Raw genomic sequence first — 109,316 nt, forward strand, 5'->3', positions numbered from 1 at the left:
AGCTGCCGCTGTCGGGCTGCGTGTTTGCGATGCGCGTCGGTGTGGCCGGCCTGCCGACCCAGCCTTGGCGGGAAATCGGGCATGGGTTCTGAGAAGTCCTTCAAAGTCCCCCATCTAACTTGAGCGCCGCACGCCAGACGCAACTGCCGCTACCATGGGGCCATGGACCAAGCTGTGGCTGCCTCTCTTTCCCCCACCGTGCTCGACTGGCAGGAGCGCGTTCGATCGGCGCATGCCCACAAGACGCCGCTGCGCATCCGGGGCGGTGGCAGCAAGGATTTTTATGGTGCGCGCCTGGGCGGCGAGGTGTTCGACACCCGCAGCTACAGCGGCATCGTGAGCTACGAGCCCAGTGAGTTGGTCGTGACCGTGCGGGCCGGCACAGCGCTGGCGGCGCTGGAGGCGAGTCTGGCCGAATGCGGCCAATGCCTGGCCTTTGACCCGCCGCATTTTGGCCCGGAGGCCACCGTCGGCGGCATGGTGGCGGCCGGCCTGTCCGGCCCCTCGCGGGCGGCGGTGGGCGCGGTGCGTGACTACATCCTGGGCCTGGAGCTGATCAACGGCCAGGGTGAGCTGCTGCGCTTTGGCGGCCAGGTGATGAAGAACGTCGCGGGCTATGACGTGTCGCGGCTGATGGCCGGTGCCTGGGGCACCCTGGGCCTGCTCACCGACATCAGCCTCAAGGTGCTGCCGATGCAGCGCGCCCAAGCGACCCTGTACTACGAATGCACGGCGCAGCAGGCACTCGACAAGCTCTCGGCCTGGCGCGCCAAGCCGCTGCCCATCAATGCCAGCCTGTGGCAGCAATCGGGCGACGGTGAGCAAGGCCATCTGCTGGTGCGGCTGCGCGGCGCAGTGGCCGCTGTGCAGTCGGCCCTGGATGGCATGGGCGGCACCATGCTGGACCACGGCCAGGCCGATGCCGCCTGGCTGGCCTGCCGTGAGCAGCAGCTGCCCTGGTTCAGTGCCATGGACCCGAGCCACGCGCTGTGGCGCCTGTCGCTGCCGGCCACGACGCCGGTGTTGCCCTGCACCGAAGAAGGCCTACAGCCCTTGATGGAGTGGGGCGGCGCGCTGCGCTGGGTGCAAGCCCCCATGCAGCATGCCCAGGCCTTGCAGGCGCTGGCCACCAGTGTGGGCGGCAGCGCCGTGTGCTTCAGGCCCGGCCCGCAGGTGGGCCTGGTCGCATCCGATGATTTTGGTTTGACGCCTGCCTCGCCCGCACTGCGCCAGGTGCAGCAGCGGCTCAAGCATGCGTTTGACCCCCATGGCATTTTCAACCCCGGCCGCCTGGGCGACTGGGCGTTGAGCTAAGCGCATCTCCGCTAATCGAGGCACCCCTGCACCATGCAAACCCAATTAGCCCCCGAATTCAAAGACACCCCCGAAGGCCAGGAGGCCGAGGCCATTTTGCGCAAGTGCGTGCATTGCGGCTTTTGCACCGCGACCTGCCCCACCTACCAGCTGCTGGGCGATGAGCTCGATGGCCCGCGCGGCCGTATCTACCTGATCAAGCAGGTGCTCGAGGGCCAGGAGCCCACACGCAAGACCCAGACCCACCTGGACCGCTGCCTGACCTGCCGCAACTGCGAATCGACCTGCCCCAGCGGCGTGCAATACGGCAAGCTGCTCGATATCGGCCGCCATATCGTCGACCAGAAGGTCGAGCGCCCGACGGCCGAGCGCCTGCAGCGCTGGGCGCTGCGCAAGGGCATGGTCTCCAAGGCCTTTGGACCGGCGCTGGCGCTGGGGCGGCTGGCCCGCCCGGTGCTGCCTGCCGCGCTCAAGGCCAAGCTGGCGCGTGCGCCGCGTGCTGGCAAGTGGCCCACGCGCACGCATGCGCGCAAGGTGCTGATGCTGGCCGGTTGCGTGCAGCCGGTGATGCTGCCCAATATCAATGCCGCCGCTGCCCGGGTGCTCGATGCCGTGGGCATCCAGACCTTGATTACCCCAGCCGCCGCCTGCTGCGGCGCGGTGCAGCAACATCTGAGCGACCCGCAGGGCGCGCTGGCGCAGGCACGCGCCAATATCGATGCCTGGTGGCCCCATGTGGAGAGCCAGCAGGTCGAGGCCATTGTGACAACGGCTTCTGGCTGTGGCGTGATGGTCAAGGACTACGGCCACCTGCTGCGCCATGACCCGGCCTATGCCGCGCGCGCCGCTGCCATTAGCGCATTGGCGCGTGACCTTTGCGAGCTGCTGCCCGACATGCTGCCCGAGCTGGAGCAGCGCCTGCAGGGCCAGCTGAACTTGCCTGAAGCCCCCCTGGCCTACCACCCGCCCTGCACCTTGCAGCATGGCCAAAAGCTGCGCGGCGGGGTGGAGACGAGCCTGCGTCGCCTGGGCTTTGACATCCGCGTCTCGCGGGTGGAATCGCACCTGTGCTGCGGCTCGGCCGGCACCTATTCGCTGCTGCAGCCCGAGATTGCGCACCAGCTGCGCGACCGCAAGATCGGCACCTTGAACCAGGCCTGCAGCGATGCGCCGCCCGCCGCGATTCTGTCGGCCAACATCGGCTGCATCTCGCACCTGCAATCGGGCACCGATGTGCCGGTGCGCCACTGGATCGAGGTGGTGGACGAGGCGCTGGCGCCGCAAAAGCCCCAGCGCTGATGGATGGCGGCTGCTAGCGCTTAGACGGCCAGCGCCAGGCCGTCCTTGCGTTGGTCGGAGGCGCCGCACAGCTGTCCATCAGCCAGGCGCCAGATGCACTGCGCGCCGCCAAAGTCGCTGCGCCCCCCCAGCTCGCCTTCGCCGCTGGGCTCGCGGTAGCCCTGGGCCCGCAGCGCGGCGGTGATCGCGGGCGGCATGCCCGCCTCCACCGCCAACACCCGGCCGCCTTCCAGGCGCCAGCGCGGCTGGTTCAACGCGGGCTGCGGTGCCTCGCCGCCCGCCAGCAGGCGGCACAGCAGCTGCACCTGGCCTTGGGGTTGCATGGCGCCGCCCACCACGCCAAACACGCCGAGGAATTGGCCATTGCGTGTGGCAGCTCCCGGCACCACCGTGTGATAGGGGCGCTTGCCGGGCGCCGGCCCATTGATATGGCCGGGTTGCGAAAAGCCATGGCCCCGGTTCTGCAGCACAAAGCCGCCTTCGGCCACACCAATGCCCGAGCCAAAGCGCTTGAACACGCTGCTCATCAGGCTGATGGCCAGGCCATCGCCATCGACCACGGTGGTGCAGACGGTGTTACCGGCCGGGTCGGCCACGGTCTGCTGGGCATGGGCCATCGCTGCCTCCATCGCCTGCACCAGCGCGACCTGGGTGGCAGCGCTGGCCATGTCGATGGCCTGGTCCTGCATGGCAGCCAGCGCATGCAGCACCGCCACACCGTGGGTATTGGGTGGGCATTCATGGATGGTGGCGCCGCGAAACGAGGTGCTCACTGGGGTGCAGAAGTTGCCCTGGTGGGCGCTGAAATCCGCAGCGGCCAACACGCCGCCCGCTGCCTGCACCGCAGCGGCGCAAGCGGTGGGGATGGCACCCGCATAAAAGGCCTGCGGCCCCTGCGCAGCGACGGCCTGCAGCAAGCGGGCCAGCGCCGGGTTGTCAAAGCGCTCGCCAGCGCGGGGCGGGGCATCGGCGCGGTAGAGGGCGGCGCTGGCGGCATCGCGGGCAATCACCGGCTGGAACAGCGCCCATTCACGGGCAGCAACGGGGGCCACCGCAAAGCCCTGGCTGGCGGCCTGCACGGCGGCATCGAACAGCTGCGCCCAGGGGCGTTTGCCAAAACGCTGGTGCAGATCCCACCAGCCTTGCACCACGCCGGGCGTGGTGACGGACAGCGGATGGCGCTCGGGGATGCGGCACTGGGGCAGGGCCTCGACCAGGGCCGCCGTCAAAGCTTGGGGCGCACGCCCGGTGCCGTTATAAGCCAGCGGCGCCTGGCCGGACGGCACCAGCATCGCCAGCAGGTCGCCGCCCACGCCGGTGGCCATGGGCTCGACAACGCCCAGCACCGCATCGGCGGCAATCGCGGCATCGACCGCTGAGCCGCCTTGCTGCAGCTGGGCCTGCGCGGCCGCTGCGGCCAGCGGGTGGCCGGTGGCCAGCATCGCGCCCCGGCCCAGCACGCCGGGCGCGCCTTGGTGGTGCAGCTGTGCCATCTCAGCCGCCCCAGAGCGCCACGGCGGTGAAGACTGCGGCCAGCAAGCCCAGCACCACCGGTATCAGCAGCGCCCGGGCCAGCTCCAGCACATTCACGCGGGCAAAGCCTGCCACCGCAATCAGCGAGGACCAGGCGATCAAGGTGCCGCCACCCGTCCAGACCGCGCCCATCTGGCCCAGCGCGGCCAGGGCCGACACATCCATGCCCGAGGCCGGGCCCAGTGCTCCGGCGATGGTGCCGGTCAGCGGCAGGCCGGAGAAGCCCGAGCCGTCGATGCCGGTGATCATGCCCATGATGAGGACCCCCAGCGAGACCAGCAGCTGGCTGTCGGGGATCAGGTGCTGGCCGGCTTGCACCAGCTCGAACAGCAGGCTCGGCGGCGTGGTGCCCGGTGCAATACCCAGGATGGCACCAGCCGTCTCGCCCGAGCCGATGAAGAAGAAGCCGGCAATCGGCAGCACCGAGCCCATGGCCTTGAACGCAAACACAAAGCCATCGGTGATGTGGTCAGCTGCGCCGTCGAGCATCTTGCGAAAGCCCCGGGCGGCGGTGGTGGCCCAGATCATCAGCAGCGCAGCGACGCCGCCGATCAGCATGGCCGCATCGCCACCCTTGAGCTCGGGCACCGCGCTGGTGAACTTGGGCGCGACCATCACCAAAATCACCAGCAAGAATGCCAGCGGCGTGACAACGGCAAACAGCTTGGAGGCCGAGGCCAGCGGCTGGGTCTTGCGCAGCTCGGCTTCCAGCTCCGAGTTGGTGCCCAGGTCGCCGTCGTGGGCGGTGCCCTTGGCGATCTCGGCCTTGTCGTAGGGCCCTGCCCCTTCCATCTGCGCGTCGATGCCGGCGGGGTTGAGCTCCCAGCGCTCCAGCAGCGCGTTGTCGCTGGGCACGATGAGCTTGCGCACCTTGAAGTACGACAGGAACAGCGCAATCATGCCCACCACCCAGGACAGCAGCAAGGCCTTGTCGCCCACCGCCACCGCACTGATGCCGCCAGCAGCCTTGGCGCTGATCCCTGGCGCCACGCCAATCACATAGTCCGACGACAGCGCCATGCCCTGGCCGGCAATCGCAATGGCCATCGCCCCTGCGATGGGCGGCAGGCCCGCTGCAATCGCTGCCGGCAGCAGCACGGCCGCGACCAGGGGTACCGCAGGGGTGGGCCAGAAGAACAGCGAGATCAGGTAGGTGACCAGCGCCAGGATGAAATAGGCGATGTGTCCATTTTTCATCACCGCACGGAAGGGCTTGACCATGCGGATGTCCGAGCCCAGGTCCTTGAGCGCGTTGAGCAAGGCTGTCATCAGCGCAATGATCAGAAAGATGTTGAACAGCTCCTTGGCCGCCACCATGCTGGCACCAAATATGCTTCCAATCCCGGTGATGAAGCTGCCGCTCCAGGCGAAGGCGACGACGACGGTGGCCAGTATCGATGGCACCACCACATTGGCACGGAAGGCCATGGTCACAATGATGACCAGCACCCCGGCGAGGTAGGCCCAGTGCGCAGGGCCTATAGAGACTGACGGATCCATCGCGGCTACTCCTTGGTATGTTTAAACAGCCAATTTGTATACTAAATACAATGATGCGAAAAATCATCAGGGAATACCAGAAATATTGCATTGCAACATGCGATGAACCCGGGTTAAATGTGGAAAAAAGCTGTTTTCGTATACAAAAATGTAAATGTCAGGGCACATTTGTGCGATGAAGGCTTTTGCATGCCTGGCGCTATGGCGGTGTCAGAGTCTTGTTTTTTAGGGGATTTGCGAGACGGATCAAAGGCTTGGATAGTGCAGGGTTATGGACCCAGATCAAGGACACGGATTTGTACACTGGATACACTAGGGTTATTACTAGGTTATCCAGGAGCTATTCCATGAAGAACATTGCTTCCCCCTCTGTGGTTTCCCAGCAAGACGATCTGCTGGTACTGCGTGAGCCCCGCCAAGCCTTGCTGCCGGCATCACTGGGCTGGTTGTCGGCGGTGGAAAACGCCTTTGTGCGCTGGCAGGCCAAGCGCCTGGCCGAGCTGGAGCCGGGGCGTCTGTGGGCCCAGGCACTGCAAGATACGCGCTCATTGGCCGAGATCCGCCGCGCCCGGCGCTGAGCGCAGATTTCTGTATACAAGGCAAGGCAAAGACGCTGCAAACCCTGGCTGGGCATGTAAACTGGGCGCGACCCTGAGCGGCGCATTGCAGCCAATGCGCTGGCCCTGGGGCTTGCAACGTACCCAACGGACCGACTTTCATGCCCATTGCCAACGGAGACAAAAAACCTGGACTCAACCACTCGCCGCTGACCCAGCAGCTGGTGGAGGCCTTGCGCGAGAAGATCATGTCGGGCGAGCTGGCCTCGGGCGAGCGGCTGGTGGAAGAGCGTCTGTCCGAGGAGTTTTCCGTCTCGCGCATGCCCGTGCGTGAGGCCTTGCGCCAGCTGGCGGCCAGCGGCCTGGTGATCATCGAGCCCCGGCGCGGTGCCTCGGTTGCCAAGTTCCATGGCGATCTGCTGCGCGAGCTGGTCGAAGTGCGCGCCACCCTGGAGGCGCTCAACGCACGCCTGGCTGCCAAGCGCCATGACCCCGAGCAGATTGCCGCGCTGGAGGCCTTGCTGGCCGAAGGCACCAAGAACGCCCATTCCGGCGATGGCGATGTGCTGGCTGTGCTGAACCAGAAGTTCCACCTGGCGCTGGGCAAGATTGCCGCCAACTCGGTGCTGCAAGAGGTGATGCTGTCCTTGCGCGACCGCACCGAGGTGCTGTTTGCGCCGCGCAGCCAGGCGCGTGCGCCGCAGAACTGGGAAGAGCATGCCGCCATCCTGCGCGCCGTGATCAAGGGCGATCCCGAGCTGGCCGGCCTGCTGGCCGCGCGCCATATCTACAACGCGGCCGGCATCGAGCCCTGAGTTTCCCGTTTACGATTGGCTGGCCAGGTAGTTCTGGTAGGCCACGCCAGCCAGCGCAATATCTTCCAAACCCACGCCCACGGCCTTGTACAGCCGGAGGCCCGGCTGCGCGCTGACGGCATGGCGGCCGCTGACGATATCACCCAGCTCCACCAGTTTGTCTGCGAGCGACAGACCCGGGTCGGCCAGCACCAGGTCGCCTGCTTCGCTCGTTGCCTGCTTTTTCCATTCCACCGCAATCAGCTGCGCGCGCGCCAGCAAGGCATCGTCGAGCTCGCGGGTGTGGGGCAGGCTGGAGCCAATGGCGGCGACCAGCGCATGGGGGGCGACATGCGCGCCGTTGAACAGCGGCTCTTTGGCCCGTGAGGCGGTGACGATGATGTCGGCCTCGCCCACGCCCTGGGTGTGCGCCACGCGGCGGATCTGCGCCTCGGGCAAACCGGTGAGCTGCGCCAGGCGTGCTTCCAGGCCGCTGGGCGCATAGGGGTCAAACACATCGATGCGCTGCAGCCCGAAGTGCTGCACCATCTGCTGCGCATGGGCGAGGCCCTGCACGCCAGCGCCGCACAAAAACAGATGGCGCGCGTTGGCGGGCGCCAGGTGCTGGGCCACCAGCACCGTGGTGGCGGCGGTGCGCAGGCGCGTGATCGCATTGGCATCCAAGGTGGCCAGCGGCGCGCCAGTCTCGGTGGAAAACAGCAGGATGACAAAGTTGAACTGGCCGGCAATGGTGGTGTAGACCTTGGCGCCGGTCACCCCTTGCGCGGGGATGACGGCCCCCAGCGTGGACAGCTTGACGCCCCCGGCATCGGTGCGCTCGCGCGCTTGCATCGCTGCCTCGCCCGCCCCAAAGGCGGCAAAGGCGCGGTGCATGGCCTGCAGGGCTTGGTCGGTGGACACCAGGGTGTCCACCATGGCATCGGTGATGTGCAGCATGGTGTGTGTGGGGTGATGGGTTGGTGGGGGAATGCGCTCAGAGCCAGACGCGCAGCAGGATGATGCAGGCGCTGACGGCGGCGGTGCCCAGCAGCCAGCGGCGGATGGTGGCCTTGGAGATATGGCGGGCCAGGCGGTTGGAGGCGAGAAAACCGCCCAGCATCCAGGGCAGCAGCACGAGGCTGAGCAGCCACTGGCCACTGCCCATGCGGCCGACCCAGGCCAGCGCGCTGAGCGAGACGATGGTGCCGGCAAAAAAGACCACGCCCAGCGTCGAGCGCATCGTCGCCGGTGCCAGGTGCTGCATCGCAATCGCAAACGGCGGGCCGCCGGCGGCGGTGATCGTGCCCATGATGCCGCTGGCCACACCGGCAATCGACAGGTTGGTGGTGCTGGGCTGCACGCGCCAGCCCATGGTGCTGAGGCAGACGGCTGCCAGGATCAGCACCGCAAACAGAATGGACAGCGCATGGGTGCTGAACAGCACCAGCAGGCCGGTAGCCGCAAAGGTGCCGATGACGCGGCCCACCAAGGTGGCGGCAGCGACCTGGCGGTTGAGCGCCTCGCGCTCGCGCAGATAGGCCAGCAAGGCCAGCGGCGCGCCCACGGCCAGCAGGGGGCCGGGCACCAGCTCGGGGAAAAAGATCGCCGCCAGCGGCGCGCAGAACATCGCATAGCCCAGGCCGCCCACGCCCTGCATCGCAGCGCCCGCGAGCACCATCAGCCCCATGGCCAGGTAGCGGCCCCAGGAGAGCTGCTCGGCCATCGCCGTCCAGGCACTCATGCGGGTCGCACCCAGCTGACCTTGATGTCGCCGTTGACAAAGGTCTGGCAGGCCAGGCGGTGGCCGGCGGCAAACTCTTCGTCGCTGAAATGCTTGCGCTCCTTGGCCTTGATGGCATCGGTGTGGGCCAGTCCTTCCTCGATGCGGCATTTACAGGTGCCGCACAGGCCCCCGCCGCATTTGAAGGGGATGCCGCCTTTCTCGCGCAGCGACACGCGCAGCAGGTTGCTGTTTTCCGGGGCTTCGACGGTCTTGTTGTCGTTGCTGACAAAGGTGATGGTGGGCATACGGGGCAATCAGGCAGCGGATGGGGTGGCTGGCGGGGCGGTGAGGGGTGCCGGGGTCAGGGTGGCATCGAGCGCGCCGAACTGGCACAGGTGCTGCAGCTCGCTACGCGCTTGCTCCAGCGAGTCAAAGCGCTCCAGAAACTTGGATGGCACCTGGTTGGTGGTGCCGCCGGGGCCATCCTCGATCACCTGGACCTTGGTCTCGCGCAGCAACTCGCCCACGGCAAAGTGGGCCAGCAGGCGGCCGCAAAAGTGGTAGTCCCAGGCTTCGAGCAGGCTGATGTCGGCATTGGCCTGCGTGCGGTACTGGCCGGGCTTGCTGGTCAAGATCACAAACATGGGCGCTCCTCAGGCTGCAGGGGTGGCGGGCGCTGTGCCTACGGGCTGGGTGGCGCTGGCGGCGCCGGCGTTGGTGGCCGGCAGCGGCACTTGTTCCAGCTCCAGGTCCTGCTCGGGCCAGAGCTGGCAGACCAGGCGAAAGCCCTGGTCCAGGTGCGCGCCCAGCTGCTTCTTTTCTTTCCAGTTCGGCGCCGGCAGGTGCTCAGCCCCCGCCAGCACCTTGCAGGCGCAGGTGGCGCACTTGCCCATGCCGCACTGGTAGGCCAGGTGGGGATAGGGGAACTGCTTGATCCCCGCGCGCACCACCAGGTTGGCGCCGGTCTTGACCTCGCCTTGGAAGGTCTGGCCGTTCTTGTGAAAGGTGATCTGGGGCATGGGCTTCTCCGCATTGCAATTACGTATACTGTATACAAACGGTTTTTGTTGATGTATTAGGGATAACGTGATGCAGGGGGAATTTGGTACTGGCTGCAGCACTCGTAAATGAATGAGTATCAAAGGCTTATAACTATGAGGTGACGGTGCTGGCCTCTGAACTTTGCAGCGAATGGGGGTAAGTACTGAGGGTTGATGGGTGTGAAAACATTGACCATGTTTTCTGTATACAGTATTCTAACTTCGTCGCTTGGATCGGTTTGACTTGGGCGACGACCCCAACATTTCAGAGGAACCCGCCATGACCAGCATATTGATGAACCGCGACGAATTCCGCGCTGCGCTTGAAAATGCCATCAAGGGCAAGAGCGCCAACAAGGCTCCTTTCAGCGTGGCCTGGGCCACAGGCCGCCTGAGCCGTGAGCACCTGGCGCGCTGGGCCGAGAACCACTACCACTATGTAGGCCCGTTTGCCGACTACCTGGGCTATCTGTATGCCCGCACGCCAGACCATATGACAGAGGCCAAGGACTTTCTGCTGGCCAATATGTATGAGGAGGAGATTGGTGGCGACCGCCACACCGATCTGCTGATCCGCTTTGCCGAAGCCTGCGGCACGACGCGCGAGCGCGTCGTGGACCCCAACAATATGTCGCCCACCACACGCGGCCTGCAGTCCTGGTGCTATGCGATTGCGATGCGCGAAGACCCGGTGGTCGCGGTGGCCGGCCTGGTCGTGGGCCTGGAGTCGCAGGTGCCGTCGATCTACCGCAAGCAGACGCCCACCTTGCGTGACAAGTACGGCTTTACCGATGAAGAGGTCGAGTTCTTTGACCTGCACATCGTCTCTGACGAAATCCATGGCGAGCGCGGCTACCAGATCGTGCTCGAGCACGCCAACACGCCCGAGCTGCAAGCCAAATGCCTGCGCATCTGCGAGATCGGTGCCCAGATGCGCCTGCTCTACACCACGGCGCTCTACCACGACTATGTCGCCAAGGACCTGCAAATCTCGCAGGAAGAGCTGCTGGCCGCCTGAGCCTGGCGGCACCCCTTTGCCCCGCGCAGCGGCGCGCCCCTGGCGGCCGCCGCTGTGACCGACCTCCCTCACCCCTCCAAGACCTCCCGACCATGGCCGACACCGTGCAAACGTTTCTGAACTATATCGACGGCGCCTGGGTGCCCTGCCTGCTGGGCAGCACCTTTGACAACCTCAACCCCGCCGATACCCGCGATGTGGTGGGGCGTTTTCAGGCCTCGGGCCCGGCTGACGCCGAGGCGGCGGTGCAGGCCGCGCAAAAGGCCTTTGACGGCTGGCGCAAGCTGGCCATTGGCAAGCGCGCCAAGATCCTCAACGATGCGGCCAGCTACCTGGAGCAGAACGTGGAGCAGTTTGCCCAGGAACTGACGCGCGAGGAGGGCAAGCAGCTGAGCCAGGCGCGCGACGAGTTTCTGCGCAGCGCACAAACCTTTCGTTTTTATGCCACCGAAGGCCAGACCCTGGGCGGCGAGACCTACCCGCAGGACGATGCCAACATGCATGTGTTCAGCCACCGCGAGCCGCTGGGCGTGGTGACGGTGATCTCGCCCTGGAACTTCCCCGCGTCCATCCCGGCGCGCAAGCTGGCGCCGGCGCTGATCACCGGCAACACGGTGGTGTTCAAGCCCTCGTCGGATGCACCGCTCTCGGGTCTGCGCCTGGTTGAGGCGCTGGAGCAGGCGGGTGTACCGCCAGGCGTGGTCAACTGCGTCACCGGCCGCGCTGGCGAGGTGGGGCCGGTGATCACCAATTCGCAGGCCATCCGCGCGATCTCGTTCACCGGCTCGACGACGGCCGGCACCCAGATCCACCGCACCGTGCACCTGTCCACCCGCTTGCAGATGGAGCTGGGCGGCAAGAACCCACTGATCGTGATGGAGGACGCCGACCTCAACCTGGCGGTGGACCTGGCGATCAAGGGCGGCTTCTCGCTCACCGGCCAGGCCTGCACCGGCACCAGCCGCATCTTGGTGGTGCCCAGCGTCAAGGCGGCCTTTACCGACAAGCTGCTCACGCGCGTGTCCCAGCTCAAGATCGGCAACGGCATGGCGCCGGGCATGGACCTGGGCCCCTTGGCGACGGAAAAGCAGCTGCAGACCGTGCAGCGCTACATCGACATCGGCAAGAGCGAGGCACGCTGGCTCTGCGGCGGCGAGCGGCTCACCGGCGGCGAGTTCGACCATGGCTACTACCTGTCGCCCGCAGTGTTCACCGATGTGAAGAACAGCATGCGCATTGCGCAGGAGGAGATCTTCGGCCCGGTGCTGGCGATCATCGAAGTCGCCGACTTTGACGACGCGCTGCGCCAGGCCAACGACTCGCAGTACGGCCTGTCGGCCAGCATCGTCACGATGAACCCGCGCTACATGCATGTGTTCACCAACGAGATCCAGGCGGGCACCGTCAAGATCAACCGCACGACCACCGGCAACCTGGTCAATGCGCCCTTTGGCGGGCTGAAGAACTCCAGCACCTCCACCTTCCGCGAGTCCGGCCGCGCCGGCCTGGAATTTTTTACCCAGATCAAGACCGTCTACCGCGGTATCTGAACCCCTGACTGCAAGAGGAAACACGATGAAAAGCGCACTGAAACTGGAACTGGCAGAAGCCCGTGTGATGTCGCTGGCCGCGCTGGCCAAGGCCAAGGAAATTGGCGTGACCGAGACGGTCTGCATCACCGACGAAGGCGGCTTTCCGCTGGTGCTCGAGCGCATGGATGGCGCCCGCGTCACCGGCCCGCAGATCGCCTGGAACAAGGCCTTCACGGCAGCGGGACACAAGCGCTCCACGCACCTGTTCAACACCTTGCCCAACGGGCCGGCGTTGCCGGGCAACGAGGCCTTTGGCATCCAGTGGAGCTTTGAGGGCAAGTTTGCGGTCTTCGTTGGCGGCTACCCCATCGTCGTCAACGGCGAGGTGATTGGCGGCGTGGGCCTGTCGGGCGGCAATGGCGAGCAGGACACCGCCTGTGGCGTGGCTGCCTTGCAGGCGCTGAAAGACCACCTGGGCGCCACCGCCGATGTGCTGGTGCAGGCCGATATCAAGAAATAAGCACCAACCTACCAGCGCATAGCGCACGAGGTCTGCGATGAACTACCGCGTACAGTGGCTGCAGACGCAGCAATCGTTTGACGTGGGTGCCGATGAATCGGTGCTTGACGCCGCCACGCGCCAGGGCGTGGCGCTGCCCCATGACTGCACCTTTGGCGGCTGTGGCAGCTGCCGCATGAAGGTCGAAGAGGGCGAGTTTGCCTATGCCGACGGCGAGCTGCCGCTGGCCATGGGTGAAGAGGAGCATGCCCAGGGCTATGCGCTGGCCTGCCAGGTCCGGGCGCAGTCCGATCTGGTCATCAGCATCGCGACCGGGCCGGACAGCTCCGCGCCCACCCGCGTGCAGGCCACCGTGGCCGAGCTGCGCATGCACACGCCCAATATCTACCACCTGGCGCTCGACCTGCCCGAGGACCATGGCCTGCGCTATGTGCCCGGCCAGTACCTGAACATCTGCCTGCCCGGTGGCGCGTACCGCAGCTTCTCGATGGCCACGCCGCCGCAGGGCCGGCGCGTCAGCCTGCAGATCCGCAGGATTGCCGGCGGGCGCTTTACCGATGGCCTGCTGGCGACGATGGCAGTGGGCGATGTGCTGGAGGTGGAACTGCCCCACGGCAGCTTTTACTACCGCGCGCAGGACTACCAGCCGATGGTGTTTGCCGCCACCGGCACCGGCTTTGCGCCGATCAAGGCGATTCTTGAATCGCTGCTGGGCGATGCCGACTGCCCGCCGATCCACTTCTACTGGGGCATGCGCAGTGAGGCCGATCTGTATTTGCTTGATGAGATCGCGGCCTGGGCCGGGCAGCTCTATGAGTTCACTTTTGTGCCGGTGCTCTCGCGCCCGTCCGATCGCTGGACCGGCCGGCGTGGCTATGTGCAGGACGCCATTGCCGAGGACTTCGAGGACCTGTCCGAGCATTCGATCTATCTGTGCGGATCGCCCTCTATGATTGCCGATGCGAAGGCGCTGATGGCGCTGTCGGGCGCGGCGCTGGACAAGATCTACAGCGACAGCTTCATCTTCCAGAACGAAGCGGCCGCCGTGGCCGAGTTGAGCGAACAAAGCTGAGGAACCACACCATGGATCTGGGATTAACGGGCAAGGCCGCGCTGGTCTGGGGCGGCAGCAAGGGCATGGGCTATGCCGCCGCGCGCCAGCTGGCGCTGGAAGGCGTCGATGTGGTGATCGCCGCGCGCACCGAAAGCAGCTTGCAGGCAGCAGCGCAGGCTTTGACTGCCGAATGTGGCCGCACGGTGCGCTATGTGGTGGCTGACATCACCAAGAAGGCGGGCCGCGAAGCGGCATTGGCTGCCTGCCCGCAGCCGGACATTCTGGTCAACAACTCGGACGGCTACCCGCCCGGTGACTTCCGGGAATGGACGGACGAGACCTGGCACGAGGCGCTGGACATGATGATGGTCGGCCCCATCGACATGATGCGCCGCGTGGTCGATGGCATGCAGCAGCGCGGCTATGGGCGCATCATCAATATCGTCTCGCGCAGCGTCAAGGCGGCGCATGCCGAGCTGGGCCTGTCCAACGGCGCGCGTTCGGGACTGGTCGGCTTTGTCGCGGGCCTGGCTCGCCAGACGGTGCGCCACAACGTCACCATCAACAATGTGCTGCCCGGCGCGTTCGACACCGATGCCCAGGCTCGCCACATCCACAAGCTCGCCCAGCAAAGCGGCCGCTCGCCGGCCCAGGTGCGTCAAAGCCGCGAGGCCGCCAACCCCGCAGGCCGCTTTGGCCAGCCCGAAGAAGTCGGCGCGCTGATCGCCTACCTGGCATCGCAGCACACCGGCTATGTGACCGGGCAGAGCTGGCTGATCGACGGGGGCGAGTATCCGGGCACTTATTGACAAAGGACAAAGCCGGGGCTGCTGGGTGGCCTGGCTGCGCGATGCAAGCGCGCAACTGGCCTTGTCTGCGTCCGTTCTAAAGCCCTGCTGCGGTGTGCAGCTGCTTACCGGGCGATGGGCTTGATTCGTTATACTTGCAGTCTTGCCTTGGGTGATCCAGGGCGTTTTGCTTTTTACCGGTGCAGCTGCTCTTGGCGGGTCTGCACTTTTTTCTGCGCCAGCCTCTGTTTATGACCGAACCGACCCTCCCCACCTCTTCTGATGCTTCCGCACCGGCACCAGCTGCGGCAGCGCCCGCAGCGGGCGGTGATACGCGTCGCCAGCCCAAGCAGGAGCGCCGCGAGCGCCCTGCAGGCCAAGTGCCGGTGCTGAACTCGGCCATGGCCGATGCGCTGCGCGCGGCCACCAAGGGCCATGCGCTGGAAGTGGCCGCTGCGCCAGCGGCCCCGGTCGAGGCCGATGCCGCGCCGGTGCAGCGCCAGGCGCGCAGTGAGCGCCCCGCCCGCACGGGCCAGGCGCCCCGCCGCAGCAACAAGCCCGGCAATGGCGCACGCCGCGAAGGCCAGGGCGCTGGCGGCGGCCGTGGTCCACGCCGTGACGGTGGCCAGGCGGCCCCCGCTGCGCCCAAGACCCCTGCCCGCCCACGCCACCCCGTGGTGGAAAAGCTCGCCGGTCTGTACCCTGCACTGTTTGGCGACCAGCCGCTGCCGCTCAAGCGCGGTGTGTTCCAGGACCTGATGGCCGCCCACCCCGATGCCTTCGAGAAGAATGAGCTGAAGGTGGCCCTGGGCCTGCATACCCGCTCGACCCGCTACCTCAACGCCGTGGCCATGGGCCAGCCCCGCCATGACCTCCAAGGCCAGGTCGTCGAGGCGATGGCGCCTGAGCATGTGTTCCATGCGCTGGTGGAGTCCTTCCGCCGCCGCAAGCCGCGCGACGGCGAAGACCTGCAGCTCAAGCTGCGCCGCCGCATAGGCATGGCCTATATCGCCTCCGACCTGAGCCGCGACGACTTCCTGGCCAAGGTCCAGGTCAAGGATGAAGCGACCCAGGCACTGCTGGCTGCCGCCATGCAGGAAGTAGCCGAGTTCGATGCCAAGGCTGAGGCCCTGGCCACCGCCCATGCCGCCAGCGGCAAGAGCGTGGCCGAGTTTGCCGACATGTACGGCATGCACCCTGCTGCTGTGGAGCGCCACCTGCACCGCGCCGCCCAGACCCAGGCGATTGCTGCACGCCCTGCAACCGCCCCTGCGGCCCCAGAAGCGGCGGACGAGGGCGATGCGGCCGAGCCGGCCGCTGCCAAGGCCGACGACAGCGCTGCTGCTGAATAAATCCTGCCTTCGCCCAGTAAAAAGCTGCCCGCGCTCTAAAAGCGTGGACAGCTTTTTTTATGTGCTGGCTTGATCACCAATCAGCCGCTGCTTACACTGACCGTCTGAGACCTGGCAAGGAGACCGCCATGAAGCCCGATACCACCACAAGCACCACCAAGCGCCGCTGGCTGCGCAAGTTCTGGGGTGCGGTCTGCGTGATTGCGGGCCTGGCCAGCATTGCCGCCGGGCTGGAGACGGCGTTGATGGACTGAGCGCTGGCCGGTGTTTACGAAGCAGCCAGGGCTTTTTCGATAGCGGCTGCCAGCTTGGCCGGCTTGGTCATCGGGGCAAAGCGCTGCACCGTGCGGCCATCGCGCCCGACCAGAAACTTGGTGAAATTCCACAGAATCCGCCCACCCAGGAGGCCCGGGGCCTGCGCCTTGAGCCAGACAAACAGCGGGTCGGTGTGCGGGCCGTTGACCTCCACCTTGGCCAGGCTTGGGAAACTCGTCTGGTAGTTCAGCTCGCAAAACTGCGCAATCTCGGTGTTGCTGCCGGGGGCCTGGGCGCCAAACTGGTTGCAGGGCAGGCTCAGCACCTGCAGGCCCTGGGGGCCATACTGTTGCTGCAAGGCTTCAAGCCCTTGGAGCTGCGGCGTAAAGCCGCAGGCGGTGGCCGTGTTGACCACCAGCACCACCTGGCCGGCATAGCGCGACAGCGGCAGGGGCTTGGCGCTGGCGTCGTGGAGAACAAAGTCCTGGATGGTGTGCGGTGTTGCGGGCATGGCGGCTATCTTAGTCGCTAACCCTCGTTCAGCGCCACTCAGGGCAGGCGCGACTCCAGCGCCGCGATCAGCGAGGCCGACAGCACCAGCGCGCCGCCCAGCAGCAGGCGGCCCGAGAGCACGGTGCCCTCGATCAGCACATTGGAGGCGCTGGCAAAGACCACCTCGGACAGCATCACCACCGCTGCGGTGGTGGCGGCCAGGCGCGAGGCGCCGTATTGCAAGGTCCAGTTGCTCAGCATGATCAGCACAGCGACGACCAGCACCATCAGCGGCCAGCCCCAGGCGATATCGGGCACGGCCGGCATGCGGCCCAGGGAGATGCCCAGCACCGACATGGCACCGGCGGCCACCAGGCCGCCGAAGAACATGGCCAGCATGCGCGCCTCACCCGGCACGCGGTACTGGCTGCGCAACACCACATTGGTGCCAGCAAAGGTAAAGCCCCCGACAATGGCCAGCGCATCGGGCAGCGAAAGGTTGGCTGTCAGGCTCTGCCAGGTGGCGCCGGCCGGAATCATCACGATCAGCACGCCGCTGAAGGCCAGCACCAGGCGCAGGATGGAGTACTTGTTGGGCTTTTCACCCAGAAAGTACCAGGCCAGCAGCACCGACCAGGCGGGCATCAGATAAAACAGCAGCACCACGCGCACCACATCGCCGGTGGTGGCCGCCCAGTTGAACAGCACATTGGTGCTGCCCGAGGTAAAGGCCAGCAGCAGCAGCAGCGGGTGGCGCCGGGCAATGGCCGCTGCCGCCGGTTTGACCAGCAGCAGCCCGCAAAACAGGATCAGGTAGACCAGGGCCGTGCCCAGCACCGGGTGCACTCCCAGGGCCTGCAGCTGGCGGAACGGCCACCAGATCGTGCCCCAGATCAGGGCGTTGGTCATCAGGGCTAAAAAGGGCAGCGCGGTGAGCATGGGGCGATGTGAAACAGCGCCTGGGGTCAACAGGCGCTGTCCGCTTTCAATTTTTCTAAGGGATGCAGGAGGGGCGGATGGGCTTGGCGCGAGGCCCACCGGCGGATCACTCAGTGGTGGTGGTCGTGGCGGGCAATGTCCAGCAGCCGTTGGACTTCCTGCGGATGCTGCTTGCAATTATGCCGGTGCCACAGCAGGATGCACCACATGATGCCGGCCACCAGCAGGCCAAAGCAGGTGATGGCGCCATAGGCCGACATGCCAAAGCGGGTGAACATGCTGTAGACGACACCCAGGCCCAGGATGCAGGCCTGCTCGTTGAAGTTCTGCACCGCAATCGAGCGGCCCGAGCCCATCAGGTTGTGGCCCCGGTGCTGCAGCAGGGCGTTCATCGGCACCACCAGAAAGCCACCCAGGCCGCCCAGCACCACCAGAAAAGGCACCGCCAGCCAGATGCTATGGATAAAGTTCATGCACACCACCAGCAGGCCCATCGCAATGCCCAGCGGGATCACGCGCGTGGCGCCGTCGAGCTTCATACGCATCGAAGCGAGGATGGCGCCAACTGCCGTGCCGATGGCGACGACGCCGACCAGCGCCGAGGCCTTGGTGGTGCTGTAGCCCAGTGCCACCGCACTCCAGGCCAGCACGATATAGCGCAGATTGCCCGACACGCCCCAGAACAGGGTGGTGGTCGACAGCGAGATCTGGCCGAGCTTGTCGCGCCACAGGCGGCTGTTGCAGCGCCAGAAGTCGGGCAGCAGGTCCATCACGTTGGAGAACATGCTGCGCTCCATGTCCTGGCGCAGCGGAACCAGCTTGGTATTGGTGCGGGGGATGCGGGTATTGAACCAGGCCGCACCTGCGTACAAGAGACCGATCACGCAGATCGCCGCCTCGGAAGGGGTATCAATGGGGGTGTCGATCAAGGGCAGATCAAAGGACAGCAGCCAGCCCGAGACCTGCGGGCCCACCAGCTGGCCGCCCAGCAGCACGCCCAGGATGATCGAGGTAATGGTCAGCCCCTCGATCCAGCCATTGGCCCGCACCAGCTGGCTGGCCGGCAGCAGCTCGGTGAGGATGCCGTACTTGGCCGGGGAGTAGGCGGCAGCGCCCAGGCCGACGACGGCATAGGCGAGCAGCGGGTGGTGGCCAAACAGCATCAGCAGGCAGCCGATCACCTTGATCGCATTGCTGATGAACATCACCTGCCCCTTGGGGTAGGCATCGGCAAAGGCGCCCACAAACGGTGCCAGGATCACGTAGAACAGCGCGAACATGGGCACCAGGGCGGCACGCTGCCACTCCGCAGCGCCTGCGCTGATCAACAGATCGACGGCAACGACAAACAGGGCGTTGTCAGCCAGCGAGCTGAAAAACTGCGCCGACATGATGGTGTAGAAACCGCGCTTCATTCGTTGGGAGGCTGATAAGGGATGCTAATGGCGCGAGAAATTTGTAAGCTGCGTGTAGGGAGTCGAGGTTATAGCACGCAGGGGCGAAAGCACGGTGCCAGAATACTAGGGGTTTTCATAATCTTGTTGTGAGTATTTGCCATGCCGCGCCCCATTCTAGCCACCATTCACACTGCTGCCTTGCAACATAACCTGGCACGTGCCCGTCTGGCGGCCCAAGACGCCAAGCTGTGGTGTGTGGTGAAAGCAAACGCTTACGGCCATGGCATCGAGCAGGTGTTTGATGGCATGCGCGCCGCTGACGGCTTTGCGCTGCTGGAGCCGTCCGAGGCGCAGCGCATCCGCGATCTGGGCTGGCGCGGCCCGATCCTGCTGCTCGAAGGCGTTTTCGATGCCCGTGACCTGGAGCTGTGCTCGCGCCTGAACCTCTGGCACACGGTGCACTGCGACCAGCAGATCGACTGGCTCGCCGCCCACAAGACCCAGCAGCCCCACCGCGTGTTTTTGAAGATGAACTCCGGCATGAACCGCCTGGGCTTCACCGCCGAGCGCTACCGCTCGGCCTGGGCCCGGCTCAATGCGCTGCCCCAGGTCGACGAGATCTCCTTCATCACCCATTTCAGCGATGCCGACACCGCCAAGGGCATTGGCGCGGCCATGGCGCTGTTCAACCAGACCACCTTGGACCTGCCCGGCGAGCGCAGCATCTGCAACAGCGCCGCGATGCTGCGCAACCCCGGTATGTCGGCCAGCGAGCGCGGCGACTGGGTGCGCGGCGGCATCCTGCTCTACGGCAGCGCGCCCGATTACCCGCTGCAAACGGCAGATGACTGGGGCCTGCAGCCGACGATGAGCTTGTCGGCCAAGGTCATCGGCGTGCAGGAGCTGCAGCCCGGCGACACCGTCGGCTATGGCTCGGCGTTCACCGCCGGCAAGCCCATGCGCATCGGCGTCGTCGCCTGCGGCTATGCCGACGGCTACCCGCGCCACTGCGGCAACGGCACCCCCGTGCTGGTCGACGGCCAGCGCTCGCGCCTGATCGGCCGGGTCAGCATGGACATGCTGACCGTCGACCTCACGGACATCCCCCAAGCGGGCTGGGGCAGCGAGGTCACCCTCTGGGGCCGCGCGGCCAACGGCACGGTGCTCTCCATCGACGAAGTGGCCCAGGCCGCTGGCACGGTGGGCTATGAGCTGATGTGCGCGGTGGCGCCACGGGTGCCGGTGGTCGTGGATGGGCGCTGAGATGCCTCAAAAATAGGCAGATTCGTCAAGGGCTGGGTTGGCGCTGCGCCTTCGTTGTTGAAGGACTCTTCCAGCCCCGCAGACTTTAAAGAAAAGCCTGCCTTTGCCGTCTGAGCGCGTCGCGGTCGATGCTGGCTGCGAGTTCACTCATGGCTCATTTGGGTGGGATTTGTTCAGCAGCGCTGCAATACCCGGGTGGATGCTGGAAAAGCCAGGGCCTGTCTGTGTGGATGACATTTTTTTCAGCGGGGAAATGGCTGACCCCGCCTGGCCAGGCGGTCCCGCGTCTGGTGGAGCTTCCTTTGCGCTTGCACTGTAAGGGTTGGCTTGCTTGTCGGGTGAGCGCTTGCACCGGACGCGTGCTATTTCTTTCTCCAGCGCGCCATGGTCATGCTGCGGCGCAATCAGTTCCGCCAGAGAACTGCGTGGATTGACCAACGAGATGCACATCACATAGGACGCCATGGCCACGGATGGGTCCCCACGCTCGATACGGGCCATTGTGGGTTGCGAAACGCCCAGCCTCATGGCCCATTGCGCCTGTGATTCACCACGACGCTTGCGTGCAATCGCAATGTTCAGGACCAGCTGTTTGATCTGCTGCAGCACGATTTCCGGGTAGTCCGAGGGCGGCGTATTTTGGCGAGGCATTCATAGATATTAGTGTTCAGCCCAAAAAATACAAATCTATAAATAAAACCACCCACGGGTTTACCCTGATGCTCTCAGGGTTTGTGCAGGCCTGAAAAAATTAGCGTACAGTTTTGTACGTTTAATGCTTTTGCCTTCACCCCATGACCACCAAAGAACGCCAACCCCGCAGTGATGCGCTGGCCCATCGCAGCCAGTTGCTCGATGCGGCCCTGCATGTGTTTACCGAGCAGGGGGTGACGGTGGCTTTGGATGTGGTGGCCGAGCGCGCCGGGGTGAGCCGCACGACGCTGTACCGCAATTTTGCGGACCGCTCGGCGCTGCTGCGGGCCTTGCTGATCCATATCCTGGAGCGGCTGGCCGCCAAGGCCCATGCCTTGAGTGAGACGGGTGATGCCGATGCGCTGTTCGAGTTTCTGCGCCTCTGGGCGCATGACTCGGTGCTGACCGTTCCGCTGACCGATTACTGGCGCTCGCTGCCGCTTGATGACCCCTTGGTCGTCGACCTGCGCGCGCGCCTGTTGGCGCTGGTGACGCCCTTGCTGCTGCAAGCCAAGGCGGCAGGGCGCTGCCGGGAGGATCTGCAGGGCGCTGATCTGCTGCTGATTGTGGGCATGTTCAGCGCGGCGCGGCGCGGCCGCACGCCGGCCGAGCGCCTGCAGCTGAGCGACCGCGCCTGGCAGCTGATCACCGAGGGCCTGCGCATGGATGCCAGGGAGACGGTATGAACGCGCCTGCCTTTCGCTATGTCGAGCAACCCCCGGATTGGGAGACGCATGAGCGCCCCGTGCTGCCGGGCTCGCCCGCGCGGCTGCAGCATACGCTGCCCCGGCGCATCGCCTACATCATGGTGGGTCTGTTTGTCGGGCTGGTTGGGGGTCTGGGCAATGGCCTGGTCACGGCCAACCTCACCTCGATTCAGGGCCAGCTGGGCCTGACGGCGGTCGAGGCCGCCTGGCTGCCTGCGGCCTATGTGATGGTCAATGTGACGGCCAACCTGCTGGTCTTCAAAAGCCGCCAGCAGCTGGGTCTGCGGGTGTTTGCCGAATGGGGCCTGGGCATCTATGCGCTCTTGGCGCTGCTGCACGTGTTTGTCGAAGGCTACACCATGTCCATCGTGGTGCGGGCCGTCGCTGGTTTTGCCGGTGCCACCACCACCTCGCTGGCCGTCATGTATGTGATGCAGGGCTTTCCGGCTTCCAAGGTACCCTCGGCCTTCATCCTGGGCATGAACATGTCCTCGATCGCCGTGCCGCTGGCCTGGGTGCTGTCGCCTTCGCTGGTCAACGTCAACCCCTGGCCCCATCTGTATGCATTCGAGGCGGGTCTGGCGCTGATGGCCTTTGCCGCCGTGGTGGTGCTCAAGCTGCCGCGCGGCCTGCAGATCCATGTGTTCGAGCCGCTGGATTTTGTGACCTTCCTGCTGGTGGCGCCTGCGGTGGGTCTGCTGTGCGCGGTGCTGGCCCAGGGCGTCAATGCCTGGTGGTTCAACGCCCCCTGGCTGGCCTATGCGCTGATCGCGTCGCTGGTGCTGTTTGCGCTGGCCGCCCTGCTGGAATACAGCCGGCGCACGCCGCTGATCCAGCTGCGCTGGCTGATGCACCCCACGACGCTGACCTTCATGGCCGGCGCCATCATGATGCGTTTCATGATCTCGGAGCAGAACTATGGCGTGGTCGGCCTGCTGCGCGCGATGGGCGTGGTGCCCGAGCAGCTGCAGGCGCTGTACGGCGTCATTTTTGTCGGCATGCTGCTGGGCGTGATCGTGGGTGCTGCCACCTTCAGCCCCCAGGCCATCCTGCCGCAGATCCTGACCTCGATCCTGCTGATCGGCGTGGGCGGCTGGCTGGATCTGCACTCCACCAGCCTGAGCCGTCCGCATGACTTTTTCTTCAGCCAGTTCCTGATCGCGTTCTCGGCGGCGCTGTTCATGGGGCCGGTGATGATGATCGGCATCCAGCGCGCGCTGGGCAAGGGGCTGGACCACATGGTCACCTTTGTCGTGCTGTTCTCGGTCACCCAAAGTCTGGGCGGTCTGCTCGGCCCCGCGCTGCTGGGCAGCATCCAGCAGCAGCGCGCCCAGCTCTACACGCAGGCGATTGCGGCCGATATGCCGGTGACCAACCCGCTGGTTGCGCAGCGCCTGGCCCAGCAGTCGCAGTCGCTCGGCCGCACCATCACCGACCCGGTGCAGCGCGGCGCCCAAAGCCAGGCCCAGCTGGTGCAAGTGATCCGGCGTGAGGCGGCGGTGCGCGCCTTCAACGATGTGTTCCGCGTGATTGGCGCGATGGCGCTGGCCTTTCTGGCCTGGGCGTTCTACCGCGTGCTGCGCCAGCACATGCTGGCCTGGCTGGCGCGGCGCCGGGGTGAGCTGCCGGCGCCCGTCTGACCTCCATCCCCTTTTTCGATCCCTATCTACAAAGCAACAACAATGGCTGATACTGAAAAACCCACCCCCCAAGCGGCCCCCGCTCCCGCAGCGCAGCCCGCTGCCCCCCAAGCCACGGCGGCTGCGGCCGCCGCATCGGCTGCCCAAGCGTCGGCAGCCGCTGCTACGGCAGCCACCCCGGCACCCACAGCATCGCCGACGGCCAAGCTGATCCGGCCCAGCCGCCGCGCGGTGCTGACCATGGCGGTCGTCGCATTGGCCGGCGTGCTGCTGGTGCTCTGGGCCTGGAAGCTGCCGCCCTTTGCCTCCGACGTGATGCGCACCGACAACGCCTATGTGCGCGGCCAGATCACTGTGCTGGCGCCCCAGGTCAGCGGCTATGTGACGGAAGTGAACGTGCAGGACTATGCCCATGTCAAGCGCGGTGATGTGCTGCTGCGCATCGATGACCGCATCTATGCCGAAAAAGTGGCCCAGGCCCAGGCGCAGCTCGACAATGCCCGCGCGCAGCTGGCCAACTCGGACCAGACCCAGGCGCAAAACCGGGCCAACCTGGGTGCGCGCCAGGCCAGCCTGTCGGCGGTGGACGCCGAAGCGCGCCGCGCGGCAGCCGATCTGCAGCGGGTCGAGGACCTGGCCGCGCGCGGCTCGGTGTCGCTGCGCGAGCGCGACCAGTCGCGTGCTACCAGCCAGCTGGCCAAGGCCAATGTGCAAAAGGCGCAGGCCGATATCCGCATTGGCGAGCAGAGCATCAAATCCACCCAGGTGGCACGCGCCAGCCTGGAAGCGCAGGTGAAGGCCGCCCAAGCCCAGCTGGGCCTGGCCCAGATCGACCTGGACAACACCGTGGTGCGTGCGCCGCGCGATGGCCAGATCAGCGAGGCCTCGGTGCGCCTGGGCCAGTATGTGGCCTCGGGCACGCAGCTGCTGTTCCTGGTGCCCGAGCAGCTGTGGGTGGTGGCCAACTTCAAGGAAACCCAGATCGCCCACATGCAGCAGGGCCAGGCGGCGAGCTTCTATGTCGATGCGCTCGAAGGCGCCGAGCTGACTGGCCGTATCGAGCAGATGGCACCGGCCACCGGCTCGGAGTTCAGCGTCATCAAGGCCGACAACGCATCGGGCAACTTCATCAAGATCGTGCAGCGGCTGCCGATCCGCATTGCGATCGACCCGAACCAGCCGCTCGCCGCCCGCCTGCGCCCGGGCATGTCCGTCGAAGTGCATGTGGACACGCGCGCAGCCAAGGCCGCAGCGCAAGGAGACCGGCCATGACCCGCAGCCGGTTTTTGCAAGGCTCGGCCGCCACCACGCTGACGGTCCTGGGCATGGCCCTGCTGCTGGCCGGTTGTGCGCCGGCACTGCGCCAGGCGCCCACCGATGCGGCCGTCACCGTGCCCAGCACCTGGGCGCAGACCGAGGCTGCTGCCACCAGCGGGCCGCAAGCGGCGGTGCCCACCGCCTGGTGGCAGGCCTTTGGCGATGAAAAGCTCAACGGCTATGTGCAGGCGGCGCTGGCGCGCAATGCCAACCTGCAGGTGGCCGGCACCCGAGTGGCCGCAGCCCGCGCCCAGCTGGCGGCGGCCGATGCCGCGCTGCAACCCAGCCTGTCGCTGGGCGCCAATGTGGGCGCCACCCACACCTTGACCACCTCGGGCATCACCACCAGCCGCTCCGTCCAGCCCCAACTGCAGGCCAGCTGGGAGCCCGATCTCTGGGGCCGCCTGGGTGACCGAAGTACCGCAGCCGATCTGCAGTACCGCGCCAGCCAGGCCGACCGCGATGCGGTGGCGCTGACGGTGGCGGCCACCACGGCCCAGGCCTATGTCGATCTGCTGGGCCGCGAGGCGCAGCTGGCCCAGACGCGCCAGACCCTGCAGACCCGCAGCACCGCGCTGCAACTGGCGCGGGACCAGGAATCGGTGGGCTATATCTCGCGCCTGCAGGTGACGCAGGCGCAGGCCGAGTACGAGGCCATCCAGGGCCAGATCCCGCCGCTGGAGCTGGCCATTGCGCGCCAGTACAACGCGTTGCAATTGCTGGCCGGTGACGTGCCCGCCGTGCGCGATACGGCTGCGGCCGACGGCCAGGGCTTTGCCCGGCTGCAGATGCCGGTGGTGCCCGCTGCACTGCCCTCGTCCCTGCTGCGGCGCCGGCCGGACCTGGTGCAGGCCGAGCTGAACCTGGCCGCCAGCGATGCCAGCCTGCGCGCCAGCCGCGCCGCCTACCTGCCCCAGGTCAACCTCAGCGCCAGCGCGGGGCGGCTGTTTGTCAATGCGCTGCAATACAACCCCATCAATGTCTGGAGCCTGGGCGCGAGCGCGCTGGCGCCGCTGTTGGATGGCGGCCGGCTCGACGCGCAGTACGACAGCGCCACGGCCCAGCGCGACCAGGCCGCCTACGCCTACCGGGGCGCGGTGCTGTCGGCCCTGGGCGATGTGGAAAACGCGCTGGTGGGCGTGCAGCGCCTGGCCGAGCAGGAGCAGGCCGCCGAGCGCCGCCGCGCCGTGCTGGCCCAGACCCTGGGTTATGCCAAGGACCGCTACGAGGCGGGCTATGCGTCCTACTTGGAGCAGATCGATGCCCAGCGCAACCTGTTCCAGGCCGAGACCGAGCTGGTGAACCTGCGCCAAAGCCGGCTGGACAACCAGATTGCGCTGTACCGCGCGCTGGGCGGGGGCTGGTCGGCCGATGCGGTGTTGCCGGCCGCCGCTGCGCAACCCGCCGCCGCAGATTAGGCGGGGCTTAAGCCGGGCGCAAAGCGTTGCGCCCAGCCCTCAGGCAGGCCTTGCCAGGGGTGATCCCGGCCTGGCGGGCGTTGGCGCCGCCGCATAATGCGCGAATGCCCCATTCTGGGGCGTTTTGTGCAGAAAGGCGGTGCGCCTGCGCCTTCTGCAGCTGCCGGGTATTGCTGCCATGTCTGAGACTGTTGTTTTGCGGGGGCCCGAGCGCCCCGATCTGTTGCGCCACGAGGTGCTGGCCGATGTGTTCGAGGCCACCGCCTATGCCCACCCCGAGCAGGTGGCGCTGATGGCCGGCGCGCGGCAGCTGACCTATGCCCAGCTCGATGCCGACGCCAGCCGTGCGGCACACCGGCTGATGGAGGCGGGCATCGGCCCGGGCGATATGGTGGGCCTGTGGCTGCCGCGCGGCATCGCGCTGCTCAGCGTGCAGCTGGCCATTGCCAAGACGGGCGCCGCCTGGCTGCCCTTTGACAGCGAGACACCGCCCGAGCGCATTGCGACCTGCCTCGAAGACGCCAGTGCCAAGGCGCTGCTGATGGCCGCTGCCACGCCCCAGCAGGGCCTGCGCGATGCCCAGGTGCTGTGCCCGCTGCTGACCGATCTGGACCTGCTGGCCGAGCTGCCCGCTGGCACCCCGCTGCGCCGGCGCAGCAATGCCCAGCCCGGCGATCCGGCCTATGTGATCTACACCAGCGGCTCGACCGGCAAGCCCAAGGGCATCGCCATCAACCAGGGCAGCATCTGCCACTTTTTGCGCAGCGAGAATGCGCGCCTGGGCGTGCGCCTGGGTGACAAGGTCTACCAGGGCTTCTCGGTGGCCTTTGACATGTCGTTCGAGGAGATCTGGATCAGCTACCTGGTGGGCGCCACCTTGTGGATAGCGCCGCGCGAGATTGCCGGCGACCCCGAGGCGCTACCGCAGGCCTTGCTGGAGCAGCAGGTCACCGTGCTGCATGCCGTGCCCACGTTGCTGGCGCTGTTTGCGCAGGATGTGCCCAGCCTGCGCATCATCAACCTGGGTGGCGAGATGTGCCCCGAAGCGCTGGTCGATCGCTGGGCGCGCTCGGGCACCGGCGCGCCGCGCCAGCTGTTCAACACCTATGGGCCGACCGAGGCCACCGTATCGGCGAGCCTGGCCGAGCTGCTGGCGGGCGAGCCCGTCACCATCGGCACGCCGCTGCCCAACTACAGCATGGTGGTCGTGCAGGTGATCGAGGCGGACAGCTTTCCCGCCGGCACCGCGCCCCGCTTGGTGGGGCTGCCGGCCGGTGAGGTGGGCGAGCTGTGCATTACCGGCCCCGGCGTGGCCGCCGGCTACCTGGGCCGGCCCGAGCTGACGGCCGAGAAGTTCTTGGACAACCCCTGGCCGGCAGGGCCGCATGACACGCGCCTCTACCGCACCGGCGACCTGGCGCGCATCGATGAAAAAGGCCAGATGCAGTGCCTGGGCCGGGCCGATGACCAGGTGAAAATCCGTGGCTTTCGCGTCGAGCTGGGCGAGATCGAGGCCGTGCTGGCCCAGCAACCCGGTGTGGGCACCACGGCGGTGCTGCTGCGCAAGGATGACGGCATCGACCAGCTGGTGGCCTTTTATGTGCCGCTGGATACGCCCCCCAGCCATGCTGCGCTACGCAGCGCGCTGGCCGAGCGCCTGCCGCCCTATATGGTGCCGGCCCGCTTTGAGGCGCTGGCGCTGATGCCGCGCCTGACCTCGGGCAAGATCGACCGCAAGGCGCTGCGTGCCGCCGCGCTCAGTGCCGCGGTGGACAGCGGTGATTCGGACACCGCCGAGACCCCGGCCGAGGCGCTGCTGTTTGCCGCGCTGGCGCAGATGTTCCCGGGCCAGCCCATCCGCCGCTCGCTCGATTTCTTCAGCGACCTGGGCGGCCACTCGCTGTTTGCCGCGCGCCTGACCTCGGTGCTGCGCGCCGATGCGCGTTTTGCGCAGGCCACCGTCAGCACCATCTACCAGCAGCGCCGCGTGGGCGCGATTGCCCAGGCGCTGCAGGCCAGCATGGTGGCGGACGATGCGCCGGCTGCGGCGCCGCGCGCTTTCCGCGAGCATTCGGCGCTGCGCCGCTGGCGCTGTGGCGCTGCGCAGGCGGTGGCGATTCCTTTGCTGGTGCTGGTCAAGATGGCGCAATGGCTGGCGCCGTTCTTCACCTACCACTTCTTTACCGGTGACGAGAACGATTCGGTTGCCGTGGCCATTGCGGTGTCGGTGCTCGCCTTTGCGCTGGCCACGGTGCTGGAGTTTGTCGTGGCCTGGGCCGGCAAGTGGCTGATTGCCGGCCGCCTCAAGCCGGGGCGCTACCCGCTCTGGGGCCTGACCTATTTCCGCTGGTGGCTGGCCGACCGGCTCGTGGAAGCCGTGCCGGTGGGCATGATCACCGGCTCGTCGCTGTTTCCGCTGTGGCTGCGCGCGCTGGGCGCCAAGATCGGCAACGATGTGCTGCTGGGCTCGATGACGGTGCGCGCCCCGGATCTGCTGCGCATTGGCGCCGGAGCGAGCGTGGGCAATGTGGTGAGCCTGGAGAATGCCCGTGTCGAAGGCGGCTGGCTGCTGCTGGGCACGGTCGATATCGGTGCCGATGCCTGCATTGGCTCCTATGTGGTGCTGGAGGGCAATACCCGCCTGGGCGACTGGGCCCATCTGGAAGGGCAGTCGAGCCTGAGCGACGGCCAGGTGCAGCCCGCGCGCAGCGTCTGGACCGGCTCACCGGCCCAGCCCGTCTCGGACTTTGACACCAGCTGCATGCCCGAGCGCCTGCGGCCCAGCGCCGCCTGGCGCGCCTGGGAGATGCTGGTCTATGCGGTGGGTGGCCTGAGCATCGCGACCCTGTTCTTCATGCCGGTGTTCCCGGCGTTTTTGCTGATCGATTGGCTGGATGTGGACGCGATCTCGGTGCGGCCTTTGCTCGAAGACGGCACGGTCGATGCGCTGGGTGCCTTTATCCTGCGCTTTTTCAAGTTCTTTGTGCTGGCGCTGCCTGCCAGCCTGGTGCTGGTGGTCTGCACCATGCTGGTGGCCGCCTTGATCCGCTACCTGTTCCTGCCCCGGCTGCAGCCGGGCACCTGGTCGGTGCACAGCGGCCGCTACCTGGGCAAGTGGCTCACCAACCAGATCCAGGAGGGGAGCCTGGCGACCTTGCACGGCATCTATGCGACGGTGTTTTCGGCCAGCTGGTACCGCATGCTGGGCGCCAAGGTGGGCAAGCGCACCGAGCTGTCGACCGCGCTGGGCGTGGTGCCCGATATGCTGACCCTGGGCGACGAGTGCTTTGTGGCCGATGCGGTGATGCTGGGCGACGAGCGCATCGACGGCGGCTACATGACGGTGCAGCCCACGGTGGTCTCGCGCCGCAGCTTTATCGGCAATGGTGCCTATGTGCCCGATGGCTCGACCATCCCCGAAGGGGTGCTGATCGGGGTGATGTCGGCCGTGCCGCGCAATGCCGACATGCAGGCTGGCCAGACCTGGATTGGCTCGCCGGCCATCAACCTGCCGGCGCGCGAAGTCGTGCAGGGCTACCCCGACCACCTGACCTTTGCCCCGTCACGCCGCCGCGTGCTGGGCCGGGGCCTGGTCGAGGCCTTCCGCATTGGCGCGCCCCATGCGCTGGTGATTGCCGCCGGTTATGCGATTGTGCTGGACGCCATGCCGTTGGCAGCAGCGGGCCGCTGGGGCGCGGTGGTGCTGGATCTGGCCGTCGCCGGCATGGTCTTTGGCCTGGGCGCCTTCTGGGCGGTGGCGCTGTTCAAGTGGCTGCTGGTGGGGCGCTACCGCAAAAAGGCCGCGCCGATGTGGACGCCGTTCGTCTGGCTGTCTGAGGCGACGACCAGCATGTACGAAGGCATTGCCGTGCCCAATTTTCTGCGCTACCTGCGCGGCACGCCCTGGCTCAATCTGGCGATGAACCTGCTGGGTAGCAAGATTGCCAGCAGCGCCTACCTAGACACCACCGACATCACCGAGCATGACTGCGTGACCATTGGCGCGCACAGCGAGCTCAATGCGCTGTCTTGCCCGCAAACCCATTTGTTTGAAGACCGGGTGATGAAGGTCGATGACGTGGTGATTGGCGCGCGGGTCACGGTGGGCGCGCGCTGCACCGTGCTCTACAGCGCCGAGCTGGGCGATGGCGTGCAGCTGGGCCCAATGACCCTGGTGATGAAGGGCGAGCGCCTGCCCGCCGGCACCCGCTGGCAGGGCGCGCCGGCCGCGCCATGGCGGGCTTAGCATTGAACTGGACCAGGCAGCCGCTGGCCTTGCCGCCAGCACTGCAGGGCCGGGTGCAGGCCCAGGCGGTGGTGATGGCGGGCGCAGCGCCATCAGGCGCGCTGCCGCGCGAGACCATGCGCGAGGCCGTCTACCTGGCCATTGGCGAGACCTTGGCGCCACAGCTGGGCTGCGAGCCAGCGCAACTGGCCGTGCAGCGCCGGGCCGGCCAGGCGCCGCAGCTGCTGCGCAACGGGCAGGTGCTGCCAGGGTGGCAACTGTCCATCAGCTATGCCGATGCGCTGGCGGTGTGGGCTTGCACGCAAGGCGGCACTGTCGGTATTGATGTGCAGGGCCCGCCCGGGGATGCGCAGACCGATATCGATGCCGCTGGCTGGCCGGCGGTGGCTGCGCTGTACCTGGAGCCTGATGCGGCCGCCACACTGACCGGCTTGCAGCGCATGGATTGGCAGCGCGGCTTTGCCCGGCAATGGGCGCGGCTGGAAGCCCAGCTCAAATGCGCCGGGCTGGCACTGGCCGAAGCCGATCACCGGCAAAAGGGCTGGAATGCCGGCATCGCGCTCTGGGATCTGGACAGTGCTGCGGGCGCAGTTGCGCTGGCCTGGCGTGCCTCGGCCTAGGCTGCATCTGGTTTTTGGCGGGGCCGTTACACTGGCCTGCCCGCCCGCCGCTAGCAGAAAATGCGCAGCACCAGGCCCATATCGATACAACGAATAAATCGTTGGCGCGGCCGGGCTGCACTGCCATAGTGCGGCGTTTTGATTTTTTGCATGGAATGAAGGAATCTGTGATGCAACCCACCACTTATCTGCAAGGCCGCAACGGCTGGGCGCGCAGCGTCTGCACCCTGGCCATCGCCGGCGCAGTGGCCGGCATGGCATTTTCTGCCCAGGCATCGAACTTCCGCTGGACCCGCTCGGCCGACCTCTCGTCCTGGGATATCCATGCGCAAAATGTTGGGGTCAACAACTCGGTACACCGCGCCGTCTACGAAGCGCTGGTCGAGTACAACAGCCAGACGCAAAAGCCCGAGCCCTCGCTGGCGACCAAGTGGGAGCGCATCAACCCCAAGCAGCTGCGCATCACCTTGCGCGAAGGCGTGACCTTCAGCGATGGCTCGCCGCTGACGCCCGAGGACGTGAAGTTCTCGCTCGAGCGCGCCAAGGCCAAGAGCTCCGGCTTTGTGGTCTACACCCAGGGCATTGACCGCATCGAGGTGGTCAATGCCACCACCTTGGATATCTTCTCGGACGTGCCCAACCCGGTGCTGGTCAACCAGCTGACCGAGCTGCGCATCATGAGCAAGCCCTGGGCGGTGCAGCACCAGTCCGAGGTGCCCAAGGACATCAAGGCCAAGGATGAGAACTATGCCCACCGCCATGCGCTGGGCACCGGCCCCTATGTGCTCGACAGCTGGTCGCAGGATTCGCGCCTGGTGCTCAAGCGCAACCCGCAGTGGTGGGGCAAGGCCCAGTACCCCAGCAACATCACGCAGGCGGTCTACACGCCGATCAAGTCGGACGCCACGCGCACCGCCGCGCTGCTGTCGGGCGAGGTGGATTTCATCATCGACCCGAGCATGAACGACCTGCAGCGCATCAAGCAGGCACCCAACCTGCAGGTGCTCGAATCCGCCGCTGACCGCACCCTGTTCCTGGGCATGGACCAGTTCCGCGACGAGCTGCCCCAGTCCAGCGTCAAGGGCAAGAACCCTCTCAAGGATGTGCGCGTGCGCCAGGCGATGTACCAGTCGATTGACATGGGCACCATCCAGCGCGTGGTGATGCGCGGCCTGGCCCAGCCCACCGGCACCTTGATTGCCCACCATGTGAATGGCTGGACCAAGCAAGCTGATAAGCGCCTGGCTTTTGATGCCGAAGGCGCCAAAAAGCTGCTGGCCCAGGCGGGCTACCCCGATGGCTTTGAGTTCGAGTTCTCCTGCCCGGCCGGCCGCTACCCGAGCGACGAGCAGCTGTGCCAGGCCATCAGTGCCCAGTGGGCCAAGGTGGGCATCAAGGCCAAGCTGCGCACCTACCCGTTTGCGACCTACTTCCCGATGATCCAGCGCTACGAAGCCAGCGTGTATCTGCTGGGCTGGTCGGTGCCCACGTTCGATGCCTACTACAGCCTGCAGGCGCTGTTGCGCTCGCCTGGCGGCAGTGGCGACGGCAACTTCAACCTGGGCCGCTTCTCCGACCCGCAGCAAGATGCCATGATCGAGCGCGTCAAGACCGAGACCGATCTGAAGCTGCGCAACCAGCTGATCGAGAAGGTGCTGCTCAACGAGCACAAGGCCATCTCGCATATTCCGCTGTTCAACCTGATCACCCCTTGGGCGGCCAGCAAGAAGGTCAGCATCCCGACCCGCGCGGACAACTACATCGACTGGCGTCTGCTGAACGTGGCCCATTGACGGGCGGGTGAGAGGGCTACGGCGCCGCTGTCTGATAATGCCTGCATGCGCCTGATGCCTCTTCGCCGCTCCTTCTTGCTCATTTGTGCCGCTGCGGCGCTGCTGGGCTGTGCCTCCGAGCCGCCGCAGCCCGATCCCGAACCCGCGCTGGGCCAGGCCAGCCTGCCGGTGCAGCTGCTGATGACCGAGAGCTTTGTGCCTGTGCACCGGGCACTGGCCGGGCAGCTGATGATCCCCACCCAGATCCGCGCCGAGCCCGGCTACGGCGCGTCGCCTGCGGTGGCGCAGGCGCTGGCCCAGTACCTGCAGCAGGCGGGCTGTGTCGATCTGGTGCTGGCGCCGCGCGCGGTGTTGCAGCTGTTGCAGGCCCAGGGCCTGGTGCGGCCGGGGCGCCTCTACGATGTGGTGCGTTCACCGCTGATGGCCATCGTGCAGGCCGGCCGCCCCGTGCCGGAACTCCAGGACACGGAAGACGCCAAGAAGATGCTGGAGGCCACCCGCAGCATCGCCTACCCGTCAGCCGATGGCAGCGACTTTATCGAGCAAAAGCTGTTTCGCGAGCTGGATTTGACTGCCCAGGCGCTGCCCAAAAGCATCAAGGTATTTGGCCCGCAGGTGGCCCAGTTGGTGGCGCGGGGCGATGCGGAGCTGGGCCTGCTGCTGCGCAGCGAGCTGCCGCGCTCTGCCGAGTTGCAGGTGGTGGGCAAGATACCGCCCCCCCTGGCCTACGAGGCCGTCTACAGCGCCGGCATTGTTCGCCAGGCCTGCAGCACCGCAGGGGCCCAGCTGCTGGCCCGCTTCTACCAGCGCGAAGCGGCCATGCATGACTGGAACGGCTCAGGCTGGGAGCCGGTGGCAGGGGTATCGCGGCCGCCACCGCCGCCGGCCGAGCACCTGGATCCGGCTGAGTACCAGCCTTGAGACTGGGAGCGTCTCAGGCCTGGGCCAGCGCTGCCTGCACCGCAGGGCGCGCTGCCACGCGGGCGTAATGGGCGGCGACACGCGGAAACTCGTTGATATCCACGCCATCGCTCTTGAGCCAGCCGGCCATCGTGAACAGGTAGCCGTCGGCCACCGTGTACTGCTCGCCCATCACCCAGGTCTTGTCGCCCAGGTAGTGCTGCTCGATCAGCGCAAAGGCATCGCGCATGTTCTGCGGCACCTTGGCCTGCATGGCCTTTTGTGCGGCGTCGTCATCGGCCCAGCGCGCAGCGCGTGGGCGGTGGGCATGGCTGATGTGCACGGTCGAGGCCAGGTAGTTGTTGAACTCCTGCAGACGGGCGAGTTGGAACGGGTCGCTCAGCGGCGCCAGTTGTTTGTCCGGGTGGGTTTGCGCCACATACAGCAGCAGCGCGGCCGTCTCGGTCAGCACGCCTTGGGGGGTGACCAAGGCGGGCACGCGGCCCTTGGGGTTGATGGCCAGGTAGGCAGGCGTGCGCTGCGCGCCTTCGGCCATGTTCAGGCGCTGGGCCTCAAAGGCGGCGCCCGCCTCATGCAAGGCAATCAGCACGGCCTGTGCGCAGGTTCCGGGGGCGTAGTACAGGGTCAGGTCTTGGCTCATGGGGCTCCTTGGATGGGGGTTGGCGGCAGCGCCAGCGCATGGCGCCTGCCGTATCGCCTGGGGATGCTAATCGATTTGCCGGCCGCGCGCCGCGCTCGCCGTTACCATGGGTGTCTGTTCCGAAACGTCCACCCCATGGCCAAAGAAAAATCCGTTTACATCTGCAGCGAATGCGGCGGCACCAGCCCGCGCTGGCTGGGCAAGTGCCCCGCTTGCAATGCCTGGAACACCCTGGTGGAGAGCGCCGCCGAATCGGCAGGTGGCGGCAAGAACCGCCTGAGCCAGACCGGCCGCACCGGTTACGCCGGCCAGGCCCAGGCCGTCACGCCGCTGGCCGCCATCGAGGCCACCGAGGTGGCTCGCACCCCCAGCGGCATTGCCGAGCTGGACCGGGTGCTGGGCGGCGGCATTGTCGAAGGCGGGGTGGTGCTGATCGGCGGCGACCCGGGCATTGGCAAATCGACCTTGCTGCTGCAGGCGGTGGATGCGCTGCAGCGCCAGGGGCTGCCCGCCCTGTATGTGACCGGTGAGGAAAGTGGCGCGCAAGTGGCGCTGCGCTCGCGCCGGCTGGGGCTGGACAACAGCCAGGTCGATGTGCTGAGCGAGATCCAGCTGGAGAAGATTCTGGCCACCTGCGAGAGCAGGCAGCCGGCCATCGTCATCATCGACTCGATCCAAACCATGTACTCGGACCAGCTGAGTTCGGCCCCCGGCTCGGTGGCCCAGGTGCGCGAATGCGCGGCGCACCTGACGCGCATGGCCAAGAGCACCGGCATCGCGGTGGTACTGGTCGGCCATGTGACCAAGGAAGGCGCACTGGCCGGCCCGCGCGTGCTCGAACACATGGTCGATACCGTGCTGTACTTTGAAGGCGACACGCACAGCAGCTTCCGCCTGGTGCGCGCCATCAAGAACCGCTTTGGCGCCGTCAACGAGATTGGCGTCTTCGCGATGACGGAAAAAGGCCTCAAGGGCGTGAACAACCCCAGCGCCATCTTCCTGAGCCAGCACAGCGAGCCGGTGCCCGGCAGCTGCGTGCTCGTCACCCTGGAAGGCTCGCGCCCGCTGTTGGTCGAGATCCAGGCGCTGGTCGATGACGGCGGCCCCAGCCCGCGCCGCCTGTCGGTGGGCCTGGACCGCGACCGCCTGGCGATGCTGCTGGCCGTGCTCAACCGCCATGCCGGCGTGGCCTGCGCCGACCAGGATGTGTTTGTCAACGCCGTGGGCGGCGTTCGCATTGGCGAGCCAGCCGCTGACCTGGCTGTCATGCTCTCCATCACCAGCAGCCTGCGCGGCAAGGCACTGCCCAAGGGCTTTATCGCCTTTGGCGAGGTGGGCCTGGCCGGCGAAGTGCGCCCCGCCCCGCGCGGCCAGGAACGCCTGAAGGAAGCCGCCAAGCTGGGCTTTAGCGTCGCCGTGGTGCCCAGAGCCAATGCGCCCAAAAAGCCGATCGAGGGCATCACGATCCACCCGGTGGACCGGGTGGACGAGGCGATATCGCTGGTGCGGGGATTGGACTGAGCGTATGGCCGCTGCTGCCTTCGTGCGCGATGGCTTCGCGCTGGTCAATGGCGTGATGACTGCTGCCGAATGCACCGCAACGCTGGAGGCACCCCGGGGCCAAACCGGCGATGGCCCAGGTGCGCGCCATCTGCTGTCCTTGCCATGGTGCGAGCGGCTATCCAAGCAACTGCGCACGGCCCTGGGCTTGGCGGCATTGATTCCTCAAAGCCATAGGGCGGTGCAGTGCACGTATTTTGAAAAATCCAGAGATACCAACTGGCTGGTCGCCTTGCACCAGGACCTGGCAATTGCCGTCCAGGCCCGGGTCGAGCATCCTGCGTTGACGGGCTGGTCGGCCAAGGGTGGGACCCACTTTGTGCAAGCGCCGCAGCAGTTGCTGGAGCAGCTGGTGGCTGTGCGTGTGCATCTGGATGACTGCGGCCCCGATGACGGCCCTTTGCGGGTGGTGCCGGGCTCGCATGCCATGGGGATCATCGATGCCACGCGTGCCAGGCAGGTGCGCGACCGCCGTGGAGAAAAGACATGCCCTGCCGCACAAGGCGATGCCTTGGTCATGCGACCCTTGCTGCTGCATGCCTCCTCCAAAGCGACTGGCGGCAGTCGCCGGCGCGTGCTGCACTTTCTCTATGGCCCAGCGCAGCTCCCCTATGGGCTGGCTTGGGCTTGCGCGGTGTGACTGCGTTCAGAGAGAGGCGTTTTATGCCAGCCGCCCCTGGGGCCACAGATGCGCCGGGTCGTTGTACCCGGGCGTCGAGGGGTGGCCGGGGCTGACCAGGCCGTTGACCAGGCGCTCGTCGTCCACGGTGATCTGGTAGTTCAGCGCCGGCTGGTAGTCCTGCCATTGCTTCAAGGTGCGCGGGCCGGCGATGACCGCGCTGATGGCGTTGTGGGCCAGCACCCAGGCGGTGGCGAACTGCGCGGCGCTGATGCCTTGCTGCTCGGCGTGCTGCTGCACCTGCTGGGCGATCACGAGGGATTCGGGGCGGAACTCGGTCTGCAGGATGCGGGCATCCTGGCGGCCGGCGCGGCTGTCTTGGGGCGGCGCCATGCCGGGCTGGTACTTGCCGCTGAGCACGCCCCGCGCAATGGGGCTGAAGGGCACAACGCCGATGCCGAACTGCGCGCAGGCGGGCAGGATGTCGGTCTCGGGCATGCGGTTGAGCAGGTTGTAGTAGGGCTGGCAGACGACGGGCGGTGGCAGGCCGATCTCGCGCGCGGTGTAGACCGCTTCGACAATGCGCCAGCCGCGAAAGTTGGACAGGCCCCAGTACAGAATCTTGCCGCTGTCGATCAGCTGCTTGAGGGCATACAGGGGCTCATGCAGCTGCAGGCCGGCGCGGTCGCGGTGCAGGTAGAGGATGTCGATGCGGTCGGTCTGCAGGCGGCGCAGGCTGGCCTCGACCTCGCGCAGCATCCAGGCGCGCGAGTAATAGCCTTGGTTGGGCCCGCTGCCCATGGCGTTGCCCAGCTTGGTGGCCAGCACCCAGTCATCGCGCTGGCCTTGCAGCAGCTGGCCGACCATGCGTTCGGATTCGCCCTTGCTGTAGATATCGGCGGTGTCGATGAAGTTGACGCCCTGGGCGCGCGCATCGGCCACGATGGCGGCCGCCTCCTGGAGGTCGGTCTGGTCGGCGAACATCATCGTGCCCAGGCACAGGGCGGAGACTTGGAGGGGGCTGGCGCCCAGCTGGCGGTACTGCATCTTGGTCCTTCGGGAATCAGGTCGAGTTCCTCGATGCTAGCGGGCCGCCGCCGGTTTGTCAGTCACGGGCTGCGGCTTGCCCCGCCGCTCCCCTTGCTCAATCGAGACCGCTGTCGTCGCCTTCCTCGTCGTCGTCCTTTTCCAGCTGGCTGCGGTTTTGCAGCTGCTCGCGCATGCTGTCAGTGCCTTGCATGAACTGGTCCACCGAGGTGGTGGGCGCCCAGCGCCACTCAGGCGGCAGCATGGTGGACATGTACAGGTTGTCGCCCAGGCGCTTTTGCGTCTGCCACTGCAGGCCCAGCTTGGCGCCCACGCCCAGCACCAGCAGGCCGCCAACGGCCAGTGCCAAGGTACGGGCCGACACCAGGGTGGCCGCGCGCAGGTGGAGCCAGATGACCACAGCCATCAAGCTGAAGGACGCCAGGCTGGCAAAGCGGCTGAGCAGCGGCCAGGACAGCGCAAAGCCTGTTACCGACAGCAGCACATCGAGCAAGGCCATGGCGACCATGCCGACCGAGGCGATGCAGACATGGCGCCAAAAGCCCGTCACCCCGGTGAACAGCTTGCCCATCAGCGACCAGCCCAGTGCCCAGACCAGCAGGCCGCCCAGCATCCACAGCAAGATGGCGGGCAACTGGCGGGCCAGCGCCCCAGTTTCGGTGGCACCCAGCCAGGTGGTCCAGGCTGACAGCAGCACCAGCAGCACCAGGGCCATGGCCGTCAGCAGCCCTTGGGCGCGTGAGAACGGGCGCCAGCGCTGGGTGGCGGTCAGCGGCTGGGCGGTGCTGCGCAGGTTCAGCTGCACGCCCCGGCCCAGCGTCAGGCGCTGGCCGGGCTGCCAAGCAAATCGCTCACCGGCCTGGTAGTGGCGCCGGCCGTGCCAAACGCCATTGGTGCTGTCCAGCACCTCGACGTCGTAATGGCCTGCTTGCGGTTGGTGCAGGCGCACATGGCTGGGACCAATGCTGGGGTCCGTCAGCACCAGGTCATTGGTGGCGGCCCGGCCGATGGTGCAGGGCCAGGCAAACACCGGCAAGGCCATGGCCAAGCGGTGGCCGCGCTCAACGAGCTCCAGCACGGCGCCTTCGGGCTCCTGCGCCAGGGGTGGTGCCTGGGTGCTGGCTTCTTCGTGGTCGGGGGCGATGTCGGTCAATTCGGGGTAGTCGTGCTGGCTCATTGGGCGGCCTCGCTGGAGAAGCCTTGCAGATACTGGCGGGCCAGGCGCTGGGCATTGTCAAAACTCACGGCGCTGACGTTGAGGCGGCCGAGCACGCCCTGGCGCGGCTGGTCCACCGAGACGGCCAGCACGGTCAGGTCATAGAGGCCGCTGAACTTGCGGTAGGCGGCCATGCAGACGACGGCGCGCAGCGGCAGCTTGGCGTCGCCCGCGACAAAATCCTCGCGGCATTCATAGCCGGTGCGCACGCGGTTGCCGCGCTTGCGCATCGGCTCATTGGCAAAGCTGGCGCCATAGGTGTGCGCAAACTGCCAGGGGCTCAGGCGCGGCGCGTCATAGGCCTCGTAGCGCATGCCCAGGCCGCCGACATCGCCGTCACCGGTGAAGACCTCGCTGTCGATGCGGCATTGGCTGCGCTCAAAATCAAACAGCGATTCGCTGCGCCGCTCGCGGCCGTCGCCCCAGCAGCGCGCCAGCGTCTCGGACGGCACGGGCACGCGGTAGGGGCCATAGCGCTCTGTGCGGCTGCTGCCGCTCAGCACCCGGTCGACCAGGTCCTTCTGGTGCGCCATCAGCTGGCGCGTGACTTCGGCATGCATGGCGCCCTTGACCGGTGAGGCCTCGCGGCCCTGGGCGAGCAACTGCTCGACAAACTCCACCGGCACCAGAAAGCTCAGCTGCTCGGCGCCCAGTTGCTTGGCGACATTGACGCCGACCACACGGCCCTGGGTGTCGATGGCCGGGCCACCGCTCATGCCCGGGTTCAAGGTGCCGCCAAAAAAGATGCGCGGGTAGAAGCTGCGCTGCACCAGGCCGTTGTAGGTGCCCTCGGTGATCGCAAAGCCGACATCAAGCGGGTTGCCCAGCGAGAAGATGCGCTCGCCCCCGCTCAGCGGCCGGCTGCTGGGGCGCAGCGGCAGCGCGCTGTAGTGGCGCTCCGTGGCCCCTTCTGCGCCTGCGCTGCTGTCCTTGGCCGGGGCCACGCGCAGCAGCGCCAGGTCATGCAGCACATCGATGGCCAGGAGCTGCACCGGTGCCTCCTGGCCGCTGACCGAGACCAGCACCGCGCGGTGGCGTTCTGGCTCCAGCGCCAGCTGGCTGACGACGTGGTAGTTGGTGATCAGCAGGCCGTCCTCGGAGACAAAAAAGCCCGAGCCGGTGCTGCTTTGCGTATTGGTCTGGCGGCGCAAGGTGCGGATCTGCACCAGCTTGTCGCGTGCGGCCATATAGGCTTGCTGGGCATCGGGCGAGGGCGGGGGAGCATCGGCGGCAGCCGCAGGGAGCTGGTTGGCGGCTGCAGGCGTTGCTGATGCCGTGGGCGCTGGCCCGGCGGCCTCGGCTGCGAGCGGGGTGGCCGCCTGTAGCAACGGTGCCTGGGCCAGGGCGGGCGCTGCCAGCACGGCAGCCAGCGCAAGCGCCAGGCCGTTGCGCCACAAAGAGGAAGATGAGCAATGGGTCATGGTGTCGGGGTTCGCGTCTTGGATGGGGCCACAGACGCAGGAGCGGGCAAGCCAGTAGCCTGGCATGCTATCAAAATAAAAGTGGCGCTGCACCTGGGGCAGGTGTTATGGCACCTATGCATTGGCCGACATGGCGAATGACGAGACCGCCATGTATGCCTCAGTGCCGCTGCTCATAAGCCTGGGTGACGCCATGGGCAATGGCATCGCTGATCAGGTTGCTCAGCCCGCTCCAGGCGATCTGTATGCCCAGGCACAGCAGGATGAACGCGGAGATGCGCAGAAACACAATCGTGCCGGTCTCGCCAAGGGGTTTGAGCAGCTTGTCGGCATAACGGTTACACAGCAGCAAGATGATGCCCACCACCAGGCTGCCGACCGCCGCCCCCATGACGTTGACCACGGTGATGCCTGGCGAGCTGCGGTCGAGCAGGCTCACGCCGATCGTGATCGTGGCCGCCAGGCTGCCCGGGCCATAGGTGAGCGGGAAGGTCAGCGGGTAGAACGCGCGGCGGCGTGCCATCTCGGGTGTGAAGGCCTCGGCCAGCTTCTCGGTGCGCCCTTCGGTGGAGTTGGTGTTGATCATGTTCCAGCCAATGACGGAGACGAGCAGGCCGCCGCCCAGCCGGACGACATCGATGGACAGGCCGAACATCTCGAGCAGGTAGGAGCCCACCAGCATGAAAAAGATCAGCAGCAAGGTCACATTGACGGCGATGCGGGTGGCGATGCTGCGGCGGGTGGCGTTGGAGGCCCCTTCGGTCAGCGTCAGGAAGATGGCCGAGACACTCACGGGGTTCAGGATCGGCAGCATGGTGGCGACCACCAGCAAAAAGCTCTTGCTGAAGGCGGCAAAGGCAATGGCAAAACTCATGGAAGGGCACCAGGCAATAGGACGGTTTGGCGCGCTAGCATGCCAGCCAACGCGGTGTTGCGCTAGGGCCTGCGGCCGGCGGTGTTGGGCCAAAGGTACGCCTGCCGCCGCTGAGCCCTGGGGCCAAGGCGCGCAAACAATTGGCCCCTGGCGACAAGGGCATCTGCACAGGCAGTGGACAATAGCGCCATGAACTGGAGAAACATACTGATCCCCATTGGCCTGTTGGTGCTGCTGGGGGCTGCTTACCAAAATTACAAATGGATGGGCGTGCTGGCCGTCAGTGGCGGCATTGTGCTGTGGCTGATGCTGCACTTCACCCGTCTGATGACCATCATGAAGCGCGCGTCCGAGCGCCCTTTGGGCTATGTGGCCAGCGCCGTCATGCTCAATGCCAAGCTCAAAGCCAATGTGCCGCTGGTCCATGTGGTTGCCATGACGCGCTCGCTGGGCCTGCGCCAGTCGCAGGCTTTGGAGCAGCCCGAGGTGTTTGTATGGCGCGACAACACGGACTCCAGCGTCACCTGCGAGTTTGTGCACGGACGACTGCAAAAATGGACACTGCAGCGCCCCAGCGACACGCCGCAGGGGGCGGGCAGCCACGCCAACCCTCAGCCTTGAGGCAGGCTTACTTGTAACAAGGGCGACCTGCCGAGCGCTTGCGCACGCCTTTTAGGCGGGGTTGGCGCGCAATTCTGAGGTGCGTGGTCTGCATCTTCTGCCAAGTCGGGCGCCGTCCACGTAAAATCACTGCCCAGCATGGGAGCCCCTGGGGGCTGGTCCCCACCATTTGCCCGTGCCCACAGAATCATCGATAGCCAGTCCGCCCCAGGGGTGCAGGGCTGGCGCAGGAAAGTTGAAAACCATGACGCAGGCAGTTGTTGAGTTGCTGGCCAAAGACCTGAACGCCCAAGGCGGCGTGTTTTGCCCCAACCCCAAGGCAGATATGAAATTGTGGAGTGGCCACCCCCGCGTCTTTCTGGACGTGGGCCACAGCGGTGAGGCCAAGTGCCCCTACTGCGGTACGGTGTATCGCCTCAAGGCGGGCGAAACCTTCCACGGCGGCCATTGAGTGACTGATTCCCCATTGGGCGGCGCTGCAGCTTCGCGCAGGCTGACGCTGACCATTGGCATCCTCACCCTCAACGAAGAAGACAACATCGAGGCCTGCTTGCGCAGCGCCTCGTTTGCCGACCAGGTGGTGGTGGTGGACAGTGGCAGTGTGGACCGCACCACGGCCATAGCTTGCGGCCTCGGTGCCCAGGTGTTTCGCTACGAGGACTGGCAGGGCTTTGCCTTGCAGCGCAACCGGCTGCTCAGCCACGCCAAGGGAGACTATGTGTTCTTCCTCGATGCCGATGAAACCATCTCTCCTGCTTTCCGCGAGGAGCTGGAAGCCATCGTCCAGTCGGGCGAGGAGGCGATCTGGATGGTGCGCTGGCGCATGGTCGCTTTCGGCAAGGAGCTCAAATACCTGCGCTCCACCGCCAAGGTCGAGCGCCTGTTCTGGCGCGGTTTGCTGCGCGAATACACCGGCGTGGTGCACGAAGAGGCGCAGCTGAGCCGCGCCAATGTGACGCGCCACCTGATGCGCACGCCGCTGCTGCACCATTCGCGCAGCACCGTGCATTCCAGCCTGGAAAAACTCACCCAGTACGCGATGCTGGGCGCGGCCAAGCGCGCCGAAGAGGGCGTGCGCGGCGGTATCTTGCGCGGTCTGGCCTCGTCGGTGGCCATGTTTGTGCGTCTTTACTTCTTCCATTTCGGCATCCTATGTGGGGGCGCGGGCTTTTTGTACTGCGTCTTTGTCGCGCTCGAGAGCTTCTTCCGCTATGTGGCCCTGGCCTATGACCGCCCGTATCTGAGCGGAGACGTACGCCGATGAGCCTGGCTGCGGCGGGGTCCGCTGCACCCACGCCCGCGATGCGGGCCAGCCAGCTGGCGGCTTTTTTGGTGCCCGGTGTGGCGCTGACCTTGCCCTCGGGCTACTCCTTTGGCGCTGCCGTGCTGGCGCTGGCCAGCCTCGTATTTGTGCGCCAGTGGTGGGGCCGCAGCTGGGACCGCCGCGCGATCGCCTGGGCGCTGATGCTGGCCGCCATGGCTGTGTTGTGGACCATGAGCTTTGATGACTGGCATCTGCGCTCGCGCAGCGACCAGTTCGTCAAATATGCGCTGGCCATCACCGGCCTGGGTTTTTTGCAGACCTGTGCGCCCCGGGTCCGGCCGCTGGGCTGGGGCATGTTGGCCGGTGCGCTGGGCGCGGGCCTGGTCGCCGTCTACCAGACGGGCTGGACCGATGCCCACCGTGCCAACGGCTTTACCAATGCGATCCAGTTCAGCGGCATTGCGCTGGTGCTGGCGCTGGCCTGCTGCTTTGGCGTGCTGCTGCTGTGGCGCTCACTGGTGGCCTGGCAGCGCGCCTTGGGCTTGGTGTGCAGCCTGTTCGGCTTGCTCGCCGTCATCCTGTCCGATACGCGCGGCAGCTGGATCGTGCTGCCCTTTGTGCTGCTGATTGGCGCGGTACTGCTGTGGCGCTGCGGCCTGCGCAAACCGGTGGGCCTGGGCCTGCTGGCCGCCGTGCTGGGCATTGGCGGGCTGGTCTCGCTCAAAGGCGACGAGATGGCCCAGCGCTACCACACCGCCGTGCACGAGGTGCAGAGCTACGAGGTGCAGGACCGCGATGCGGCAGAGACCTCGGTGGGCCAACGCCTGGCCCACTGGCACCTGGCCTGGCACATGGGGCTGGACAAGCCGCTGACCGGCTGGGGCCTCAAAGGTTATATCGCCGAGAAGGCCCGCCGCGTGCAAGCAGGCGAGGCCAGTGCCTCGGTCCTCCCCTACGACCATGCCCATAACGAGCTGCTGGACATGTTTGCCAAGCGCGGCCTGGTCGGGGTGGCGCTGCTGCTGGCTTTCTATGCCGTGCCGCTGCTGATCTTCTGGCCCACGCAAAAGCGCATGGCCCAGTGCCCCGGCGCACCGATGGACCGCCAGATCCTCTACCTGCGCATGCTGGGCATCATGGTGCCGCTGTGCTACATGGGCTTTGGCCTGACCCAGGTGTTCTTTGCCCATAACAGCGGGCATCTGTTCTATGTCTACCTGCTGGTGCTGGTGCTGGGCGCGCTGATTGGGCGTGAGCGCGCACTGCTGGCCTTGCACCCCAGACGCTGAACCCAGCGCTTTGCCAGGCAGAATCTGCGTCAGCTTTGGCGGCGGTGCCACTCGCGCGCCAGTAGCGCATAGATGTATTCATCACCCCACTGGCCGTTGAACTGGTCGTTCTCGATCAGGTGCGCCTCACGCCGCATGCCCAGGCGCTCGACCACGCCTACCGAGCCCTGGTTGGCGGCATCCAGGCGCGCAAAAATACGGTGAAAGCCCAAGTCGCCAAACCCCTGCGCTAATGTGAGCGCCACCGCCTCAGTGGCATAGCCTTTGCCAGCATAGGCTGGATCAAAGATATAGCCCACTTCGGCCTGGCGCGCAGCGGCGCTGGCCAGCTTGAGCAAGGTCTCGCCCAGCAGGCAGCCATCGCTGCTGCGCACCACGGCAAAGCGCCGGGTGTCGCCCTCCTGCGCCAGGCGCTGGGGCAGCGCATCACGTGCGAACTGGGCCTGCAGTACAGCGGTGTCCTGCGGTGCATCGGCATACAGGTAGCGGTAGACGGCAGGCTGGCGATGGTAGTGGGCGTAGGCCTCGAAATCGCTGGACATAAAGGCGCGCAGCTGAAGGCGGGGAGCGGAGGAGGGATGGGACATGCGGTGCCTGGCCTTCAAGCCACTTGGCGCGCGGCAAAGCGCGCTGCCGGCTCGATCAGCTGGGCCTGCGCTGCCACCAGCGGCAGATCGCGTGATCCTGCCAGCGTGCCCTTGACCAGCGAATACAAGGTGGCCGTCGCCAGCTCCAGCGCCTCCGGCAAGGGGCGGCCATCCATCAGGCGGCCCAGCAAGGTGGCGGCAAACACATCGCCCATGCCGTTGGGCAGCGGGTGCAGGTTGATGCGCGGCGTGGTCACCAGCCAGGCGCCCTGGCCGTTGACGGCCAAGGTGCCCAGTTGGTCGGCAGCGATATCGGGCGTGGCCAGGCTGGTGATGACAATGGTGTCCGGCCCCCGGCCACGCATCTGGCGCGCGACGGCGACGGCCTCTTCGGTGCTGGTCAGCTTGGTGCCGCTCAGCAACTCGAACTCGAACTGGTTGGGCGTGATGATGTTGGCAAACGGGATGGCCTGGTCGCGCAGAAAATCGGGGATGGCCGGGTTCACGAAGAGCCCCCGGCCCACATCGCCCATCACCGGGTCGCAGAGGTAGCGCAGCTGCGGGTTGGCCTGGCGGATGTCATTGACGGCATCGAGAATGGCCGCGCCGGTATCGGCATTGCCCAGGTAACCCGAGAGCACGGCGCCCACTTGGTGCAGCGCGCCGCGCTCGCGCAGGCCGGCGAGGATTTCGCGGATGTGTTCGGCGCTCAGGATCTGGCCCCGGAACTGCCCATAGCCCGTGTGGTTGCTGAACAAGACGGTATGCACCTGCAGCACCTCAAAACCCAGGCGCTGCAGCGCAAAGACTGCCGCCGAGTTGCCGACATAGCCCCAGGCCACATGCGATTGGATGGACAGGATGACGGGGCGAGCGGCGGGGCTGACGGAGCTAACGGCAGAGCTTTGGGCAGAGGGTGCGGCAGTGTTCACGGTAGGCAGTCTTTGCAAGGCCCGGACCAGGCTGCCGGGCGTTGGCTGCTATTGTGCGCCCGCTGCCTGCCACTCCACCTTGAGCTGCTGCAATAGTTGCGCAGCGGGCAGGGCTCGGGCCTGGGCCACACCCTGGCCGGCCCAGAGCGACAGGTACTGCGCATCGCCTGCCGCGCCCGCGAGCTTGCGCAGCGCGCCAGTCAGTGCGTTTTGCACCGGGTAGGGCGGAATGGCGGCCTCCTCGGCTTCGAGCGCATCGATCATCGCATTGCGGATGCCGCGTGCCGGCCGGCCCGAGATGGTGCGGGTGGTGACCGTGTCGGTGGCCTGGGCGGCAGCCAGCGCAGCGCGGTAGGCCGCGTTGATGGCCGATTCGGGGCAGACCAGAAAGGCCGTGCCCATTTGCACCGCCTGCGCGCCCAGCGCCTGGGCGGCGGCAATGCCGGCGCCATCCATGATGCCGCCCGCTGCAATCACCGGCAGCTGCAGCTGCTGCACGCAGTCGCGCACCAGTGGCAGGGTGGAGACCATCGACGAGGCATAGTCTGCCAAAAAGGTACCCCGGTGGCCGCCGGCTTCGCTGCCACTGGCGATGACCGCATCGGCCCCCACCGCCTGCCAGGCCAGCGCCTCGGCCACGGTAGTGGCCGTGCCCCAGACCTGGCTGCCTGCGGCCTGCAGGCGCTGCACCTGGGCGGCGCTGAGAATGCCGAAGGTAAAGCTGGCGACCGCCGGGCGGCAGGCGACGAGCGCATCGAGCTGCTGCGCAAAGTCTTCGCACCACTGCGCGGGCACGGCCGGCTCGGCGCCAAAGCGCGCATACAGCGGGGCCAGGCGCTGCAAGGCCTGCTGCACGGTGGCGGCATCGGGCGCGGGGGTGGCCTGCACAAACAGATTCATCGCAAAGGGCCGGTCGGTCTGCGCGCGCACCGCAGCGGCGGCTTCCGCCATCGCCTGGGGCGAGCGCATGCCGCAGCCCAGCGAGCCCAGGCCGCCGCCGGCGCTGACGGCAGCGGCCAGCGCCGGGCTGTCCGAGCCGGTCATCGGGCCTTGCACCACAGGCAGCTGCAGGTCCAGTTCTTGCATCACATCGCGGGTCATACGGTCTCCATCGCTGCTGTTAAAGGGGTAGGTGCGGCCGTCTGCAGGACCGCCAGCAATTGCTGCACCGCCGGCGTGGCATAGCCCTGGCGTGTGACAAACATCGTGGTGCAGGTGCCCAAGGGCTGGCTGTGTACGGGCAGCGGGTTGCGCTGCAGGTCGACCACGGTCTGGGGCACGACAGCCACGGCACTGCCTGCAGCCACTGCCGCGATGATCGCGTGGTAGGACGAGAGCTGCAGCACGCGCGTGGGAACCGGGCCATGGGCCTGCGCCATCCACTGCTCGCCAATGCGGCGGTAGGTGCAGCCATCGCTGAAACCGGCCAGGGTGCGGGGCAGCTCTCCCTCCAGGGTTTGGGCGGGGCGCAGCAGCAGCAGCGATTCTTCGTACAGTGGCACCAGATCGAGCGGCAGCGGCGCATCCACATCCGGAGGCGGCCAGGCGACCAGCGCGGCATCGAGCTGGTGATCCAGCACCTGCTCCATCAGCTGCAGCGAGGCGGCCGTTGACAGCTCCAGCTGCACCTGCGGGTGGCTGCGGTGGAAAGCGGCCAACGGCAGCGGCAGGCGTGCGGCAGCCGTGCTCTCCATCGAGCCCAGGCGCAGCCGCCCGCTGGGCTGCTGGCCGCGCAGGCTTTGCGTGGCCTCTTCGGCCAAGGTCAAGAGCTGGTTGGCATAGCGCTGCAGCTGCCGTCCCTCGGGTGTCAGCACCATGCGCCGGGCTTCGCGTACAAAAAGCGCGACGCCCAGCGACTCCTCCAGCTGCTGGATGCGGGTGGTGATATTGGACTGGGCGCGGCCCAGCTGCTGCGCAGCACGGGTGATGCTGCCGCTGGCAATGACCTGCTGAAAAATGGCGAGGGTGGCGAGATCCAACACGGCGGCATCTATCTTTTTTGAAGATGTTAATTTAACATAGCATCTCCAAAAAAGATACATAAGCACTAGGTCCGCACCATGCCACCCTCGGTCAGCTCCTCGGTTTCCTCTTCCACCTCCGCCCCCTCACTGCGCTGGGGCCAGCGCCCCTGGTGGGTGGCGGTGGCCGGCATGCTGGCGCTGGCCTCGGCCATGGGCGTGGGGCGCTTTGCCTTTACGCCCTTGATGCCGATGATGCTGCACGACGGCAGCATCGACCTGGCCCAGGGCAGCTGGCTGGCGATGAGCAACTACCTGGGCTACTTTGTCGGCTCGCTGGTCTGCATGGTGCTGCCCTGGGTGGCCCCGGGCTTGATGCAGCGCCTGCACCCCTCGCGCATGGTGCACTGGTGGCTGTTCATCACCGCAGTGCTGACGGCGGCGATGGCGCTGAACTGGCCTGGCGCCTGGGCCAGTCTGCGTTTTGTCTCGGGCGTGGCCAGTGCGGTGGTGTTTCTCAATATCACCTTGTGGTGCATGTCGCAGCTGGCGCATCTGGGGCGGCCGCAAATGGGCGGCCTGCTGTTTTGCGGCCCGGGCATCGGCATTGCGCTCACGGGCCTGGCCACCAGCGCGATGGTGGCGGCCGGCTGGCATGCGGTGAGCGCCTGGCTGGCGTTTGCGCTGCTGGCATTGGTGCTGTGGCTGATGGTGATGACGGTGGTGCGCGGGCCGCTGGCGCCGCCGCCAGCCCCCACGCAGGCGGGAGCCGCTGTGGCGCTCGCTCCCGAGGGTCCGGTGGATCGGCTGCTGCTGACCTTGGCTTACAGCCTGGCCGGCCTGGGCTATATCGTCACCGCCACCTACCTGCCGGTGATTGCGCGCGGCGCACTGCCGGCCGATTCGATCTGGCCCGACCTGTTCTGGCCCATGTTTGGCGGGGGCGTGGCGCTGGGTGCCTACCTCTCGACCCATTTGCCCGCCCGTTGGGACCGGCGCCGGCTCCTGATGGCCGGTTACGGCATCCAGGCGGTGTCGATTGCGATCAGCGCGCTGTGGCCCACGCCGCTGGGCTTTTCGCTGGGCAGCCTGCTGCTGGGCCTGCCGTTTACTGCGCTGACCTTTTTTGCGCTGCAAGAGGCGCGCCGCATCTGGCCGACTGCGCTCAGCAGCTTTCCGGGCCTGCTGACGGCTGCCTATGGGCTGGGCCAGATCGTGGGCCCGCCGATGGTCGCCTGGATGCTGGCCCACAGCGCCAGCACCCAGCAGGGCTTTGCCTACGGCCTGGCGGCTGCGGGCGGCGCGCTGGTGCTGGGCATGGTGATTCTGGCCGGCATGGTCTGGCGCCATCCGCACCAGGGCTGAGCGGCGGAAAGGCCGCTGGCAGCCCCGGGCAAAGGGGCTGCCAAACCAGGCGCTCCAAGGCACCCGGCCCGCACGTCCAACTCGCGAAACATTGTTTGACCTTGGGGTAAACTCCGGGGCGCAAACGTTTGCGCCTATGCAAACATGCGGCATCTCGCGGCTACTGCTGTGGATAGCGCCGCGTGATGCACAACAATCCTTCGGAGACTTATCTCATGCGCTTTACCCGCCGTACCCTGACTGCTGCGCTGGCTTTGGCCACCGTGGCTGGTTTTTCCCACCAAGCCGTCGCGGCTGACAAGCCCAAGGTGGCGCTGGTGATGAAATCGCTGGCCAACGAGTTCTTCCGCACGATGGAAGACGGCGCCAAGGCGCACCAGAAGGCCAATGCTGCCCAGTACACGCTGGTGGCGAACGGCATCAAGGACGAGACCGATACGGCCGCGCAGATCAAGATGGTCGAGCAGATGGTGGCCCAGCGCGTGCAGGCCATCGTGATTGCTCCGGCAGATTCCAAGGCGCTGGTGTCTGTGCTGAAAAATGCAGCAGACAAGGGCGTGCTGATCGTCAACATCGACAACAAGCTCGATGCCGATGCGCTCAAGAGCAAGGACCTGAACGTGCCGTTTGTCGGTCCGGACAACCGTGCCGGCGCCAAGCTGGTGGGCGATTTCCTGGGCAAGCAGCTGCAAGCCGGTGACAAGGTCGGTATCGTTGAAGGCGTCTCGACCACGTTCAACGCCCAGCAGCGCACCCTGGGCTTCCAGGATGCGATGAAGGCCGCTGGCGCCAATGTGGTCAGCCTGCAATCGGGCCAGTGGGAAATCGACAAGGGCAACACGGTGGCTGCCGGCATGCTGCGCGAGCACCCCGATCTGAAGGCGATCATGGCGGGCAACGACAGCATGGCGCTGGGCGTGGTCGCGGCGGTCAAGGCTTCGGGCCGCACCGGCAAGGTGCAGGTGGTGGGCTATGACAACATCGCCGCCATCAAGCCCATGCTCAAGGACGGCCGCGTGCTGGCCACTGCTGACCAGTACGCTGCCAAGCAGGCCGTGTTCGGTATCGAGATCGCGCTCAAGGCCCTGGCCGAGAAGAAAAAGCAGAGCGAGCTGCCCGCTGAGGTCAAGACCGATGTGGCCTTGGTGACCAAGGACAGCAAGTAACAACGGCGCACACCATGGCAACGACTGAGGCGCAAGGCGCCGGCACGCCACGCGTGCGTCTGCAGCAGATGGGCAAGGCCTACTCCGGCACCTTGGTGCTCGAGGGCGTGAGCCTGGATCTGCATGCGGGCGAGGTGATGGCGCTGACCGGAGAAAACGGCGCGGGCAAGAGCACCTTGTCCAAGATTCTGTGCGGGTTGGTGGATCCATCGCAGGGCCAGATGCAGCTCGATGGCAAGCCCTTTGCCCCCACATCGCGCCGCGATGCCGAGCGCCAGGGCGTGCGCATGGTGATGCAGGAGCTGGGCCTGGTGGCCACCTTGACGGTGGCCGAAAACCTGCTGCTCGGCCAGCTCCCCCACAAGATGGGCTGGCTCGACCATACCGCGATGCGGGCGCTGGCCCGCACCCAGCTGGCCAAGATCGGCATGGAGCATATCGACCCGGACACCCCCGTCTCGCAGCTGGGCATTGGCCAGCAGCAGATGGTGGAGATCGCCCGCAATCTGCAGGACGGCACGCGGGTGCTGGTGCTCGATGAGCCCACCGCCATGCTCACACTCAAGGAAACCGAGCACCTGTTCACGCAGATTGCGTTGCTCAAGGCGCGCGGTGTGGCCCTGGTCTATGTGTCGCACCGGCTCGAAGAGCTGCAGCGCATTGCCGACCGGGTGGCCGTGCTGCGCGATGGGCGCCTCGTCGATGTGCGGCCCATGCAGGGCGTGCAGGAACATGAGCTGGTCGAGCGCATGGTCGGCCATGCGGTGCAGGACAACGAAGGCCGGCCGCGCCGCACGCGTGGCGCGCTGCGCCTGTCTGCGAAAAATTTGCAACGCGGCGCGCAGGTGCGCGGCGTGAGTCTGTCGCTCTATGCGGGCGAAATCATGGGCCTGGCGGGCCTGGTCGGCTCGGGCCGTACCGAGCTGGTGCGCCTGCTGTTTGGTGCAGACCGCGCCGAGCAGGGTGAAATCAGTCTGCATGCCGCTGGCAGCGCGGCCGCGACGCACACGGTGGCGCCCAACTGGAGCAGTCCCGTGCAGGCCATCCGCGCCGGCATCGGCCTGGTGACCGAAGACCGCAAGTCGCAAGGCCTGCTGCTGTCGCAATCCATCCGCGCCAACACCACGTTGGCGGGCATGCACAAGATAGCGCGCGGCGGCTGGTTGCAGCGCGCCAAGGAGAGCGAAGTGGCGCGCCATTTTGTCGAGCGCCTGCGCATCCGCTCGCGCAGCGCCGAGCAGGCCGTCTCCACCTTGAGCGGCGGCAACCAGCAAAAGGTGGTGTTTGCCCGCTGGCTGCACCAGCCCTGCGATGTGCTGCTGCTCGACGAGCCCACGCGCGGCGTCGATGTGGGCGCGCGCGCTGATATTTACCACGAGATCGACCGCATGTGCGACGACGGCAAGGCCGTCTTGATGGTCTCCAGCGACCTGCGTGAGTTGATGGCCATGTGCGACCGCATCGGCGTGATGCATGACGGCGAGCTGGTGGCCGTGTTCGAGCGCGGCCAGTGGAGCGACCAGCAGCTGCTGGCCGCCGCCTTTGGCAATGTGGATGAAGCCCCATCGGCCCACGCCGCAGCCCAGGCTGCAACCCCCGAATAAAAAAGCAGGCAAGAGGACCAAGCCATGACCACCCCCCTTTCCGCGCGCGCCAGCGCGCCTACGCCGTCGGCTGCCAAGGCCTCTTCGGGCCGCATGCAGGCCTGGGGCACCTATGTGGGCCTGTTTCTGGTGCTGGCCGCGATGGTCGCGCTGTTCAGCTTCCTGAGCGAGTATTTCTGGAGCGCCGAGACCTTTGTCACCATCGCCAACGAGATTCCCGCGCTGGCGGTGATGGCTGTGGGCATGACCTTTGTGCTGATCCTGGCGGGCATTGACCTGTCGGTGGGCTCGGTGCTGGCGCTGTCGGCGGCAGTGGCGGCTCAGGCGATCCTGGTCTGGGGCCTCAACCCCTGGGCCGCAGGCGCGCTGGGCCTGCTCTGCGGCCTGCTGTGCGGCGCGGTGCTGGGCGCGATCTCGGTGGTCTGGCGCCTGCCGACCTTCATCGTGTCGCTGGGCATGCTCGAAGCGCTGCGCGGCGCAGCCTACCTGGTGACCGACTCGCGCACCCAGTATGTGGGTGATGCGATCTCGGGCCTGGCCGCGCCCATCGCCTATGGTGTCTCGTCCGCTTTTGTCATCGCCATCGTGGTGGTGGCGCTGGGCCAGATTGTGCTGACCCGCACCGTGTTTGGCCGCTATGTGGTGGGCATCGGCACCAATGAAGAGGCCATGCGCCTGGCCGGTATCGACCCGCGCCCCATCCGCATCCTGGTGTTTGCGCTGACCGGCCTGCTCGCCGGCCTGGCAGGCCTGATGCAGTCGGCGCGCCTCGAAGCAGCCGACCCCAACGCCGGCAGCGGCATGGAGCTGCAGGTGATTGCCGCCGTCGTGATTGGCGGCACCAGCCTGATGGGTGGGCGCGGCTCGGTGATCGCGACCTTCTTTGGCGTGCTGATCATCGCGGTGCTGGAAGCGGGCCTGGCCCAGATTGGCGCCAGCGAGCCTGCCAAGCGCATCATCACCGGCGCCGTGATCGTCGTGGCCGTGATCATCGACACGGTGCGCCAGCGCCGTGCCGCACGCCGGGCCTGACGGTGGCAATGAGCAGTATCAAGGATGTGGCGCGCCTGGCGGGCGTGTCCGTCACCACGGTCTCGCATGTGCTCAACAAGACGCGCGCGGTGCTGCCGGCCACGCAAGAGCGCGTGCTCGAAGCCGTGCAGACCCTGGGCTATGTGCCCAGCGCCGTGGCGCGCAGCCTCAAGATCAACGCCACGCACACCATCGGCATGCTGGTGCCGGACAACTCCAACCCCTACTTTGCCGAGCTGGTGCGCGCCGTCGAAGACGCCTGCTTTGCCGCCGGCTATGCACTGCTGCTGTGCAATACCGACAACCATGCCGGGCGCCAGCAGGTCTACCTGGATGTGCTGTCGCAAAAGCGGGTCGATGGCCTGATCGTGGCCTCGACCAGCGATGATGCGCTGATGTCCCAGCACCTGGCGCAGACGGCGCTGCCGATGGTGCTGATCGACCGGGCCATTGTCGGCCTGGAGCGGCCTTGCGTGCAGACCGACCATGTGCAAGGCGGCATGCTGGCCACCCAGCACCTGATGGCGCTGGGCCGCAAGCGCATTGCCTGTGTGGGCGGCCCGCAGGACCTGCAGTCCAGCGAGCAGCGGGTGCAGGGCTGGCGCCAGGCGCTGCAGCTGGTGGGCCTGCCCAGCGATTTGCTGGTGCATGGCGATTTCACCGCCAATGGTGGCTATGTGGCGATGCGGCGCCTGCTGCGCGACCGTGCCGCCGACCGGCCCACGGCCATATTTGCCTGCAACGACCTGATGGCCATGGGCGCGCTGCGCGCCGTGCATGAAGCGGGCCTGCAGGTGCCCCGCGATGTGGCCGTGGTGGGCTATGACGATATCGAGCTGGCGGGCTACACCCAGCCGGCGCTGACCACGGTGGCCCAGCCCACCCAGGCCATGGCCGAGCAAGCGCTGGCCTGGCTGCTCGAACGCATCCAGGCGGGCCGCGGCGCTGAGCCTGTCGCGGCGGCCACGCAGCTGCTGGTGCCGGCGCTGGTGACCCGCGAGAGCAGCCGGTCCCTGGCCCGGGCCGCCGTGCCGATTGCGATTGGAGAAAACCTGTGAATGTGCCTATCTTGAGCCAGGCCCCGCGTATCGTGGTGCTGGGCAGTTTGAACATGGACCTGGTGCTGCGCGTGCCGCATATGCCGCGCGCTGGCGAGACCATGCTGGGCCAGTCGCTCAGCCAGGTGCCTGGCGGCAAGGGCGGCAACCAGGCCGTCAGCTGCGCGCGCCAGGGGGCGGCCGTCAGCCTGCTGTCCTGCGTGGGCGAGGACGCCTATGCCGACCAGCTGCTCGCTGGCCTCGTGGCCGACCATATCGATGTGCAGCATGTGCAGCGCAGCGCGCGCGATGCCACCGGCGTGGCCGTCATCAGCGTCGATGACAGCGCCCAGAACCAGATCGTGGTGGTACCCGGCGCCAACCTGCGCTTGCAGGTGACCGAGCCGGTGCTGCGCCCGCTGCTGCAGGATGCCGCCTATGTGGTGCTGCAGTTCGAGACGCCGCTGGAAGAAGTGGACCAGGCCTTGCGCAGCGCGCGCGCCGTGGGCTGCAAGACGGTGCTCAACCCCTCGCCGGTGCAGCCGCTGCCCGATGCCTGGTGGCCTGCGATTGATGTGCTGGTGGTCAACGAAGCCGAGGCCGCGCAGCTGAGCGGCAGCCCGGTCGACAGCCCCGAGAGCGCCGCCCGCGCCGCGCGCTGGCTGCAGGCCAAGGGCGCCGGCCAGGTGGTGGTGACCCTGGGCAGCCAGGGCGCCGTCTGCTGCGATGCGCGCAGCGCCAGCACCGCAGAGGCCCCTGCCCATTGGCACCGCGCGCCCCAGGTGCAGGCGGTAGATACCACGGCCGCCGGCGACACCTTCCTGGGTGCGCTCACCGTGCAACTGGCCTCCGGCGCCAGCCTCGACGAGGCCACGCAGTGGGCCATCCGCGCCGCTGGCATTTGCGTGACGCGCGCCGGTGCGCAGCCTTCCATCCCCTTCCATGCCGAGGTCGCCACCCGCACCGAAGCCAGCCCCTGGAGTCCCGTATGAAGCGAGCCGCACTGTTGAATATCGAGTTGTCGCAGATCATCGCCAGCATGGGCCATGGCGATATGTTGGTGATTGGCGATGCCGGGCTGCCGGTGCCCCCCGGCGTGCGGCGCGTGGACCTGGCCGTGGCCCGTGGCGTGCCGAGCCTGGACCAGGTGCTGCAGGCCATCTTGAGCGAGCTGCAGGTGGAGACCGCCACCGTGGCCCTGGAGTGCCTGGACGGGCAGCAACTGCCGGCCTGGTACCAGCAGCGCCAAGCCGATGGCCTGCCGAGCGCGCCGCAATGCGTGCCGCATGAAGAGTTCAAGACCCTGAGCCGCCAGGCCGTGGCGGTGGTGCGCACCGGCGAATGCACACCGTACGCCAATATCGTGCTGCATTCGGGCGTGGTGTTTTAAGAAGGCGTCGCCCTGAAAGCGCTTGAATAAAAAAAGAGTCTCAGCCGCTAGGCAAGACCCTTTGGTGCGTGCTTGAGCCGCTGTCACACGTTGGGCGGAGGCAGCGCTTGTGCAGGTGCGGTGCGTGCCAGCGGTGCCAAAGGCAGGCGCAGCACAAAGACTGCGCCGCCACCGTCACGCCCCTCGCAGTGCACGCTGCCTTCGTGGCGTTCGGCAATCGAGCGCACCAGGGCCAGGCCCAGGCCCACACCGCCATGGCGTTCGCTGGCGCCAGGCATGCGGTAAAAAGATTCAAAAATGCGCTCGCGCTGGTCGGGCGGCACGCCGGGCCCCCGGTCGGCCACGCGGATCTCGGCATAGGCGCCTTGCTTGTCCAGGAACAGGGTGATCGGGCCCTGGGAGTAGCGGCGGGCGTTTTCCAGCAGGTTGCGCACGGCGCGGCGCAGCAGCTTGGCAATGCCGCGCACCTCGATCGCATCGCCGTGCATGTCGGCGACTTCCAGATCGGCCTCGACCCGCGCGCACTCTTCGGCGCACAGGCCGATGATGTCGATCATCTCGGGGGTGCCCACATCGGCCTCGCGCGCGCCCAGGCGGCTGGCCAGCAGGATCTCGTCGACCAGCTGGTCGAGCTCGGCGATATTGCGCTGGATCTCCTGCTTGAAGGTGGGCGAGGGCTTCTCGCCCATCAGCTCCACCCCCATGCGGATGCGGGTCAGCGGGCTGCGCAGCTCATGCGAGGAGTTGGCCAGCAGCGATTTGTGCGCCTGCACCAGTGCCTCGATGCGGGCGGCGGCGGCATTGAACTGCTCGGCCAGGTCGCTGACCTCGTCATTGCCGCGTACATCGACGCGCACGGACAGGTCGCCATCGCCAAACTGCTTGACGCCTTTGCGCAGCGCTTCGAGCCGGCCCATCAGGCGGCGGATGATGGGGAACACGCCGACCACGACGACGACACCGATGAGGCCCAGCATCCAGAAAAAGCCAAACGGCGGCTTGACCCAGAACCACCAGGGGCCCAGGTTGGGCGGCGGGGGGCGGTGGCCTTCGCCCCGGCCGGAGCGGCGCTGCAGCTCCATCTCGTAGGTGCGGCCCTGGTCGTCTTCAATCAGGTAGAGCACCAATTCGCTCGGGTCGCCGGGCTGGCGCACCGCCTCGCCATGCAGCAGCACTCCGCCATCGGCACTGCGGATCAGCAGCTCGCGCGCGGGCGGCTGCAGCGGCGTGGCGTTTTTCTCCGCCGCCGCCTGCCAGGCCCAGCCAATCACCAGGATCAGCACGGCCACGCCGCCCACCACGGTGAGCCAGATGCGCAGATAAAGCCGCTCGGCGAAGTATTTGTAGAGATGCATGCGTGCAAACGTGCAAAGGGGGCGCTAGCGCCGGGTCTCAGTCCTGCTGTTTGGCAAACACATAGCCCACGCCGCGCACGGTCAGGATACGGCGCGGGTTTTTCGCATCGGCCTCGATGGCGGCGCGGATGCGGCCCATGTGCACGTCGATGGAGCGGTCAAAGGCTTCGAGCTCGCGGCCGCGCACCGCTTCCATGATCTGGTCGCGGCTGAGCACGCGGCCGGCGCGCTCGGCGAGGGTGACCAGCAGGTCAAACTGGTAGCTGGTCAGGTCGGCGGGCTTGCCGCTGATGGTGACAGCCCGGGCGTCGCGGTCGATCTCCAGGCTGCCAAAGCGCAGCACCTGGCTGGCCGGGGCCGCGGCGCTGCCGCCATCGACGCGGCGGCGCAGAATGGCGCGGATGCGGGCGAGCAGCTCACGCGGCTCAAACGGCTTGGGCAGGTAGTCATCGGCGCCCACTTCGAGGCCGATGACGCGGTCCATCGGGTCGCCCTTGGCGGTGAGCATCAGGATAGGCACCTGGGCCGCGGGGCCGCTCAAGGTACGGATGCGGCGGCAGACCTCCAGGCCGTCCAGATCGGGCAGCATCAGGTCGAGGATGACCAGGTCGGGCGACTGGCCGCTGGCCGGGTCCTGCAGGGCCGACAGGCCGCTGGCGCCATCGGCCATGTGGCTGACCTGCAGCCCCGACTGGGCCAGATACTCGCTCACCATATTGGCCAGACGCTCGTCATCTTCGATCATCAACAGTTGGTGGGTATGCATGGCAGTCATGGTTATGGGCGGGAGAACCCGCAGATTTTGCTATAGGGGGCCATCGTGGCACGCTGGGGTCGCGCCGGATTGTCCCTGCCGTAAAGTTTGGTAAACCGCACCGAGCTCCTGTCAACGTTCTCAAAACTCCCCAGTGACAGGTCTGATGCGCGAGGCCAGCCAGACCAGCACCAGCACCGGCAGCCCCAAAAGCGCCGTCGATACAAAGAACTGCGCATAGCCAAAATGGTCCACGTACACGCCCGAGAAGCCGGCGATCCACTTGGGCAGCAGCATCATCATCGAGCTGAACAGCGCGTACTGCGTGGCCGAGTAGTTCACGTTTGTCAGGCTGGACAGGTAGGCGATAAAGGCGGCCGACGCAATACCGCCGGCCAGGTTGTCGGCCGAGACCACGGCAATCAGGCCCGCCAGGTCATGGCCGCGCGTGGCCAGCCAGGCAAACAGCAGGTTGCTGCCCGCTGAGAGCACCGCGCCCAGCATCAAGACCCGCATCACGCCGATGCGCATCGAGATCACGCCGCCAATAAAGGCGCCGACCAGGGTCATGATGACGCCAAAGATCTTGCTGACCGAGGCGACCTCGGCCTCGGTGTAGCCCATGTCCACATAGAAAGGGTTGGCCATGATGCCCATCACCACGTCCGAGATGCGGTAGATCGCAATCAAGGCCAGGATCAGCACTGCATGCCAGCCGTAGCGGCCGATGAAGTCGGCAAACGGGGCGACCAGTGCCTCCTGCAGCCACTGGGCGGCATTGCGGGCGGGGGTCATGGGCTTGGCCGCCGGCTCAGGCGACAGCAGCACGGTGACCACGCCCACCAGCATCGAGGCGGCCATCACCATATAGGCAAAGCCCCAGGCCTGGCGCTGGTAGTCGCCCGCGCCCTCTTGCAGGCCCAGGGCCACCAGCCACAGCACGCCGGCGCCGGCCCAGATCATCGCGATGCGGTAGCCGGTCTGGTAGGTGGCGGCCAGCGCGGCCTGGCGATCGGCGTCGGCCGATTCGATGCGGTAGGCATCGAGCGCAATATCCTGCGTCGCCGAACCAAAGGCCACCGCCAGCGCGCACCAGACCACATGGTTGAGGTGCAGCTGCGGATCGACCCAGGCCATGCCCAGCAGGCCGGCAACTACCAGGCCCTGGGCCAGCAGCAGCCAGCTGCGCCGGCGCCCCAGCAGGCGCGTGAGGCCGGGCAGCGGCAGCCGGTCAACCAGCGGCGACCAGACCCATTTGAAGGCATAGGCCAGGCCCACCCAGCTGAGGTAGCCGATGGTGCTGCGGTCGATGCCGGCCTTGCGCAGCCAGAACGACAAGGTGCCCAGCACCAGCAGCAGCGGCAGGCCGGCAGAAAAGCCCAGCGCCAGCATGCGCAGGCTGGCCGGCTCGGTATAGACGCGAAACGTGTCCGCCCAGGAGCGGCGGGCGGCGGGGGAGGAGGCGGTAGCGGGCGAAGAGGTGTCGGCCATGCGGACGAGGCGTACAGTAAAAAGGGGTGGGCCAGGCCAGGCCCGGACAATGCGCCAATATACGCTGATCCGCGCTGCTGAACGGGGCAAGCGGCGCAACAAGGGGTCAGGGCCCACGCTTGGCTACACTGTGCGCTATGCACTGATGCACCGCTGCTGCCATGGCCGACCACCACCACCACCGCTTGCTGGCTCCTGACTACTCTGTTCGCCACTACGAAGGCGAGCAGCAGGCGCACAGCCATGACCATGTGCAGCTCTTGTATGCACTGGCCGGCCGCATGGAGCTGGAGGTCGATGGCAAGGCCGCCTATGTCGATACCGCCAGCGGCGTGGTGATACCGGCGGGTGCCACCCACGCCTACCTGGCACAAAAAGGCAGCGCGCTGGCCGTGGTGGATGTGCCCGACGGCGCAGACTGGGCGCAGATGCGCCGCTTTGCCGCCCCGCCGCGCGACTGGCTGGCCACCCATGCCTCGGCCTTGACGGTCGCCCAGGCCCATGTGGCCTGGGTGCAGCAGTCGCCCGCGCTGCTGCTGCGCCGCGTGCTGGATGTGCAGGCCATCACCGCTGCGGTACGGGCCGATCTGGCCGGCGACTGGCGCACCCCCCAACTGGCGGCGCTGGCACACCTGAGCGCCCAGCGCTTTCATGTGCGCTGGCAGGAGCTGACCGGCAGCACCCCCCAGCAATGGCTGCGCGACCTGCGCCTGACCGAGGCCAGCCAGGCCCTGGCCGCCGGCCAGCCGCTGGAGACCACGGCGCTGCGCTGCGGCTACAGCACGGCCAGCGCGCTGGCCTATGCGCTGCGGCGCGATCGCGGCGTGGGCAGCCGCAGCCTGCGCAAACGCGGCGGCGCATGATGCGCTGGGTGCGTTTGGCAGCCCAGCCACAAGCGTTTCTCGACATTTGCCCCGGCCCCGTCGCGGCACCATAGCGGCATGACACAGACTTCCAGCGGCATGGCATCCCCCGCCCCTTCTTCATTTTTCAGCGCCTCTGCGCAAGGTATTGCGCTGGTCGCCATTGCCGGCGTGCTCTGGGGCACCAGCGGCACAGCCCAGTACCTGGGGGCTGCGGGGCTGTCGCCGTTCTGGGTGGGGGCTGCGCAGCTGGCGGTGGCGGCGGCATTTTTGGGCCTGAGCCTGCTGTGGGCGCGGCGTGGCAGCACCGGCAGCCTGGTGCTGCGGCCCCGCCAGGCGGGGCTGCGGCTGTCGTCGTTCTTCTGGGCCTCGCTGGGCATTGGCGGCTATAGCGTGTTTTTCTACGCCGGCCTGCAGATGGCCGGTGTGGGCGTGGGCACAGCCGTTGCCATTGGCAGCAGCCCCATCTGGGCGGGCCTGCTGCAGGCCGTGGTGCTGCGCGCGCCACTGTCGCCGCTGTGGTGGCTGGGCACCTTGGTCAGCGTGGCCGGCGGTGTGGCCATGGTGATGGGCGAGGGCGGCAGCAGCCAGGTCTCCTGGCCCGGCTTGGCGCTGTGCCTGCTGGCGGGTCTGTCCTATGCCGGCTATGCGCTGGTCAACAAGCGCCTGGTCAGCCATATGTCCCCCAAGGTGGTGAACTTCTATGTGTTCAGCGGCGCGGCACTGCTCGCACTGCCGGTGGCCGCACTGTATGCGGGCATGCCGCAGTGGAGCCTGTCTGCCGTGCTGGTTGTTGTCTACCTGGGCGCCGTTGTCTCGGGCATTGCACATTTATTGTTCTCGATGGGTCTGCGCCATATCTCGGGGCCCACCGGCGTGGCGCTCAGCCTCATCGAGCCGGTGGCGGCCTTTGTGCTGGCCGTGTGGATCGTCGGCGAACACCAGCCCTGGGTGGCCTGGGTGGGGCTGGCCGCCGTGCTGCTGGGGCTATGGGTGGTCGTGAAAGCCGAGATGCTCAGTTGACTGCCGGGTCGCACATGGACGGCGTGTTCTGCAGGCCCGGCGATAGAATGGCGCTCTTGCCACCACGGACTGCGTTTGCTGCCCCTGTATGACCTTGCCAGACACCACTTACCAACTGGATGACGCCGTATGGACGCGGGTGTTGACGCAGGAGATGGCCAGCCAGCTCCAGGGCCAGTCGCTGGTCTTTCTGGCGGGGGACACTGCCGGGCAGACGCAGCAGATTCCGCTGTTGGTGACCGCTTTTGAGGCGCAAAGCCGAGCCGCCCCCGGCATGGCCGCATACCGGCTCAATTTTCAGGGCCCGACGGCCCCGGTTCTGCCCAGCCAGACTTACCGCGCACGCCATGCGGAATGGGGTGATTTTGCGATCATGGTGTCCGCCACCGGCGCCGATGCGCAAGGCGTGTACTACGAAGCCCAATTCAGCCATGCCCTCTGAGCTGCCTGCGGCCCTGCAACTGGGCAGCTTGCAGCTGCGCCAGTCTTTGGCGTCAGATGCGGATTTTTTACGTGCTCTTTACCGCGATGTGCGCAGCGATGAGCTGGCGCTCACCGGCTGGCCACCCGAGGCCATCGATGCCTTCTGCCATTCGCAGTTTGATTTTCAGCGTCAGCATTACCGCAGCTACTACCCCCAGGCGCTGCATTACCTGGTTGAGCGGGATGGCCAACCGGTTGGGCGCCTGATCGTCGATGACAGCGCTGATGCACTGCGGGTTGTCGATATCTCGCTGCTGGCTGCACAGCGCAGCCAAGGCCTGGGCAGCGTGCTGCTGCGGTGGCTGTGCAACCACGCCGACGCGCAGCAGCGGCCCATGGCGCTGAGTGTGGAGCCCCAGAACCGGGCGCGCCATCTATATGGGCGGCTGGGCTTTGTGCAGCTGCCAAGCGATGGGCTGTACTGGACCATGTGCCGTGAGCCTGCCAAGACGGAGCCTGCCGAATGACCGGCCGACCCGATCCCGCTGCTTTTATCTTTCCGCCAGGCCAGGCGGTGCTGCCGGCGCAGCGCGCCGCGCTGATGGGCCATGCGCCCTGCTGCATTTGGCTTACCGGCTTATCGGCCTCAGGCAAGACCAGCCTGGCCCATGCGCTGGAGCGGGCCTTGCACCAGCGCGGCTGCCATACCTATGCGCTCGATGGTGACAACCTGCGCAAGGGGCTCAATGCCGATCTGGGATTCAGCGCCGAGGCGCGGGCAGAAAACATCCGCCGCATGGCCCATGTGGCGCGGCTGATGGTCGATGCGGGTCTGGTCGTTATCGTCTCTGCGATTTCGCCGTTTGCAGCAGACCGGGCACAGGCGCGGGCCTTGTTTGCGCCAGGAGCTTTTGTCGAGGTCTTTGTCGATACGCCCTTGGCTGTGTGTGAGGCGCGCGATCCCAAGGGCTTGTATGCGCGCGCTCGGCGCGGCGAACTGCGCGACTTTACCGGTATCGGCAGCCCGTATGAGCGGCCGCTGCAGCCGGAGCTGCATCTTCAGGGCGAAGATTTGGCGCCTGAAGTTGCTCTGGGCGCCGTGCTGGCTTATCTGGATGCGCTGGGCTTGGAACAGAAGCGGCCCGGCTGAGCGGGTTGCTGAAAGAACACCCTCTCAGTTGCGCGATGGGAAGATGCCTTCAAGTGCAATGATGAAATTTATGCCCAGATAGGGTTGCATGATGGAAATCGGCTGTGACCCACCAGCGATGCTGCTTCCACCCAATGGGACCGTTGTACCTACCCCACTGGCCTCAACGTACTGCGCGTCTCGCTGGTTTGATTGCGCCAGGAATGCGCCCGTAGCCGGAGCCTGTAGCGTACCTGCTGAAGTGCTAGCTATTGTGGGGTGGTTGTGTTGGGGGAGTTGCTGCAGGTTCAACGTGATGGTTGGGGTTCCACTTTGCTCCCCCAGGGTGACGAACGGAAGCCCTGGTCCTTGACCGGCGCCTACCGGCACCCGACCCATCAAATTTGGAAGCTGAAAAGTGGTCTGCCCATTGCCACCATAGGTGGTTCCTAAAATGGAGAACAAGGCTGGATTTTGGCTAATAGCGAGTGTCTGCCCTGCACAGTAAGCCCAGCCCCGCGGGGCAAAATTACCGGCGAACATAGTGATCATGCCAATAAACGGTTCCATGGTCGGTTCCTTTGATGTTGTTAGGTTTGCAGATAGCCATTGAGCCATCCACTGATAAGCGGGGTGGCTGGGCGGTTGAATACGTGGTTGGTTGAGGTCGTTATGCGCGAACTAACCGCGCGCGGGCCCTGCAGCACCGACATCATCCAAGCCTCGTGCAACGCAGAAGCAGAAGGGCCTTGCGTACTTTGGTCGAGGGCAGCCGCAATGCTGTAACCCGCCTCGGCACCCATCAGGGCAGCAGCGGTCCAAGGCAATCCAACCCGCTCAAAACGTTGCTTCCAAACCGGCTGAGCCTGTGCAGCGCTGGGCCATGCACCGGCGGTAACGGCATTGCCGCCGGTATGCACATCCGCCAGCCAAGGCAAGCCAGCCAGTCCCCAAGCGCCTTGCGACTGGGCGTGAGCCTGCCACCAGCGGCCAAAGCGGGCCAACTGCGGACCAGAGTACAAGGCCACAACGGCATCAGGCCGGTGGCTGAAAACGGCAGTGCGCAAGCCGTCAAATTCCGCGCTCTGCGGCCCAAACTCGCCCACATGGCGAGCAACCACCCGCCCCCCCACCGCCCGGTAGGCATGCTCAAACGTATAGACAAAGTCATAGCCCCCTTCCATCTGCCCAACAGCCAGCACGGCCCGAGGGCCTAGCTGTTGGTAGACGGCCTGCGCCAGCTGCGCGGCGCTGCCGCACAGATCCAGGCTATGGCGCACGACAGCCTGGGGCTGGCCGGGCTCAGCGGAGGCAGGCAGATCGGCGCCGGTATCGCTGGCCCACAGGGGCAGGCCCAGGGGCTGGGCATGGGCAGCGACCTGGGCTTCGACGGCGGGCGGCATCCAACCGACAACACCATGCAGCTGGGGCCGCTGATCGATCGCCGCGGTGATGCTGCGGGCGGCGCGGTTGGGGGTGGGTGGGGCTTCCACCCAGTGCAGCTGTACAGCAACGTCAGGCCGCTGGGCCAGGCCCAGCTCCAGGCCTCGGCGGTAGTCCGATCCCAGATCGGCCACCTTGTGCGACTGGGGAGCGACGGCCAGCAGTTGCCAGGCCTTGGAGGTTTGCCGGGCCGGGGCACTGGGCGCCAGCGCCTGCGCTGCGCTCCAGCCACCGGTCGTGCTGACGGCCACGCTGGTGGAGGCGAGGAAATGGCGTCTTGGAATCATGGTCATATAGCGGCCTCGGAGAGAGTCTCTGCGCGGTCATGGGCTTCGCACCGGGCCCGCAATTGCTGGTAATGGGTGGCCATCCATTGCTCGGCCAGCGCGCGCAATGCAGCGTTGGCCTTGGCATGTTTGTTGTCTGTGTCCTGGGCAAAGGGCTCATGCGGCCGTTTGCCGTGGCGCGACAAACGCTCGCGCAGCGCTTGCATGGCTTTTGCATCAGGTTGCCAGGACAGCCGTGGCAGAACCAGTTGCTCAATGGCCTCGGGCAGCTGGGCATGGTCCAGCACCAGCGCTTGCGCCGGATCGGCGACGCGTGCCATGTCCGCATAAATGCGGCCCAGCATGCGGGCGCAGTACTGCTCGGGCGGCATCGTGGCCTGCTCCAGCAGGCTCAGGCCCGGCAGGCCGAATGTGGGGCCAAAGGCACCGGGCACCAGGTAAAAGGCGCGTTCCTGCATTTGCGACACCAGCACCGCCAGCGGCTCGCGCGTCAGGAACACCGGCAAGGCCTCGGGCCAGGCCTGCATCAGCAGCGGGGCCTGGCCGGTGTTCCAGGCGTCGATCTTGAGGCTGGCCGATTGCAGTGCCGGGCTGGCCGCGTCGCTGCGCTGGGCCCAGGCGCTCATCCAGGCGCGCAAGGCAGCGATGGCTTGCGCGGGGCTGAGCCAGCCGTTGACCAGCGCTTCGCGCAGCAGGAAATCGACGGGAGGCGGCTCGGACATCGCCAGGTGGTGGGCACTTTCGGCCAGGGCCTGGGGGAACAGGGTGGAGCCGCAGCGCGAGACATGGAAGACCAGCAAGCAGGGTGCCATGCCCGGCGACTGCGCGTGCCAAGCCAGCAGCACCTCCAGCGGTGTCTGGCGGCGAAACGCCTGGTTGAACGGGGTGCCCAGCAGCGGCTTGAGGCTCTCTTGGTAGAACGGTGCGCGCAGCGGCGCATCGCCCAGGCGCGCCCAGTCCACCATGACCTGGGCCCCATCCCAGTACAGCCGAACGGGCCGCCAGCCCCGGAGTGTCAGAGCATCCATTGGGCATTCCAGGCGCGGCGCCCGGCCTTCATCGCCGATTCCACATCGGAGGCATCAAACACCAGCCCCTGGGCCTGGCCCAGCGCGATGCTGCGGGCGCTCAGACTGGCCAGATCCGGGCAGCCGGCCAGCGCATCGGCCAGAGATTCTTGCACAAACACGGCCTGGCGAAACTGCGCAAAGGCCAGCCAGGGGTCGCCGTCATCGGTGGCAGGCTCGCCCTGGTCACCGGCTGCAAAGGCCTGTGCCAGGCGCTCGTCGACCAGCACATCGGCCACCAGGTGGATGCGCGCCTTGCCGCTGCGGTTGCGCACGCGGTGGGGCAGGGAGACATCGGTGTACCAGCATTCGCCCACGCGCATCGGCACGCGCTGGCCACCCAGGTGGAAAAACACCTTCTCTTCGGTTTGCAAGGGGATGTGCAGCCGGGCATCGCCCTCGGCGGCACACAGGCCCGCGTCGGTGTGTTCCATGATCTCGCTGTCGGGCTGCAGGCGCATCAGGCGCACCGATTTGCACTGCAGGTCCAGGCTGCGCAACAGCTCGGCAATGGCCGGGCAGGCCTGCAGCGCTTCGCAGTCGGTATAGGCGTCCACGTCTGCATCCATCGGCATGATGTCCGATGGTGCCTGGGCAGACGCCCGCAAGGCCAGCGCCTGCCAGCCGCCGTCATGCCGGCCCTGGTTGAAATGCATGCGCCACAGCGATTCAGGCAACTGCTGGGCTTGCTGCAAGGCGGCCGCTACCTCCAGGCGCCAGGGCAGGCGCATGGTGGTGATGCCCTGCAGGCGCAGACCCTGACGGGGCTGGGCTGGTGGGCAGGGAGCGGCTGCTAGGGTCATGGGACGGCGGGAGCGACCGGAGCGCAGAGCGCGTAGGCTGTGCAGCTCAAGGAGCCATCACCCACGAAAGAGTTGAGCACGCGTACCGTCCAGCCTTGCGTGCCGCCACAGCTGGCAGGCGTGCCTGGTGCACTGGCCGAGACGCGCACATCAAAGTTCGCATTGCCACCCTTGGCATTGGCCGCTTCGTAGCCGCCACCCACCACTTGTTCGTTTGCGGCGCAGCAGGCCGAAGCCTGGCAGAGTTCACCTGATTTGGTGTCGGAGCGCAGATTGACCGCAGCAATGGAGCCTGGCGCACCTGTTGCACCGGTAGGGCCGATGGGGCCCTGGGGACCGGTCGCACCGGTGAGGCCAACGGGGCCTGGAATGCCTTGTGGTCCAGTGGGGCCTTGTGGGCCAACCGCGCCTGCAGGGCCTGTGGAGCCCGTGGCGCCAGTCGCACCCACGGGACCGACTGGGCCGGCGGGGCCTGCGTTACCCGTGGGGCCGACCGGGCCAACGGGGCCTGCTACACCGGTCGTGCCCGTGGGGCCTGCAGGGCCTGTGGCGCCTGCGGGACCCACTGCGCCTGCAGGGCCAATTTCACCGGCAGGGCCGGCAGGGCCAGCGGGGCCGGTGGCACCCACCGGGCCAGCGGCACCTTGAGGGCCCGTGGGGCCAGCAGGGCCCGTCGCCCCGGTGCCAATGCCGTCGGCGCAGCGCAGCAGGCGGCCCGTGGCGGGGTCCATACACAGCTGCTCGGTACCGGTGGCCGGCGCGGAAGGCAGCGGCGGGGCATAGGTCTCGCCAGTTCCCTGCACCCGGAACAGATCCTGGTTGGCCTGGCCCTTGATGACAAAGCCCGAGCCCGCCGCCGGCTTGAAGCTGGTATCGGCGGACCAAGCGGCGCTGGCAACCAGGGCCATGATGCCGCCGGCCAGCCAACGGCTGTGGAAGAAGGAGGTGACGAGGTTCATGGCTGGGTTCTCAGAAAAGAGCGAATGCGGGCGGAGCGCAAGGCGCCCCAAGACAGAAGCGAAAGCAGCAGCGCGAGGCTGGCCGTCCAGCCCAGGCCGGAGACTGGCACGGCGACGGGCGCGGTGCTGGGCGGTGGGCCGACATAGACATTGACCAGATTCACGTTTTGCTGGGTGACTTGTGCGCCGGGGCCCAGCGTGAAGGTCGCCGGTTGGCCGGCAGCGGTGGTGATCTGCAGCGGCTGGCCTGGCTGGCCCTGCAGCACCAGGCTGCCGGTGACCACGATATTGGCGCCGTTGGGCAGCACAAAGCTCTGGCCACTGCTGGAGCTGAGGGTGAGGTTGGCCACGGTGGTGACGCCGGTGACCGTGATGCTGGCCCCGGGGGCGGCGCAGGAGCCGTCAAACACCATGGCGCTGGCTGCGGCGTTCAAGCTGCCCTGGTTGCGGAAATCAGAACCCAGTTGGATGCTGCCCTGGGCATCGAGCACGCCACCCGCTTCAATGAGGAAGGCACCGGCATTTTGCAAGCTGCCCCCATCCAGGGCGTAAGTGCCTGCAATCGTGACAGATTCACAGCCCAGATCCTGGCTGCCTCCGCCCAGGCTCCCTTCAGAGCCGGCGGGGATTTCCATCTGCGCCTGTGCGGCGGAGGCGAAGCCGACCGCGAGGCACGCGGCGGCAAGAAGACGCAGGTAAGGCATGGGCGGCCCGCTTTGCTTGGAAGCAAAATGTAATAAGGTGTCGATTTGTACCAGAGCCCACCATTGTTTGCAATTTATTTGTTAAATATGTTCATCGATGTACCAAGCGAAATCGTATATGGGGCTAAAAATGCTGTGCAATCATCGCTCTTTCATGATTGGAACTGGAATGCCTGATCTACCCCATCCCTCACCACTGTTCAGCTGCGCCTGCCAAGGGCGCCGTGCCTGGCTGCAGGCCCTGGTGGCCGGAGCTGTGGTGGCCAGTGCTGGCGGGACGGGCACGGCCTGGGCGCAGGTGGAGGTGGGCAAGTCGTCGGCGCTGCGCAACCTGGTGCCGGCCGAAGCGCTGGAGCAGGCGGCACAGCAGCAGTACGGGGAGCTGCTGGCGCAGGCCAAGCAGCAGGGCGCATTGGCGGGGCCGGGCAATGCCCAGCTGCAGCGCCTGCAGACGATTGCCCAGCGCCTGATTGCACAGGCCCTGCCCTGGAACCCGCGCGCCAAGGACTGGAAGTGGCAGGTGAACCTGATCGGCAACAAGCAGATCAACGCCTTTTGCATGCCTGGCGGCAAGATCGTGTTCTACACCGGGCTCATTGACCAGCTCCAGCTCAGCGACGACGAGATTGCGATGGTGATGGGCCATGAGATGGCGCATGCGCTGCGCGAGCACTCGCGCGAGCAGCTGGCCAAGACCCAGGCCACTGGCTTGGGCATCCGCCTGGGTGCGGCGATTTTGGGTCTGGGCGATATGGGCACCGCTGCGGCCAACCTGGGCGGCCAGCTGCTTACGCTCAAGTTCAGCCGCTCCGATGAGTCCGACGCCGATCTGGTGGGGCTGGAGATCGCTGCGCGTGCCGGCTATGCACCGCAGGCCGCCGTCAGCTTGTGGGAGAAGATGGGCGCTGCCACCGGCAAGGGCGGCATCGGCTTTTTGTCGACCCACCCGACCGGGCCCAACCGCATTGCCAGCCTGCAGGCCAATGTGCCCAAGGTGCAAGGCCTCTACGAGCAGGCCAAGCGCTAAACGTCAAGCCTAAGACGACCTTACACCCAGGCCACCACCATCGGGTTCTTGCGCGAGAACAGCGCCACATGCGCGTCGATCGCATGGCGCACCCTGGCCAGTGCCTCGGCATTGTCAGCGCTGCAGACAAAGGACAGCATGTCGCCCTCGGCCCGCAGGCTGCAGTGGCCCCAGGGGAACTGGGCCTCACCCTGGTGGCTGTCGTACTGCACGCTGATCTTGCGGCTGAAGTGGTAACACAGGCGCTGCAGATAGCGGCTGGCCTCCGGGGTGGCGACCTGGCCTTGGCTGGAGAGGATGGGTAATGTGGACACAGGCATGGCGCTCAGTCCTCGATCGCCATTGCCAGCGCCTGCTGGGCCGCTGGCAGCATGGCGCTGCCGTGGTCGGCGCCGGGAAAGCTGGCATAGCGCAACTCCAGGTCCGGCGCGCCGCGCAGGCCCTCCATCAGCGCGGGGATGCCCGGGGCGTTCTGGCGCTGGCGCCGTATGGCGTCGCGGGCCGGGTCGCTGGCGGGGGGGGATGGCGCGGGCCGAGATGCCTGCGTGGATGGCGCCACAGGCCTCGCTTCGCGCTCGCCTTGCGTGACCAGCAGCCGCAGCGCCGGCGCATCCTTCGCCTGGCTGGCGGCATGCGCCAAGAATCCGGGCAAGGCCTGCAGCACCAAGCCATCGCGCCACCAAATCGAGGGGCTGGCGGCGACATAGCGGCCAAATCTGCCCGGCCGCGTCAGCAGCGCGTGCAGCACACAGAGGCCGCCGTACGAGTGGCCAAAAAAGGTCTGGCGCGCCGTGTCGATCGGCAAGCTCCCCTCCACCAGCGGGCGCACCTGCTGGTCGATGAAGTCGAGGAAATGGTCGGCACCGCCTTCGGCGCGTCCGCGCGCATCGGTAGCCGGGCCGGGGGCCGGCGGCGTGTAGTCATAGCTGCGCGCAGCAAGGTCCAGCACCTGGCTGTCGGCATAGCCCAGGCCAACGACCACGGCGCCTTGCGTGGGCACCGAGGGCCCGCGCGCAAAACGGTTGCGCATCAGCTGCGCGGTGGGCGTGAACAGCAGGTTGCCGTCAAGCAGATAGAGCACCGGGTAGCCCTGGGGCGGTGGTGGCGCGGGCGGCACGGCCACCATGATGCGGTGCACGCGCTCGGGCGCGCCCGGGCCCGGCATGCCGGGGGCGCGCAGGTCCAGCTGCCGCGTGCCGGGCAGGGTGACCGGTGGCGCGTCCTTCAGGCTGCTGTGCCAGGCGCAGCCGGGCAGCGCGAGCGCAGCGCCCAGGCCCAGCAAACGGCGCCGGGTTATATCGGCCAGTTGGGCCAAGGGCAGGGTGGGAAGAGGGGGCAGGGCGAGTTGCATAGGGGCTGGGCTTGCGGCAAATCAACCATGGGCTTGAGAATGATTTGCATTAAGAAATTATCATGGCAAGCATGGCACAAACCCGCTTGGCCCATGTTTGCTGCAGCAAGAAAGATGTTTGCGCATGCTGGGCTCCTTCAACACGCTCTACCGGCCTGGCCTGTGCGCGCCGCTGATTCCGCGATCAACGCCGAGGCGGAGCTGCGCGCGCATGTCTCGCGGCTGCGCGAGCTGCGCCCTGGCCTGAACCTGCACAGCGAAGACGGCTGCGACCCGCGCGACCAGACCGCGCAGGCCGATATCGATGCCGGGCTGCGCCTGGTGGTGTTGCTCGAAGGGCGTATCGATGTCTCTTACGGCCTGACCCGGGTGGCGCTGAGCCACCAAGGCGCAGGCGCCAGCGCCGCGCTGGTGTCGGTGGCCGAGCGCGAGCGCTTTGAGCGGCGGGCGCGCTCGGGCGTGTACTCGCGCCGCGTCAGCCTGGGGCTCACCCCTGCCTGGCTGGCCCAGGCTGGTGGTGGCGATGGGGCCGGCTGGCCCGATCTGCAGCGCTTCATGCACGAGCACCTGGCCACGCGCCAGTGGCAGCTGTCGCCGCGCGCTGCGGTGATTGCCGAGCAGATCGTGCACCCGCCCGGCTTGACTCCCCTGCTGCAGCACATGTACCTGGAGAGCCATGCGCTGGAGCTCTTGGGCGAGGCGCTGGCCACCGTGGGCGATTGCGAGGCCGCAGCGGCGGGCGGCAGTGCGGCGAGATTGCTGCCGCGCGAACACCAGCGGCTGCGCGAGTTGCATGCGTTTCTCGCCTCGGGCCAGGCCGATGCACTGTCGATGGATGCGATTGCGCGCCAGGCAGGCGTCAATGCCAGCACCTTGCAGCGCCAGTTCCGCAGCGTCTACGGCACCACGGTGTTTGAGTTTTTGCGCGAATGCCGGCTGCAGCGCGCCCGCCAGGCGCTGGAGCGCGATGGCATCACCGTGGGCCAGGCCGCGCTGCTGGCCGGCTACACCAGCGCCGCCAACTTTGCCACCGCCTACCGCCGGCGCTTTGGCCTGGCGCCCAAGCTGGCGCGGGTACGGGTTTAATCACTCGCCTTCCGGCTTTTAGCCTTGCTGCATGCCTGTGCTGCCGCTGGCGCAAACATCTTTGTTGGCCGCGCAAACCACGAGTCACCCCTGCAATGGAAGAATTCGATATTCGGTAATGAAAATCATTTGTCTTTCAAAAAAGGGGTGGTATGGCGATCCAGGCAGGGGAACAGGGGTGGCGTTTGCGCGCCGTGGCAGCGGCGGTGGCGGTGCTGGGCATGCAGGCAGGGGCCCAGGCGCAAACACAGGCTGCAGCGCAAGCGCCGTCGGAGCAGGATCCGACCTTGGCGACGGTGCAGGTGCTGGGCACGGCAGAAAGCGCCTGGAAGCAGGCGCCGGGCGTCTCGACCGTCACGCGCGAGGACCTGGACAGCCAGCCGAGCAATGACCTCGCCGATGTGCTGCGCCAGCAGCCCGGTGTGAACCTGACCAGCAACTCCAGCAGCGGCCAGCGCGGCAACAACCGCCAGATCGACCTGCGCGGCATGGGGCCGGAAAACACCTTGATCCTGGTCGATGGCAAGCCCGTCAACAGCCGCGGATCGGTGCGCTACGGCTGGCGCGGCGAGCGCGACACGCGGGGCGACATGAACTGGGTGCCGCAAGAGGCCGTCGAGCAGATCGAGGTGCTGCGCGGCCCCGCCGCTGCCCGCTACGGCAATGGGGCGGCTGGCGGCGTGGTCAACATCATCACCAAGGGCATCCCCGACAAGCTGAGCGGCAGCGCCACCGTGTACTACAACCAGCCAGAGGATTCGCGCGACGGCAGCAGCAGCCGCACCAGCTTTTCGCTCGCCGGGCCGATCTCCGAGCAGCTGGGCTTTCGCCTGAGCGGCAATGTCGACAAGACCGATGCGGACGCCTGGGACATCAACCAGGGCCATGCCTCGACCCGCACCGGCATTTATGCCGGCACCTTTCCGGCCGGCCGCGAAGGCGTGCGCGACCGCAACCTCTCGGGGCGCCTGAGCCTCAAGCCCGCAGCGGGCCACCGCATCGACTTCGATGCCAGCTTTGCGCGCCAGGGCAATATCTACGCGGGCGATACGCAAAACACCAACAACTACACGGTCGATGCGAATGGCAAGCTGGTGGCCACCTCGCAGCGCGTGCTCGATGCGCTGGGCACCGAGACCAACCGCATGTACCGCTCGACCTATGCCGTCACGCACAAGGGCGAGTACGACTTTGGCAGCTCCACCGCCTACCTGCAGTACGAAACCACGCGCAACACGCGCATGAACGAAGGCCTGGCCGGCGGTACCGAAGGCCTGTTCTCCAGCGATGCCTATGGCACCTCCAAGCTCGACATCCTGACCGCCCATGGCGAGATCAGCGCCCGAGGCCAATGGGGCAGCCTGCCCCATGTGATGACCCTGGGCGCCGAGTGGGTGGAGCAAAAGCTCAACGACAGCAACTCCGTCTCGCAAACCACGACCGAGGCCGGCAGCGTGCCGGGGGTGGACAACACCGGCCGCAGCGGCAAAGCATCGTCGCGCATTGCCTCGCTCTTTGTCGAAGACAACATCGAGCTCAATGCCAGAACCCTGCTGACCCCCGGCCTGCGCCTGGACCAGCACAGCGAGGTGGGCACCAACTGGAGCCCGTCGCTGAACCTGTCGCACTACCTGACGGACAAGGTCACGTTGAAGGCCGGTGTGGCGCGGGCCTACAAGGCGCCCAATCTGTACCAGACGAACCCCAACTACCTGCTCTACAGCCGTGGCATTGGTTGCTGGGGCGCGGGCGGCGCCTGCTACCTGATGGGCAATGCCGACCTCAAGCCCGAGACCAGCATCAACAAGGAGCTGGGCATCGAGTATGCCGACGAGGGCCTGCTGGCGGGCGTGACCCTGTTCCACAACGACTACCGCAACAAGATCGATGCGGGCATGACCCCGGTGGGCACCGCGACCGGCGGCACCGGCGCCTATGCCAATGCCGATGTGTTCACCTGGACCAATATCCCCAAGGCAGTGGTCTCTGGTGTGGAGGGTACGTTCAACGTCAAGCTCAGCCCCGCAGTGCGCCTGAGCAACAACCTCACGTACATGGTGCAGAGCAAGAACAAGACCACCGGCGAGCAGCTGTCCATCATCCCCAAGTACACGCTCAATTCACGCATGGAGTGGCAGACCACCAACGCCTTGCAACTGCTCGGCTCGGTCACCTGGTACGGCGGCCAAAAGCCCAACAAGCTCGACTACCAGGGCCTGCCGCTGACCGGCGAGGAAACCCGCCGCCTGGCCCCCTATGCGCTGGTGGGCGTGGGCGCGCGCTACAGCTTCAGCAAGGATGTCACCCTGACCGCCGGCATCAAGAACCTGTTTGACAAGCGGCTCTACCGCATGGGCAATGCCGTGGGCGTGAACAACCCGCGCACCATCTACGGCGCAGGGGCCGCCACCTACAACGAGCCCGGTCGCTCGTTCTACGCCTCGCTGACCGCCAAGTTCTGATCGGCGCCCATGCAAAATAGGCCAGCGGCATGCCGCTGGCCTTTGGCGTTAAAACCTGAACCCCGGATCAGGTCCCACCCACATAAGGATTGCTTTGGCGCTCGCGGCCAAAGCTGCTCTCGGGGCCATGGCCGGGGATGAACACCGTTGCATCGCCCATGGGCCACAGCCGCTGGGTGATGGAGTCGATCAGCTGCTGGTGGTTGCCCTGGGGGAAATCGGTGCGGCCAATGCTGCCGGCAAACAGCACATCGCCAACAAAGCAGCGCGTGATCTGCGGCGCATGGAAGACCACATGGCCGGGGGTGTGGCCGGGGCAATGGCGCACCTGCAGGGTCTCCTGCCCGATGCTGACCGTATCGCCATCCTGCAGCCAGCGCGTAGGTGTAAAGCTTTGCGCGGGTGGAAAGCCGAACATCTGGCTTTGCTGGGGCAGGCCATCGATCCAGAACTGGTCGCCCGGGTGCGGGCCAATGATCGGCAGGCCGCGCTGCGCGGCCAGCTCGCCGGCGCCACCGGCATGGTCGATATGCGCATGGGTGAGCCAGATGGCCTGGAGCTGCAGACCCAGGCGCGCGATCTCTGCCTCGATCCGATCCAGATCGCCACCGGGATCGATGACGGCGGCCTCCATCTGCTGGTCGCACCAGACCAGGGAGCAGTTTTGCTGAAACGCGGTGACGGGAATCGTGTGGTAGTGGAGCATGGTTCAAATCGGTGCCTGCGGCAACGCGCAGGGCTGGCGGATGCGGGGCGCAATCTGGCTATTGTGCGGCAAGCTGTGGTGGGCTTGGGGCTGGGCGGGGTTCGGAGCCGCAAGTGGCGGGCGCCGATTGGGGGATGGTTTGTAGAATCAGCACTTCGCCCCCTGCTTTCACCACCTATCTGGACTCTTGATGCCCCGCCCCCCTGCCTTGCCACGTTCGGATTGGGTGCTGCGCAGCCCGCCTTCCGACAGCATGGAGCGCATCGAGGCCTGGTTCCAGGGCCGGGCCTACGCGATGCACCGCCACGACACCTATGCGATAGGGCGCACCCTGGCGGGCGTGCAGAGCTTTCACTACCGGCGCGGCCGGCGCGACAGCCTGGCCGGCAGCACCCTGGTGCTCCATCCCGACGAGGCGCATGACGGGCAGGCCGGCACGGACGAGGGCTTTCGCTACCGCATGGTCTATGTGGAGCCTGCGCTGATCCAGGACATTCTGGGCGGCAGCGCGCTGCCATTTCTGGAGGGCGGCATCACCAACGACCCGGCGATATCGGCCGCTGCTGAGGTCCTGCTGCAAGGCGTGGGGGATATTGCCGAGCCGCTGGAGCAAAGCGATGCGCTGGTGCAGCTGGCCCACGCCTTGGCCGCTGCCACCGGTGGGCCCGGCACGCGGCGCGCCATAGGCAAGGGCGACTACCAAGCCGCCCTCCGCGCGCGTGACTATCTGCAGGCCCATGCCACCCGGGTCGTGGCGCTGGACGAGTTGGAAGCGGCCACCGGCCGCGACCGCTGGAGCCTGTCGCATGATTTCCGCATGTTCTACGGCACCAGCCCCTACCGCTACCTCACCATGCGCCGGCTCGATGCCGTGCGGCGCGTGCTACTGGCGGGCCTGTCGCTGGCCGAGGCCGCCCAGGATGCCGGTTTTGCCGATCAAAGCCATATGACGCGGCATTTTCTCAAGACCTTTGGCATCACGCCGGGGCGCTGGCTGCAGGTCATGCGCCAGGCATCACGCCGCTGAACGCTTCCCCACAAACGTTCAATACTTTTGGGCGGTGCATTCTTAAGCTGGCTGCTGTTTTCAACACTTACAGCACCACCATGTCAGCACCTACCGAAACAGCTCCCACTCCAAGCCACCGTGGCCAAGGCCAGTCCATCGATCTGCAAGGCAAGATCGCATTGCTGCAGGGCCACTGGCAGCCGCGCGTGGTGGCAGAGATGAACGACTACCAGTTCAAGGTCGTCAAGATCGCTGGCGAATTTCTCTGGCACCAGCACCGCGACACCGATGAGACCTTTATCGTCCTCGATGGCCAGCTGCGCATCGGCCTGCGCGACGCCAGCGGTGACATCCGCGCCATCCACCTGCAGGCCGGCCAAATGGCTGTTATCCCCCAGGGTATAGAGCACAAACCCTTTGCACAGGAAGAGGTTCAGCTGCTGCTGATCGAGCCGCGTGGGGTGGCGAATACGGGGGATGGGGAGGCGGGGGCGCGCACGGTGGCGAATGATCTCTGGATTTAGAACCCAACCAGTGAAAAGACGAAAATGGTGGGTGCTACGCCATATTCGCTAGACTTTTGGGTTCGACAGATGCCTGGAAAAAATGGGCAATGCTATAGCGCAATAAAGCACCAAAATAGCGGGGGAGATATTGACGATGAGCGCAGTATTGCGAGTTTCAGGTTTGAACGTGGAAGTCTGTTTGGCCAATACCACGATCCAACCCTATCGGCTGGAAAACGGCACGGCCCATTTCTTGGTGAGCGACTGCGACTTCGATGATGTTTCTGGCCAGTTGCGGGATGCACTGGCCTTTCTCAGCAACCATGCCGCCGATATCAGGTTGATGATGCAGACGCCGGAGTCGACGGCGACGCTGGATTTTGCGCGCGAGGCCAGAGAAGAGGGGTTTCAGTACCTGGCTTTTCCTGCGGTACTGGTGCAGTGCGCCGGGGAGCTGGGGATAGGTCTGGAAATTTCTTTGTACCCGGTGCAGGTGCCTTGAGTATTTAGAGCCATGGGTTTCTGCAAACGCCACCTAAGATGTATTGGTGAATGCAATAGTGCGGAGTTGCTGTATATACTGCCCCGATAATCAAAGGAGGTAGAAGGTGAAGAAAGCTCTGGGTATTCCATTTTTTCGATCTGCAGTTTTGGCGGGCGCCGCGATGCTGTTGTGCACCCCTGGCTGGGCAGCACGTGATTTCACGCCGCAAGCAGGCACCTGGGTGGTGACTGATGAGCTGGACGGCAAGCCCGGCCGAGGCCTGGCGATTGATGTGCAGGGCAACACCTTCTTCATGCAGGTGTTTGGCTATGAAAAGAATGGTGATGCCACTTTCTACACCGCCACCGGCCAGATGGACGGCAACAGCGTCACCGCGCCACTGATGCGCTACAAGGGCGGCCGCAGTTTTGGCAGCGAGGCGCGCGATGCCGTTGAAGACCAATCCCTCGGGAATGTGCGTGTGAACTTCCGCAACGGCGTTGCTGGCACGGTGCAGTTCCCCGGCGAGCCGGAGACGGCTATCGAACGCTTTGTGGTGCGCAGCGATGATGCCAACGTCACGAACCCGCGTGCGCAAACGGGGATACGCGTGCTGTCGATGCTGGTGCTGGATGGCCAAGGTGATGTGAGCAACCAATGGAAGAGCGAACTGACGCGTATGTCGGATGGCCGCTTCCGACTCACTTTGATGGAGGCCCAGGCAGGGTACTACAGTCCTGCTTTCACTGTTTTTGAAGAGCTGGACTGCGAGCTGCAGGGTCAGCGCGCGCGTTGGCATTGCTCACACCCCAACACAGCCACACCGGCCAATGATGCGGCGAGCTATCGCGTGGCGGCATTGACTTTTGAGCTGGTGGGCTATGACCTGGTAGGCAGCGTGCAATTGCAAGGTGCACCGGCGGGAAAGGCGCAAACCATTACCGGCTATAACCTGGGAGCGCACGAGGTAGGAGGCCGCCGCCAAGAGGGCAACACGACATGGACCACCTCTGTCGAGCAGAACTACCAGCGCGGGCTTTTTAGGCGAGGTGGAGTCTGCCAGGTCAGCTGCTTTTCCACGGAAAACGTCTCGACTTTGATGCCGATCAATGGCACCTGGGTGGTGGAAGATGAACTGACCGGCAAGCCGGGGAGGGGGCTGGCGCTCGACATCCAGGGCAATACGGCCATCTTGCAGGTCTACCACTACCGCGACAATCTGCAGCCGAGCTTTCATATGGGCAGTGCGGCCTATCTGAGCAAAGGGGTGAAATCCATGGCTTCGGTGGCCGCCATTCCGATGGACGAGTACGTTGGCGGCCGCAGTGTGGGCGGCGCCAAGCAATCCGCGCAATGGCGCAGCCAGGCAGGCCATGCACAGCTGGAGTTTGCCTACGACATCGCCAATGACCGCTCTGATACCCCGCCCAACGAAGCGTCGTTGTGGTGGACCGTGGGCCAATTGCAGTTGCCGGGAGAAAGCCCGGTCCGTATCCGCCGTCTACAGCTGGAGAAGCCGGCCAATTTCCCCGAAGCGATGCTGGGCAAGTGGTTTCTTCACGGTGCCAAGAAGACCTTGGAGCTGACCCAGGTGGTCGGAGACGTGGTGACCACAGCCGATGGCTCGGTGTTTTGTTCTTTGGTGAGCGATCGATACGATGCGGACGTCAGTTGCGGGCAACTTGCCCCCGAGGTGGGTTGGGCATGGCACCAGTTCTTGCAAATGCCGATCATGAACCGTGGTGGCACGATGACCCGTTTGCGCGACCGCCATGGCAATGCGGTGGGGCTGGGTGTATTGGACTGACGTGCCGGGGCGCGATAGGGCCCCTAGGCAAAAATGCGCGTAGCCCAAATGGCTGCCCCGTGATACAAGGGGTTCAGCGCTGCAGCCATCGCCGGGCATACCGGCGCTCTGCAAGCCCGTTGATCCCTGAACCAGGAGCGCGCATCCATGTCCAGCATCTCACCGCCCACCGCGCCTGCGCCGCAGGCCGCGGCGTCTCCGCCCCAGTGTATCGGTGTGCCGCACGAGATATTTCCCGGTGAAAAGCGTGTCGCCACTGTGCCTGCGGTGGTCGACAAGCTGGTCAAGCTGGGCTTTCGTGTCAGTGTGGCGGCTGGCGCTGGCGAGGCGGCCAGTTTTGGCGACGAGGCCTACCGCGCGGCGGGCGCCCAGGTGCTGCCCAGTGCGGCGATCTGGGCAGGGGCTGACATTCTCTTCAAAGTGCGGCCCCCGACGCCTGAAGAGGTGGAATGGATGCATGCCGGCCAGATTCTGGTCGGCTTTGTCTGGCCCGCGCAAAACCCCGCGCTGATGGCGCAGCTGGCAGCCAAGGGGCTGACCGTGCTGGCCATGGATGCGCTGCCGCGCACCCTGAGCCGCGCGCAGAAGATGGATGCGCTGACCTCGATGGCGGGCGTCAGCGGCTACCGGGCGGTGGTCGAAGCGGCCCATGCCTTTGGGCGTTTTTTCAACGGGCAGATCACGGCGGCGGGCAAGGTGCCGCCTGCGCAGGTGTTTATCGCGGGAGCAGGGGTGGCTGGCCTGTCGGCGATTGGCACGGCGGTCAGCCTGGGCGCGGTGGTGCGCGCCAACGATACGCGGGCCGAGGCGGCCGACCAGGTGCTGTCGCTGGGCGGCACCTTTGTGCCGGTGCACTATGCCGAAGAAGGCGGTGGTGGCGGCGGCTACGCCAAGGTGATGAGCGAGGGCTTTCAGGCCGCGCAGCGCCAGATGTATGCGCAGCAGGCGGCATGGGCCGACATCATCATTACCACGGCCCTGATCCCCGGCAAGCCGGCGCCGCGCTTGATCACTGCCGAGATGGTGCAGGCGATGAAGCCCGGCAGCGTGATTGTGGACATGGCCGCCGAGCAGGGTGGCAACTGTGCGCTGACGGTGCCCGGTGAGGCCGTGGTGCGCCACGGCGTGACGATTGTGGGCTACACCGACCTGGCCTCGCGCCTGGCGGCGCAGTCCTCCACCTTGTATGCCAACAACCTGCTGCGCTTGACCGAGGAGCTGTGCAAGGCCAAGGATGGGCATGCGCTGGTCAACATGGAGGACGATGCGATCCGGGGCCTGACGGTGGTGTACCAGGGCAGCATCAGCTGGCCCGCGCCTGCGCTGGCGGCCGCGCCCGTGGCCAAACCGGCAGCGGCTACTGCGGGAGCTGCGGGCACGGCAGCAGCCAGCCCGGCGGCTGCCAAAAAACGCGGCCACGGCCACGGCCACGGCCATGGCGCCGGCAGCCCCTTGCCGGCACGCACCCTGGCGATCCTCTTTGCAGTGCTGGCGCTGCTCTTCTGGCTCATTGGCGCCCATGCGCCTGCGGCCTTCCTGGGGCATCTGACGGTGTTTGTGCTGGCCTGCTTTATTGGCTACATGGTCGTCTGGAACGTGACACCCGCGCTGCACACGCCGCTGATGAGCGTGACCAATGCGATCTCCAGCATCATCGCCATTGGCGCGCTGGTGCAGATGGCGCCGCCGGGCGTGGTGGGCACGGACCGGCCGGGGCTGCTGATCGGCGCACTGGCCTTTGTGGCGCTGGTGCTCACGGCGATCAATATGTTTGGTGGTTTTGCGGTCACGCGCCGCATGCTGGCCATGTTCCGCAAATAGGCCACCGAGGTAGAACCGCATGACCGAAAGCCTTGCCACCGTCGCCTACCTGGGCGCTGCCATCTTGTTCATCCTCAGCCTGGGCGGGCTGTCACACCCCGAGACCGCGCGGCGCGGCAATCTGCTGGGCATGCTGGGCATGGGCCTGGCGGTGCTGGTGACCATTTTTGGCCCGCGCGTCTCGCAGTCCGGCGTCGTGGCCATTGTCATCGCGCTGGTGCTGGGCGGCGGCATCGGCCTGTATGCCGCCAAGCGGGTCAAGATGACCCAGATGCCCGAGCTGGTGGCGCTGATGCACAGCCTCGTCGGCCTGGCCGCCTGCCTGGTGGGTTTTGCCAGCTATGTCGATACCTCGCACCCGCTGCAAGGTGCCGAGAAGGCCATCCATGCGGCCGAGATCTATATCGGCATTCTCATTGGCGCGGTCACGTTCTCGGGCTCGCTGGTGGCCTTTGGCAAGCTCAATGGCCGCATTGGTGGCAAGCCGCTCTTGCTGCCGGGCCGGCACCTGCTCAATCTGCTGGGGCTGGTGGTGGTGGTCGCGCTGGGCTGCTGGTTTGTGCAGAGCGCATCGCTGGGCCTGGGCATGCTGGCGCTGCTGGTGATGACCGCCATCGCGCTGCTGTTTGGCCTGCACATGGTGATGGCCATTGGCGGTGCTGACATGCCGGTGGTGGTGTCCATGCTCAACAGCTATTCGGGCTGGGCCGCAGCGGCCACGGGCTTCATGCTGGGCAATGACCTGCTGATCGTCACCGGCGCGCTGGTGGGCTCGTCCGGGGCGATCCTGAGCTACATCATGTGCCAGGCGATGAACCGCAGCTTTATCAGCGTCATCGCTGGCGGCTTTGGCAGTGGCGCGCCCACGTCCGCGGGCCAGGCAGGTGCGGCGCCCCAGGGTGAGGTGGTGGCGGTGACGGCGGCCGAAACCGCCGAGATGCTGCGTGAGGCCAAGCGCGTGGTCATTGTGCCGGGCTATGGCATGGCAGTCGCCCAGGCCCAGCACACCGTCAACGAGATCACCCGCACGCTGCGCGAGCGCGGCGTCGAGGTGCGCTTTGCGATCCACCCTGTGGCCGGCCGCATGCCCGGCCACATGAATGTGCTGCTGGCCGAGGCCAAGCTGCCCTATGACATCGTGCTGGAGATGGACGAGATCAACGACGACTTTCCCGACACCGATGTGGCGATGGTCATTGGCGCCAATGACATCGTGAACCCGGCCGCGCAGGACGACCCCACAAGCCCCATTGCCGGCATGCCGGTGCTGGAGGTCTGGAAGGCGCGCCAGTCGATCGTGATGAAGCGCTCGATGGCGACCGGTTACGCGGGCGTGGACAACCCGCTTTTCTACAAGGACAACAACCGCATGCTGTTTGGCGATGCCAAGCAGATGCTCGATGAGGTGCTGGCGACGCTCAAAAGCTGAGCGCTCTTACCATTCGAAGGCGGAGTCACTCTTGGGAAAGCGCTCGACCGGGCACTCGCCGCTGCGCGCATAGCGGTCGGCATAGTTGAAGCGGTAGGCCATCTCGCTGCCATTGCGGCAGGGCAGGCCGCCATACAGCCGGGCATAGGTCGCGCGCGCGCCACTGCTGCTGCGGTAGGTGTCTTCGCCCTTGAAGACCAGCTTGCCGTCCTTGTGCTGGATGCGCAGGGTGCCGTACGAGGCGTTATTGGGCGTCTCGTAATCGACCAGCATGTCCGCGCCCTGCTGGCCCAGCTGCGAGATGATCAGAAAGTTGGCGCGCTGCTCGGCCACCAGCTGCTCCCGGCTCAGCACCCGCATCGTGGCGGTGGACTGCAGCCGGGGTGCCAGTGCCAGGGCCTTGCCTTCGAGCACGATGATGGCGGCGGTATTGTCTGGTGAATCCCGCGTAGGCCCTGCCAGCAGCACCTTGGACAGGCGCTGGGTCAGCGCCTCCACCAGCTCCTGCGTGCTGTAATCCGATGCATCCTTGGCGCAGGCGGCGGTGCTGGCCAGCAGGCCGGCCAGAAGAAGAGAGGCTGCAGTGATGCGCATGGAGGTCTCCCGAGGGGCGCTGTGGGCTCCCGGCACCTGGGACGCAGGGGCCAGGCCGGAGGGTTACAGCTGGAAGTCGTAATCGATGGTGATCGGGGCGTGGTCCGAGAACTTCACATCCTTGTAGATATGCTCCTTGCGGGCCAGCGCGGCAATCGCGGGCGTGGCCAGGTGGTAGTCCAGGCGCCATCCCACGTTGTTGGCATAGGCCTGGCCCCGGTTGCTCCACCAGGTGTAGCAGGCATCGGTGGTATCGGGCTGCAGCACGCGGTACACATCGACCAGGCCGCCGGTCTCGGTCTCTTTCTCCAGCAGCTGGGTCATCCAGCTGCGCTCTTCGGGCAGAAAGCCGCTGTTTTTCTGGTTGCTGCGCCAGTTCTTGATGTCGGCATTGGTGTGGGCAATGTTCACGTCGCCGCAGAGAATGAAGTCGCGCTCGGCGCGCAGGCGCATCAGGTGGGGGTGCAGCTCGGCCAGAAAGCGGTACTTGGCGGCCTGGCGGATCTCGCCGGAGCTGCCGCTGGGGAAGTAGCAGCTGATGATGGAGAGCTTGCGCGTGGGCGTGTCAAAGCGCAGCTCCACATAGCGGCCTTCGGCGTCGAACTCGTTGGGCGAAAAGCCGATCACCACATCGCTGGGCGCATGGCGGGTATAGATGCCCACGCCCGAGTAGCCTTTTTTCTCGGCAAACTGGAAATACCCGTTCATCTCATCGATGACGTCGAACTTGTCCAGCATATCCGCTTGCTGTGCCTTGATTTCCTGCACACAAATACAATCGGGCCGGGTTGTCTCAATCCAGGGGATCACGCCCTTGGTGGCAGCGGAGCGGATGCCGTTGAGGTTGAGGCTGGTTAATTTGAACAAGGATTGGGTCATGGTCGTTAGTCTCCCACAGTCAGGCGCGGATGCGCAGCTGGCGCAGGATTTTGTAGAGTTTGCCGTGGACGCGGGCGTGCTGCGCTTTGGGCAGTTCACCACCAAGGCCGGCCGCATCAGCCCGTATTTCTTCAATGCGGGCCTGTTCGATGACGGCGCCAAGATGGCGCGGCTGTCCGAATTCTATGCAAAAGCAATTCTGGCCAGCGGTGTGGCATTCGACATGGTGTTCGGCCCGGCCTACAAGGGCATTCCGCTGGCTGCGACCGTGGCCGTGGAGCTGGCGCGCCAGGGCAAGAACGTGCCCTTTGCCTATAACCGCAAAGAGGCCAAGGACCACGGCGAAGGCGGCAGCCTGGTGGGTGCGCCCCTCAAGGGCCGCGTGCTGATCATTGACGATGTGATGTCGGCCGGCACCGCCGCGCGCGAATCGATTGCGCTGATCCAGGGCGCGGGCGCCATCCCCCACGCCATGGCCATTGCATTGGACAGACAGGAAAAAGCCACTGAGAATGGCAAGGATGTGGCGCATAGTGCGGTGCAATATGTGCGTGACCAGCTGGGCATGCAGGTCTGCACCATCGCCAAGCTGGAGGACCTGCTGGCCTTTCTGGCCCAGGGTGCGGCCGCCGATTCGATGCGTGAACACCACAGTCAGGTGCTGGCGTACCGGGAACGTTATGGCGTTGGCAATTGATTATTAGAATTCGATAGTTTTGAATGATAAGGATCTGACGATGCGCAAGGACCGGTGTGCCGCTGCTTGGGCCATGGCGATGCTGATGCTCGCTGGCGCCAGCCATGCCCAAAAGTCCCCGTCTACGACCATGGTCTACAGCTGCGTCGATGCGGGCGGGCGCCGCCTGACGGCGGACCGGCCCATTGCCGCCTGCGCGGACCGTGAGCAGCAGGTCACGATGCCCGGCGGTGCGGTACGCACGGTCGGGCCTGCTTACTCCGAGCGCGAGCGCGCCGAGCAGGCCGCCCAGCAGCGCCGTGAGGCCGAAGAGCGCTACCGCGCCAATGACGGCAAGCGCCGCGAGCGGGCACTGGCGACCCGCTTCCCCAGCAAGGCCGCGCATGACGCCGAACGCGCTGAAGCCGTCGACGTGCTGCGCGCCCAGATCCGCATCGTGCAGGAGCGCCGCAGCTTCTTGCTGGAAGACCGCAAGAAGATCGACCAGGACATGGAGTTCTACAAGAAGGACCCGAGCAAGGCGCCCGCCCCGCTGCAGGCGCGCCTCGATGGCAACCGCCGTGACTTCAAGGAAGTGGACGAGCAGATCGCCACGATCAACGACGAGATCAAGGCCACCAATCTGCGCTTTGACGAAGAGGCCCAAAGCCTCAAACCCTACTGGAGCCCGGCTGCCAAGTAGCCGTGCGCACGCCCCCATGCCTCTTGACTCCCTCGCCCCAGGCCTGGCGCTGGCCGACGACCAGCGCGCGCGCTGCAGCTGGTGCATGGCCTCGCCCCTCTACCAGCACTACCATGACCATGAATGGGGCTTCCCCGTGCATGACGACCGCCGGCTGTTCGAGAAGATCTGCCTCGAAGGCTTTCAGGCGGGCCTGAGCTGGCTGACGATTCTGAACAAGCGCGCGTCATTCAGAGCCGCCTTTGCACAGTTTGATGCCCTGCAGGTGGCGCAGTTTGGCGCCGACGATGTGCAGCGCCTGCTGGCCGATGCCGGCATTGTGCGCCACCGGGGCAAGATCGAGGCGGTGATCAACAATGCCCAGCGCCTGGCCGAAGTGCAGCGCGAGTTCGGCAGTTTTGACGCCTACCTGTGGCGCTTTGCGCCAGCACCCGCCAGCCGCCCCGAGCGCATCACGCTGGAGGCCGTGCGCCAGATGGGTGTGCCGCCCGAGGCGGTCGCCCTGTCCAAGGACCTGAAAAAACGCGGCTGGAAGTTTGTCGGCCCGACCACGGTCTATGCCTTCATGCAGGCCATGGGCATGGTCAATGACCATCTGCAGGGCTGCCATGTGCGCGATGGCCAGCCGGCGGGCTGAGCGCTGTTGCGCTACAGCCCAGCCAGTTCGCTGACCAGCAGCGAATAGCGCTGCAGCGATACATACGCTCCATCGCGCTTGCTGCAGTCGCGCAGCAGGCCTTCGTGGCAAAAGCCCAGGCGGTCCAGCAGCCGGGTCGATGCCGCATTGCCAGGCTCCACATAGGCCACCACGCTGTGCAAGTCCAGACGCGCAAAGGCGCTGGGCAGCCACTGGCGCAGCGCCTGGTCCATCCAACCCTGGCCCCAGTGGTCGGGCAGCAGCCAGTAGCCCAGATCGGCGCTGTCGGCTTCGTCGTCATGGTCGTAGAGGCCGACGGCCGCGATGACGGCGCCATCGAGCAGCACCGCCTGCCACCAGCCGCTGCCCTCACTGGCGACGGACGCATACCAATCGAGTTGCTCCTGCGCAATCGCGCGGGCATCGCTGTGCTCTGTTTCCAGCCCGTAGAACGCGGTCAGCCGCGCATCACCCATCGCATGGGCGACGACGAACAGGTCGGCGGGGGAGAAATCGCGGAAATGGAGGCGTTCGGGCTGCAGCATGGTGCAAGCCTAGCACCGCTGGGCGGCGGTGCTGTGCGATAGGGAAGAGGGGGAGGTGAAACAGCCGTTAAGCCGCTACATGCCAGCGGGCGGGCTGGTGGCTGCCAACGGTCTGTATGCCCAGCAGCGCCGCGTTGCGCTGCAATACGGCTTCAAACTGTGCGCCGCTGGCGCCGATCTGCTCGGCAGCGCCATCCCAGTAGTCGTCGGCAATCTGGGCGGCCGTGAAGTCGCGGTGCGTGAACTTCTGCACAATATTGCGCAGCTTGTCGAGGTTGATGCTGTCGATATCGGTCATGGCAAGCCTCCAACTCAGATGTAAACACCAGTGTCGCGCAAATGGGGCGGCTGTCAATCGGCAATCGCCACCAAACCGGTGCTTTGAACAGGTTCTTAGCCGCGCATGGCCGCTGTGCTGCGCAGCAGGCGCTGCACCAGGAGCGCGCCCACCCAGGCAATGCCGCCAATCCACAGCGGCACCAGCACATAGCTGGGTGCGCGGGCCCACTGGCCCAGTTCGTCCAGCTCCCTCAGCGGCCACAAGGCCAGCGCCAAGCCGCAGGCCCACCAGGCCAGCGCCAACAGCGCAAAGGCCCAGGGCAGCCAGGCGGGGCCGCCACCTGCTGCGCGCTGCCGGGTGGGGCGGTTTTGCACAAACATCCACAGCACGGCGGCGAGCACCAGCAGCAAGGACAGGCCCAGGGCCACCGGCCACCACAGGGCCAGCGGCAAAAAGGCCAGAGTCAGCGAATCCATGGCAGGCCCGGCCTTTATTCCTTGTTGCAGAGCATGGAGTCAGCCAGGCTGCCCACGGTCACGCGCAGGTTCTTGCCCTTGTGGGCCTGCACCGCCCAGGTGTCGCTCAAATCTTCGGGCACCAGATCCTTGTCTTGCATCAGCTCGGGCTTCTTGTGCTCGGAGCGGTCCTGCTTGACCACCTCGGGCACGATCATCGTGATGGTGCTGCCGTCCATGCGCCACTGGCCCGTGCCTTGCAGCACAAAGCGGTATTGCTGGTCGGTGCTGGGCATGTCATAGACCAAAAAGGCCTGCGAGCGCAGGCTGTGGTCGGGGTTGAACTGGTTGGTATAGGTAAAGCTGGCGCTGTCCTTGCCCATGCTGATCTGGAACTGGCATTCCCAGACGCCGGCCAGGTCGGCTTCGCTGATGCTGGCCGCCGCAGGTGACGGGGCCTGCGGTGCCGGTTTGTCTGCGGGAGCCTGCTGGGGCGCACGTGGCGCCGGTTGGGCCTCTTTTTTGGAGGGCCAGAGGCTGGAGCAGGCGGCCAGGCCGGGGACCAGCAGCAGACAGAACGTGGTGCGGAAGAGGGGAGTCAATGGCATCTGCGCACTCTACCAAAATCCGGTAAAGCCGCGGCCCGGGCCTTTGTAGGCCCAGGCCGTTCAAGGCGCTTAGCCGGCGAGGGTAGGGTAGTCGGTATAGCCCTTCTCGCCGCCGCCATAGTAGCTGCTGCTGTCGCCGGTGTTCAGCGCCGCGCCGCTACGCAGGCGCTCGACCAGGTCGGGGTTGGCAATGTAGGGCCGGCCAAAGGCGACGATATCGGCCTGGCCGCTGGCTACGGCTTGCTCGGCCAGCGCACGGTCATAGCCGTTGTTCACCATCCAGGCGGCCTTGCCGCCGGCGCGGCGGTATTCCGCCTTGAAGGCCTCGTAGTCGAAGGGACGGCCTTCGACTTCACGCGGGCCGCCGGTGGCGCCTTCGATCACATGGATATAGGCCAGGCCCAGCGGCGCCAGCTGGTGGGCCAGGTAGGTGAACAGGCTCTGGGGATCGGCGTCGTCGATGCCATTGGCGGGGGTGACGGGCGAGAGCCGGATGCCGACCTTGCCACGGCCGACCGCGTCGATCACCGCGCGGGTGACTTCCAAGGTCAGGCGGGCGCGGTTTTCGATCGAGCCGCCGTAGTCGTCGCGGCGCGCATTGGCGCCGGTCTTCAAGAACTGGTCGAGCAGGTAGCCGTTGGCGCCGTGGATCTCGACGCCATCGAAGCCGGCGGTCTTGACCGCATTGCGGGCGGCCGCAGCAAAGCTGTGCACGATGCCGGGGACCTCCTCGGCATCCAGCGCGCGCGGCTCGGAGGTCGGCTCGAAGCGGCCTTCGCCGGTGGCCGGGTCGATCAGGTAGGTCTTTGTCTTGGCAGTGATGGCCGAGGGCGCCACGGGGGCCTGCTGGTCCGGCTGCAGCAGGCGGTGCGAGACACGGCCCACATGCCACAGCTGGCAGACGATCTTGCCGCCCTTGGCATGCACCGCGCTGGTGACCTTGCTCCAGCCATCGAGCTGGTCCTGCTCGTACAGGCCGGGCACATCGGCATAACCCTGGCCCTGGTGGCTGATGGCGGTAGCCTCGGTGATCAGCAGCCCGGCGCTGGCGCGCTGGGCATAGTAGGTGGCTGCCATCGGCTGGGGAACGGCCTTGGGCGAACGGTTGCGCGTCAACGGGGCCATCGCAATGCGGTTGGCCAGGGCCAGATCACCCACCTGCACAGGTTCAAACAGGTTATGGGTTGCGGTGCTTGTCATACAAAACTCCTGGTGGTTGTGTCACAAAATCACCCGCTTTTTGTACCACGCAGCCCCGCCCTTTGCAGGCCAGGGTTGAAGCCCGGGCGCTGTCAGCGAAGGCCTTGGATTCTTAAATACCCAACAAATCAAAGGTTTGCTGTGGGGCGGCGGGCAAGCTGGCGCAGGTGATTGGGCGCCAGCCCTGCTGCGATACAACCTAGGGTCAACCCGACAACACGTAATGGCAAAGGTTCTGCGCCATGATCGACCCGGGTCTGCTAGCTGCCGATCGCAGCCTGGTGGGCAGACCGCAGTCGTTTGTGAAAGAGAAAGCGCGCATTCATGACCAAAACATCGCTGGATAAATCGAAGATCAAGTTCTTGCTGCTCGAGGGCATCCACCCTTCTGCGCTCAAGGTGTTGCAGGCGGCAGGCTATACCCAGGTCGAGGCGCTGACCGGCGCCTTGGAGGGCGAAGAGCTCAAGCGCAAGATTGCCGACGTGCACTTTGTCGGCATCCGCTCGCGCACGCAGCTGACGGCCGATGTGTTTGCTGCGGCCAACAAGCTGGTGGCAGTGGGCTGTTTTTGCATCGGCACCAACCAGGTCGATCTGAATGCGGCGCGCGAGCGCGGTATTGCGGTGTTCAATGCGCCCTTCTCCAACACACGCTCTGTCGCGGAGCTGGTGCTGGCCGAGGCCATCTTGCTGCTGCGCGGCATCCCCGAGAAGAACGCGGTATCGCACCGGGGCGGCTGGAAGAAAAGCGCCGACAACTCCTTCGAGATCCGTGGCAAGACCTTGGGCATCGTCGGCTACGGCTCGATCGGCACGCAATTGTCGGTGCTTGCCGAAGGCCTGGGCATGAAGGTCGTGTTCCATGATGTGGTCACCAAGCTGCCGCTGGGCAATGCGCACCAGGCGGCCAACCTCAACGCGCTGCTGGCGCAGTCCGACATCGTGACCCTGCACGTTCCCGAGTTGGCCTCGACCCACAACATGATTGGCGCGGCCCAGATCGCGGCGATGAAGCCTGGCAGCATTTTGATCAATGCCTCGCGCGGCACCGTGGTGGACCTCGACGTGCTGGCCCAGGCGCTGCAAGCCAAGAAGCTGCTGGGCGCGGCCATCGACGTGTTCCCGGTCGAGCCCAAGAGCAACAAGGACGAGTTCCAGTCGCCGCTGCGCGGCATGGACAACGTGATCCTGACCCCGCACATCGGCGGCTCGACGATGGAAGCCCAGGCCAATATCGGCCTGGAAGTGGCAGAAAAGCTGGTCAAGTACAGCGACAACGGCACCACCACCTCGGCGGTCAACTTCCCCGAAGTGGCCCTGCCCGAGCACCCTGGCAAGAACCGTATCCTGCACGTGCACGAGAACCGCCCAGGCATCCTGTCGGCCATCAACCAGGTGCTGGCCGACAACGGCATCAACATCGCCGGCCAGTACCTGCGCACCGATGAAAAGGTGGGCTATGTGGTGATCGATATCGACCAGGAATCGTCGGCCCTGGCGCTGGAGAAGCTGGCCCAGATCGCCGGCACGATCCGCTGCCGCGTGCTGTTCTGATGCCGCGCCCACCATACGGCGAACCAGCGGCGCCGATGCGGTAGATGGCTTTAGACACCGAAGAAAGAGGCTTATGCCTCTTTTTTCTTAGCTGCTGTTGGCATATCGATGCATGAAATGCGTCGTTGTGGTGGCGCACCCCGCTGCCTAGCATGAAGGCTTCAACCCGATTGCCAGACCACGAGGAGCGCCCATGAATGCCATCACCAATGTTCGCCACCTGAGCCCAGCGGCCGATGCCGCTGCAGCTACGGCCCTGCACGTCGAGCCCCTGGCGGGCCGCATCGGCGCGGTGGTGCATGGGGTGTCGCTGTCGGGTGCATTGGAACCGGCGCTGTTTGCCCAGATCAAGGCAGCGCTGCTGCAGCACCGGGTGATTTTCTTCCGGGGCCAGCAGCACCTCGATGACGCCGGCCACCAGGCCTTTGGCCGTTTGTTTGGTGAGATCGAGGCCCACCCTACCGTGCCCGCGCCCGATGGCACGGCCTTTCTGGAGCTCAACTCGCAGCACGGCGGCCGGGCCGATTCCTGGCACACCGATGTGACCTTCAAGGCGGTCTTCCCCAAGGTCTGTGTGCTGCGCGCCGTGACCTTGCCCGGCCATGGTGGCGACACCGTCTGGGCCAATACCGTGGCCGCCTATGAAGGCCTGCCCGCGCCGCTGCAGCAGCTCGCCGAGCAGCTCTGGGCCGTGCATGGCAATGACTACGACTATGCGGAGAACTTCCGCCAGAACACAGCCGCCAGCCAGACCGAGACGCAGGGCCGGGCGAGCTACCGCAAGGTCTTCACCAGCAAGACCATCGAGTCCGAGCAGCCCTTGGTGCATGTGCATGCCGAGACGGGCGAGAAGGCGCTGCTGCTGGGCCACTTTGCCAAGCGCATCAAGGGCCTGCGCAGCAACGAGTCTGCCGCCTTGCTGCAGCTCTTCCATGAGCGCATCGTGCGGCTGGAAAACACCGTGCGCTGGCACTGGCAGCCGGGCGATGTTGCCATCTGGGACAACCGCGCCACCCAGCACTACGCCATCAATGACTATGCCGATGCCCACCGCGTGATGCGGCGCGTGACGGTCACCGGCGACGTGGCGACCTCGGTCGATGGCCGCACCAGCGTCGACCTGACCGTGCGCGAGCCGGCAGCGGCCTGAGCAGCCTGAGCGGCGGCCAGGCGCACCGGCTGGGCGCAGCGCCCTCCCCAACAGCAACACACCGATCGCAGATGGCGATGGCCGCCTGCGCGCACCACAGAGAGTTTCCATGACCCGAACCACCTACCACTACGAAGGCGGCCTGCTGGTGCCGCGCCGCAAGCTGCTGGCCTCTGCGCTGGCGGCCGGCGCCGGCAGCGTGCTGGGCTTTCCGGCACTGGCGCTGGACAGCAAGCCGCTCAAGGGCGTAACGCTCAATACCTCGCTGTACAGCTCGCCGTATTCCAAGCTGCTGCGGCCCTGGATTCCCGAGTTCGAGGAGGCCACGGGCGCCAAAGTCAATTTCGACACGCCCGGCTTTCCGGTCTACAACCAGCGCGCTGACCTGGAGCTGTCCACCAAGGGGGCGGCCTTTGATGCGGTCAATGTCACCTTCATCTATTCGAGCCGCTGGATCAATTCGGGCTGGCTGACGCCGCTCGATGGCTATATCAACGACCCCAACAAGACGCCGGCGAGCTTTGACATCCGCGACTTTCTCGAAGGCGCGCTGGCGCCCGAGCGCGGCCGCGATGGCCAGCTCTACGGCATCCCCTGGCAGGCCGAGGTCACGATTGCGGCGGCCTCGCGCTTTGATGTGCTCCAGCAGTCGGGCCTGGCCTTTCCCGATACGACAGACGCCTGGCTGCAAGCGGCCAAGCTGCTCAACCGCAAGGAGCGCGCGGCCGGCTTTGTCACCGACAACCACTATGGCTGGACCTTCATCCCGTTCCTGCAGGCCTTTGGCGGCGATGTGTTCCGCAAGGCGCCCGATGACCTGTTCCCCACCTTGGACAGCCCCGAGGCGATAGCGGCGGCCGACTACTTTGCCCGCCTGCTGCGCGAGTACGGGCCCGACGGTGTGGTCTCCTACACCTCGGACCAGGCCGTGCAGTCGCTCAAGGCCGGGCGCAGCCATTTGAGCGTGCAAGGCCAGATCAACCTCTCGCAGCTGGCCGATAAGTCCAGTAGCAAGGTGGCGGCATCGGCGGCCTGGGGCCAGGTGCCCAAGGGTGTGGCCGGGCGCTTTCCGGGCACGGCCATCCATGGCTGGGGCATTCCGGTGGGCAGCAAGAACAAGGATGCCGCCTGGCAGTTCATCCGCTGGGCCACGTCCAAGGAAACCTTGCAGCGCGCCGTGGCTGCAGGTTACGGCTCGCCCACGCGGCGCTCGGACATTGACTCGGCCGCTTACCGTGAGCGCCAGCGCGTCAACGGCTATGACATCGCGTCGCTGGTGACATCGTCGGTGGAGCTGTCGGCCAAGCAAGGCCATATGAAATACCGCACCGTGGCTGCCTACCCGCAGGTGGACCAGCAGATCAACAAGGCCATTGAGCTGATCGTGACGGGCCAGCGCACGCCTGAGCAGGCGATGAAGCAGGCGCAGACCGCGTCGATTGCCGAGCTGCGCCGCGCCGGCGTCTCGGTCTGAGTGGCGAGGGAGCGCGCCCATGCCGCCCACTGCATCTCTCGCGCCGCAGGCGCTCGACACCGGACCTGCGCGCCCGCTGCCCAGCCAGGCGCGCGGCAAGCCCGCTGCGGCTGCAGCGTCGCGCAACTGGCAGCGCAACTGGCAGCGCGAATCGGCACGGGCCTATGGCCTGGGCCTGGCACCCGCACTGGTGGTGCTGGCCGCCATCACCTTGCTGCCGCTGGTCACGCTGGTGGTAGTGAGCCTCACGCCGCTGAGCCTGACCGACCCAGCAGCGACCTTCCATTTTGAGCAGCCCGCCGGCAACTATGCGCAGCTGCTGCAGGACCAGCGCTTTGTCGATTCGCTCTGGGTGCAGGCCAAGCTCTCGTCGGTCAGTGTGCTGCTGCAGCTGCTCGTCGGCCTGGGCCTGGCCTTGCTGCTGCACAGCAGCAGCCGGGTGGTCGCGGGCCTGCGCACGTTCTTTCTGATCCCGATGGTGCTGCCGCCGATTGTGGTGGCCCTGGTCTGGAAGATCATCTACACGCCCGACATCAGCCCGATGCATGCGCTGCTCGAGCAGTGGGGCTGGCCGCTGCGCTCGCTGATCGCCAACCCCGACACCGCGCTGTGGGCCATTGTGGCCGCCGATGTCTGGCAGTGGTTCCCGTTCACGATGCTGATGGTGCTGGCCCAGCTGCAGATGGTGCCGCGCGACCCGGTCGATGCCGCCCGCATCGATGGCGCCAACCGCTGGCAGGTGTTTGTCTACATCGTGCTGCCCTATCTGCAGCGCACCCTGGTGGTCTGCGCGCTGTTCCGCCTGATCGACAGCTTCAAGGCCTTTCCGCTCTTGTATGTGCTGACCAATGGCGGGCCGGGCACCGTGACCGAGGTCACCAATTTCTACGGCTTTATCCAGGCCTTCAACTTCTCGTACTGGGGCTACGGCAGCGCCATTGCGGTGGTGATGCTGGCCATCATCTTTGTGCTGAGCGCACTGGTCAGCCGCCTGGGCCGGGCCAAGGGAGATGCCCATGCACGCTGAGACCTGGCACCACGCAGCACCTGCGCTGCCCGTATGGCAACGCGCCGTGCAAGGCGCGCAGCGCCATCTGCTCAGCACCGCTGCCGTGGTGGTGCTGATGGTGGTGCTGCTGCCTTTTTTGTGGATGGTGCAGATGGCCTTTCGCCCGGCGGGCGATGCGCTGTCGCTGGATCTTGTCTTCAGCCCCACGTTGGAGGCCTTTGCGGGCCTGTGGCAGGACAACTTTGCACGCTCCTTTGGCAACAGCTTGCTGGTGAGTGTGCTGTCCACCGGGCTGTCGCTGCTCCTGGGGGTGCCCGCTGCCTATGCGCTGTCGCGCTGGCGCTTCAAGCAGCGGCGCCAGGTGGCGCTGTGGGTGCTGTGCACACGCATGGCGCCGCCCATTGCGTTCACGATTCCGTTCTTTCTGGCATTTCGCTGGCTGGGCCTGCTCGATTCCGTCTGGGGCCTGGTGCTGGTCTACCTGACCTTCAACCTGGCCATCGTGATCTGGATGATGCAGGGCTTTTTTGAGGCCATTCCCACGGCGCTCGAAGAGGCGGCCTGGATGGACGGCTGCAGCATCTGGTCGGCCTTCTGGCATGTGACCTTGCCACTGACCCGGCCGGGCCTGGTGGCCACCGCCGTGCTGTGCTTCATCTTTTCGTGGAGCGACTTTTTCTTCGCACTGATTCTGACCCGCACGCAGGCGGTGACGGCGCCGGTGGCCATCGTCAATTTTCTGCAGTACGACGGCTGGGAGTGGACCAAGATTGCAGCGGCCGGCACCCTGGTGATGCTGCCGGTGCTGCTGTTCACGGTGCTGGTGCGCAAATACCTCGTTCACGGCCTCACCGCCGGTGGCGTTAAGGACTGACATGGCTTCGATTGCATTGAGACAGCTGCGCAAGCATTTTGAGGGGCACGATGTGCTCAAGGGTATTTCGCTCGATATCGCCGAGGGCGAGTTTGTGGCGCTCGTTGGGCCATCTGGCTGCGGTAAATCCACCTTGCTGCGCATGCTCGCCGGGCTCGAAGAGGTCAGCAGCGGCCAGATCGTGCTGGGTGGCCAGCTCATCAACGATGTGCCGCCGCGCGAGCGCAATATTGCGATGGTGTTCCAGAACTATGCGCTCTACCCGCATATGACGGTGGCCGAGAACCTGGGCTTTGCGCTCAAGCTGCAGCGCCAGGCGCCCGCAGCCATTGCGCAGCGCGTGCAGCAGGTGGCCGAGATTCTGGGCCTGGAGCCGCTGCTGGCCCGCCTGCCTGCCCAGCTGTCGGGCGGCCAGCGCCAGCGTGTGACCATGGGCCGCGCCATTGTGCGCGAGCCACTGGCCTTTTTGTTTGACGAGCCGCTGTCCAACCTGGATGCCAAGCTGCGCGTGCAGATGCGCACCGAGATCAAGGCCTTGCACCAGCGCCTGCGCACCACCACGGTCTATGTGACGCATGACCAGATCGAGGCCATGACCATGGCCGACCGCATCGTGGTGATGCGCGACGGCCTGATCGAGCAGGTGGGCACGCCGCTGGAGCTGTACGACCGGCCACGCAATGCCTTTGTCGCGCAGTTCATTGGCTCGCCCTCGATGAACCTGATTGCCGCCCGCAGCCAGCCAGCGCAGGACGGCTGGCAGCTGGTGACCGACGATGGCCTGCGCCTGCCGCTGCTGCCCGGCCTGCAGGCCCAGGGCGAGCGTGCGCTGTGGCTGGGCGTGCGGCCCGAACATGTGCAGCTGGAAGTGGCGCCCCTGAGCGGTGTCGCCACCAGCGCTGCGACCGTCGAGGTGGTGGAGCCCACCGGCGCCGAAACCCAGGTGGTCAGCCGCTTTGGCCAGCAGCCACTCATTTCGACCGTCAAGGAACGCCTGGCGCTGGCGCCCGGCCAGGCGCTGCATTGGCACACGGCGCCGCAGCACTGGCATGTGTTTGACCGGCAAAGTGGCGAGCGCCTCAACGTCGCTTAATACCAAGTACCTCATGCACAAAGGCTTCCAGTCGGGAGCCTTTGCGTTGCTGGGTGCCGGTGTTTAAGCCAGGGGGCCTGCGGTCAAGATTTCCGACAGCGCCTTGCGCGGCGAGGGCGTCTCGCGCTCGGCCAGGTCGGCGGGCAGGCTGGACTTGTCGCCGCGCTCGCCAATGGCGACCAGGCATTCGACCTGCCAGTTGTCACCGAGCTTGAGCACGGCGCGTGCAGCATCGCGCTCGATGCCGCCCATGGCGTGGGTGGCCAGGCCCATCGCATGGGCTTGCAGGGCCAGGTAGCCCCAGGCGCAACCGGTGTCAAAGCTGGGCGCGGGAGACTCGTCCTTGTTCGACAGCACCACCAACAGGGCGCCGGCATTCAGGCACCAGCGGCGGTTGAACTCGTTGGGAATGGTGGAAAACGCCTGCCAGTTGGCATCGCCGTTGATCGAATAGGCAAAGTGCCAGGGCTGCTTGTTGCTGGCCGAAGGGGCCCAGCGTGCGCCTTCCACAATGGTCTCGATGTCCTTGTGCGTCAGCGCCTTGCCCGAGAAGGCGCGGGGCGAGAAACGGTCCAGAAACTGGGGATGGATGGCATGGGTGGATTGGCGCGTCGTCATGGTCAAAAAGTGAGCAATAAGACCGCCAGCATGCCATATCTGCCGGTTTTTTGCAGGCTTAGATTTTTTGTTTATCGACCAGCTTGAAGGTGCCCGTGGCCAGGCCCAACAGGTTGCCGGCATCGTCATGCAGCTCGCCGCGCACAAAGGACAGGCTCTTGCCGCGCTTTTCGCAAACGGCCGTGCAGACCACATCGCCACTGCCCGGCGCAATGTAATGAATGGTCAGGTCCACGGTGATGACGCCATAGCGCAACGGATCATGCGCGCGAGCTGCGCAGGACAGGCCCACATCGAGCAAGGTGGCGATGGCGCCGCCATGCATATCGCCCCGGCTGTTGGTGTATTGCTTCTGGTAGGGCATGCGCACCCGGGCGCGCTCATTGCCGATCGCCTCGCCCTTGAGCAAGAAGGCCTCGGCCATGGCCATGCCGAGGCCGAAGATCTGGTTGGCGGGCTCATCCACGGTGTAGGCGGGGATGTCGTTGGCAACAGCGGGGGATGCAGTGGTGGTCATGGGGCAGGGCGCAGCAGGTTCAAAACCTTGGATATTAGCGGCTGGGCCGCCAAGCCGCGCCGCATGGCTGACACCTGGGAGTCGCCGCCCCAGCGGCGCCCAGCTTCGTTTGCAAAGCGGCTGCCTCCACTTCTGTGCCCTCGGTTTATCATCGCTGGCTTATGCCCGTCTGGCCCCCGTCGTCCTCTCTGTCATCCCCGTATTGCCCGCGCTGCGGCGCAGCGAACTGCCGCAGCGCAGGTGCGCGCGACCGCTTTGCCTGCCTGCAGTGCGGCGCGCAGTTCCGGCTGGAGCAGCTGCAGGGCCAGTCCTTCGCGGCTGGTCAGGCCGCGCCAGGGGCGCCAAACGGGGCGCGGTTGCGCCAGCACCTGCCCTGGCTGGCGGTGGCGCTGGCCATGCTGGTGTCCATCCCCTGGTGGCTGCCCCGGCTGCAACCCGGGCTCCAGCTGAAGCTGCCCACTGCCTGGCAAGACAAGGCACCGCAGCTGGCACTGGGCCGCAGTGAGGCGACGACGCTGATCGAGCGCAACGGCCAGCGCTTGCTCGTGCAGCTGTTTGAAAACCGCGAGCAGGGCGATGTGGTCTACCGCGTGCTGGTCCGTGATGCGGCCACCGGCGCCAGCCTGGGCGAGCCCCAGCGCATGGCCATGCCCTGGGCCGGCAGCTCCGGGCGGGCCGAGCTGCAGTTTTTCTCGGACGGCCAGCTCTACCTGTTTTTGCGGGAACGCGGCTTTTGGCGGCTGGATCTGGCGAGCCTGCGCTTTGTCGATCTGCTGCCCCAGCTCAGTGAGAAATTTGCCGCGCAGCTGGGCGAGGGCATCGTGGGCGTAGCGCCCAAGGGCCGCGACCGGCCCGACAGCCTGGAGGTCACCAGCCGCAGCGGCAGCAAATACCTGGTGTACTGGCTGATCGGCCAGATCTGGCCGGCGGCCGACAGCAGCAGCCTCTACGAAAAGGCCCAGGCCGGCTACCGCCAGGAGATCGCCTTCTACCGCTATGAATCGCTGCCCCGCCCGACCGGCGAGGAGAACCGCGCCGTGCTGGTGCAGTCCTGGTGGCGGCACGAGCCCGGCCAGCCCGCCTACTTTGGCTATTACGACCTGCAGCCCAGCGACAGCCGCGAGGTGCAGACATCGCCGCGCAGCTATGTGGCCATTGGCGATGGCTTCTCGACCCGCCCCTATGCCACCAAGGACCGGGGCCTGCTGCGCATCAAGGTGGTGCAGCCGGCGGTGCCGCGCTTCCATGCCGATGTGATGGCCGAGAACGCGCGCCGCCTGCTGCTGGCCTACAACCCCACGCCGCTGCGGCAGGAGGGGCGCGTGATCCAGCTGCTGGACAAGGCCAGCGAGCAGGTGGTGTGGAGCCGCACCATCGACCAGTTGCCCGCACTGGGCCAGCGCGAAGGCGGCATGTATGTCACCGGCCAGGCCGTCAGCGCCGGCTTTTTGCTGCTCAACGACATGCGCCAGCCCGCGCTGCTGATTGGCGATGACGGCGAGGTGCTGCAGGACTTTGGGGCTGCGGCCGCAGGAGCTGCGCAGTGAGCATTCCTCGGCGTTTTTATCTTCCGATGGGCCTGGGCTTTCTGTTCTTTTTTGTGCTGCCGCTGCTGGTGCCCGCGACGGTCAAGCTGCTGCAATCGGGTGCAGACAAGGCCGAGGAGCTGGGCGATGTGGCCGCCTCGGCCATCTACCAAGGGGAGGACGGCAGCCTGCGCATGCTGCGGGTGATGAAGCACAGCACCGCGCAGGACGATGTGTTTGTGCTGCTGGACAACGACCTGCAGGCCAAGCAGCTGCTGGGCGAGCCCCAGCGCATTGTGCTGCCGCGCGCCCAGCTGCGCCAGCCGGCGCGCTTGCGCAGCGAGGCCCATGGCCAGCTGTCGCTGCTGCTCAATGACCGGCACTGGTGGCTGCGCGAGCCGGCGCAGACCGCGTTTGCGCCGATGGATGCCGCGCTGCGCCAGCGCTTTGCGGCCGAGCTGGGCACAGGCGTGTCCAAATATGCGTTTGGCGAGCTGCGCGAGCCGGGCCTCTTGGATGTGACCAGCAATACCGGCGACCGCTATGCGCTGTACTGGGCCAGTGGCGAGCTCTACCCCTGGGCCGAGCGGCTGCAGCGCTGGCAGCAGCGCCCCTGGGCACAGTACCCGCAGACGGCCTCGCGCATCGACTATGCCGACTTTGACACCGACGTGGCCCAGTACGGCATGCCGATGATCTTGCTGCAGTTTGCGCAAAAAGTTAGGCCAGGCGAGTTTGAGCGCTGGCCACGGCTGAGCGTGCACTCCAGCGCCGACAAGCAGGTGCGCGCCGCCCCCAAGCTCTACCAGCCGGTCAGCGATGGTTTTGTCGTCAGCCGCCAGGCGCTGCGCGACGCGGGCATTACCCAGATTGCCGCGGTGGCCAGCGTACCGGTGCAGTTCAGCGGCGAGGTGCTGGCCCGCAATGCGGACCGTGTGCTGATGCGCTACGACGAGACCCCTACCACCGCCGCCGAGGTGGTGCTGCAGATCGTCGATGCGCACAGCCTGCAAGTGGTGTGGCGCAAGTCCACGCGCGAGATGCCGCAGTTGCTGTTTGACGGCGAGCACCTGGCGGCCCAGGCCTGGCCCGGCGGTTTTTACCTGAGCACCGGCTTGAACCTGCCAGCCCTGGTGATCGACAACGAGGGCCAGACCTTGGTCGACTTTCAGCCCCAAAAGCGCCTCGAGCAACCCAGCGAGGACTGAGGCCTAAGAACCTGTTCAAAGGCAAGCACACGCGGCCCGGGCGGCCCATTGTCAACGTGGATAGTGGACGATAAAAGTGCAGGGCCATCCGATAGTTATTGGCTGGCCTACAGCGCTGTTTTGTAAAGAAATTTTGCAAATCCACCGGCCTGTTTACGTAAAGCCAAACGAATCTCCAAAACTCCTACAGCCAGCGCCACCCTGCAGCGGCACCATGTCCTTACGGCAGGCGTTTGTCCCTGCCGCCAACCTGACACTGAAGGAGTAAACGCCATGAACCAGCAGAACCACCAACAGTCCGGACAGCACCCTGCCCAGAAAAAGGAGCAGCAGCAACAGCAGCAATCCCCGAAGCAGCAGCAACCGGGCCAGCAGGACCGCAAGCAGTCCTCGCAGAAGTAGGCTGCGACAGCGCGGCCCACGAAGACCACACGGAGCACCCCATGCAACAACTGCCATTGCCGATGACCAAGCAGCAGCCTTGGCCGCTGCAACAGGGCCAGCCGTTGCGCGAGGCCAAGTACTCGCAGCAGCAGTGCAAGTGCAACCGGCGCCAACTGGGCACCGAGCCCAAGACGCCGGACAACGCACAGATGTGCTGATCTTCTGAACCCTGCGCCAAAGCCCGCACGATGCGGGCTTTTTTGTGGGCGCGGCAGGGCATGCGCGGTGATACTGGCGCTCTCCATCCCCCAGCCAGCAGACCTCCATGAACACCGGATTCTTCGCGCAGCCCAGCCCGCCGTACCCCCGCACCAACTACAGCTTTGCCTACCAATGGATCGAAGAAGTTGGCAGCCTGACCGCCTTGCTGGCGCATGTCGAAGCGCTGCGCGCCGCAGACCCCGCGCACCGCTATCTGTGCACCTTGGACGATATCCAGCAGGGCAGCTACACCAGCGGCCATGCCAGCCAGGATGACCGGCTCTACCTGGCCAGCCCGCCGGATATGGACTGGGACGACCCAGTGCAGGAGGCGGCCTGGGATCTGCAGGCGCTGCAGCACCGCGCGCGCCAGCTGCGCCAGGGCCCGCAACGCTGGGCCGATGTCTGCGGCAGCCTGGCGGTAAGCGCCAGCGATCTCGACGCACTGCTGGCCGCGAATCGCGCGCCTGATCTGCTGCTCGATGACGTCGTCTATATCCAGCGCCTGCCGTTGGCCCAAGGCGATCCGCTGATTGCTGGCCAACCCAATGGCTATTTCAGCGCAGACTGGGACAGCTTTCAAAACCACGCCATCCACCAGCATCTGGCCGAGCAGCATGGCTACCAGCTGTTGGCCATGGGCGCCGCCTGGATGGCACTGGCTCGCGTGCAGCCGCCCGGTGCCGTGCAGGCCCAGGCGCTGGTGGAGGATTTGCGGGCGCTGTATGCCACGGGTGATGAGGCGCTGCTGGCCCATGCGGGCTGGCAAGCCTTGCCAGCGCTGCTGCAAACCCAGCGCATCCTGGTGATGGGCTATACCGAAGATATGGCCGACCGCTGGGAGTAAAGCCTCGCTTGTATTTCTGTGAAGGACGGAAAACGAATGTAGGCGGCCCTGCGTTGCTTACCGCCTGGAATGCACCAAGCGGCTTTGCAAAATGTGCACCGAGAAACGTCTCGATGCAGGCGGCGCGTCAATTCCTACACCGGCCGTTCGGCTGCAGCGCGACCATAGAGCCATGGCAGGGCATGTCGCCCGGTCATCATCTTGAAGGAGCTAACGCTATGAATCAGCCAAACAGCCAACGCAATCCCAACCAGGTGAACCAGCAGCAATCGGGCCAAAAGCCCGGCTCGCCCAAAGAGCAGCAACACCAGCAGCAGTCGCCGCAGCACAAGCAGCCTGGTCAGCAAGACCGCTCCCAGCAGCAGCGCTGAAGGCCGCGTTGGCCTGAGCAACTGGTAGTCGCCACCGCGCGATAACCAGGAGGGTCAGCCAGGGTGCATGCCTGGCAAGCCCGTAAAAAAGCCTCCATTGCTGGAGGCTTCTTGCTGTCAGCGGTGGCGGGGAGATCAGGCCAGCTTGGCCTTCAACAGCTCATTGACCTGGCCCGGGTTGGCCTTGCCCTTGGAAGCCTTCATCACCTGGCCGACCAGTGCGTTGAAGGCCTTGTCCTTGCCGGCCTTGTACTGCTCGACATTGCCGGGGTTGGCGGCGATCACCTCGTCGATGATGGCTTCGAGCGCGCCGGTGTCGTTGGATTGCTTCAAGTCCTTGGCGTCGATGACAGCGTCGACGTCGGTGCCTTCGCCGCTCCACAGCGCTTCAAACACCTGCTTGGCGCTGTTGTTGCTGATGACATTGCCGTGGATGCGGTCGATCAAGGTGCCCAGCTGCGCGGCGCTGACCTTGACCTGGTCCATGCCGATCTCTTCCATGTTCAGGCGGCGCGAGATCTCACCCATCACCCAGTTGCTGGCCAGCTTGGGCTGGCCGCTGGCCTTGGCAGCGGCTTCAAAGTAGTCGGCCATGGCCTGGCTTTGGGTCAGGGTGGTGGCGTCGTACTCGGGCAGGCCGTAGTCGGCCACAAAGCGGTCGGCGCGCTGGCGCGGCAGCTCGGGCATCTCGGCCTTGACGGCCTGCACCCAGCTGTCGGCGACCACCAGCGGCGGCAGGTCCGGATCGGGGAAGTAGCGGTAGTCGGCCGCGTCTTCCTTGGTGCGCATCGCGCGGGTCTCGCCGGTGTCGGGGTTGAACAGCACGGTGGCCTGCTGGATCGCGCGGCCATCTTCGATCTCTTCGATCTGCCAGCGGATTTCGTAATCGATGGCGATCTGCATGTTCTTGAACGAGTTCAGGTTCTTGATCTCGCGGCGGGTGCCCAGCGGCTGGCCGGGCTTGCGCACGGACACGTTGGCATCGCAGCGGAACGAGCCTTCCTGCATATTGCCGTCGCAGATGCCGATCCAGGTGACGATCTTGTGCAGTTCCTTGGCGTAGGCCACGGCCTCGGCGGTGCTGCCCATGTCGGGCTCGGTGACGATCTCCAGCAGCGGCGTGCCGGCGCGGTTCAGATCAATACCCGATTGGCCGATGAACTCGTCGTGCACCGATTTGCCCGCGTCTTCTTCGAGGTGGGCGCGCACCAGGCGCACGGTCTTTTTCTGGTCGCCGACAAAGAAGCTCACCTCACCGCCTTGCACCACCGGGATCTCGAACTGCGAGATCTGGTAGCCCTTGGGCAGGTCGGGGTAGAAGTAGTTCTTGCGTGCAAAGATGCTGACGGGCGCAATCGTGCTGCCCAGCGCCAGGCCGAGCTTGATGGCGCATTCGACGGCCTTCTTGTTCATCACCGGCAGGGTGCCGGGCAGGGCCAGGTCTACGGCGCAGGCCTGGGTGTTGGGCTCGGCGCCAAAGGCGGTGCTGGCGCGGCTGAAGATCTTGCTGTTGGCGGCCAGCTGGGTGTGGGTTTCAAAGCCAATCACCACTTCGTAGCCGTTGATGAGCTTGATGCTTGTTTCGGTCATGTTCTGTTTTCCTCCCTGCGTTACTTCGCGATGCCGGTTGGCTGGCGCAGGTGGTGGTCGGTGGCTTGCTGCAGCTGGTGGGCGGCGTTCAGGAGCTTGGCTTCACCAAAATAGTTGCCGATCAGCTGCAGCCCCACGGGCATGCCGCCTTCGCCAAAGCCGGCGGGAACGCTCAGGCCAGGCAGGCCGGCCAGCGACGCGGGCAGCGTGTAGATGTCGGCCAGGTAGTTGGCAAGCGGGTCGCTCTTGCCGCCCAGTGCCCAGGCCACGGTGGGCGCAGCGGGGCCGGCGATCAGGTCGCAGTCCTGGAAGGCGGTCTGGAAGTCGTCGGCAATCATGCGGCGGATCTTTTGCGCCTGCAGGTAGTAGGCGTCGTAGTAGCCGTGCGAGAGCACATAGGCACCGGTCATGATGCGGCGCTTGACCTCGTCGCCAAAGCCTTCGGCGCGGGTCTTCTTGTACATGTCCACCAGGTCGCTGTAGTCCTTGGCGCGGTGGCCAAACTTCACGCCATCAAAGCGCGAGAGGTTGGACGAGGCCTCGGCCGGGGCGATGATGTAGTAGACGGGGATGGACAGCTCGGTGCGCGGCAGGCTGATGGGCACCAGCTTGGCGCCCAGCTTTTCGTACTCCTTCAAAGCCGCATCGACGGCGGCGCGCACATCGCTGCTCAGGCCATCGCCAAAGAACTCGGCGGGCACGCCAATGCGCAGGCCGGCCAGCGAGTCGTTGAGGTGCAGCGTGAAGTCTTCGGCCGGGTGGTCCAGGCTCGTGGAGTCTCGGTCCAGGTCGGGGCCGCACATTTCGCTCAGCAGCAGCGCGCAGTCTTCGGCGGTGCGCGCCATCGGGCCGGCCTGGTCCAGGCTGGAGGCGAAGGCGATCATGCCGTAGCGGCTGGCGCGCCCATAGGTGGGCTTGATGCCGGTGATGCCGCAGAACGACGCAGGCTGGCGGATCGAGCCGCCGGTATCGCTGCCGGTCGCCGCAGGCGCCAGGCGCGCGGCCACCGCTGCTGCCGAGCCGCCGGACGAGCCGCCGGGAACCCGGCTGGTGTCCCAGGGGTTGCGCACCGGGCTGATGGCGCTGTTCTCGTTGGCCGAGCCCATGGCGAACTCGTCCATGTTCAGCTTGCCCAGCGTGACCGCGCCAGCAGCTGCCAGCTTGGTCACCATGGTGGCGTCAAACGGCGACTGGTAGCCGGCCAGCATCTTGCTGCCCGCGGTGGTGGGGAAGTCCTGGGTGACGAACAGGTCCTTGTGGCCCATCGGCACACCGGCGAGCTTGCCGGCCGTGCCCGCTGCAATGGCGGCATCGGCAGCGCGGGCCTGGGCCAGCGTCACGTCTTCATTGATGTGGATGTAGGCACCCAGATCCTGGTGGGTCTTGGCGCGGGCCAGAAAGTGCTGGGCGGCCTCGACGGAGGACACTTCGCGGCTTTTGAGCTTGGCAGCCAGCTGGGCCACGCTCAAGTCATGCAATTCGGTAGGGATGCTCATGCAAATCTCGCGATCTTGGCGATCTCGGTGAATGGGAAGGGGCGCGGGGCGCCGGTCTCAGGGGCGGGCTGCAAGCCTGGCTGCCACCCCGGCCGGGGGCCGGTGTTTGCCCGGCCCGCCAGGCCTGAAGATGCTGTGAATTACTCAATCACCTTGGGCACCAGGAAATAGCCTTTTTCCACGGCAGGGGCACTGCGCTGGTTGGCCTCCCGGTTATTGGGTTCGCTGATGACGTCATCGCGCAGGCGCAGGCTGATTTCCTGGATCGCGGCCACGGGGTGTGACAGGGGCATGACACCGGAGGTATCCACAGCCTGCATCTTCTCCACAATGCCGAAAAAGTTATTCATCTGCGAGAGCATGCGCTCACTCTCGGGGCCGGATAATTCGAGCCGCGCCAGGTTGGCGATGCGGGCAATGTCATCTTTTGTCAGGGCCATAGATAGTCGTATGTAAACCAGTCGTAAAAAAACGGGGCCGGAAAGCGTTGCCCTGTAAGTTATTCACAGGGGATGGGGTATTATCCCGTCTTTGACGCAATAACGCGGCAACGTCGGTCATTGCGCATCAAAAACCCTTCTGTCATCTCACCACACACCAATGAAGGGCGATGGAGCGCCGAAGCGCGTTCCATGCCCTAGAGGAAACTTGCATGTTCGGAGCGTTCCGTCGCTACTTTTCCACCGACCTGGCCATCGACCTGGGCACGGCCAACACCTTGATTTTTGCACGCGACAAAGGGATTGTGCTCGATGAGCCCTCCGTAGTTGCGATTCGCCATGAAGGTGGCACCCATGGCCGCAAGGTCATCCAGGCCGTAGGCCGCGAAGCCAAGGCCATGCTGGGCAAGGTGCCCGGCAATATCGAAGCCATCCGCCCGATGAAGGACGGTGTGATTGCCGACTTCCTGATCACCGAGCAGATGATCAAGCAGTTCATCAAGATGGTGCACCCCCGCACCTTGCTCTCGCCCAGCCCGCGCATCATCATCTGCGTGCCCTGCGGCTCGACCCAGGTCGAGCGCCGCGCGATCAAGGATGCTGCGCTCAAGGCTGGCGCCACCCAGGTGGAGCTGATCGAAGAGCCGATGGCTGCCGGTATCGGTGCCGGCCTGCCGGTGTCCGAGGCCTCGGGCTCGATGGTGGTCGACATTGGTGGCGGTACCACCGAAGTGGGCGTGATCTCGCTGGGCGGCATGGTCTACAAGGGCAGTGTGCGCGTGGGCGGTGACAAGTTCGACGAATCCATCATCAACTACATCCGCCGCAACTACGGCATGATGATCGGCGAGCCCACGGCCGAGCTGATCAAGAAGAGCATTGGTTCGGCGTTCCCGGGCTCCGAAGTCAAGGAAATCGAAGTCAAGGGCCGCAACCTCTCCGAAGGCGTGCCGCGCAGCTTCACCATCAGCTCCAACGAGGTGCTGGAAGCCCTGACCGAGCCGCTGAACCAAATCGTCTCTGCCGTGAAGAACGCGCTGGAGCAAACGCCGCCCGAGCTGGGGGCCGATATTGCCGACCGCGGCATGATGCTGACCGGTGGCGGCGCCTTGCTGCGCGACCTGGACCGCCTGCTGGCCGAGGAAACCGGCCTGCCGGTGCTGGTGGCCGAGGAGCCACTGACCTGCGTGGTGCGCGGCTGCGGTATCGCCCTCGATACGCTCGACCGCAAGGGCGTGACCATCTTCACCAGCGAATAACCCGGGCGCCCTCCGCGCGGATACGCAATAATGGCGAGCGTCAGCGACTATGCAACCCATAGCCCGCTGCCGGCCCGCCATTGCGTTTTGTGGCCCGCTTGCCACTGGCAGTGTGCACAAGGTCTGGCTGATGGGCCCGCCGCCGCCATGCGCCCGCTTCTGCTTTTTCGCTTTTCTCTGATGTCCCTGCTCATGTCCCTTGTCCACCGTGCAGACCGCCGAGCGGCGGGGCGGCACGCGCCCGGAACAGGCGCAGCGCGCAGGGCCCGGTTCTGCTGAGGCCACCGCATGGCACGCAACGTCTTCTCCGGCGGTATACCGACCTTCCGACCCCAGGGGCCCAGCGCCAATGTGCGCCTGGCGCTGTGCGTGGCGCTGGCCGTGTTCCTGATGGTGGCCGACGTGCGCTTCAAGCTCACCGAGCCGCTGCGCAAGGCCGTCGCCACGGTGCTGTTCCCGATGCAGTGGGTGATGCTGCAGCCGGTGTTGCTGGCCCAGGGCGGCGCCAGGTATTTTGAAGACCTGCACACCGCGCAGGCAGCGGCCATAGTGGCCGAGAAAAACGCCATCGCGCTGACGCATCGCGCCAACCTGGTCGAGACCCTGGACCACGAGAACCAGCGCCTGCGCCAGCTGCTCAACCTGGTGCCCCGCCTCAAGACCGAGGGGCGCGCTGCCCAGGTGGTGTACGAGACGGCGGACGCCTTCAACCGCCGCGTCGTGATCGACAAGGGCGAGGTCGCCGGCATTGCGCGCGGCTCGCCGGTGATGGACGAGATGGGCGTGCTCGGCCAGGTGACCCGGGTGTTTCCGATGTCGGCCGAGGTGACCTTGCTCACCGACCGGGAGCAGGCCATCCCCGTGCTCAACCCGCGCACCGGCGCGCGGGCCGTGGCCTATGGCGACCCGACCAATGCCTATGGCGGCGGCATGGAGCTGCGCTTCATGCCCAGCAATGCCGATATCCAGGAAGGCGATCTGCTCACCACCAGCGGTGTGGATGGCGTCTATGCGCCGGGCCTGCCGGTGGCGCGCATCGTCAAGATCGAGCGCCGTGCCGATTCGCCTTTCTCGCGCGTTTACTGCGAGCCGCTGGCGCAGATGTTCGGCACGCAGTTTGTGATGGTGATCAACCCGCTGCCCGAAGACGCGCTGCCTCCGCGCCCGCCGGTGGAGACCAAGACCCAGGAAGGCCCGGCCTCCACCCCCCGCAAGGGCAAGCGCGGATGATGCCCGCTACGATGAACCCCACACCAGGAATGCAGCCATGATCATGCCGCGTGGGCAGCCCTTGCTGCTCCCTGTCCCCCCGGGCTTTATTGCGCTGACCCTGGTGCTGGGGCTGATGATCAATATGCTGCCGCTGGGCCGCGCGCTGTGGCTGCCTGATGTGCTGCTGCTGGTGCTGGTGTACTGGGGCGTGCACGAGCCCGGCAAGATCGGCATGGGCTGGGCCTTTGTGCTGGGCCTGTGCATGGATGTGCACCAGTCGTCCCTGCTGGGTTTGCATGCGCTGGTGTATTCGGCCGTGCTGTATGGCGTGGCGCTGCTGCGCCAGCGCATCACCTGGCTGAGCGTGATGGCCCAGGCGGTGCAGGTGATGCCGCTGTTCCTCGCGTCCGACGTGGTGCTGATGCTGCTGCGCATGTTGCTGCGCGGCAGTTTTCCGGGCTGGGGCTTTTTGACGCCCGGCCTGTGGTGCGTGGTGCTGTGGCCGCTGGTGAGCTGGCTGCTGCAGCTGCCCCAGCGCCAGCCGCCCGACGATGACGAAAACCGCCCTTTGTAAGCGGGGGCGTTTGCGCAGACCATGACCGAGATCCAGAATTCAGACCGCGCGTTCAGCCGCTTTCGGCTGCGGGTGATCGTCATCGGTCTGGTGGTGGTGCTGTGCTTTGGCATTCTGCTCTCGCGCCTGTATGTGCTGCAGGTCGAACGCCATGATGACCTGCTGGCACAGGCCGAGAGCAACCGCACGGCGGTGGTGCCCATCGTGCCCAACCGGGGCCAGATCTATGACCGCAATGGCGTGCTGCTGGCCACCAACTACTCAGCCTACACGCTGGAGATCACGCCCTACAAGGTCGGTGATGTGGAAGAGACCATCGATGCGCTGTCCCAGCTGATCGAGATCACGCCGCGCGACCGGCGCCGCTTCAAGCGCCTGCGCGAGGATTCGCGCAATTTCGACTCGCTGCCGATCCGCTCGCGCCTGACCGACCAGGAAGTGGCCAAGTTCGCCGCCCAGCGCTACCGTTTTCCCGGCGTGGATGTGAAGGCGCGGCTGTTTCGCTCCTACCCGATGGGCGAGACCGGTGCCCACCTGATCGGCTATATCGGCCGCATCAACCAGCGCGAGAAGGAGCGCATCGACGACTCCGACGAAGCGGCCAACTACCGGGGCACCGAGTACATCGGCAAGACCGGTGTCGAAGCCAGCTACGAAAAGGAGCTGCATGGCCACACCGGCGTGGAGCGCATGGAGACCTCGGCCGGCGGCCATGCGGTGCGCAAGCTCGACAGCTCCCCGGCCACCCCCGGCGAGAGCGTCGTGCTGTCGGTGGACATCAAGCTGCAGAAGATGGTCGAAGACCTGTATGGCGACCGCCGGGGCGTGGCCGTGGCGATCGACCCGCGCAGTGGCGAGCTGCTGGCCATGGTCAGCAAGCCCACGTACGACCCCAATATCTTTGTCGAAGGCATTGACCAGGAAAGCTGGAAGGCGCTGAACGAATCCATCGACCGCCCCTTGCTCAACCGCGCGATGCGCGGCACCTACCCCACCGGCTCCACCTACAAGCCCTTCATGGGCCTGGCAGGGCTGGAGACGGGCAAGCGCACGCCCTCGACCATCATCCAGGACGGCGGAAGCTGGACCTTTGGCGGCCACACCTTCCGCTCCGGCCATGCGCTGGGCCCGGTCGATCTGAACCGCGCGATCCAGCACTCGAGCAATGTCTACTTCTACACGCTGGCCAATGAGATGGGGGTCGATGCGATCCATGATTTCATGAAGCCGCTGGGCTTTGGCCAGATCACCGGCATCGACCTGCCCGGTGAAGTGCGCGGCGTGCTGCCCAGCACCACCTGGAAGCGCGACACCTACAAACGCCCCGAGCAAAAGCGCTGGTATGCGGGCGAGACCATTTCGCTGGGCATTGGCCAGGGCTACAACAACTTCACCATCTTGCAGCTGACCCATGCGTTGGCCACGATCCTGGACAATGGCAACAGCCGGGTGCCGCATGTGGGCCGTTCGCTGATCGACCCGGTCACCGGCGAGCGCCGCCCCATCGAGCAGCCCCCACCCGTGAACCTGGGTTACAAGCAAAGCAATATCGAGGCCGTCAAGCGCGGCATGGTGTCGGTGGTGACGGGCGGCACCGGGCGCGGCTCCTTTGGCACGGCCCGCTACACGGCCGGTGGCAAGACCGGCACGGCCCAGGCCATCAGCATCGGCCAGAAGGAAAAGTACAACGCCGCGCGCCTGGCCGAGCGCCAGCGCGACCATGCGCTGTACATCGCCTTTGCACCGGCCGATGACCCCAAGATCGCCGTCGGCGTGATTGTCGAGAATGCGGGTTTTGGTGCCGGCTCGGCCGCGCCGATTGCCCGCCGCATCATGGACTACTGGCTGCTGGGCGAGTACCCCAGCGAGGCCGACATGGCCGCAATGCAGCGAGGTGAAGGCCGCGCGCCAATGGGCACGCCGCGCAGGGTCGAAGATATCCA

At 66.0% G+C, this 109,316-nt stretch carries 111 protein-coding genes (2 of these 111 only partly in view); 67 read left to right on the forward strand and 44 right to left on the reverse strand.

The window, feature by feature from the left end; genetic code table 11:
* From ACPEE1_RS01855 to glcF, 3 genes are all read left to right on the forward strand, one after another.
* Positions 1–92, forward strand: the final stretch of a protein-coding gene (locus ACPEE1_RS01855) for an SMP-30/gluconolactonase/LRE family protein (protein ID WP_021028891.1). Its footprint begins 856 nt before the window's first position; 92 of the gene's 948 nt are visible here — the last part of the coding sequence; its start codon lies off the left edge, out of view; its stop codon occupies positions 90–92.
* A 70-nt stretch (positions 93–162) separates the two neighbouring features.
* Entirely contained in the window at positions 163–1,314 is a 1,152-nt protein-coding gene (gene glcE / locus ACPEE1_RS01860; protein WP_116927582.1) for a glycolate oxidase subunit GlcE, read from the forward strand.
* Between the two features lie 33 nt (positions 1,315–1,347).
* Positions 1,348–2,613 (forward strand): glycolate oxidase subunit GlcF, encoded by a 1,266-nt coding sequence (glcF, locus tag ACPEE1_RS01865; protein WP_423935045.1) that lies wholly within the window; start codon positions 1,348–1,350, stop codon positions 2,611–2,613.
* 20 nt (positions 2,614–2,633) lie between these two features.
* Here the strand turns inward: glcF and ACPEE1_RS01870 are convergent, their stop codons facing one another.
* Both ACPEE1_RS01870 and ACPEE1_RS01875 read right to left on the reverse strand, forming a co-directional pair.
* On the reverse strand, positions 2,634–4,106 hold the full coding sequence (locus tag ACPEE1_RS01870) for a gamma-glutamyltransferase family protein (RefSeq protein ID WP_116927580.1): 1,473 nt from the start codon (positions 4,104–4,106) through the stop codon (positions 2,634–2,636).
* A gap of 1 nt (position 4,107) precedes the next feature.
* Complete coding sequence (locus ACPEE1_RS01875; protein ID WP_260718474.1) at positions 4,108–5,646, reverse strand: hypothetical protein; 1,539 nt, start codon at positions 5,644–5,646, stop codon at positions 4,108–4,110.
* A 347-nt stretch (positions 5,647–5,993) separates the two neighbouring features.
* Between ACPEE1_RS01875 and ACPEE1_RS01880 the strand changes: the two genes are divergently transcribed.
* Together ACPEE1_RS01880 and ACPEE1_RS01885 are read left to right on the forward strand one after the other, a co-directional pair.
* On the forward strand, positions 5,994–6,224 hold the full coding sequence (locus tag ACPEE1_RS01880) for a hypothetical protein (protein WP_423935046.1): 231 nt from the start codon (positions 5,994–5,996) through the stop codon (positions 6,222–6,224).
* Positions 6,225–6,364: 140 nt separating this feature from the next.
* Positions 6,365–7,018: a GntR family transcriptional regulator gene (locus ACPEE1_RS01885; protein WP_021024713.1), complete on the forward strand. Its 654-nt coding sequence runs from the start codon at positions 6,365–6,367 to the stop codon at positions 7,016–7,018.
* Positions 7,019–7,027: 9 nt separating this feature from the next.
* Here ACPEE1_RS01885 and ACPEE1_RS01890 read toward each other — a convergent pair whose 3' ends face one another.
* The 5 genes from ACPEE1_RS01890 to ACPEE1_RS01910 are packed head-to-tail and all read right to left on the reverse strand — an operon-like array spanning position 7,028 to position 9,739.
* Positions 7,028–7,954, reverse strand: a complete 927-nt coding sequence (locus ACPEE1_RS01890; RefSeq protein ID WP_260718473.1) for an ornithine cyclodeaminase family protein — start codon at positions 7,952–7,954, stop codon at positions 7,028–7,030.
* A 37-nt stretch (positions 7,955–7,991) separates the two neighbouring features.
* Positions 7,992–8,738 carry a TSUP family transporter gene (locus ACPEE1_RS01895; protein WP_423935047.1) on the reverse strand — a complete coding sequence of 249 codons (747 nt, stop codon included), beginning with the start codon at positions 8,736–8,738 and terminating at the stop codon, positions 7,992–7,994.
* Entirely contained in the window at positions 8,735–9,025 is a 291-nt protein-coding gene (locus ACPEE1_RS01900) for a 2Fe-2S iron-sulfur cluster-binding protein (protein WP_116927576.1), read from the reverse strand. The genes ACPEE1_RS01895 and ACPEE1_RS01900 overlap by 4 nt, the downstream gene beginning before the upstream one ends.
* A 9-nt stretch (positions 9,026–9,034) precedes the next feature.
* Positions 9,035–9,364, reverse strand: coding sequence for a ferredoxin (locus ACPEE1_RS01905; RefSeq protein WP_116927575.1), 330 nt, complete (start codon positions 9,362–9,364; stop codon positions 9,035–9,037).
* Between the two features lie 9 nt (positions 9,365–9,373).
* A complete protein-coding gene (locus ACPEE1_RS01910) occupies positions 9,374–9,739 on the reverse strand; it encodes a 2Fe-2S iron-sulfur cluster-binding protein (protein WP_116927574.1) in 366 nt (121 codons plus the stop codon).
* Positions 9,740–10,040: 301 nt separating this feature from the next.
* Between ACPEE1_RS01910 and ACPEE1_RS01915 the strand changes: the two genes are divergently transcribed.
* From ACPEE1_RS01915 to ACPEE1_RS01945, 7 genes are all read left to right on the forward strand, one after another.
* Positions 10,041–10,778, forward strand: coding sequence for a TenA family transcriptional regulator (locus tag ACPEE1_RS01915; RefSeq protein ID WP_423935048.1), 738 nt, complete (start codon positions 10,041–10,043; stop codon positions 10,776–10,778).
* A gap of 92 nt (positions 10,779–10,870) precedes the next feature.
* Positions 10,871–12,328, forward strand: a complete 1,458-nt coding sequence (locus tag ACPEE1_RS01920) for an aldehyde dehydrogenase family protein (RefSeq protein ID WP_116927573.1) — start codon at positions 10,871–10,873, stop codon at positions 12,326–12,328.
* A gap of 25 nt (positions 12,329–12,353) precedes the next feature.
* On the forward strand, positions 12,354–12,830 hold the full coding sequence (locus ACPEE1_RS01925; protein ID WP_116927572.1) for a GlcG/HbpS family heme-binding protein: 477 nt from the start codon (positions 12,354–12,356) through the stop codon (positions 12,828–12,830).
* Between the two features lie 37 nt (positions 12,831–12,867).
* Positions 12,868–13,902, forward strand: coding sequence for a 2Fe-2S iron-sulfur cluster-binding protein (locus ACPEE1_RS01930; protein ID WP_423935049.1), 1,035 nt, complete (start codon positions 12,868–12,870; stop codon positions 13,900–13,902).
* Between the two features lie 11 nt (positions 13,903–13,913).
* Positions 13,914–14,693, forward strand: a complete 780-nt coding sequence (locus ACPEE1_RS01935) for an SDR family oxidoreductase (protein ID WP_423935050.1) — start codon at positions 13,914–13,916, stop codon at positions 14,691–14,693.
* A 230-nt stretch (positions 14,694–14,923) separates the two neighbouring features.
* Positions 14,924–16,024, forward strand: coding sequence for a ProQ/FINO family protein (locus ACPEE1_RS01940; RefSeq protein ID WP_423935051.1), 1,101 nt, complete (start codon positions 14,924–14,926; stop codon positions 16,022–16,024).
* A 128-nt stretch (positions 16,025–16,152) separates the two neighbouring features.
* Positions 16,153–16,278, forward strand: coding sequence for a hypothetical protein (locus ACPEE1_RS01945; protein WP_269075791.1), 126 nt, complete (start codon positions 16,153–16,155; stop codon positions 16,276–16,278).
* Between the two features lie 14 nt (positions 16,279–16,292).
* Here the strand turns inward: ACPEE1_RS01945 and ACPEE1_RS01950 are convergent, their stop codons facing one another.
* The 3 genes from ACPEE1_RS01950 to lplT all read right to left on the reverse strand — a co-directional run bounded on the left by ACPEE1_RS01950 (position 16,293) and on the right by lplT (position 19,125).
* On the reverse strand, positions 16,293–16,790 hold the full coding sequence (locus ACPEE1_RS01950) for a glutathione peroxidase (RefSeq protein ID WP_423935052.1): 498 nt from the start codon (positions 16,788–16,790) through the stop codon (positions 16,293–16,295).
* A 38-nt stretch (positions 16,791–16,828) separates the two neighbouring features.
* On the reverse strand, positions 16,829–17,680 hold the full coding sequence (locus ACPEE1_RS01955; protein WP_423935053.1) for a DMT family transporter: 852 nt from the start codon (positions 17,678–17,680) through the stop codon (positions 16,829–16,831).
* A gap of 140 nt (positions 17,681–17,820) precedes the next feature.
* A complete protein-coding gene (gene lplT, locus ACPEE1_RS01960; protein ID WP_182344113.1) occupies positions 17,821–19,125 on the reverse strand; it encodes a lysophospholipid transporter LplT in 1,305 nt (434 codons plus the stop codon).
* 141 nt (positions 19,126–19,266) lie between these two features.
* Here lplT and alr point away from each other — a divergent pair, with 141 nt between their 5' ends.
* A complete protein-coding gene (gene alr / locus ACPEE1_RS01965) occupies positions 19,267–20,370 on the forward strand; it encodes an alanine racemase (protein WP_116926727.1) in 1,104 nt (367 codons plus the stop codon).
* Between the two features lie 147 nt (positions 20,371–20,517).
* Here the strand turns inward: alr and ACPEE1_RS01970 are convergent, their stop codons facing one another.
* On the reverse strand, positions 20,518–21,021 hold the full coding sequence (locus ACPEE1_RS01970) for a helix-turn-helix transcriptional regulator (RefSeq protein ID WP_423935054.1): 504 nt from the start codon (positions 21,019–21,021) through the stop codon (positions 20,518–20,520).
* Positions 21,022–21,164: 143 nt separating this feature from the next.
* Between ACPEE1_RS01970 and ACPEE1_RS01975 the strand changes: the two genes are divergently transcribed.
* The 8 genes from ACPEE1_RS01975 to ACPEE1_RS02010 all read left to right on the forward strand — a co-directional run bounded on the left by ACPEE1_RS01975 (position 21,165) and on the right by ACPEE1_RS02010 (position 33,725).
* Entirely contained in the window at positions 21,165–21,749 is a 585-nt protein-coding gene (locus ACPEE1_RS01975; RefSeq protein ID WP_116926729.1) for a TetR/AcrR family transcriptional regulator, read from the forward strand.
* Positions 21,746–23,410 (forward strand): MFS transporter, encoded by a 1,665-nt coding sequence (locus ACPEE1_RS01980; protein ID WP_182344107.1) that lies wholly within the window; start codon positions 21,746–21,748, stop codon positions 23,408–23,410. Before ACPEE1_RS01975 ends, ACPEE1_RS01980 begins: the two co-directional genes overlap by 4 nt.
* A gap of 42 nt (positions 23,411–23,452) precedes the next feature.
* The gene (locus tag ACPEE1_RS01985) at positions 23,453–24,682 is read left to right on the forward strand and encodes an HlyD family secretion protein (protein WP_116926731.1); all 1,230 of its coding nucleotides are present in this window, start codon (positions 23,453–23,455) and stop codon (positions 24,680–24,682) included.
* A complete protein-coding gene (locus ACPEE1_RS01990; protein ID WP_182344105.1) occupies positions 24,679–26,145 on the forward strand; it encodes an efflux transporter outer membrane subunit in 1,467 nt (488 codons plus the stop codon). The genes ACPEE1_RS01985 and ACPEE1_RS01990 overlap by 4 nt, the downstream gene beginning before the upstream one ends.
* Before the next feature lie 178 nt (positions 26,146–26,323).
* Entirely contained in the window at positions 26,324–30,391 is a 4,068-nt protein-coding gene (locus ACPEE1_RS01995; RefSeq protein ID WP_423935055.1) for a Pls/PosA family non-ribosomal peptide synthetase, read from the forward strand.
* Positions 30,392–30,393: 2 nt separating this feature from the next.
* Positions 30,394–31,011, forward strand: coding sequence for a 4'-phosphopantetheinyl transferase family protein (locus tag ACPEE1_RS02000; protein WP_260718465.1), 618 nt, complete (start codon positions 30,394–30,396; stop codon positions 31,009–31,011).
* Between the two features lie 170 nt (positions 31,012–31,181).
* Positions 31,182–32,804, forward strand: coding sequence for an ABC transporter substrate-binding protein (locus ACPEE1_RS02005; RefSeq protein ID WP_116926849.1), 1,623 nt, complete (start codon positions 31,182–31,184; stop codon positions 32,802–32,804).
* 54 nt (positions 32,805–32,858) lie between these two features.
* Positions 32,859–33,725 (forward strand): substrate-binding domain-containing protein, encoded by an 867-nt coding sequence (locus tag ACPEE1_RS02010; RefSeq protein WP_423935056.1) that lies wholly within the window; start codon positions 32,859–32,861, stop codon positions 33,723–33,725.
* Between the two features lie 13 nt (positions 33,726–33,738).
* Here the strand turns inward: ACPEE1_RS02010 and ACPEE1_RS02015 are convergent, their stop codons facing one another.
* Positions 33,739–34,365, reverse strand: coding sequence for a glutathione S-transferase family protein (locus ACPEE1_RS02015; protein WP_423935057.1), 627 nt, complete (start codon positions 34,363–34,365; stop codon positions 33,739–33,741).
* A gap of 135 nt (positions 34,366–34,500) precedes the next feature.
* On the opposite strand from ACPEE1_RS02015, the gene radA reads away from it, so the two are divergent.
* On the forward strand, positions 34,501–35,886 hold the full coding sequence (gene radA / locus ACPEE1_RS02020; RefSeq protein ID WP_116926736.1) for a DNA repair protein RadA: 1,386 nt from the start codon (positions 34,501–34,503) through the stop codon (positions 35,884–35,886).
* Between the two features lie 4 nt (positions 35,887–35,890).
* A complete protein-coding gene (locus ACPEE1_RS02025) occupies positions 35,891–36,565 on the forward strand; it encodes a phytanoyl-CoA dioxygenase family protein (RefSeq protein ID WP_116926737.1) in 675 nt (224 codons plus the stop codon).
* A gap of 21 nt (positions 36,566–36,586) precedes the next feature.
* Here ACPEE1_RS02025 and ACPEE1_RS02030 read toward each other — a convergent pair whose 3' ends face one another.
* From ACPEE1_RS02030 to ACPEE1_RS02045, 4 genes are all read right to left on the reverse strand, one after another.
* On the reverse strand, positions 36,587–37,591 hold the full coding sequence (locus ACPEE1_RS02030; protein ID WP_260718461.1) for an aldo/keto reductase: 1,005 nt from the start codon (positions 37,589–37,591) through the stop codon (positions 36,587–36,589).
* Positions 37,592–37,688: 97 nt separating this feature from the next.
* Entirely contained in the window at positions 37,689–38,768 is a 1,080-nt protein-coding gene (locus ACPEE1_RS02035) for an FHA domain-containing protein (protein ID WP_423935058.1), read from the reverse strand.
* Positions 38,765–40,228: a S1C family serine protease gene (locus ACPEE1_RS02040; RefSeq protein WP_116926850.1), complete on the reverse strand. Its 1,464-nt coding sequence runs from the start codon at positions 40,226–40,228 to the stop codon at positions 38,765–38,767. Before ACPEE1_RS02040 ends, ACPEE1_RS02035 begins: the two co-directional genes overlap by 4 nt.
* Positions 40,229–40,388: 160 nt before the next feature.
* Entirely contained in the window at positions 40,389–41,102 is a 714-nt protein-coding gene (locus ACPEE1_RS02045; protein ID WP_116926740.1) for a MarC family protein, read from the reverse strand.
* 189 nt (positions 41,103–41,291) lie between these two features.
* On the opposite strand from ACPEE1_RS02045, the gene ACPEE1_RS02050 reads away from it, so the two are divergent.
* From ACPEE1_RS02050 to ACPEE1_RS02065, 4 genes are all read left to right on the forward strand, one after another.
* Entirely contained in the window at positions 41,292–41,723 is a 432-nt protein-coding gene (locus tag ACPEE1_RS02050) for a glycerate kinase (protein WP_423935059.1), read from the forward strand.
* Between the two features lie 244 nt (positions 41,724–41,967).
* Complete coding sequence (locus tag ACPEE1_RS02055) at positions 41,968–42,174, forward strand: zinc-finger domain-containing protein (protein ID WP_021028650.1); 207 nt, start codon at positions 41,968–41,970, stop codon at positions 42,172–42,174.
* Positions 42,175–42,987: a glycosyltransferase family 2 protein gene (locus ACPEE1_RS02060; RefSeq protein WP_232539476.1), complete on the forward strand. Its 813-nt coding sequence runs from the start codon at positions 42,175–42,177 to the stop codon at positions 42,985–42,987.
* On the forward strand, positions 42,984–44,276 hold the full coding sequence (locus ACPEE1_RS02065; protein WP_260718460.1) for an O-antigen ligase family protein: 1,293 nt from the start codon (positions 42,984–42,986) through the stop codon (positions 44,274–44,276). Before ACPEE1_RS02060 ends, ACPEE1_RS02065 begins: the two co-directional genes overlap by 4 nt.
* Positions 44,277–44,305: 29 nt before the next feature.
* On the opposite strand, the gene ACPEE1_RS02070 is transcribed toward ACPEE1_RS02065, so the two are convergent.
* From ACPEE1_RS02070 to ACPEE1_RS02085, 4 genes are read right to left on the reverse strand one after another with little or no spacing between them, the layout of a single operon-like run.
* Complete coding sequence (locus tag ACPEE1_RS02070) at positions 44,306–44,863, reverse strand: GNAT family N-acetyltransferase (protein ID WP_116926744.1); 558 nt, start codon at positions 44,861–44,863, stop codon at positions 44,306–44,308.
* A 14-nt stretch (positions 44,864–44,877) separates the two neighbouring features.
* Positions 44,878–45,795 (reverse strand): pyridoxal kinase PdxY, encoded by a 918-nt coding sequence (gene pdxY, locus ACPEE1_RS02075; protein ID WP_116926745.1) that lies wholly within the window; start codon positions 45,793–45,795, stop codon positions 44,878–44,880.
* 48 nt (positions 45,796–45,843) lie between these two features.
* The gene (locus tag ACPEE1_RS02080) at positions 45,844–46,896 is read right to left on the reverse strand and encodes an NAD(P)H-dependent flavin oxidoreductase (protein WP_116926746.1); all 1,053 of its coding nucleotides are present in this window, start codon (positions 46,894–46,896) and stop codon (positions 45,844–45,846) included.
* Positions 46,893–47,777, reverse strand: a complete 885-nt coding sequence (locus tag ACPEE1_RS02085) for a LysR family transcriptional regulator (RefSeq protein WP_347707646.1) — start codon at positions 47,775–47,777, stop codon at positions 46,893–46,895. Before ACPEE1_RS02085 ends, ACPEE1_RS02080 begins: the two co-directional genes overlap by 4 nt.
* Positions 47,778–47,855: 78 nt before the next feature.
* On the opposite strand from ACPEE1_RS02085, the gene ACPEE1_RS02090 reads away from it, so the two are divergent.
* The 7 genes from ACPEE1_RS02090 to rbsD all read left to right on the forward strand — a co-directional run bounded on the left by ACPEE1_RS02090 (position 47,856) and on the right by rbsD (position 55,350).
* Complete coding sequence (locus tag ACPEE1_RS02090; RefSeq protein ID WP_116926748.1) at positions 47,856–49,121, forward strand: YbfB/YjiJ family MFS transporter; 1,266 nt, start codon at positions 47,856–47,858, stop codon at positions 49,119–49,121.
* 215 nt (positions 49,122–49,336) lie between these two features.
* A complete protein-coding gene (locus tag ACPEE1_RS02095; protein WP_116926749.1) occupies positions 49,337–50,287 on the forward strand; it encodes a sugar ABC transporter substrate-binding protein in 951 nt (316 codons plus the stop codon).
* Positions 50,288–50,301: 14 nt separating this feature from the next.
* Entirely contained in the window at positions 50,302–51,891 is a 1,590-nt protein-coding gene (locus tag ACPEE1_RS02100; protein WP_423935060.1) for a sugar ABC transporter ATP-binding protein, read from the forward strand.
* Between the two features lie 24 nt (positions 51,892–51,915).
* Entirely contained in the window at positions 51,916–52,923 is a 1,008-nt protein-coding gene (locus tag ACPEE1_RS02105) for an ABC transporter permease (RefSeq protein WP_116926751.1), read from the forward strand.
* 8 nt (positions 52,924–52,931) lie between these two features.
* The gene (locus ACPEE1_RS02110) at positions 52,932–53,981 is read left to right on the forward strand and encodes a LacI family DNA-binding transcriptional regulator (protein WP_116926752.1); all 1,050 of its coding nucleotides are present in this window, start codon (positions 52,932–52,934) and stop codon (positions 53,979–53,981) included.
* Positions 53,978–54,952 carry a ribokinase gene (gene rbsK, locus ACPEE1_RS02115; protein ID WP_260718454.1) on the forward strand — a complete coding sequence of 325 codons (975 nt, stop codon included), beginning with the start codon at positions 53,978–53,980 and terminating at the stop codon, positions 54,950–54,952. Before ACPEE1_RS02110 ends, rbsK begins: the two co-directional genes overlap by 4 nt.
* A complete protein-coding gene (gene rbsD, locus ACPEE1_RS02120; RefSeq protein ID WP_116926753.1) occupies positions 54,949–55,350 on the forward strand; it encodes a D-ribose pyranase in 402 nt (133 codons plus the stop codon). Before rbsK ends, rbsD begins: the two co-directional genes overlap by 4 nt.
* 83 nt (positions 55,351–55,433) lie before the next feature.
* Here rbsD and ACPEE1_RS02125 read toward each other — a convergent pair whose 3' ends face one another.
* The 3 genes from ACPEE1_RS02125 to ACPEE1_RS02135 all read right to left on the reverse strand — a co-directional run bounded on the left by ACPEE1_RS02125 (position 55,434) and on the right by ACPEE1_RS02135 (position 58,950).
* Complete coding sequence (locus ACPEE1_RS02125) at positions 55,434–56,705, reverse strand: sensor histidine kinase (protein WP_116926754.1); 1,272 nt, start codon at positions 56,703–56,705, stop codon at positions 55,434–55,436.
* Between the two features lie 37 nt (positions 56,706–56,742).
* Positions 56,743–57,471 carry a response regulator transcription factor gene (locus ACPEE1_RS02130; RefSeq protein WP_043340843.1) on the reverse strand — a complete coding sequence of 243 codons (729 nt, stop codon included), beginning with the start codon at positions 57,469–57,471 and terminating at the stop codon, positions 56,743–56,745.
* 129 nt (positions 57,472–57,600) lie between these two features.
* Positions 57,601–58,950, reverse strand: coding sequence for an AmpG family muropeptide MFS transporter (locus ACPEE1_RS02135; protein WP_116926755.1), 1,350 nt, complete (start codon positions 58,948–58,950; stop codon positions 57,601–57,603).
* 161 nt (positions 58,951–59,111) lie between these two features.
* Here ACPEE1_RS02135 and ACPEE1_RS02140 point away from each other — a divergent pair, with 161 nt between their 5' ends.
* The 5 genes from ACPEE1_RS02140 (at position 59,112) to cysC (ending at position 62,409) form a co-directional block, all read left to right on the forward strand.
* Entirely contained in the window at positions 59,112–59,813 is a 702-nt protein-coding gene (locus tag ACPEE1_RS02140) for a helix-turn-helix domain-containing protein (RefSeq protein ID WP_116926756.1), read from the forward strand.
* Positions 59,814–59,891: 78 nt separating this feature from the next.
* The gene (locus tag ACPEE1_RS02145) at positions 59,892–60,836 is read left to right on the forward strand and encodes a DMT family transporter (RefSeq protein ID WP_243419382.1); all 945 of its coding nucleotides are present in this window, start codon (positions 59,892–59,894) and stop codon (positions 60,834–60,836) included.
* An 88-nt stretch (positions 60,837–60,924) separates the two neighbouring features.
* The gene (locus tag ACPEE1_RS02150; protein WP_116926758.1) at positions 60,925–61,278 is read left to right on the forward strand and encodes a DUF6916 family protein; all 354 of its coding nucleotides are present in this window, start codon (positions 60,925–60,927) and stop codon (positions 61,276–61,278) included.
* Positions 61,268–61,786 carry a GNAT family N-acetyltransferase gene (locus tag ACPEE1_RS02155; RefSeq protein ID WP_182344072.1) on the forward strand — a complete coding sequence of 173 codons (519 nt, stop codon included), beginning with the start codon at positions 61,268–61,270 and terminating at the stop codon, positions 61,784–61,786. Before ACPEE1_RS02150 ends, ACPEE1_RS02155 begins: the two co-directional genes overlap by 11 nt.
* A complete protein-coding gene (gene cysC, locus ACPEE1_RS02160; protein ID WP_116926760.1) occupies positions 61,783–62,409 on the forward strand; it encodes an adenylyl-sulfate kinase in 627 nt (208 codons plus the stop codon). The genes ACPEE1_RS02155 and cysC overlap by 4 nt, the downstream gene beginning before the upstream one ends.
* A 24-nt stretch (positions 62,410–62,433) precedes the next feature.
* Here cysC and ACPEE1_RS02165 read toward each other — a convergent pair whose 3' ends face one another.
* Genes ACPEE1_RS02165 through ACPEE1_RS02190 form a run of 6 tightly spaced genes read right to left on the reverse strand, consistent with a single transcriptional unit; the run spans position 62,434 to position 67,582 of the window.
* Entirely contained in the window at positions 62,434–62,958 is a 525-nt protein-coding gene (locus ACPEE1_RS02165; RefSeq protein ID WP_116926761.1) for a phage tail protein, read from the reverse strand.
* Between the two features lie 20 nt (positions 62,959–62,978).
* Positions 62,979–64,124 carry a hypothetical protein gene (locus tag ACPEE1_RS02170; RefSeq protein ID WP_423935061.1) on the reverse strand — a complete coding sequence of 382 codons (1,146 nt, stop codon included), beginning with the start codon at positions 64,122–64,124 and terminating at the stop codon, positions 62,979–62,981.
* Positions 64,121–65,146, reverse strand: a complete 1,026-nt coding sequence (locus tag ACPEE1_RS02175) for a sulfotransferase family protein (RefSeq protein ID WP_182344068.1) — start codon at positions 65,144–65,146, stop codon at positions 64,121–64,123. The genes ACPEE1_RS02170 and ACPEE1_RS02175 overlap by 4 nt, the downstream gene beginning before the upstream one ends.
* Positions 65,134–65,988, reverse strand: a complete 855-nt coding sequence (locus ACPEE1_RS02180) for an aspartyl/asparaginyl beta-hydroxylase domain-containing protein (protein WP_116926764.1) — start codon at positions 65,986–65,988, stop codon at positions 65,134–65,136. Before ACPEE1_RS02180 ends, ACPEE1_RS02175 begins: the two co-directional genes overlap by 13 nt.
* A complete protein-coding gene (locus ACPEE1_RS02185; protein ID WP_133248176.1) occupies positions 65,985–66,947 on the reverse strand; it encodes a collagen-like protein in 963 nt (320 codons plus the stop codon). Before ACPEE1_RS02185 ends, ACPEE1_RS02180 begins: the two co-directional genes overlap by 4 nt.
* Positions 66,944–67,582, reverse strand: a complete 639-nt coding sequence (locus ACPEE1_RS02190; protein WP_133248177.1) for a hypothetical protein — start codon at positions 67,580–67,582, stop codon at positions 66,944–66,946. Before ACPEE1_RS02190 ends, ACPEE1_RS02185 begins: the two co-directional genes overlap by 4 nt.
* Positions 67,583–67,820: 238 nt before the next feature.
* On the opposite strand from ACPEE1_RS02190, the gene ACPEE1_RS02195 reads away from it, so the two are divergent.
* Complete coding sequence (locus ACPEE1_RS02195; protein WP_116926766.1) at positions 67,821–68,678, forward strand: M48 family metallopeptidase; 858 nt, start codon at positions 67,821–67,823, stop codon at positions 68,676–68,678.
* Positions 68,679–68,698: 20 nt separating this feature from the next.
* Here the strand turns inward: ACPEE1_RS02195 and ACPEE1_RS02200 are convergent, their stop codons facing one another.
* A complete protein-coding gene (locus ACPEE1_RS02200) occupies positions 68,699–68,998 on the reverse strand; it encodes a DUF2218 domain-containing protein (RefSeq protein ID WP_232539474.1) in 300 nt (99 codons plus the stop codon).
* Positions 68,999–69,003: 5 nt separating this feature from the next.
* A complete protein-coding gene (locus ACPEE1_RS02205; protein ID WP_116926767.1) occupies positions 69,004–70,029 on the reverse strand; it encodes an alpha/beta hydrolase in 1,026 nt (341 codons plus the stop codon).
* Positions 70,030–70,191: 162 nt separating this feature from the next.
* Here ACPEE1_RS02205 and ACPEE1_RS02210 point away from each other — a divergent pair, with 162 nt between their 5' ends.
* Positions 70,192–71,115 carry a helix-turn-helix transcriptional regulator gene (locus ACPEE1_RS02210; RefSeq protein WP_232539473.1) on the forward strand — a complete coding sequence of 308 codons (924 nt, stop codon included), beginning with the start codon at positions 70,192–70,194 and terminating at the stop codon, positions 71,113–71,115.
* A 152-nt stretch (positions 71,116–71,267) separates the two neighbouring features.
* Positions 71,268–73,577: a TonB-dependent siderophore receptor gene (locus ACPEE1_RS02215; protein ID WP_182344062.1), complete on the forward strand. Its 2,310-nt coding sequence runs from the start codon at positions 71,268–71,270 to the stop codon at positions 73,575–73,577.
* 67 nt (positions 73,578–73,644) lie between these two features.
* On the opposite strand, the gene ACPEE1_RS02220 is transcribed toward ACPEE1_RS02215, so the two are convergent.
* Positions 73,645–74,283, reverse strand: coding sequence for an MBL fold metallo-hydrolase (locus ACPEE1_RS02220; protein ID WP_116926770.1), 639 nt, complete (start codon positions 74,281–74,283; stop codon positions 73,645–73,647).
* 190 nt (positions 74,284–74,473) lie between these two features.
* On the opposite strand from ACPEE1_RS02220, the gene ACPEE1_RS02225 reads away from it, so the two are divergent.
* The 6 genes from ACPEE1_RS02225 to pntB all read left to right on the forward strand — a co-directional run bounded on the left by ACPEE1_RS02225 (position 74,474) and on the right by pntB (position 81,339).
* Positions 74,474–75,310: an AraC family transcriptional regulator gene (locus ACPEE1_RS02225; protein WP_423935062.1), complete on the forward strand. Its 837-nt coding sequence runs from the start codon at positions 74,474–74,476 to the stop codon at positions 75,308–75,310.
* An 80-nt stretch (positions 75,311–75,390) separates the two neighbouring features.
* Positions 75,391–75,816, forward strand: coding sequence for a cupin domain-containing protein (locus tag ACPEE1_RS02230; protein WP_423935063.1), 426 nt, complete (start codon positions 75,391–75,393; stop codon positions 75,814–75,816).
* Between the two features lie 136 nt (positions 75,817–75,952).
* Positions 75,953–76,300 carry a hypothetical protein gene (locus ACPEE1_RS02235; RefSeq protein ID WP_133248178.1) on the forward strand — a complete coding sequence of 116 codons (348 nt, stop codon included), beginning with the start codon at positions 75,953–75,955 and terminating at the stop codon, positions 76,298–76,300.
* A gap of 163 nt (positions 76,301–76,463) precedes the next feature.
* Positions 76,464–78,089, forward strand: a complete 1,626-nt coding sequence (locus tag ACPEE1_RS02240; protein WP_133248179.1) for a hypothetical protein — start codon at positions 76,464–76,466, stop codon at positions 78,087–78,089.
* Between the two features lie 147 nt (positions 78,090–78,236).
* Positions 78,237–79,910: a Re/Si-specific NAD(P)(+) transhydrogenase subunit alpha gene (locus tag ACPEE1_RS02245; protein ID WP_423935064.1), complete on the forward strand. Its 1,674-nt coding sequence runs from the start codon at positions 78,237–78,239 to the stop codon at positions 79,908–79,910.
* Positions 79,911–79,929: 19 nt separating this feature from the next.
* On the forward strand, positions 79,930–81,339 hold the full coding sequence (gene pntB / locus ACPEE1_RS02250; RefSeq protein WP_423935065.1) for a Re/Si-specific NAD(P)(+) transhydrogenase subunit beta: 1,410 nt from the start codon (positions 79,930–79,932) through the stop codon (positions 81,337–81,339).
* 6 nt (positions 81,340–81,345) lie between these two features.
* Here pntB and ACPEE1_RS02255 read toward each other — a convergent pair whose 3' ends face one another.
* Entirely contained in the window at positions 81,346–81,933 is a 588-nt protein-coding gene (locus tag ACPEE1_RS02255) for a hypothetical protein (protein WP_423935066.1), read from the reverse strand.
* Positions 81,934–81,996: 63 nt separating this feature from the next.
* Positions 81,997–82,800, reverse strand: coding sequence for an exodeoxyribonuclease III (locus ACPEE1_RS02260; RefSeq protein ID WP_182345519.1), 804 nt, complete (start codon positions 82,798–82,800; stop codon positions 81,997–81,999).
* 10 nt (positions 82,801–82,810) lie between these two features.
* On the opposite strand from ACPEE1_RS02260, the gene pyrE reads away from it, so the two are divergent.
* From pyrE to ACPEE1_RS02275, 3 genes are read left to right on the forward strand one after another with little or no spacing between them, the layout of a single operon-like run.
* On the forward strand, positions 82,811–83,509 hold the full coding sequence (pyrE, locus tag ACPEE1_RS02265; RefSeq protein ID WP_021026826.1) for an orotate phosphoribosyltransferase: 699 nt from the start codon (positions 82,811–82,813) through the stop codon (positions 83,507–83,509).
* 40 nt (positions 83,510–83,549) lie between these two features.
* Positions 83,550–84,191: a DUF4124 domain-containing protein gene (locus tag ACPEE1_RS02270; RefSeq protein WP_133248180.1), complete on the forward strand. Its 642-nt coding sequence runs from the start codon at positions 83,550–83,552 to the stop codon at positions 84,189–84,191.
* A 16-nt stretch (positions 84,192–84,207) separates the two neighbouring features.
* Complete coding sequence (locus ACPEE1_RS02275; protein ID WP_116926778.1) at positions 84,208–84,828, forward strand: DNA-3-methyladenine glycosylase I; 621 nt, start codon at positions 84,208–84,210, stop codon at positions 84,826–84,828.
* An 11-nt stretch (positions 84,829–84,839) separates the two neighbouring features.
* Here the strand turns inward: ACPEE1_RS02275 and ACPEE1_RS02280 are convergent, their stop codons facing one another.
* The 5 genes from ACPEE1_RS02280 to ACPEE1_RS02300 all read right to left on the reverse strand — a co-directional run bounded on the left by ACPEE1_RS02280 (position 84,840) and on the right by ACPEE1_RS02300 (position 87,916).
* Positions 84,840–85,373, reverse strand: a complete 534-nt coding sequence (locus tag ACPEE1_RS02280; RefSeq protein WP_182344052.1) for a GNAT family N-acetyltransferase — start codon at positions 85,371–85,373, stop codon at positions 84,840–84,842.
* A 67-nt stretch (positions 85,374–85,440) separates the two neighbouring features.
* Complete coding sequence (locus ACPEE1_RS02285; RefSeq protein ID WP_021026822.1) at positions 85,441–85,671, reverse strand: hypothetical protein; 231 nt, start codon at positions 85,669–85,671, stop codon at positions 85,441–85,443.
* Positions 85,672–85,766: 95 nt separating this feature from the next.
* A complete protein-coding gene (locus tag ACPEE1_RS02290) occupies positions 85,767–86,129 on the reverse strand; it encodes a hypothetical protein (protein WP_116926780.1) in 363 nt (120 codons plus the stop codon).
* Between the two features lie 14 nt (positions 86,130–86,143).
* Complete coding sequence (locus ACPEE1_RS02295; RefSeq protein WP_133248181.1) at positions 86,144–86,716, reverse strand: hypothetical protein; 573 nt, start codon at positions 86,714–86,716, stop codon at positions 86,144–86,146.
* A gap of 69 nt (positions 86,717–86,785) precedes the next feature.
* Positions 86,786–87,916, reverse strand: a complete 1,131-nt coding sequence (locus ACPEE1_RS02300; RefSeq protein ID WP_423935067.1) for an alkene reductase — start codon at positions 87,914–87,916, stop codon at positions 86,786–86,788.
* Positions 87,917–88,240: 324 nt separating this feature from the next.
* Between ACPEE1_RS02300 and serA the strand changes: the two genes are divergently transcribed.
* From serA to ACPEE1_RS02330, 6 genes are all read left to right on the forward strand, one after another.
* Positions 88,241–89,470 (forward strand): phosphoglycerate dehydrogenase, encoded by a 1,230-nt coding sequence (serA, locus tag ACPEE1_RS02305; RefSeq protein WP_116926783.1) that lies wholly within the window; start codon positions 88,241–88,243, stop codon positions 89,468–89,470.
* Between the two features lie 193 nt (positions 89,471–89,663).
* The gene (locus tag ACPEE1_RS02310) at positions 89,664–90,620 is read left to right on the forward strand and encodes a TauD/TfdA dioxygenase family protein (protein WP_116926784.1); all 957 of its coding nucleotides are present in this window, start codon (positions 89,664–89,666) and stop codon (positions 90,618–90,620) included.
* A 109-nt stretch (positions 90,621–90,729) separates the two neighbouring features.
* On the forward strand, positions 90,730–92,094 hold the full coding sequence (locus tag ACPEE1_RS02315; protein WP_232539472.1) for an ABC transporter substrate-binding protein: 1,365 nt from the start codon (positions 90,730–90,732) through the stop codon (positions 92,092–92,094).
* Positions 92,095–92,113: 19 nt separating this feature from the next.
* Positions 92,114–93,121 carry a carbohydrate ABC transporter permease gene (locus tag ACPEE1_RS02320; protein ID WP_182344050.1) on the forward strand — a complete coding sequence of 336 codons (1,008 nt, stop codon included), beginning with the start codon at positions 92,114–92,116 and terminating at the stop codon, positions 93,119–93,121.
* The gene (locus ACPEE1_RS02325; RefSeq protein WP_232539471.1) at positions 93,111–93,977 is read left to right on the forward strand and encodes a carbohydrate ABC transporter permease; all 867 of its coding nucleotides are present in this window, start codon (positions 93,111–93,113) and stop codon (positions 93,975–93,977) included. Before ACPEE1_RS02320 ends, ACPEE1_RS02325 begins: the two co-directional genes overlap by 11 nt.
* A 1-nt stretch (position 93,978) precedes the next feature.
* Positions 93,979–95,070, forward strand: a complete 1,092-nt coding sequence (locus ACPEE1_RS02330; RefSeq protein WP_423935070.1) for an ABC transporter ATP-binding protein — start codon at positions 93,979–93,981, stop codon at positions 95,068–95,070.
* 63 nt (positions 95,071–95,133) lie between these two features.
* Here the strand turns inward: ACPEE1_RS02330 and ACPEE1_RS02335 are convergent, their stop codons facing one another.
* A complete protein-coding gene (locus tag ACPEE1_RS02335; RefSeq protein ID WP_182344045.1) occupies positions 95,134–95,688 on the reverse strand; it encodes a nitroreductase family protein in 555 nt (184 codons plus the stop codon).
* Between the two features lie 58 nt (positions 95,689–95,746).
* A complete protein-coding gene (locus ACPEE1_RS02340) occupies positions 95,747–96,205 on the reverse strand; it encodes a PaaI family thioesterase (protein ID WP_116926789.1) in 459 nt (152 codons plus the stop codon).
* 161 nt (positions 96,206–96,366) lie between these two features.
* Here ACPEE1_RS02340 and ACPEE1_RS02345 point away from each other — a divergent pair, with 161 nt between their 5' ends.
* The 6 genes from ACPEE1_RS02345 (at position 96,367) to ACPEE1_RS02370 (ending at position 100,802) form a co-directional block, all read left to right on the forward strand.
* Positions 96,367–97,752, forward strand: a complete 1,386-nt coding sequence (locus ACPEE1_RS02345) for a hypothetical protein (RefSeq protein WP_423935073.1) — start codon at positions 96,367–96,369, stop codon at positions 97,750–97,752.
* Entirely contained in the window at positions 97,749–98,939 is a 1,191-nt protein-coding gene (locus tag ACPEE1_RS02350) for a hypothetical protein (protein WP_133248183.1), read from the forward strand. Before ACPEE1_RS02345 ends, ACPEE1_RS02350 begins: the two co-directional genes overlap by 4 nt.
* A gap of 273 nt (positions 98,940–99,212) precedes the next feature.
* Positions 99,213–99,341 (forward strand): transcription initiation factor TFIID subunit D10, encoded by a 129-nt coding sequence (locus tag ACPEE1_RS02355; RefSeq protein ID WP_116926792.1) that lies wholly within the window; start codon positions 99,213–99,215, stop codon positions 99,339–99,341.
* Positions 99,342–99,382: 41 nt separating this feature from the next.
* A complete protein-coding gene (locus tag ACPEE1_RS02360; protein WP_165841215.1) occupies positions 99,383–99,541 on the forward strand; it encodes a hypothetical protein in 159 nt (52 codons plus the stop codon).
* A gap of 107 nt (positions 99,542–99,648) precedes the next feature.
* Complete coding sequence (locus tag ACPEE1_RS02365; protein ID WP_116926793.1) at positions 99,649–100,431, forward strand: hypothetical protein; 783 nt, start codon at positions 99,649–99,651, stop codon at positions 100,429–100,431.
* A gap of 218 nt (positions 100,432–100,649) precedes the next feature.
* Complete coding sequence (locus ACPEE1_RS02370) at positions 100,650–100,802, forward strand: transcription initiation factor TFIID subunit D10 (RefSeq protein ID WP_116926794.1); 153 nt, start codon at positions 100,650–100,652, stop codon at positions 100,800–100,802.
* Positions 100,803–100,937: 135 nt separating this feature from the next.
* Here ACPEE1_RS02370 and gatB read toward each other — a convergent pair whose 3' ends face one another.
* From gatB to gatC, 3 genes are all read right to left on the reverse strand, one after another.
* Positions 100,938–102,392: an Asp-tRNA(Asn)/Glu-tRNA(Gln) amidotransferase subunit GatB gene (gene gatB, locus ACPEE1_RS02375; RefSeq protein ID WP_116926795.1), complete on the reverse strand. Its 1,455-nt coding sequence runs from the start codon at positions 102,390–102,392 to the stop codon at positions 100,938–100,940.
* A 20-nt stretch (positions 102,393–102,412) separates the two neighbouring features.
* On the reverse strand, positions 102,413–103,888 hold the full coding sequence (gatA, locus tag ACPEE1_RS02380) for an Asp-tRNA(Asn)/Glu-tRNA(Gln) amidotransferase subunit GatA (RefSeq protein WP_116926796.1): 1,476 nt from the start codon (positions 103,886–103,888) through the stop codon (positions 102,413–102,415).
* Positions 103,889–104,028: 140 nt separating this feature from the next.
* Positions 104,029–104,328, reverse strand: a complete 300-nt coding sequence (gatC, locus tag ACPEE1_RS02385) for an Asp-tRNA(Asn)/Glu-tRNA(Gln) amidotransferase subunit GatC (protein WP_423935076.1) — start codon at positions 104,326–104,328, stop codon at positions 104,029–104,031.
* A gap of 212 nt (positions 104,329–104,540) precedes the next feature.
* On the opposite strand from gatC, the gene ACPEE1_RS02390 reads away from it, so the two are divergent.
* From ACPEE1_RS02390 to mrdA, 4 genes are all read left to right on the forward strand, one after another.
* Positions 104,541–105,587, forward strand: a complete 1,047-nt coding sequence (locus tag ACPEE1_RS02390; protein WP_021026802.1) for a rod shape-determining protein — start codon at positions 104,541–104,543, stop codon at positions 105,585–105,587.
* A gap of 288 nt (positions 105,588–105,875) precedes the next feature.
* Positions 105,876–106,817 (forward strand): rod shape-determining protein MreC, encoded by a 942-nt coding sequence (gene mreC, locus ACPEE1_RS02395; RefSeq protein ID WP_116926798.1) that lies wholly within the window; start codon positions 105,876–105,878, stop codon positions 106,815–106,817.
* Positions 106,818–106,854: 37 nt separating this feature from the next.
* Positions 106,855–107,373: a rod shape-determining protein MreD gene (gene mreD / locus ACPEE1_RS02400; RefSeq protein WP_116926799.1), complete on the forward strand. Its 519-nt coding sequence runs from the start codon at positions 106,855–106,857 to the stop codon at positions 107,371–107,373.
* A 21-nt stretch (positions 107,374–107,394) separates the two neighbouring features.
* Positions 107,395–109,316, forward strand: the 5' portion of a protein-coding gene (gene mrdA, locus ACPEE1_RS02405; RefSeq protein ID WP_116926800.1) for a penicillin-binding protein 2. It continues 31 nt past the right edge of the window; the window shows 1,922 of its 1,953 coding nt (coding positions 1–1,922); the start codon lies at positions 107,395–107,397; its stop codon lies off the right edge, out of view.

Origin of the sequence: Comamonas sp. 23 (genome assembly GCF_049601575.1) — a bacterium.
GTDB classification, from domain to species: domain Bacteria; phylum Pseudomonadota; class Gammaproteobacteria; order Burkholderiales; family Burkholderiaceae_C; genus Comamonas; species Comamonas squillarum.

What these genes read in the sequence shown, in the direction of transcription:
- ACPEE1_RS02390 (WP_021026802.1), top strand. Translation starts at nt 104,541, where the DNA reads ATGTTCGGAGCGTTCCGTCGCTACTTTTCCACCGACCTGGCCATCGAC.
- pntB (WP_423935065.1), top strand. Translation starts at nt 79,930, where the DNA reads ATGACCGAAAGCCTTGCCACCGTCGCCTACCTGGGCGCTGCCATCTTG.
- alr (WP_116926727.1), top strand. Translation starts at nt 19,267, where the DNA reads ATGCCGCGCCCCATTCTAGCCACCATTCACACTGCTGCCTTGCAACAT.
- ACPEE1_RS02175 (WP_182344068.1), bottom strand. Translation starts at nt 65,146, where the DNA reads ATGGATGCTCTGACACTCCGGGGCTGGCGGCCCGTTCGGCTGTACTGG.
- ACPEE1_RS01870 (WP_116927580.1), bottom strand. Translation starts at nt 4,106, where the DNA reads ATGGCACAGCTGCACCACCAAGGCGCGCCCGGCGTGCTGGGCCGGGGC.
- ACPEE1_RS02140 (WP_116926756.1), top strand. Translation starts at nt 59,112, where the DNA reads ATGGCCGACCACCACCACCACCGCTTGCTGGCTCCTGACTACTCTGTT.
- ACPEE1_RS02045 (WP_116926740.1), bottom strand. Translation starts at nt 41,102, where the DNA reads ATGAGTTTTGCCATTGCCTTTGCCGCCTTCAGCAAGAGCTTTTTGCTG.
- ACPEE1_RS01925 (WP_116927572.1), top strand. Translation starts at nt 12,354, where the DNA reads ATGAAAAGCGCACTGAAACTGGAACTGGCAGAAGCCCGTGTGATGTCG.
- ACPEE1_RS01985 (WP_116926731.1), top strand. Translation starts at nt 23,453, where the DNA reads ATGGCTGATACTGAAAAACCCACCCCCCAAGCGGCCCCCGCTCCCGCA.
- ACPEE1_RS01880 (WP_423935046.1), top strand. Translation starts at nt 5,994, where the DNA reads ATGAAGAACATTGCTTCCCCCTCTGTGGTTTCCCAGCAAGACGATCTG.
- ACPEE1_RS02255 (WP_423935066.1), bottom strand. Translation starts at nt 81,933, where the DNA reads ATGCGCATCACTGCAGCCTCTCTTCTTCTGGCCGGCCTGCTGGCCAGC.
- ACPEE1_RS02190 (WP_133248177.1), bottom strand. Translation starts at nt 67,582, where the DNA reads ATGGAAATCCCCGCCGGCTCTGAAGGGAGCCTGGGCGGAGGCAGCCAG.
- ACPEE1_RS02205 (WP_116926767.1), bottom strand. Translation starts at nt 70,029, where the DNA reads ATGCAACTCGCCCTGCCCCCTCTTCCCACCCTGCCCTTGGCCCAACTG.
- ACPEE1_RS02015 (WP_423935057.1), bottom strand. Translation starts at nt 34,365, where the DNA reads ATGAGCCAAGACCTGACCCTGTACTACGCCCCCGGAACCTGCGCACAG.
- ACPEE1_RS02055 (WP_021028650.1), top strand. Translation starts at nt 41,968, where the DNA reads ATGACGCAGGCAGTTGTTGAGTTGCTGGCCAAAGACCTGAACGCCCAA.
- ACPEE1_RS02215 (WP_182344062.1), top strand. Translation starts at nt 71,268, where the DNA reads ATGGCGATCCAGGCAGGGGAACAGGGGTGGCGTTTGCGCGCCGTGGCA.
- ACPEE1_RS02165 (WP_116926761.1), bottom strand. Translation starts at nt 62,958, where the DNA reads ATGGAACCGTTTATTGGCATGATCACTATGTTCGCCGGTAATTTTGCC.
- ACPEE1_RS02300 (WP_423935067.1), bottom strand. Translation starts at nt 87,916, where the DNA reads ATGACAAGCACCGCAACCCATAACCTGTTTGAACCTGTGCAGGTGGGT.
- cysC (WP_116926760.1), top strand. Translation starts at nt 61,783, where the DNA reads ATGACCGGCCGACCCGATCCCGCTGCTTTTATCTTTCCGCCAGGCCAG.
- ACPEE1_RS02200 (WP_232539474.1), bottom strand. Translation starts at nt 68,998, where the DNA reads ATGCCTGTGTCCACATTACCCATCCTCTCCAGCCAAGGCCAGGTCGCC.
- ACPEE1_RS02355 (WP_116926792.1), top strand. Translation starts at nt 99,213, where the DNA reads ATGAACCAGCAGAACCACCAACAGTCCGGACAGCACCCTGCCCAGAAA.
- ACPEE1_RS02290 (WP_116926780.1), bottom strand. Translation starts at nt 86,129, where the DNA reads ATGGATTCGCTGACTCTGGCCTTTTTGCCGCTGGCCCTGTGGTGGCCG.
- ACPEE1_RS01885 (WP_021024713.1), top strand. Translation starts at nt 6,365, where the DNA reads ATGCCCATTGCCAACGGAGACAAAAAACCTGGACTCAACCACTCGCCG.
- ACPEE1_RS02310 (WP_116926784.1), top strand. Translation starts at nt 89,664, where the DNA reads ATGAATGCCATCACCAATGTTCGCCACCTGAGCCCAGCGGCCGATGCC.
- ACPEE1_RS02125 (WP_116926754.1), bottom strand. Translation starts at nt 56,705, where the DNA reads ATGCATCTCTACAAATACTTCGCCGAGCGGCTTTATCTGCGCATCTGG.
- ACPEE1_RS02195 (WP_116926766.1), top strand. Translation starts at nt 67,821, where the DNA reads ATGCCTGATCTACCCCATCCCTCACCACTGTTCAGCTGCGCCTGCCAA.
- gatB (WP_116926795.1), bottom strand. Translation starts at nt 102,392, where the DNA reads ATGACCGAAACAAGCATCAAGCTCATCAACGGCTACGAAGTGGTGATT.
- ACPEE1_RS01935 (WP_423935050.1), top strand. Translation starts at nt 13,914, where the DNA reads ATGGATCTGGGATTAACGGGCAAGGCCGCGCTGGTCTGGGGCGGCAGC.
- ACPEE1_RS01920 (WP_116927573.1), top strand. Translation starts at nt 10,871, where the DNA reads ATGGCCGACACCGTGCAAACGTTTCTGAACTATATCGACGGCGCCTGG.
- ACPEE1_RS02230 (WP_423935063.1), top strand. Translation starts at nt 75,391, where the DNA reads ATGTCAGCACCTACCGAAACAGCTCCCACTCCAAGCCACCGTGGCCAA.
- gatA (WP_116926796.1), bottom strand. Translation starts at nt 103,888, where the DNA reads ATGAGCATCCCTACCGAATTGCATGACTTGAGCGTGGCCCAGCTGGCT.
- ACPEE1_RS02105 (WP_116926751.1), top strand. Translation starts at nt 51,916, where the DNA reads ATGACCACCCCCCTTTCCGCGCGCGCCAGCGCGCCTACGCCGTCGGCT.
- ACPEE1_RS02135 (WP_116926755.1), bottom strand. Translation starts at nt 58,950, where the DNA reads ATGGCCGACACCTCTTCGCCCGCTACCGCCTCCTCCCCCGCCGCCCGC.
- ACPEE1_RS02245 (WP_423935064.1), top strand. Translation starts at nt 78,237, where the DNA reads ATGTCCAGCATCTCACCGCCCACCGCGCCTGCGCCGCAGGCCGCGGCG.
- ACPEE1_RS02025 (WP_116926737.1), top strand. Translation starts at nt 35,891, where the DNA reads ATGGCCGCTGCTGCCTTCGTGCGCGATGGCTTCGCGCTGGTCAATGGC.
- ACPEE1_RS01900 (WP_116927576.1), bottom strand. Translation starts at nt 9,025, where the DNA reads ATGCCCACCATCACCTTTGTCAGCAACGACAACAAGACCGTCGAAGCC.
- ACPEE1_RS02100 (WP_423935060.1), top strand. Translation starts at nt 50,302, where the DNA reads ATGGCAACGACTGAGGCGCAAGGCGCCGGCACGCCACGCGTGCGTCTG.
- ACPEE1_RS01890 (WP_260718473.1), bottom strand. Translation starts at nt 7,954, where the DNA reads ATGCTGCACATCACCGATGCCATGGTGGACACCCTGGTGTCCACCGAC.
- ACPEE1_RS02095 (WP_116926749.1), top strand. Translation starts at nt 49,337, where the DNA reads ATGCGCTTTACCCGCCGTACCCTGACTGCTGCGCTGGCTTTGGCCACC.
- lplT (WP_182344113.1), bottom strand. Translation starts at nt 19,125, where the DNA reads ATGAAGCGCGGTTTCTACACCATCATGTCGGCGCAGTTTTTCAGCTCG.
- ACPEE1_RS01955 (WP_423935053.1), bottom strand. Translation starts at nt 17,680, where the DNA reads ATGACCAACGCCCTGATCTGGGGCACGATCTGGTGGCCGTTCCGCCAG.
- ACPEE1_RS02070 (WP_116926744.1), bottom strand. Translation starts at nt 44,863, where the DNA reads ATGTCCCATCCCTCCTCCGCTCCCCGCCTTCAGCTGCGCGCCTTTATG.
- ACPEE1_RS01930 (WP_423935049.1), top strand. Translation starts at nt 12,868, where the DNA reads ATGAACTACCGCGTACAGTGGCTGCAGACGCAGCAATCGTTTGACGTG.
- ACPEE1_RS02225 (WP_423935062.1), top strand. Translation starts at nt 74,474, where the DNA reads ATGCCCCGCCCCCCTGCCTTGCCACGTTCGGATTGGGTGCTGCGCAGC.
- ACPEE1_RS02335 (WP_182344045.1), bottom strand. Translation starts at nt 95,688, where the DNA reads ATGACGACGCGCCAATCCACCCATGCCATCCATCCCCAGTTTCTGGAC.
- glcE (WP_116927582.1), top strand. Translation starts at nt 163, where the DNA reads ATGGACCAAGCTGTGGCTGCCTCTCTTTCCCCCACCGTGCTCGACTGG.
- ACPEE1_RS02275 (WP_116926778.1), top strand. Translation starts at nt 84,208, where the DNA reads ATGCCTCTTGACTCCCTCGCCCCAGGCCTGGCGCTGGCCGACGACCAG.
- ACPEE1_RS02050 (WP_423935059.1), top strand. Translation starts at nt 41,292, where the DNA reads ATGAACTGGAGAAACATACTGATCCCCATTGGCCTGTTGGTGCTGCTG.
- gatC (WP_423935076.1), bottom strand. Translation starts at nt 104,328, where the DNA reads ATGGCCCTGACAAAAGATGACATTGCCCGCATCGCCAACCTGGCGCGG.
- ACPEE1_RS01975 (WP_116926729.1), top strand. Translation starts at nt 21,165, where the DNA reads ATGACCACCAAAGAACGCCAACCCCGCAGTGATGCGCTGGCCCATCGC.
- ACPEE1_RS02280 (WP_182344052.1), bottom strand. Translation starts at nt 85,373, where the DNA reads ATGCTGCAGCCCGAACGCCTCCATTTCCGCGATTTCTCCCCCGCCGAC.
- radA (WP_116926736.1), top strand. Translation starts at nt 34,501, where the DNA reads ATGGCCAAAGAAAAATCCGTTTACATCTGCAGCGAATGCGGCGGCACC.
- ACPEE1_RS02285 (WP_021026822.1), bottom strand. Translation starts at nt 85,671, where the DNA reads ATGACCGATATCGACAGCATCAACCTCGACAAGCTGCGCAATATTGTG.
- ACPEE1_RS02010 (WP_423935056.1), top strand. Translation starts at nt 32,859, where the DNA reads ATGCCTCTTCGCCGCTCCTTCTTGCTCATTTGTGCCGCTGCGGCGCTG.
- ACPEE1_RS01940 (WP_423935051.1), top strand. Translation starts at nt 14,924, where the DNA reads ATGACCGAACCGACCCTCCCCACCTCTTCTGATGCTTCCGCACCGGCA.
- serA (WP_116926783.1), top strand. Translation starts at nt 88,241, where the DNA reads ATGACCAAAACATCGCTGGATAAATCGAAGATCAAGTTCTTGCTGCTC.
- ACPEE1_RS02110 (WP_116926752.1), top strand. Translation starts at nt 52,932, where the DNA reads ATGAGCAGTATCAAGGATGTGGCGCGCCTGGCGGGCGTGTCCGTCACC.
- ACPEE1_RS02320 (WP_182344050.1), top strand. Translation starts at nt 92,114, where the DNA reads ATGCCGCCCACTGCATCTCTCGCGCCGCAGGCGCTCGACACCGGACCT.
- ACPEE1_RS02325 (WP_232539471.1), top strand. Translation starts at nt 93,111, where the DNA reads ATGCACGCTGAGACCTGGCACCACGCAGCACCTGCGCTGCCCGTATGG.
- ACPEE1_RS02185 (WP_133248176.1), bottom strand. Translation starts at nt 66,947, where the DNA reads ATGAACCTCGTCACCTCCTTCTTCCACAGCCGTTGGCTGGCCGGCGGC.
- ACPEE1_RS02360 (WP_165841215.1), top strand. Translation starts at nt 99,383, where the DNA reads ATGCAACAACTGCCATTGCCGATGACCAAGCAGCAGCCTTGGCCGCTG.
- ACPEE1_RS02065 (WP_260718460.1), top strand. Translation starts at nt 42,984, where the DNA reads ATGAGCCTGGCTGCGGCGGGGTCCGCTGCACCCACGCCCGCGATGCGG.
- ACPEE1_RS01990 (WP_182344105.1), top strand. Translation starts at nt 24,679, where the DNA reads ATGACCCGCAGCCGGTTTTTGCAAGGCTCGGCCGCCACCACGCTGACG.
- ACPEE1_RS02005 (WP_116926849.1), top strand. Translation starts at nt 31,182, where the DNA reads ATGCAACCCACCACTTATCTGCAAGGCCGCAACGGCTGGGCGCGCAGC.
- ACPEE1_RS02150 (WP_116926758.1), top strand. Translation starts at nt 60,925, where the DNA reads ATGACCTTGCCAGACACCACTTACCAACTGGATGACGCCGTATGGACG.
- ACPEE1_RS02340 (WP_116926789.1), bottom strand. Translation starts at nt 96,205, where the DNA reads ATGACCACCACTGCATCCCCCGCTGTTGCCAACGACATCCCCGCCTAC.
- ACPEE1_RS02315 (WP_232539472.1), top strand. Translation starts at nt 90,730, where the DNA reads ATGACCCGAACCACCTACCACTACGAAGGCGGCCTGCTGGTGCCGCGC.
- ACPEE1_RS01945 (WP_269075791.1), top strand. Translation starts at nt 16,153, where the DNA reads ATGAAGCCCGATACCACCACAAGCACCACCAAGCGCCGCTGGCTGCGC.
- ACPEE1_RS01915 (WP_423935048.1), top strand. Translation starts at nt 10,041, where the DNA reads ATGACCAGCATATTGATGAACCGCGACGAATTCCGCGCTGCGCTTGAA.
- ACPEE1_RS02330 (WP_423935070.1), top strand. Translation starts at nt 93,979, where the DNA reads ATGGCTTCGATTGCATTGAGACAGCTGCGCAAGCATTTTGAGGGGCAC.
- ACPEE1_RS02365 (WP_116926793.1), top strand. Translation starts at nt 99,649, where the DNA reads ATGAACACCGGATTCTTCGCGCAGCCCAGCCCGCCGTACCCCCGCACC.
- ACPEE1_RS02370 (WP_116926794.1), top strand. Translation starts at nt 100,650, where the DNA reads ATGAATCAGCCAAACAGCCAACGCAATCCCAACCAGGTGAACCAGCAG.
- ACPEE1_RS02240 (WP_133248179.1), top strand. Translation starts at nt 76,464, where the DNA reads ATGCTGTTGTGCACCCCTGGCTGGGCAGCACGTGATTTCACGCCGCAA.
- ACPEE1_RS01905 (WP_116927575.1), bottom strand. Translation starts at nt 9,364, where the DNA reads ATGTTTGTGATCTTGACCAGCAAGCCCGGCCAGTACCGCACGCAGGCC.
- rbsD (WP_116926753.1), top strand. Translation starts at nt 54,949, where the DNA reads ATGAAGCGAGCCGCACTGTTGAATATCGAGTTGTCGCAGATCATCGCC.
- ACPEE1_RS01970 (WP_423935054.1), bottom strand. Translation starts at nt 21,021, where the DNA reads ATGCCTCGCCAAAATACGCCGCCCTCGGACTACCCGGAAATCGTGCTG.
- glcF (WP_423935045.1), top strand. Translation starts at nt 1,348, where the DNA reads ATGCAAACCCAATTAGCCCCCGAATTCAAAGACACCCCCGAAGGCCAG.
- ACPEE1_RS01995 (WP_423935055.1), top strand. Translation starts at nt 26,324, where the DNA reads ATGTCTGAGACTGTTGTTTTGCGGGGGCCCGAGCGCCCCGATCTGTTG.
- ACPEE1_RS01980 (WP_182344107.1), top strand. Translation starts at nt 21,746, where the DNA reads ATGAACGCGCCTGCCTTTCGCTATGTCGAGCAACCCCCGGATTGGGAG.
- ACPEE1_RS02345 (WP_423935073.1), top strand. Translation starts at nt 96,367, where the DNA reads ATGCCCGTCTGGCCCCCGTCGTCCTCTCTGTCATCCCCGTATTGCCCG.
- ACPEE1_RS02155 (WP_182344072.1), top strand. Translation starts at nt 61,268, where the DNA reads ATGCCCTCTGAGCTGCCTGCGGCCCTGCAACTGGGCAGCTTGCAGCTG.
- ACPEE1_RS02235 (WP_133248178.1), top strand. Translation starts at nt 75,953, where the DNA reads ATGAGCGCAGTATTGCGAGTTTCAGGTTTGAACGTGGAAGTCTGTTTG.
- ACPEE1_RS01895 (WP_423935047.1), bottom strand. Translation starts at nt 8,738, where the DNA reads ATGAGTGCCTGGACGGCGATGGCCGAGCAGCTCTCCTGGGGCCGCTAC.
- ACPEE1_RS02270 (WP_133248180.1), top strand. Translation starts at nt 83,550, where the DNA reads ATGCGCAAGGACCGGTGTGCCGCTGCTTGGGCCATGGCGATGCTGATG.
- ACPEE1_RS01950 (WP_423935052.1), bottom strand. Translation starts at nt 16,790, where the DNA reads ATGCCCGCAACACCGCACACCATCCAGGACTTTGTTCTCCACGACGCC.
- ACPEE1_RS02170 (WP_423935061.1), bottom strand. Translation starts at nt 64,124, where the DNA reads ATGACCATGATTCCAAGACGCCATTTCCTCGCCTCCACCAGCGTGGCC.
- ACPEE1_RS02030 (WP_260718461.1), bottom strand. Translation starts at nt 37,591, where the DNA reads ATGCAGTACCGCCAGCTGGGCGCCAGCCCCCTCCAAGTCTCCGCCCTG.
- mreC (WP_116926798.1), top strand. Translation starts at nt 105,876, where the DNA reads ATGGCACGCAACGTCTTCTCCGGCGGTATACCGACCTTCCGACCCCAG.
- ACPEE1_RS01875 (WP_260718474.1), bottom strand. Translation starts at nt 5,646, where the DNA reads ATGGATCCGTCAGTCTCTATAGGCCCTGCGCACTGGGCCTACCTCGCC.
- ACPEE1_RS02180 (WP_116926764.1), bottom strand. Translation starts at nt 65,988, where the DNA reads ATGACCCTAGCAGCCGCTCCCTGCCCACCAGCCCAGCCCCGTCAGGGT.
- ACPEE1_RS02035 (WP_423935058.1), bottom strand. Translation starts at nt 38,768, where the DNA reads ATGAGCCAGCACGACTACCCCGAATTGACCGACATCGCCCCCGACCAC.
- ACPEE1_RS02090 (WP_116926748.1), top strand. Translation starts at nt 47,856, where the DNA reads ATGCCACCCTCGGTCAGCTCCTCGGTTTCCTCTTCCACCTCCGCCCCC.
- ACPEE1_RS02220 (WP_116926770.1), bottom strand. Translation starts at nt 74,283, where the DNA reads ATGCTCCACTACCACACGATTCCCGTCACCGCGTTTCAGCAAAACTGC.
- mreD (WP_116926799.1), top strand. Translation starts at nt 106,855, where the DNA reads ATGATCATGCCGCGTGGGCAGCCCTTGCTGCTCCCTGTCCCCCCGGGC.
- ACPEE1_RS02080 (WP_116926746.1), bottom strand. Translation starts at nt 46,896, where the DNA reads ATGACCCGCGATGTGATGCAAGAACTGGACCTGCAGCTGCCTGTGGTG.
- ACPEE1_RS02145 (WP_243419382.1), top strand. Translation starts at nt 59,892, where the DNA reads ATGACACAGACTTCCAGCGGCATGGCATCCCCCGCCCCTTCTTCATTT.
- ACPEE1_RS02130 (WP_043340843.1), bottom strand. Translation starts at nt 57,471, where the DNA reads ATGCATACCCACCAACTGTTGATGATCGAAGATGACGAGCGTCTGGCC.
- ACPEE1_RS02040 (WP_116926850.1), bottom strand. Translation starts at nt 40,228, where the DNA reads ATGACCCATTGCTCATCTTCCTCTTTGTGGCGCAACGGCCTGGCGCTT.
- ACPEE1_RS01910 (WP_116927574.1), bottom strand. Translation starts at nt 9,739, where the DNA reads ATGCCCCAGATCACCTTTCACAAGAACGGCCAGACCTTCCAAGGCGAG.
- pyrE (WP_021026826.1), top strand. Translation starts at nt 82,811, where the DNA reads ATGGTCGTTAGTCTCCCACAGTCAGGCGCGGATGCGCAGCTGGCGCAG.
- ACPEE1_RS02295 (WP_133248181.1), bottom strand. Translation starts at nt 86,716, where the DNA reads ATGCCATTGACTCCCCTCTTCCGCACCACGTTCTGTCTGCTGCTGGTC.